Below are 115,343 nucleotides of genomic sequence, written 5' to 3'. Positions count from 1 at the left end.
GTGGCCGGACGGGGATCGCCGGGCCGGTTCCCGGCCAACCGAGTGGGAGTGGGCCGAGTTCGCCGGAGCCGGCTCCTCCCGGCTCTGGTACCCCGCCGTGCGCGAGGGCGACGGACTCCGTCCCGGCGAGCGGCTCGGCCGGCTCGTCTCCCCGGCCTCCGGCCCGGGGCACGAGATCGTCACGACCGTCTTCTACGCCCTGCACGCCCGGACGGCGGCGCCGGGCACCGAACTCGCGGCCATCGCGCGCCGCGTCCGCCCGGCCGACCGGTTCCTCCGCTGATCCGCCACGGCCGAGAGGCGGCTTCGCGTCCGGTCAGGACGCCGGCGGCCGCGTGCCCTGCAGGCGGGGATCCGGGCCCAACGCCGTGAGCAGGTCGGCCACCCGGTGGTGGGCCTCCAGCGGGTGCCGCAGCCGGCCTTCCGGGTGGATCTTGTAGTGGTTGCGCCTGCCGACGCGCTCGCGTTCGAGGTAGCCCTCCGCGATCAGGTCGCCGAGGATGAGCTGCACCCCGCGTTCGGTGATGCCGACCCGCTCGGCGATCTCGTGCAGCGTGCGGTCCGGATCCTCGGCCACGCACAGCAGAACGTGCGCGTGGTTGCTGAGGAACGTCCACGAAGCCATACCGGGCACCTTAACCGTCCGAACTTGACAGACGAAGTGTAGTTCGTCATTCTGGAGTCACGGAGGGGAGTACCCGCCCGGTCCGGCATCGTCAGTCCGGCTGCCCGTGCGCAGCCCGGTGCCGGCGTCACACTCGTGTGGCCGGGGAGACCTCTGGTTCGAAGCCGGACCAGAGGAGTTGTCTGTGACTGTCCCGTTCTGGGCCTGGGCCGCCGTGCTCGGCGTCATCCTGGTCATGCTCGCGGTCGACCTGGCCGCCCATCGCCGGGCGCACGTCGTCGGCGTCCGCGAAGCGCTCGCGTGGTCCGGCGTGTGGGTGACGCTGGGGCTCGCCTTCGGCGCGGTCGTCTGGTGGGCCTGGGGCGCGGAGTTCGCGGGCCAGTACTTCGCCGGCTACGTCATCGAAAAGTCGCTCGCGGTCGACAACGTCTTCGTGTTCGCCATCATCTTCGGGTACTTCGCCGTCCCCCGCGAACACCAGCACCGCATCCTGTTCTACGGCGTGGTCGGCGCCCTCGTGTTCCGGGCGGTGTTCATCGCCGCGGGCTCGGTCCTCATCGCGAGCTTCGCCTGGATCCTCTACGTCTTCGGCGCTTTCCTCGTCGTCACCGGCGTGCGCATGGCGCTGCACCGGGACGAGACCGTCGACTACGACCGGAACGTCGTGCTGCGGGCGTTCCGCCGGGTCGTCCCGTCCACCGATGTCCACCACGGCGGGAAGTTCCTCGTCCGGCAGGCCGGCCGGTGGGTGGCCACGCCGCTGCTCGCCGTCCTGGTGCTGATCGAGGTCACCGACGTCGTCTTCGCGGTCGACTCGATCCCGGCGATCTTCGCCGTCACCCAGGAGCCGTTCCTCGTGTTCACGTCGAACGCCTTCGCCGTCCTCGGCCTGCGGGCGATGTACTTCCTGCTCGCCGACCTCATGCACCGGTTCGTCTACCTCAAGCTCGGCCTGGCCATGGTGCTGGCCTGGGTGGGCGTGAAGATGCTGCTGCTGGACGTCGTCAAGATCCCGACCCCGCTGTCGCTGGCCGTCGTCGGCGTGATCCTCGCGACCGCCGTCACCGCCAGCCTGGTCCGCACGCGGACCACCGTCTGACTCCCCCGTCCGCCCAGGAAAGGAAAATCACCATGCGCCCGACGAACCGACTCGCGGTGGCCGTTCTCGGCGGCGGCCTCGCGCTGGCCCTCGCCGGCTGCGGCGTCGCCCAGCAGGCCTCCGACACGGCCGGGCAGATCGGCGACGCCGCCTCGACCGCCACCGTCTGCGCGGAAGCGGTGAAGATCGCCACGGCCACGCCCGACCTGAGCAATCCCCAGGCCGCGGCCGACCGCGCCCACGCGGCCGCCGACGAGCTGACCGGGCTGGCCTCGCGAGCCGGCAACACCACGGCCGGCGAGGCGATCGACACCCTGGCCGGCACCCTGCGCCAGACCACGGTCGACGACCTCGTCAGCACGCCGGCGGACTGGCTGCGGAAGAAGACCGACCAGGTTTCCGCGCTGACCAAGGCCTGCGGCCTCTGACCCCGCGGGACCGGCCTTCCCGGCCGGCCGGACACCGGTCTTCCGCGCCGGGCACCGGCTCGTGCTGCCGGTGATCCCGGGCCGGCTCAGGCAGTGGTCAGTTCGAAGGTCTCCTCGGCCAGCTTGGCCGCCCCCTCGCGCACGTCCTCGTCGAGCTTGCGGAACAGCTGCTCGGCGCGGATCGCCGGCCAGTCCGGCGGCAGGTGCTCGGCCGGGAGGTGGGGATCCTGCCGGACGACGTGCAACCAGTCCGCGTGCAGCACCAGCTGCCGCGTCAGGTCGTCCGGCAACGCCGGCCTCCCGGAGTCCCACTTCGCCAGGAAGTCCCGGTACCGCGAGGCGATCGTCTCGGTGTCGAAGGCCTTGCGGACGAGCTCGGCCGCTTCCGTCGGCTTCGCGGGGTGCGCCGTGAAGACCGTGACGTGCCCGTCGAGGCCGAGCTGCTCGACGATGACCGTGACGTCCCGGACGCCCGGGGCGACCCACAGGCCGTTCTGCAGCAGGCCGAAGCCCGCCCAGGTCAGTTTCCGGCGCAGGTCGTGCCGGTCGCCGCGGCGCGTGTCCGGCAGCGAGAAGCCGACCAGCGTCCAGCCGCCGTCCCAGGACCGGTTGACCGCGCCGGTCTCCCAGATCCGCCGCCTGCCGTCCTCGAGGACCGCGGCGAGCCGCGGGCTGAGTCCGAAGTAGACCTTGCGGCCGTTGCGGTGGCGCGTCAGCAGCCCGCTGCCCGCCATGCGCGTCAGCGTCGAGCGCACCGCCTCCTCCGAGACGCCGACCCGCCCGAAGACGTCGATCACGCTCCCCGAGTAGATCGCCGCCGGCCGGCCGAGCAGGTGGATGCCCAGGAAGGTCAGCATGACGGACTTCGGGCGGGGCCCGGAGCCGGTCTCGTCGAGGTGCACCACGTCCGTCAGCGTAACGCCGGGCGCCGCGAACCTGATGTTGTGCAGATTATTGACGGCCGTCATGTCCCTGACTAACGTTGGGCCCCGCCCCACCGTCGTCCGTCCCGGACGAACCCGTAGCCGTCGCAACGCCCCCAACGACGAGGGTGACCTCCATGAGCACTCAGCTCCGCAGAGCGGTCGCTTCCAGCTTCCTCGGCAGCCTGATCGAGTACTACGACTTCCTCCTCTACGCCACGGCCAGCGCGGTGGTCTTCGGCAAGGTCTTCTTCGCCGACCTCGATCCGGCGCTCGCGACGGTCGCCAGCTTCGGCACGTTCACCACCGGCTACCTCGCCCGCCCGCTCGGCGGCCTGCTCTTCGGCCACTTCGGCGACCGGCTGGGCCGCAAGCGGATGCTCGTCCTGACCATGACCCTGATGGGCATCTCGAGCTTCCTCATCGGCCTGCTCCCCGGCTACGAGCAGATCGGGGCGGTCGCCCCGCTGGGTCTGGTCCTGCTGCGCGTGGTCCAGGGCATCGCCGTCGGCGGCGAGTGGGGCGGCGCGGTGCTGATGTCCGCCGAGCACGCGCGCTCCCGCCGTGGCCTGTGGGCCGGCTTCACCAACGCCGGCGCCCCGAGCGGCATGGTCGTCTCGACGCTCGCGATGTCCGGCACGGCCGCCCTCACCTCCGAGGCCGACTTCCTCGCCTGGGGCTGGCGGATCCCGTTCCTGCTCAGCATCGTCCTGCTCGCGATCGGCCTGTTCGTCCGTTCCCGCGTCGACGAGACTCCGGCGTTCCTGGCCGCCCGGAAGGAAACGCGACGCCGGATCCCCCTGGTCGCGGTGCTGCGGGACCACCCGCGCGTGCTCCTGCTGGGGGTGGGCGTCGGGCTCGCCGCGTTCGTCGTGCAGGCCACGCTGACCACCTTCGTGCTCGCCTACGGCGTCCAGCACGGACACCCCCGGCAGGAGGTGCTCAACGCGCTCACGCTGTCCTCGGCCTGCGCCGTGGTGGGGATCCTGCTGTGGTCCGCGCTGTCCGACCGGATCGGCCGCCGCCCGGTCGTCCTGGCCGGCGTGGTCGTCATGGCCGTGTTCGGGTTCCTGCTGTTCCCGATGGTCCGCAGCGGCAGCGGCCTCCTGCTCGTCCTGGCCCTGGTGATCGGCCAGGGCGTGATCCACCCGATGATGTACGGCCCGCTGGCGGCGCTCTACTCGGAACTGTTCGCGACGGAAAACCGCTACACGGGCGCGTCCCTGGGCTACCAGCTCGCCGGCCTCGGCGCGGGCTTCGCCCCGCTGATCTTCGCGGAGCTGCAACGCGCCAACGGCGGCGGCTCGACCACTCCGGTGTCCTGGACGATCGCCGCTTTCTGCCTGCTGTCGGCAGTTTGCGTGGTGGCGCTGCGGGAGACGAACCGCCGGGACCTCACGCCGGAGGCGACCACGGGCACTCCCGTCGACCAGCGGGAGGGAAACCGCCGATGAGCTCGTGCGGGAGTCCGGCAGCACGGCCGCACTCCCGCACGAGCCACCGGGTCGACGGGCGCCGGCCCGGCTCACCGGCCATCGTCACCGCCGGCGCGGACGGGGTGGCGTTCACCGTGACCGACACCGGGACGGGCATCGCCGCCGAGCACCTGCCGCACGTGTCCGACCGCTTCTGCCGCGCCGACCCGTCCCGCAGCCGCGCCACCGGCGGCAGCGGGCTCGGGCTCGCCTATCTCCAAGCACCTGGTGGAGGCGCACGGCGGCGAGCTGTCGGTGACCAGCACCCCCGGCCGCGGGTCGCCGTTCACCATCCGGCTCGGACGGTGGACGGCGCCCTCAGTCGAGGCAGAACTCGTTGCCCTCGACGTCCTGCATCACGATGCACGACTCGTTTTCGTCGTCGGCGAGCAGGACCTGCTCGCGGACCGCGCCGAGCGCGACCAGGCGCGCGCACTCGGCTTCGAGGGTGGCGAGGCGCTCTTCACCCACGAGCCCGGTGCCGACCCGCACGTCGAGGTGCACCCGGTTCTTGACGACCTTGCCTTCGGGTACGCGCTGGAAGTACAGCCGCGGGCCCACCCCGGTGGGGTCCATGCAGGCGAACGAGGCACCCCGGCGCTCGGGCGGCAGCGAACGCTCGTAGTCGTCCCAGGTGGCGAACCCCTCCGGCGGCGACGGCACGACGTAGCCCAGCACCTCGCACCAGAACCGGGCGACCCGCTCGGGTTCCGCGCAGTCGAAGGTGACCTGGACCTGTTTGATCGACCCCATCGGCCCATCATAGGGGCGCGAGCCGGCCGCCCGGACGTCATCGCCGCCCGGCGAGCCGGGCCCCGGGGCCGGCGGGGATCATTTGCCGATGCCGATCACCTCACCGCAGGCCCGGGCGCGCCGGACCGAACGCTGGTTCCTGCGCCGCGGGACGCCGACGATGATCGCCGGGTACGGCTTCGTGGAGCACATCCTGCCGCGCATGCTGCCGGCGCTGGCGTTCGTGACGATCGCCAGCCTCGCGTGGCTGCTCCCGCTCCGCACGGCCGGCACCGGCCGCTGGGTGCTGCTCGGCGTGGTCGTCGCGGCGACCCTCGCGGCCTGGGTGACGCTCTCGGCGTTCGTCCGGCGGCTCCCCCGCTTCTCGCGCCCGGCGACCATCGCGATCCTCGCCGCCTACGCCACCATGCCCCTCGCCGTCCCGCTGCTGCAGCTCGCCGTCGACGGCGCCGTCACCCCGCCCGGCGGCCACGCACTCGGCCTTCTCGGGTTCGTGGTGTTCTTCGCCGCCGTCTTCGCGGCGACGTACGTCGTCACGACCTACGGCCTGGCGTCGCTGGTGCGCCAGGCGATCCAGCACGCGCTCCACGACCTGCGCCACAGCGTGCACGTGCTCGGCCGGGCCCTGCCCGTGCTGCTGTTCGTCACGCTGTTCCTGTTCTTCACCAGCGAGCTGTGGCAGCTGATGAACCAGCTCGCCTGGTGGCGGCTCGCCCTGGTCGTCGCCCTCTTCGGCGCCGTCACCGTGCTGGCGGCGGCGTCGCGCCTGCGCGACGAAATCGGCCGGGTCGAACAGGATCTGAGCCCGCCCATGCTGGCCGTGGCGTGCCAGGGCACCCCCCTCGCCGACGCGGCGCTCGACACCCCGATCCGGCCGGTGGGCCTCAACGGGCGCCAGAAACGCAACCTGCTGCTGGTGCTCGCCAGCCGCCAGCTCGTCCAGGCGGTGGTGATCGGGCTGGCGCTGTTCGCCTTCTTCGTCCTCCTCGGCCTGATCGTCGTGACGCCGGTGACGGCGCAGCAGTGGATCGGCGCCGAACCCGCGATTTCGGTGCTGCTGCCCGGAATACCGGTCGCGTTGCTGCGCAACGCCACGCTCCTGGCGGGATTCGGCAGCATGTACTTCGCGGTCACGTCGATGAGCGACAACGAGCACCGCAAGCAGTTCTTCGCCCCGATCATCGACGAAATCGAACGCACCCTCGCGGTGCGGGCCGTCTACCTCGCATTCCGTTAGCCGAGCGTCGATACACCGGAAGACCGGGAGAACTGGGTGCGCTTCCGGGCCGGCGTCACGCCCCCGGGGTCAAGCGCCGGCGCGGCGTACGGCTCGGCCCAGGTGCAGGTAGAGCGCGTGGCCGGTGCCGTCGTCGCCCAGGAAGGCGTGGGGCATGTGCATGCCGCGGTCCGGCCGGAGCGGGATCAGCATGCCCTCGCGGTAGTGGACGAGCTCGGTGCGCTCGACCCGCCCGCCCATCTCGGCGAAGATCCCCTTGGGAGCCTGCTCGATCCAGATGCGGCCGTCGTCGTCCTGGCTCACGGTGAGGTCGAAGACGTCGGCCGAGTACGTGCCGAGGTAGCGCTCGGCGTCGATCCGCTCGGGGGCCGGCGGCGGTGCCGGCAGGGCGGGCAACGCCACCTCGGTGAGCTCGCGGAGGACGTGGCCCACGACGTCGTGGTACAGCGAAACGACGTCGCCGCCGTTGGTCAGCAGTGCGACGGCCAGCCCGGCCTCGGGGACCATCCGGAGGAACGCGCCCTGCCCGATGGTGCTGCCGTCGTGGCCGATGATCGTCCCGGCCGGCGTGTCGAACCGTTCGAACCCCAGCCCCCACGACGTTCCCATCAGTCCGAGGTCCGGCAGGTCGACCTCGCGGGCGTGCATCCGGGCCGCGGTTCCCGGGGCCAGCACCCGGGTTCCGTCGGCCGCTCGGCCGTCCTCGAGGTGCATCCGGGCGAAGGTGACGAGGTCCCGCGGCCGCATCGCGAGCATCGAGCCGGCCGGTGCGTTCGACCGCGCCATCGCCCACATCGGGGCGGGCACGTACCCGGCGCCCGGCTCGGGCTCGACGTGGCCGACCGCGGCGCGGAACATGATCGCCTCGTACGGTCCGGTCGCGGTGTGGGTGAGGCCCAGCGGCGCGGCGAGGTGCTCGCGCAGGCACCCGTCGTACGGCTTCCCGCGCAGCACTTCGACGAGCCGGCCGAGCACGCAGTAACCGGCGTTGTTGTAGGAGAACTGCTCCCCGGGCGGGAACAGCTGCGGGGTCCCGCCGAGCGTCGCGACGTACTTCTCGAGGCAGTCGTCGCCGACGCCCGTGTCGGTGAAGATGTCGCCTTCGAAGCCCGCCGTGTGGTTGAGCAGCTGCCGGACGGTGATCCGCGCGGCGGCCGTCTCGTCGGCGATGCGGAACTCCGCCAGGTACGTGCGGACCGGCTCGTCGAGGTCGATCACGCCCTCGTCGGCCAGCTGCAGGACCAGGGTGCTGGTCCACAGCTTGGTGACCGACCCGATCTGGAAGACCGAGTCCGCGGTCGCCTCGACGCCGGTCGCCTTGCTGAGCGAACCGGCGGCCCCGTCGGCCACCCGGCCGCCCTGCAGCACGGCCCACGCCGCACCCGGAACGTCGTACTTCCGCAGCAGCAGCGGCAATCGCTCGTCAAGCCACGCCTGGACGTCGTCAAGGTTGCTCATGCGCCAAGACTAGGAACGAGACGGACGGAAGAGTTCGTCGTCGGCGACGAGCGGACCGCGCGAACTTGGTCGTCCTCGACCATCCGGTTTCGTGGCGTCCCCAAGCGGTCGGGGCACGCCGTTCGGCGGCGAGTTCGAGAACGCCGGCTTCCTCACCATCGGCCGTGGCCCAGCCGCCGGTCTTGGTCAACGCGGCCGATCAGGGCGCGGTCCACGCCGGGGCCGGGGAGTCACGCCGAGGCGGGCGCGCTGAACCGCAGCACATTCCCGGCCGGGATCGCGCGTCCGCGGTCGGGCGCAGCAGGTCGACGCCGAGGGAGGTGGGCGCTGTCCTCCGGTGCGGGCTCTCCCCCGGCCGGGCCGGTCCGCGCCGGGCTCGCCGGAGAAGTCGTTCAGATCCCACGGATCCGCGACGAGCACCGGCCGTCCTGCCGGCGCACGAGCGCGCGACGACGTGGTCGGTCAGCACTGGCCGCGTCGCGGGCCGGCAGCCGCAGCCCGATGTCCTGGTGTAGTACCCGACGCTGCGGCCGAGGTCGGCGACCGTCAGTTCGACGGCGCCAGGTCCAGCTCCGTCATGGCGTTCCCTTCTTCGCCGCGAAGACGCGCTCGATGGGGCTCGTCAGGCGCGAAACGACACCCATGCCCCGGAGAGAGCGTAGATGAGCAGCTGCCGCAAGGCTTTCCGGTCGATCTCCGGCCGGCCACGGCCGCCCGGCGGCTCCCCGTGGTCGACGTGGACCCGGGCGTTCTTGTCGAGCACGCGGACGGCCTCACCGCCGGCGTGCGTGCGCGCCCGGACCGCCTCGAGGAGCCCGCCTCGGCGAGGGCGACCTGCCCGGTCCCGGCGTGGATGTCGAGCGACCCGCCCTGCCGCCGGACGGCCGCGCTCTACGCGTACGTCGACGACTTGAGCGAACTCCAGGCCCTGGTCCTCGACCTCGCGCTGGACGAGGTCACCGTCGGCGAGGCCGGCGAACCCTGGCGCGACCGCCTCGAACGGCTCCTGCGGTCCTATGCGACCGTGCTGGCGAAGAGCCCCGCCCTCGCGCAGCTGGCCTTCCAGACGGCCGCGGTGGGCCCCAACGCCTTGCGCATCGCCGAAGCGATCCTCGAGATCCTGGCCGAGGCCGGCGTCGAGCCGGCGGCCGCCGCGTGGGCCGTGAACGTGCTGACGATGTCGATGGCCGCGGTGGCGGCGGAACGCGCGTACGGCCTCGGCCCCGCCGCCCCGGACGGCCCGGTCACCCAGGCGGTCAACCGGGCCCCGGCCGCCGAGTACCCGCGCGTGCACGCCGCCCGCGAGGACATCATGTCCGGCACCGGCGAGGAGAGGTTCGCCTGGTCGGTGGACGTCCTGATCCGCGGAATCCTTTCCACCGGGCGGCCCCACCACCCCGCGTGACGCCGGAGGATCACCGGTTCAAGGCCGTTGCGGCGCCGCTCGCCCAGTTCCGGAGCCAGGTGCTCCAGGCGGGTCCGACCTTCGCCGCGCTCGCGAATTCGAGGACGCACGCCGCCAGGTCTTCGCGGGTGAGGTGCAGCCGGCCGGTCTTCTTGTCGGGCTGGGCGTGGCGGTGGAAGGCCTCGGCGAACACCGGCAGGCGGGTCCCGATCAACCGCCACACCGCCGACAGCTCGACCGAACGCCAGGTGTCGCGCTCGAACGCGGCCAGCAGGATCGCCACGAACAGCAGGTAGAACCCGGTCGACGAAGCCGGCCCGCCGGGCGGCGGCGGGAAGTGCTCGCGGACGACCGCGGACTCGAACGGCGGCTGCAGCGCGGCCAGCGTGTCCCCCGCCCGCGCGTCGACCAGCTCGTCCGAGGCCAGCAGGTCGGCCAGCACGGCCTTGTCGTCGAACATCGGCCGGCCGGGCGGCTCCGGCGGGGTGCCGGGCCCGGGCTCGCCGGAGGGCACGGTCGCCCCGCCGGGCCTGCCGATCTCGGCCAGCCCGGCCACCACCGGCCACGACAGCGGCACCACCGCTTCCGGGGTCTCGGCGAGGCAGGCGAGCATCTCGTGCAGCTCCGGGTCGAGTTCACCGGCGGCGAAGAACATCCGGAGCCGCTCCACCAGCGGGCCGGGCCCCTCCTCCCGCGCGGACGCCGGCACCGACACGAGCGCACGCGGCCCCAGGGTCCCGACGTAGTGCCCGGCGGTGACGAGCCCGCGGCGGCAGAGCCCGGCGAGCACCTCCGGGTGATCGGGCCCGAGCCGGGCCGCCACGCCGGAGAGCATCGGGCGCAGGGTTTCCGCACTGCCGTTCAGCGACGCGGTCAGGTCGGCCGGCGCGGCCCCGGCTTCGACCCGGATGAGCAGCTCGTCCACGACGGCCGCGCCGATCGCGGCTTCGCTGGCCGGGCTGTCGGCGAGGATCCGGGCGCAGGTCCGCCGCGCGACCGGGACCACCTCGCGCGGAACGCCCAGCAGCAGCCCGAGCAGCCGCGGATCCGGGTTGCGCCCGTAGACCGCGACGGCCGTGGCGCAGAGCCGTTCCAGCACCCGCGGGGTCGGCCGCATGAACCGCAGGCAGCGCAGCGCGAAGTCGAGGTGGATGCGCCGCGAGTTGTCCAGCACCAGCAGTTCCAGGCAGTCGTCGATGCCGTCCGCGCGGCGGGTGTCGAACTGCTGGATCGCGATCTGCGGCACCACTTCGCTCGTGTTGAACTGGATCATCGGCCGGATCATCCCGACCAGGTCCCGGGCGCTGTCGCAGTGCCGGACGATGAAACACGCGGCGAAGTACTCCAGGAACGTCCGGTGGGTGAACCCGAAGAGCCGCTCCCCCCGCTCGGACGTCCCGGTCTGCGCGAGCAGCCAGGCCCGGCCGGCGCAGAAGTCGAGGAAGTCCTGGGCCTGGCCGGACGCCGACTCGGCGTCGTCGACGACGTTGCGCTGGAAGTAGTCCTTGATGTTCTGCTTCAGCCGTCCCTCCGGCAGGCCGCCCTGGACGCCGTCGTTGTTGAAGAAGTTGTAAGCCAGTTCCTGGATCAGGTACCGGGTCTGGGTGTTCGACTTGAAGGACACCGGCACCCGGCGCACCCGGTCCCAGCGTTCGAACAACAGCTCCGCGCATTCCTCGTACACCTGCGGCCGGTTCTCCGGGATGTAGCCCTCGTACTCGTAGATCATGCACAGCAGGGACAGCATCAGCGGGTTGGTGCGCAGGTCGCCGACGTGCACGCTGTCGTCGAGGAAGTTGCGCGCCCGCTCGTCGGCCCGGAAGACCCGCGGGTCGGCGACGATCTTGAACCAGCGCTCGACGTAGCACCGCAGCTGCTCGCCGGTGAAGTCCGGCAGGTGGTAGACGGGGAACGAGGCCGGGTCGAGACGGGCGTGCGGGTACCCCTCTTCCCGGGAGGTCACCACGACGGTGACGAGCGGGTAGCGGCGGCTGAACATCTCGATCGCCGTCACCGTCGCGCGGCGCAGGTTGACGTCGGCGATCTCGTCCAGCCCGTCGAAGACGACGACGGCGAGCCCCAGCCGCAGCACGTCCCGGATGGTCCCGACGTCGAACTCGGCCTGGGCGAGCACGCGCAGGGTTTCCGCGAGGATGCCCAGGTACGAGTCGGTCGGCGACGGGTGGTCCTTGAGTTCCACGACCATCGGCGCCGCGGCGGTTTCCCCGTTCCGGCCGGCCACCCGGTAGAGCAGGTTGCGGATGAAGGTGCTCTTCCCCGCACCCGGGTGGCCGACGACCACGAACCGCCGGTCGCTCAGCTCCTCCTCGGCCACCGGCGCCGCGTCGGCCGCCCGGTCGTCCGCGGCGTGGACGCCGGCCCGCGGGGTGAGGAACCGGGAGACGTAGATCTGCTCGATCGGAACCTGGTGGTCCTCCCGGGAATGCGGCATCACCAGTTTGGCGTAGCGCGTCCGCATCGCCTGCTGGATGACGCGGATGGCGGTCTGCGCCGCGGCGACCCGCCGGCGTTGCGGGGAGAGCGTCCACCGGTCGGCGATCGCGGAGGACAGCGCCGACTGCTCGGGAGCGCCCTGCCGGAGGCTCGTCGCGTACACGAGGTCGTCGGCGCTGAAGACGTTCTCCTCGCGGAGCTGGCGGACGTGGAGCCGGACGCAGCCGCACAGGTCCGCCCACAGCGTGGCGGCGATGCGCCCGGCCTGCTCGTCCGGCAGGTCCAGGTTCTCCGACAGCTCCGCGGCGAACGTCTCCCCGAGGCGTTCGCGTTCCTCGCCGGCTCCCTCGGTGTCTTCGGTGATCTCGAGGTACGCGTAGATCTCCAGCAACCCGGTGCACAACCGCCCGGACAGGTAGGCCGAAACCTTGTCCTCCTGGGCCTTGGCGAGTTTCACCTGGCTCCAGTACGGGGACTTCCGGACCACCGACGGCGCGGGCCGGAGCTTGTGCGCGGCGGCCTTCCAGGCGGGAGCCGAGGCGCGGACGGCCATGCCGCCCACCGCCTTCGCCGCCGATTGCGCGACAAGTGCAGCCAGCCCCGACGACAACATGCCGATGATGCTACCGAACGGGACGCCGCCGCACGGGCGTTCTCACCGACCGCCGCCGAGACCGGGCTTGTGCTTGCGACGCAAGGGTTTCGACGACACCCAGGACGGTGACGATCCCGCCGATGACCGCGACCGCACCCCCGGTGACGTACACTCCTCGGTGACGCACCGTGATGAGTCGTCGACATCCGGGGGAGGGTGGGTGTTCGGGAACGGGACGCGCAAGGTCCAGGAGCCGGGGGACGAAAAGGGCGAGCCGATGCGCGCCGGATGCCACGGCGATCCGGGCACGCCCGCCGACTGCGAGCGGCACCGTTGACGGGATCGTACGAGCGCGCCCAGGCGCATCTCGACGCCTACGAACGCGCCGGGCGGCCCGAGGACCTGGCCGCGGCGGTGGAGGGATTCACCGCGTTGTCGGTCACCCGGCTCGACGGGCCCGTCGCGAACGGGCTCGGGACCGCCCTGTGGTCGCGGTACGAGCGGTACGGCGATCCGGCCGATCTCGACGAAGCGGTCGGCCTGTTCCGGCGGGCGGTCGACGAATGCCCCTTCTACGACACCGAACGCCTGCCGTCCTACCTGGCCAACCTCGCCGGCACCCTGCGCCTGCGGTGGCGGCGGACGGGGTCGGAAGCGGACCTGGTCGCGTCCGTCGCGGCCTGCCGCGAGGCGGTGGACATGACGCCGCCGCAGCACCGCCGGCGGTCGGCGAGGGTGAACAACCTGGCCGACGCGCTGTACGCCCTGCACGTCCACCGGGCCGACAGCTCGGCACTCGACCAGGCCATCGCGCTGTACCGCGAAGCCCTCGAAACGGCCGCGGGCTACTCCGACGACCTCGTGTACGCCCGCTCCAACCTGGCCGAGGCGCTGAGACGGCGGTTCCACGCCGACCGGGACCTCGCGACCATCGACGAGGCGGTCGCGCTCGCCCGCGCGGCCGCGGCGTCGTCGAACCCGTTGCTGCTGCACCGGTTCCGCGCCAATCTCGCGCGCACCCTGCTCACCAGGTACACCGCGACCGGACGGCCGGAAGACCTGCGCGCCGCCGCCGAGCCGGCCCGGCAAGCCCTGCGGGCGACCCCGGACGGGCACCCCAACCGGGCCGAGCGGTCCGCCGTGGTGGCCGAGATCCAGCGGCTGGCCCTGGTCGCGGGCGCGGGCGTGCCCGACAGCGCGCCGCACCGGTTCACGCCCGGGTTCGCGGGCCGGGCCAACCTGCCGCTACGCCGGCGCCGCGTGCTGCGCAAGCTGCTCCGGGCGGCGGAAGAAGCCGTCGACGCCACGCCGCACGGGCATCCGTCACGAGCCGAGGCCCTGTACCGGCACGCGCTCGCCCTGGTCTTCCGGGGTGACGCCGGCGGGGCCGCGAAGCGGTGCCGTCAGGTGGCGGAGGAGGAGACTTTCCCGGCCCGGGACCGGGTCGCGGCGGCCCGGCTGCAGGCGTACGTGGAGCTGGACCGCGACGACGTGGCCGCGGCGCTGGCGGCGTTCGAGCTGGCGGTGGAGCTCCTCCCCCGCCTCGCGCCGCGGCGGGTGACCCAGGGGGATCGCGAACGGGCGCTCGCCGTGTTCACCGGTCTGGCTTCCGACGCCGCGGCGTGCGCCGTGCTGGCCGGCCGGCCCGAACAGGCGGTGGCGCTGCTGGAACAGGGCCGGGGCGTGATGCTGGGGCACGCCCTCGACGCCCGCACCGAGCTGACCGACCTGGCGGAACGGCATCCTGGGCTCGCGCGGCGGTTCGAGGAGGTGCGCACGGCCCTCGACCGGCCCGAAGGTGCGTCGTTCCTCGGCGGCGTGGCGGCGGACGCCACCGTTTCCGGCGCGGAGCGGCACACGCTGGCGCGGGAATGGGACCAGCTCGTCGCGGAGATCCGGGACCTCCCGGGCTTCGCACGGTTCCTGCGTCCACCGGAGGTCGGCGAGCTGCTGACCGCGGTGGCCGGCCACGGTCCCGTGGCGATGGTGAACGTGAGTGCCCTGCGCTGCGACGCGTTCCTGCTCGACGGCGGCGAGGTCGTCGTCGTGCCGTTGCCGGACCTGGGGCTGGCGGAGCTGGCCGAGCGCGCCGACAGGTTCCGGCGGCGGCGCCCGGCGGCGGCCGACGAGACCCTGGAATGGATCGCGAAGGTCGTGACGACCCCGGTGCTGCGGGCCCTGGGTGCCGACCGGCCCGCACCGCACGAAGAGCTGCCGCGGCTGTGGTGGATCCCGACCGGCCCGCTGACCGCGCTGCCCCTGCACGCGGCGGGCGACGCGCCGGATCTCGTGGTGTCGTCGTACGCCCCGACCGTTCGCGGTCTGGCGTCGGCGTGGCGCAGACCCGCGCTCACCGTGGCCGAGCCCGAGCTGCTGGTCGTCGCCGTCCCGGAAGCGCCCGGCGTGCCCGACCTGCCCGGCGCCGAAGGGGAAGCGGCCGACATCGCGCGCCGGATTCCCGGCGCGGTGGTGCTCAGCGGCGACCGCGCCGGGCGGGACCGGGTCCTCGCCGCCGTGCCGCGCCACCGCTGGGTGCACTTCGCCTGCCACGCCACGAGCCCGGCCGACGGGACCGTGGGGAGCCTGCTGCTGTGGGACCGCGACCCGCTGACGGTGGCCGACATCGCCCGGCTGCGGCTCGCCCGCGCGGAGCTGGCCTACCTCTCGGCGTGCGAGACGAGCGTGGCCCGGGCGGATCTCACCGACGAGGCCCTGCACGTCACGGGAGCGTTCCACATGGCCGGGTTCCCCCACGTCATCGGCACGCTGTGGCCGGTCGCCGACGACGTCGCCCAGCTCACGGCGGGCGGCTTCTACGACGCGCTGGTCACCTCGCCGGCCCCGGCCAGGGCCCTGCACGCGGCGGTCCGCAAGCTGCGCGACACGCACCCGGCGGTGTCCTGGGCACCCTTCGTGCACGTGGGCGGCTGACCCGCCGCGGCTCAGGCTTCCGGCCGGACCTCCGCGCCCAGGTCGCGGGCCTTGCGGAAGTCGGCGATCCGCCGCCACGCGAGCTGCGGCAGCACCTGCATCTGCCGCCGCGCGAGCGCGAGCTCGTGGAAGTCCTCCGAAAGGGCGTCCTGGCCGAGGTCGTCGGAAAAGACCTCCAGGAGCGTGGCGCAGAACAAGGTGCCGCACCCGGCACTCCAGCGGAGCAGATCGGTCTGGTCGACCGAATCCGGCGAGGTCTCCCGGATGAGGTCTTCACCCATCCGAGCGAGTTCGAGGGGATTCGCGGTGTCCCGGATCGTGAGCAGCTTCGCGATGAGGGTCACGTGCTCCGGCGCGGCGTCGAAGCTGCTCATGAGCCCGATCAGCGCCTGGACCTTGCCGGCGAGGTCCTTCCGGACCAGGGTTTCGGTCACCGTGGCGAGGCTGGGCTCGTGCACCCTCGCGGCCACGTCGATCACTTCGACGGTGTAGCGGTGAAGATCGCGCGGGAGCCCGCCCGAAAGGCAGTGGATCAGGTAGCAGAACTGTTCCGTGATCCCGGTGACCCGCGACGCCAGCCACTGACGGCTCTCGTCGAGGCTGAAATGCTCCAGCCGCACCATCTCGGAAAAGGCGCTGTCGAACGCGTCGCGGATCCCCAGGCCGCGCTGCTCGAAGTTGAGCACCGCGTCGTCGGAGACCGAGACGACGAACAGGCAGTCCGGAACGCCGAACACGCCCTTGATGTCGTTGATGAACTGCTGGGCCTTCTCCGGCTCGCCGATCTTGTCCAGTTCGTCGATGGCGATCACCATCCGATCGATCACGCCGTTGTCCCGGAGCGTCTCCGAGCTCTCCTTGGCGAAGGACCGCAGCTTCTCGACGACTTCCGGATGCGTCAGCTGCTGTTCGGCCCGCTGCGTCGACCAGGTCCGGCCGGCCTCCCCCTTCAGCGGCAGGCTCAGCTTGCCCGACCAGCCAGTGGTGTGCGTCTGCAGGAACCGGGTCTCGGCCAGCTGCCGCAGGGCGTACGCGCGAAGCTCGAAGAGCTCGTGACGCAGCCGGCGCCGGACGGCGAGCACGGCCAGTTCGATCGGCGTCACCACCACAGCCCAGGCGATGCGCCAGGCGACCAGACCGATCAGGCCCAGGGCGATGCAGCGGGCGAGCGGCTGAGCGTGCCACAGGACCGTGACGGACGACGGCAGGTCCGCGACCGCGGCGGCGGCCAGCGCCCGGACCTCGGCCACGGCCTGGGGCAGCGGCCCGCCCCAAAGCAGGAAGGCCGCGCCGAGGTGGACGAGCGAGACGACGAGGAACCGGAGCAGCACGACCGCACCGCGGCCCAGCGCCGCCCACCGTTGGCCCGGGCCGTCCGGCAGGAGGGGCGCCAGAACGCCGTTGATCCGGTCGATCACGGTCCGGCACAGCAGGGCGTGCAGGTGGAGCACGAAGTCGCGCGCCTCGTACTGGGCCGGCGCGGAAGCCATGACCACGAGCGGCGGCACGCCGCCCCGGCTCAGCCTGCCTTCGTTCAGCGCGGTGATGGCGGTCGTCTTGCCGACGCCACGCGAACCGGCGAGGGCCACCGCCCCGGACCCGGCCCGCTCGGTGATGCGCCGCAGCCGTTCCGCGCCGGCGGTCATGATGGTTTCCCCGCCGTCGGCGTCGCCGAGCCCCGAGACGCCGGCGTGCACGAGCTTGGTGCCGAAGCGAACCGACCGGTGGGCCCGGACGAACTCGTGGACCGCCGGCACCACGATTTCCGCCAGCAGGTGCTCGCGCCGGGCGCCGATGCGCAGCAGGTCGGGATGCGGCTCGATGGGCGCCCGGTCGTCGCTGAGGCCGAGGAAACCCGGTGCGTGCCGCCCGATCGTCCGGAACGACAGCACGGCCACCGCCAGCAGACCGGCGACCGCGACCACGTGCAGGGGCAGGGGCAACCGCGGCCAGGCGGCGCGCAGCAGCGAGAGGTAACCGATGTCGCCCGCCACCACGACGGCCAGCAGGACGAACTGGCCGGGCGACAGGTACCGCAGTCTCGCTTCCGGCTGTGCGCGGTGCTCGTCCGCGCGGACGAGCCGGTCCTGCTCGATGCGGATCCGGCCGGTGAGCGAGTCGTCGGCGAGCAGGGTCAGCCGGACGTCCTGCCGCTGCAGCTGCTCGCCGGCCAGGGCATCGACGACGTCCGGATCGGCGAGGGCGTCTTCGAGGAGCACCCGCAGGGCGAGCCGGGCGGACCAGGTGTCGAAGTCCTCGAAATCAGCGCTCCGGAGGTAGACCGAGGTTTCGTCGTCCGGGCGCTCCGCCCGGGTCTCCCACTCGTCGTCCTCCACGTCCTCGAGTTTCCTGGCCCGCAGCAGGAACACCCCGAGGGCGCAGCACACGAAACCCACGCCGAGCAGCGGAACGGACTCCGGCTCCAGAGTGTCCCCGAGCGTCACGTACACGATGAGGGAAAGTCCGGTCAGCGTGAACAACGCCAGAGGTACGGGCACCGGGCAAGTGTGCACCAACCGCGGGCCCGCACAGGCTGGTCGACACGCGCCCGGGGTCGGCGCGCGACCGCACGCACATCCCGGCCGCCGCCGGGTTATGGGAATCCGGCGGAGAAACGGTGACCGGCGGCCGCGCCACCTGGCGTTGCGGCGCAGAGGAAGTGGTGGGGAATTGGCCGCTGCCGGTGCGGCGTCCATCGTGGCCGCCCCTCCGGTGGCGATGCGCGGACCGGCCGAAGGCAGGGCAACGGCGGGCCCTCACAGGCTGGCCGGCACGCGCCCGGGGTCGGCGCCGAATCCTCGGAGCAGGGTGTCCACGATCAACGTCGTCAGGGCGTCGATGTCCGCGTCGGCCGGTCCGCCCTGGGACACCTCGTGGATCAGCGCGTAGTAGCAGCGGCGCGCCCACTCGATGTCGACGTCGGGGCGCAGGAGCCCGGCGGTCCGGGCGCGGCGGAACAGGCGGTCGCACTTCTCCAGGACGTCCGCGTGGACCCGGGCGATCTCCGGATCCGCCGCGCCGGCGGCCCGGGTCATCGCGAAGCCCCAGCCGATCTTGACGCGGAGCACGTCCGCCGTGACCCGGTACAGGACCACCAGGGGTGGCGCCGTGTCGGAGACCGCGCCGTCGACGGCGGCGGCGAACTGCCCGGTCGCCCATCGGGTCAGGGCGTCGGCCAGGGCTTCGCGCGTGGCGAAGCGCCGGTGGACGGTGGTGCGGGCGACTCCGGCGGCCTCGGCGATCTGTTCCATGGTGGCCCGGGGATCGGCCGAGAGCACGCGCTCGGCGGCCTCCAGGATCGTGCGCACCGTCCGTTCCACGTCGGCGCGGAGCGGCTTGCCGCCGACGGGAGAGTGCTGCGTCGTCACCCGAAGACACTACATCGCGGTAGCGTATCGGCGCGACTTGCATCATCAGTGTTGCATCTTATAGCTTAGGCGCATCGCACGAGACGCAATCAGGAGGCAAGGGATGGATCTGCAGCTGAGCGGGCGAACCGCCGTCGTGACCGGGGCCGGCCGGGGGATCGGGCTCGCCACCGTCGCGGCACTCACCGGCGAGGGCGTGCGCGTGGTCGCGGCCGCCCGGACGGTGACGCCGGAGCTCGAGGACCTGGGGGCGATCGCGGTCCCGGTGGACCTGGGAACGGCCGACGGACCGGCGCGGCTCGTCGAGGCGGCCCTGGCCGAACTGGGCGAGCTGGACGTGCTCGTCAACAACGTGGGCGGCGGTGACGGCGAAGCGACCGGCGGCTTCCTGTCCTTCGACGACAACCAGTGGACGGAGCTCTACAACCTGAACCTCTTCGCCGCCGTCCGCACGACCCGGGCCGCGCTGCCCAGCCTGCTGCGCCGCGGCGGCGCCGTCGTCAACGTCTCGTCGAACGGTGCGCGGATGCCGCACGCCGGCCCGATTCCGTACACCACCGCGAAAGCGGCCCTCACGGCGTTCGGGAAGGCCCTCGCGGAGGAGTTCGGACCCCAGGGCGTCCGCGTCAACACGGTGTCCCCCGGCCCGGTCCGCACGGCCATGTGGGAGTCGCCCGGCGGCTACGGCGCCCAGCTCGCCGCCTCGCTGGGCGTGACGCGGGAGCAGCTGGTGGCCGGGCTGCCCGCGACGATGGGCATGACGACGGGACGGCTCGTGGAGCCGGCGGAGGTCGCCGCGCTGATCGCCTACCTTGCTTCGCCGCTCGCGGCGAGCACCACCGGAGCCGACCACGTCATCGACGGCGGGGCGATCAAGACGGCCTGACGGCGGGCTAGGGCGCGTCCTGTAAGTGGTTGATCTGGGTGTCTGGTAGCTATGCGCGGTGGTTGGTCGCGGTGAGTTGACGAATAAGGCGTGTGCGGTGATCGATCCGTCGCTGCCGCCTCAGTAAGGCGGTGGCGGGATCACCATCAGGTGATCAACGCGATCCTGTGGAAGCTGCGCACCGGTGCCCCGTGGCGTGACCTGCCCGAACGCTACGGGCCCTGGAAGACCGCGCATGAACGGCTGCGGTTGTGGACCAAAGACGGCACCTGGGACAAGATCCTCGACCACGTCGTCGTCAAAGACGACGCCGTCGGCGACCTCGGGTGGATCGTCTCGGTGGACTCGAGTGTGGTCCGGGCGCATCAGCGTGCTGCCGGAGCCCGGAAAGGAGGGATGCAGCGACGGCATCGAAGCCCTCGCCCTCGACGGGAAGGACCTGGGCGGTTCCGCGGCGGGCTGAGCACGAAGATCCACCTTGCCGTCGAGGGGCGTGGCCTGCCGATGCGGATCCTGCTCACCCCGGGTCAGGCCGGCGACAACCCGCAGTCGCTGCCGCTGCTGGATGGCATCAGCGTCGCCCGCATCGGACCAAGCCGGCCTCGCTGCCGCCCGGAGACGGTGATCGCAGACAAGGCGTACTCACATCCCTCGACCCGCCAGGCGATGCGAGACCGGCAGGTCGCCTTCGTCAGCCCGACGGGACGATCAGGTTGCCCGGCGCGCCGCCAAGGGCTCCCGCGGCGGGCGACCACCCGAGTTCGATGCCGAGGTCTGCAAGCAACGCAACGTGGTCGAACGCTGCTTCAACCGGCTCAAACAGTTCCGTGATCTGGCTACCCGCTACGCCAAACGCGCTGCCTATTACCAGGCCGAACTCCCCATCGCCGCCATCGCGCTCTGGCTCCGATGACTTACAGGACAGCTCCTAGGCCAGTTGCTGGGTGCCGATGACCGCCAGCAGCTGCAACGCCTCGTGGGCGGGGGTGCCGGGTTCGGCCGTGAACAGCACCACGTGCTGGTCGCGCTCGGGGACCAGCAGGATGTCGCAGTCGAGGGTGATCGGGCCCAGCTGGGGGTGCACGATCGTCTTGGCCAGCCGGCGGTGGTCGGACACCTCGGGATCGGGCCACAACGCCGCGAACTCGGGACTGTGGCTCAGCAGTTCCCGCACCAGCCGCTGGGTGGCTTGGTCGTCGGGGTAGCGGGCCGCGGCCGCGCGCAGGTGGCCGGCGGCGAACCGGCCGAAGGCGCCGTCGGGGTCGGCGATGCCGTAGTGGCGGCGCGCGGGGTCCGGGTCGAGGAAGTAGCGGCGGATCATGTTGCGCTCGCGGCGGGGCCGGGCCGAGAAGTCCTCCAGCAACGCCGCGGCCAGGGGGTTCCAGGCCAGGACGTCGTACTTGGCGTCCAGCACGACCGCCGCGGTCTGCGGCAGGCGCTCGATCAGGTCGAGGATCCGGTCCGGCACCTCGGCCGACGGGCCCGGCGGCTCGGCCTGCTGCCCGCCCAGGGTGTAGAGGTGGGCCCGCTCGGCGTCGTTGAGCCGCAGCGCGCGCCCGAGCGCGGCCAGCACGGGCCGCGACGGGTGCGGGCCGCGGGCCTGCTCCAGCCGCGTGTAGTACTGCGTCGAGATGTTCGCCAGCTGGGCCACCTCCTCGCGGCGCAGGCCCGGCGTGCGGCGGGGCCCGGCGGCCGGCAGCCCGGCCGTCTCCGGGGTCAGCTTCTCGCGGTGCAGCCGCAGGTACCGGCCGAGCTCGTGCTTGTCCACGCCCCGAGTGTCACCCGGATCCGGCGGGCCTGCCAGGTATCGCCAGGGCCTGCCACCCGGCCCGGCGGCGGCGCACGGTGGACGTCATGACCCGCACCGGACTGCTCACCGACAAGATCGCCCTGGTCACCGGCGCCAGCCGCGGCATCGGGGCCGCCGCGGCCCGCCTGTTCGCCCGCGAAGGCGCGACCGTCGTCCTCGCCGCCCGCACCGAAGCCGCGCTCGAGGACCTCGCCGAGGACCTCCCGGGCGCCTCCTACGTCGTCACCGACCTCGGCGACACCACGAGCGTCGAACGGGCCGTCGCCACGGTCCTCGACCGGCACGGACGGCTCGACATCGCGTTCAACAACGCCGGGGTCGGGGTGCCGCCGCACCCGATCGCAGACTTCCCCGAAGACGACTTCGACCTCGTCATGCGGGTCAACCTCAAGGGCGTCTTCTACGCGGTGGCCGCGGAAGTGAAGGCCATGACCGCCGGCGGGGCGATCGTCAACACCAGCAGCGTCGGCAGCCTGATCGGCAACCCGGCGCTGCCCGCCTACGGGGCGGCCAAGCGCGCGGTCAACAGCATCACCGAGTCCGCGGCCGTCACCTACGCGCCGGCCGGGATCCGGGTCAACGCCATCGCCCCGGGCCTCACGATCACCGAGATGGTCGAGGACTGGAACCGGCACGACCCCGGGGTGATCGACCGGATCGTCGCCGGCACCCCGCTCGGGCGGGCCGCGGACCCGGCGGAGATCGCCGAGGCGGCGGCCTGGCTGCTCAGCGACCGCGCGTCCTTCGTGACGGGCGTGGTGCTGCCCGTCACCGGGGGAACCGCCGTCTGACGCGCTCCCCTACGCCACGGAGGAGGCGGACTCCACGGGCTGGTCGGTGAAGAAGCGGGCGGCCAGATCGGCGACGTCGGCCGCGCGCTCCAGCACGACCCAGTGGTCGGATTCCTCGAGGGTGAGGAACCGGCTGCCCGGGATCGTGGCCGCGAACTCGCGCTGCCGTTCGGCGGAGGTGATGGAGTCGTGCTCGCCGGCGAACACCAGCGACGGCACCCCGGACAGGCCACCGTCGAAGGACGGGCTGCTGATCATCGAGCGGCGCAGGTACTCCATGACGTCGGGCACGTGGACGGCGACGTGGAGCATCGACCGCCTGACGTACCGGTACACCAGGGAACGCCGGGGAATGTGGCGGTCCTCGTCGAGGCACAGCTGCATCCGCGCGGCCACCGTCGCGAAGCTTTCGGTGTCTCCGTTCGCGAGGTGGCCGGCCGCCAGGCGCAGCGATTCCCGTTGCGCGGGGCTGGTGTGCGACACGACGCCGCCGAGCACCAGCCGCGCGATCCGGTGCGGATTGCGTTGCGCGCAGGCGAAAGCGAGTTCCGCGCCGTAGGAATAACCGAACAGGTTGACCCGCGGCGCGCCGAGGTCGTCGAGGATCCGGTCGAGCGCCCTGCCCATGAACGCCGTGCCGGCGCCGGGTGGCAGCGGATCCGACGTTCCCATGCCGGGCAGGTCCGCCGTCACCAGGCTCGCCACGGGCGTGATCCGGTCCTCCATGTGGGACCAGCCGCGGCTGCCCTGGAACCCGCCGCCGAGCACGACCACCGGTTCGGTCCGCGGGGCGGGTTGCCGGAGGAGCCGGTAGCTGTACCGCGTCCCGTCGACGACCAGCGGACGGACAACTTCCTCGTCCATGCTCTGCTTTCTGCTCCGAAACGGTGCTCAGGTGCTCTTCGTGAGGACGAGGGCGGCGTTGTGGCCGCCGAAGCCCATCGAGGTCTTGACGGCGCACTCGAACCCGGCGGGCCGGGCTTCCTTGGCGACGACGTCGATCGGGATCCGGAGGTCCCGGGTCCGCAGGTTGGCCGTGGGCGGCACGATCTGCCGCTCCAGCGCCAGGACGGTCAGCGCGGCCTCGATGCCGCCCGCCGCGCCGAGCGCGTGGCCGGTCATCGCCTTGGTCGAGGTCACCAGCGGGTCTTCGCCGAGGACCCGGTGCAGCATCGTGGCTTCGATGAGGTCGTTCATCACCGTGGAGGTGCCGTGGGCGTTGACGTGGCCGACGTCGGCCGGCGCCACGTCCGCGTCCGCCAGGGCGGTCCGCAGCGCCCGCTCGATCCCGGTGCCCTCGGGGTCCGGCGCCACCGCCGCGTAGGCGTCGCTGGACGCGCCGTAGCCCGCGATGCCCGCGCGGACGCGCGCTCCCCGCGCCGCGGCGTGTTCGGGTCGCTCCAGGACGACGAGACCGGCGCCTTCGCCGACGACGAACCCGTCGCGGTCGGCGTCGAAGGGGCGGCACGCCGACGAGGGATCGTCCCGGCGGGTGGAGACGGCCCTCATCTGGCAGGCGCTGGCGATCAGCAACCGGGAACACACGGATTCGGCGCCGCCGGCGACGGCGATGTCGCACGCCCCGGAACGCAGCAGCTGCAGGGCGGTGCCGATCGCGACCGTGCCCGAGGAGCACGCCGTGGAGACGCTCAGGCTCGGCCCCCGCGCGCCGAGGTCCATGCAGACGCTGCTGGCGGCGCTGTTCACCGTGGTCATCGGCGCGAGTTTCGGCGAGACCCGGCGCGCGCCCTTCTCCGCGAGGACGGTGCTTTGCCCGTCGTAGAACGGAAGACCGCCGTGGGCCGACCCGATGACCACCGCGACGCGGTCCGCTTCCCACACCGAGGTGTCGAGCCCCGCGTCCGCCACGGCTTCCCGGGCGGCGATCACGGCGAGCTGGGAAAACCGGTCCATCATCCGCATGGCCGGCACGCCGAGGCGGCTTTCCGCGTCGAGGTCGTCGATGGTGTACAGGAAGTCGCAGGAGAGGCCGCGCAGTTCCTCCCGGTGGCGCACCCCCTGTGGTGCCCCGGGCCGGGTCACCCCGCGCCACGCGGCGTCGGCGCCCACGCCCGCCGCGGTGACGAGCCCCAGCCCGGTCACCGCCGCGGTCAGCCGGTCGCGGGAACGCGCCGTCATCCCGCGGTCTTCCCGTCGACGACCGTCGCCAGCTGCCCCACGGTCTCCCGGGAGGTCAGCTGGACGTCTTCGAGGTCGATGTCCAGGCGTTCCTCGAGGAGCACGCGCAATTCTTCCAGGCCGAGAGAATCCACCCCCAGGTCACGCAGCGGCGCCTCGGGCCGGACTTCCCTCGGTTCCACGCCGAAGTTCCTGATCAGGAGGGTGGTGATCTCTTCTGTGACGGTCACGCTGCTGCCGGCTCCCATTCCATCTCGGCACGGCCACCCTGCTTGTGGCCGTGACGCAGTACATCGTCATATGCCCACGGACCAACCTTTATACTTGATTGCGCGGGAAATTCCGCTTCCTTAGCTCGATGGAGTGAACTCGCCGGCCGGAAAGCCGTCGATGACTCGCGCGGCGATCTCCGCGTCCAGGGGGCTCGTGTCCGGCCCGGCCGGCTCACCCGGTGGCCACCAGCGGAAGCCGAGAGCTTCCTCGCTGAGGGTGAGCCGGGGCGCGGTGGCGAGCCCGGTCCGGTAGACGGCCAGGAGTTCCCGGCGCGCGGGCCGGGTCAGGCGGAACTCCGCCACGGCGGCGAAGGTCAGCGCGACCCCGTGGATCCCGGTTTCCTCGGCCAGTTCGCGGGCCGCGGCCCGGCGGCAGGTCTCCCCGGGGTCCCGCATCCCGCCGGGGAGTTCCCACTGCCTGCGCCGCTTGTCGAACGCCAGCAGGACGGCGGCGGAGTGGACGACCACGACCAGGGAAGCGGGAATCGGAACCGCCTCGGCGAGGCGCGGGAGGTCGGTTTCGGCGGCACGGCGCACGGCGAGCAGCACGTTGCCCGCTCGATCACGGAGGGGAAGCTCGGCCATGGTGCCATCCTCCCCCGGTCCGGGGACAACCGGGCGGGAACGCCCGCTCCCTCGGAGCCGGGTCGCCTTCGCGCCGTCGCAGGCCGACGGCTGGGACTCGAGCACGTCGCCGTTCCGCCCCGGCGGGCGCGGCCGGCGTCGCGATCATGGCGGCGAGCAGGCCGCGACGGAGAAAAGGACATACGGCAGCCGAAATCGGGTCGGGAAACGGAGGGGACCCACCCGTCAAGGGACGGCGAAAGACCCCGGGCAAATTGTCCGGGAGGTCCGGGCCGGAATTGTCCGGCGCGACCGGTCGCCCTTTCCCGCCGCTCACCCGGCCGGGGTACGCGGTCGCTCGATCCGGTGAACGACGGCGTCACGTCGGCCGCCGCGGGTACTCCGCTCGAAACGAGGAGGTGGCGATGTCCGACAACGACCTGCCGGGATTCCTGATCATCGGGCTGATCTTCGTGGTCGCCGACGGCCAGATCCTCTACCGGGGCGGCCGCCGGTACCTGAGCGGGCCGGAGGGTGGCGAGGGATCCGGGTCGATGGCGTGGATGGTGGTGACCGTCTTCCACCTCGTCGCGTTCGGCGTCCTGGCCCTGCTTTCCGTGGTGGGACCCGCGTGGTCGGGGTCCACGGCCGCGCTCGTCGGGCGGCTCGGCGTCTTCCTCCTGCTGCTGGCGGTGGCGCACGCGCTCACCCTCGCCGTCCTCTCCCGCCGCCGGCAGGACCACATCGTCGAAACCCATTACCAGGAACGGGAAATCGAGCGCCCGGTCGCCGAACCGCACCTGCGGCCCGCCACCGAGCTCACGACGGAGGCCGTGGCGACCGAGCCGGCGCGGCACCCCACCGTCACGCCGGTCCCGGGCCAGGGCGGCCCGTACCCCCAGGTGAGCCCGGACCTCGGCAACCACGGCCCGTACCGGGCCTGAGGCGCGCCCGGAAAAACCGGTGGTGCGAGCCGGGGAAACAGGGTTGGGTACTGCCCATGGCCCCCACCCACGGCACGTGCGATGAGCGGTTCGAAGCGGTGCGGGACGCCCTGGCGGCGTCCCTGGACGCCCAGGACGTCGGCGCCTCGGTCGCGGTGTACCTGGCGGACGAGCCGGTCGTCGACCTCTGGGGCGGGTACGCCGACGCGGACCGCACCCGGCCCTGGGAACGGGACACGATCACCTGCGTCTGGTCCACCACGAAGACCATGACCGCGCTGTGCGCGTTGATCCTCGCCGATCGCGGCGAGCTCGACCTGGACGCGCCGGTGGCGGCGTACTGGCCCGAATTCGCGGCCGCGGGCAAGGAAAGCGTGCTGGTGCGGCACGTCCTCGGCCACACCTCGGGCTTGGCGACGTGGCAGGATCCGGTGCGGACGGAACAGCTCTACGACTGGCCGGCCGTGACGGCGCTGCTGGCCGGGCAGGCGCCGAGCTCGGAGCCGGGCGTGGTGGGCGGCTACCACGCCGTCACGCAGGGGTACCTGATCGGCGAGGTCGTCCGCCGCGCCACCGGCCGCACCCTCGGCGCCCTCTTCGCCGAGGACGTCGCCGGGCCGCTGGGCGCGGACTTCCACATCGGGCTGCCGCCCGAGCACGACCACCGGGTCGCCCCGATCATCCCGCCGCCGGCCAGGGCGCCGGAAATGGCGGCGCGCGGCCCCGGAAACCCGCCGATCCCGCCCGAGACCGCCCACACCGAGGAGTGGCGGCGGGCGGAAATCCCGTCCGCGAACGGGTTCGGCAACGCGCGGTCGGTCGCGGCCGTGCAGTCGGTCCTCGCCTGCGGCGGCCGGGCGCGGGGCGTGCGGCTGCTGTCGGAGGCCGGCTGCGAGCGGGTCCTGGACGAGCAGTTCCTCGGCGAGGACCAGGTGCTGGGCACGCGCATCCGGTACGGCATGGGCTACGGCCTGCGCGGCCGGGTCTGCTCGTGGGGCGGCTGGGGCGGTTCGATCGTCATGGTCGACCTCGACACGCGCCTCACGGTGGCGTACGTGATGAACCAGATGCTCGAGCAGGGACCGCTGGGCGACGACCGCGGCCTGGGCATCGTGATGGCCGCCTACGAAGGATTGGGGAGCTAGGCCTCCGGTCCGCGCGGGCTGAAGGGACTTTCCTCGTATCTGGTGCGAGGAAAGTCCTCTTCACCTCGTCACTGGCACCCCACGTCCCCTTCAGCCCGCCCGGCCGCGTGTCGCCCGCCCGGGTCCGGCCGTCCGCTGGCAGGATCCGGGCATGGAACGCGTGCTCGGAATCGGCGGATACTTCCTCCGCGCCTCGGACCCGGCGACCCTGGCGGCCTGGTACCGGGACTGCTTGGGCCTCGACGCCGACGAGAACGGCCTGTGGCACCCGGAGGCGGGCCCGACCGTCTTCGCGCCCTTCGAGGCCGGGACGGACTACTTCGGTTCCCCCGCCCAGCAGACCATGCTCAACTTCCGGGTCCGCGACCTCGACGCCATGCTCGCCCAGCTCCGCGCCAAGGGCGCCGACGTGGCCGACGAGACCCAGGACATCGACGGCGTCGGCCGCTTCGGCTGGGTCACCGACCCCGAAGGCCACCGCATCGAGCTCTGGCAAGCCGCCTAGCACACTTTCTGGTCCCGGCGCCGTTGCCCGTCCAGGGCAGGGATCGCCGACTTTCGGGCAGCCGGGTACCGGCGCGGCCATCGGACGAGCCGCCGCTGCTACCTTCGCCAGGGGACTTGCTTGAAATTTTGACGAAAGAACCCCGGGTCAGGAAGGTCGTGCTGTGGCGAACCCACTGGTCGCGGAGGCGAAGGACTCGACCAAGGCGTATTCGGGTGTTTCGTTGTTGGAGTCGGCGAGTGATCTGAAGTCGGCGATCGAGAGCGGGGACTGGGCGGCGGTGGCGCTCGGTTCGGTCGGCACGGCGTTGGATGCGTTGTCGGTGGCGATGGACCCGTTCGGGGCGATTCTGGCGGCCGGGGTGGGTTGGCTGATGGAGCACGTCGGTCCGTTGAAGGAGGCGCTCAACGGGTTGACGGGTAATGCGGATGAGATCGCGGCGCAGGCGGAGACGTGGAAGAACATCGCGACGGAGCTGGGCGGTGTCGGTGAGGATTTGACCGGCATGGTCGCGGCGGATACGGCGTCGTGGACGGGGATCGCGGCGGATTCGTATCGGCAGCGGGCGCGGGACACGGTGACGTTGCTGGGTACGGCGCAGCAGGGTTGTGAGGGGGCGTCCAGTGGGGTGAAGACGGCCGGTGAGGTTGTCGCGGCGGTGCGGGCGCTGGTGCGGGACATCATCGCGGAGCTGGTCGGGCATTTGATCAGCTGGGCGTTGCAGGTGGTGTTCACCCTGGGGATCGGGTTGACGTGGGTGGTGCCGCAGGTGATCGGTGCGGTGGCGAAGACCGCGTCGAAGATCGCCGATTTGGTGAAGCGGCTGGTTACGGCGTTGAAGGCGCTGATTCCGCTGTTGAAGCGGGCGGGTGATCTGTTTTCGGATGCGGCGAAGGCGCTGCGCAACATCAAGCCGGGCAAGGCCGCGCCCCCGCCCAAGCACGCCGACATCCAGGGCAACCCCAAGGGCCTGGACGGGCCGAACGGCAAGGGCGGCCCCGACGCGCCGCCACCCAAGACCGACCCACCGCCCAAGAACGACCCGCCACCCAAGACCGACCCGCCGCCCAAGAACGACGACAGCACCAGCGCGTCGAGCGCCGGGGACACCCCGCCGCCCCCGAAGGCCGATCCGCCGCCCAAGACCGACCCGCCGCCGAAGAGCGACCCGGTCGACACCCCGCCGCCGCCGAAGGCCGAGGCACCGCCCGGCGGAACGCCGAAGGGCGGAGGCACCCCCAAGGGCGGCGGTACGCCGAAGGGCGAGCCCAAGCCGGACGGCCCGCGCGACCGCGCCCTGCCGTCGGACTCCAAGACCTGCGTGTCGGACCCCGTGGACGTCGCGACCGGCGAGGTCGTGATGACCCAGGTCGACCTGACGCTGCCCGGCGAAGCCGGCGACCTGGAACTGTCGCGTACCCACCTTTCGGCCTACCGCGCGGGCCGGTGGTTCGGCCCGTCCTGGGCGTCCACAGTGGACCAGCGGCTCGAGGTGGGCCCCGGGCGGATCCGGTTCTACGCCGAGGACGGCATGGTCCTCGTCTACCCCGTGCCCGACGGCGGACCGGTGCTGCCGCTGGAAGGCCCGCGCCACCCGCTGCACCGCTCCCCCGGCGGCTACCGGCTGTCCGCCGGCGACCGCGAGCTGCACTTCACCGGCGACGGGCGCATCGCGGCGATCGAGCGGAACGGCAGCCGGACGGAGATCGCCTACGGCGCGGACGGCGCCCCCGCCGCGCTGCGCCGCGACGACGGCGTCGAGCTCCGGATCAGCACGGCCGAGGGCCGGGTGGTCGCGCTCGGCGCGCCCGAAGCCGCGCCGCTGGTCCGGTTCGGCTACAACCGGCTGGGACAGCTGACCACGGTCGCGGACTTCGCGGGCCGCCCGGCGACGCTCGACTACGACTTCGAGCACCGGCTCGTCGGCTGGCAGGACCGCACCGGCACCTGGTACCGGTACGTCTACGACGCCGACGGCCGCTGCGTCCGCACCGTCGGGGCGAACGGCTTCTACAACGCGACGTTCGCCTACGAGCCCGGCACCACCCGGCACACGGACGCGCTCGGCCACACCTGGATCTACCGGCTCAACGACGCGGGTCAGCTGGTCGAGCGGACCGATCCGCTCGGGAACTCCCGCCGGTACACGTGGAGCCGCTACGACGAGCTCCTGTCCCAAGTGGACGAACTGGGCCGCGAAACCCGCTACGGCTACCAGCACGGCGAGCTCGTCACGGTCATCCGGCCCGACGGCTCCGTGGTCCGGGCGGCACCCGCGGCCGGGGGCGAGGTCCGGTTGCAGGTGGGCGACGGCGACGCCGCCGTCCAGCGGGTGGTGCCCGCGGCCGACCCGTTCGCCGTCCTCCCCGGTGCCGCGGTGCGGGCCGAATCCCCCGCCGCACCCGACCCGCTCTCCGACGCGCCGGTGACCGGCGGAAACCCCGGGGACCGCGACCTGTTCGGCCGGCCCCAGCTCGTGCACACCGCCTCGGGCGGCGCGGCCCGGCTGGGCTGGACGGCGGAGGGCCGCCGCGCCTGGCGGATCGGCCCGCACGGCGACCGGCAGACCTGGCTGCACGACGCGGAGGGGCAGGTTGTCGAATACCGCGACGCCGCCGGCGGGGTGCGGCGCCGCGGCTACGGGCCGTTCGGGCTCGTGGTGACGGACGCCGACCCGGCGGGCGCGACCACGACCTACGGCTACGACGGCGAGCTGCGGCTCACCTCGGTGACGAACCCGCAGGGCCTGACCTGGCACTACACCTACGACCCGGCCGGGCGCCTGGCCGGGGAGACCGACTACGACGGCCGCCGGCTCACCTACGCCTACGACGAGGCCGGGCAGCTGCGGCGCATGACCAACGGCCTCGGCGAACCCACCGAGTTCGGCTACGACCTGCTCGGCAACGTCGTCGAACGGCGCACGCCCGACGACGTCACCCGGTACGCCTACGACGCCCTCGGCCGGCTGGCCATCGCCGAGAACGCCGAGGCCCGCCTGGAGATCACCCGGGACCGGCGCGGCCGCGTGCTCACCGAGACGGTCAACGGGCTGGGGGTGGCCTGGGACCACGACGGCACGGTCCTGCGCCGCCGCACGTCGTCCGGTGTGGACAGTGAGTGGACCTTCGACGACGCCGGCTCGCCGCGGTCGCTGCGGATCGCCGGGCACGACGTCGGGTTCGAGCACGACGCGGCCGGGCGCGAGGTCGTCCGGAGTGTCGACGGGACGGTGGTCCTCCGGCGGCGCTTCGACGCGGAGGACCGGCTCGCCGCGGAGGAGATCGCCGGCGTCGGCCGGCGCACCTACGGCTACCGGCCCGACGGCAGGCTCGCCGCGGTCGGGGACGCCACGCGGCCGTGGCGGTTCGAGTTCGACGACGCGGGCCGCGTCACCGAGGTGCACGGCCCGGGCGGCGTCGAGCGGTTCACCCACGACTCGGCGGGCGGTGTCACCTCGGCGGCCACGCCGTCGCTGCCGGGCCCGCGGACCTACCGCGGCAACACGCTGGTCTCGGCCGGCGGCACCCGCTACACCGGCGACGCGCAGGGTCGCGTCACCGGACGGCACCGCGGCGAGCGGTCCTGGACCTACTCGTGGGACCGGCTGGACCGGCTGCGCGGGGTGCGCACCCCGGACGGCGCGCGCTGGACGTACCACTACGACCCGCTGGGCCGCCGGTTCGCCAAACGGCGCTGGCTCACCGGCCCCGACGGCGAGCCCGAGCTCGCCGGGGACACGCGGTTCCTCTGGAGCGGCTTCGACCTCGTCGAGCGCGTGGAGCTCGGCGCGGACGGATCGCGGCGGATCCTGACGTGGGAGCGCCACTCCGCCGACGGCCGCCCGGTCGTGCAGGTCGAACGCACCGCGGCCGGCGAGCGGTTCCACTGCGTGATCACCTCGCCCGCGGGCGCGCCGACCGAGTTGCTGGACGAGCGCGGTGCGGTGGCCTGGCGCGACCGGAGCAGCTTCTGGGGCGCGCCGCTGCCCGGCTCCGACGGCGCCGCCGTCCCGCTGGCGTTCCCCGGGCAGCACCGCGACGAGGAAACCGGGCTGCACTACAACGTGTTCCGCTACTACGACCCGGAAACCGCGCGGTACCTCAGCCAGGACCCGCTCGGGCTGGCCGCCGCGCCGAACCCGGTCGGCTACGTCGCCGAACCCCTGCTCACCGGTGACCCGCTCGGGCTCGTCGGCTCGTGCGGCAAGACCGGCGGGCCCCAGGCCCCGAAGCGGCCCCGGCCGGACGAGTTCGACCAGTCGCCGGACCTCGTGCGGCCGCCGGCGAAGAAACCCGACCTCGGCATCGACGTCAACCGCATGACGCCCGAGGAGTTCGAGAAGTTCAAGCCGCAGCTGGACCAGATGATGCGCGCCGACAAGCACTTCTTCTGGTCCGGCGGCTACAAGCAGGGCCACGGCGGGCCGGACGACCCGTACCTGGGCTCGATCGAGTTCAAGGCGAACTCGGTCGCCAAGCAGCACGGCGGCAACACGCTCGAAGGGCTCGTCGCCGACAACCACCTGAAGATGCCCGGCTGGGTCGACGACAAGATGATGAAGGACCCGGACAAGGGGTACTGGTCGCACGGCGACCACGGCACCTCCAACCTCGACCAGAAGAACCTGGTCAAGGAGAAGTGGGACCACGCGTCGGAGACGTTCGCGAAGAACTCTACGCCGGACACCCACGTCGTCTTCCCGGACAAGCCCGGCAGGGAGACGAGCACCGGCATCCCCAACCCGAACGGCGACATCTACCCGTACCGGCGGCCGGACAACATCTTCGACAAGATCGAGTACCCGAAGCTGGAGCAGAACGGCATCAAGGTCACCGAACACAACGCCGAGACCGGGGCGACGCGCCCGTACCAGAAGCCGGCCGGCTGATTGACGTAAAGTCCGGCCCATGGATCTCATGGGGGAAGTCGTCCACGTGACGCACGACCAGCCGGCGCGGCGGCCGGAACGCGCGTACATCGCGATGGTCGATCTCGCACCGTTCGGGCTGGAGCGGCAACAGGAGCAGGTGTGGCTCGCCCCGCTGCCGGACGGCGGGTTCGAGCTCGCCTGCATCCCGTTCTGCGCGTACGGGATGGCGCTCGGCGACCGGGTGGCGCTGACCGGCGACGGGTTCGTCGGGAGCGTGGTTTCCCGGTCGGGCAGGCGGGTGTTCCGGGTGTTCTTCGACGAGCCCCGCCCGCCCGCCGACGCGCGGGTAGCCCTGCGGGAAGCCGTCGCCGCCGGTGGCTTCCTGGCGGAGTGGCAGGGAGACCGGCACGTCGCCGTCGACATCCCGGAAGGGGCCGACACCCGGCCGCTGTGGGCGGCCGTCCAGCAGGAGGTCGTCCGGGAAACGGCGTATTGGGAATGGGCCGACGCGGAGCCGTTCCGCGTTTTGTAGCCGCCGGCTGGTCTGAACGGCGCAATCCCGCGCGGAACGGAACCCGGAATTGGCGCCGTGCGTCAAGATGGGGTTGTCGTTGAAGCCGTGGGAGGCGTGATGCCGGAGGGGAACCCGCTCGTCGTCGAGGCGAAGAAGGATCCGGACGGGCCGGGTGCGTTCACGGCGGGCAATGGTGATTACGGCTGGGCCGGTGGGATCGGCATTGCCGAGTCGTCGATGGACGCGTTCAACGGGATCAAGGACGGCGACTGGGTTTCCGGTGGCTTGGGCATGTTGTCGCTGGCCGGGGAGGTCGCGGGAGCGGCGATCGATCCGTTCGGGTATTTGCTGTCGTCGGTGGCGTCGTTCCTGATGGAGCACGTGCAGCCGTTGAAGGACATGCTGGATTCGGTGGCGGGGAATCCGCCGGTGATCCAGTCCTACGCCGACACGTGGGGGAACGTGTCGAAGGCGTTGGGTGAGCGGAAGACGGATTTCGACAATGCGGTGAAGAACGGCACGTCCGGGTGGTCGGGTGAGGGTGCCGAGGCGTACCGCAAGTTCGCGGCGGAGCACAGCGACGCGTTGTCGGGTGCGGCGACGGTGGCGGGTGCGATCAGCACGGTCACGATGATCATGGGTCAGGTCGTGTCGTTCGTGCGCGAGACGGTGCGGCAGCTGATCGCGGATCTGGTGGGGAAGCTGATCGCGTGGGTGATGGAGGAGGTGTTTTCCCTCGGTTTCGGCACGCCGGTGGTGGTGGCGCAGGCCTCGGCGGCGATCGCGAAGTGGGGGAAGAAGATCGGTGAGCTGCTGAAGAAGCTGACCGACACGATCCGTAAAGTGTCGCCGCTGCTGAACAAGCTGGTGGACATCTTCGGGAAGATCGCGAAGGTGTTCGGCAAGGTGCTGGGCAAGGTCAGCGGTCTGGACGGGCTGAAGGTGAAGGAGGGCGGCTTCGTCCGCAAGATCCCGAAGGAGGGCGGCGGGGTGCACACCCGCGCCCACGGCGGGGACGGGGGTTCTTCCGGGGATGGGTCGCATTCCGGGGATGGGGACGGTTCGCGCTCCGGGGACTCGGGGGATTCCGGGAGCGGCCGTGGGGATTCGGATGCGCCGGGTTCCGATCCGATGAACACGGATTCCTCGCCGGATTCCGGTTCCCGGCGAGGTTCGGGCCGGGACGGGTCCGGTTCCCCGGACAGGGACGGTTCCCCCTCGCACGCGGGTGATGGGGACAGCTCGCCCTCGCACGCCGGGGATTCGAGTTCCTCCCCCAGCCACGCCGGGGACGGCACCGCTTCGCGCGCCGGAGACAGCAGCCCGTCGCCGACTCGTGCGGGCGATTCCAGCCCCTCGCCGACCCGGGCCGGGGAGAATTCTCCTTCGCACGCCGGAGATTCGAGCCCCGCACCGACCCGCGGGGGCGACAACGCCCCCTCGCACGCCGGGGACTCGAGCCCCGCACCCACCCGCGCAGGCGACAACACGCCTTCGCACGCTGGGGACAGCAGCCCTTCACCCACCCGGGCCGGGGACAGTTCTCCTTCGCACGCCGGGGATTCCAGCCCCGCACCCACACGGGCGGGTGACAGCAGCCCGGCGCCGACCCGCGCAGGCGACTCCGGCCCCTCACCCACCCGAGCCGGAGATAGTTCTCCTTCACACGCCGGGGACTCCAGCCCCTCGCCCACCCGGGCCGGGGACAGTTCTCCTTCGCACGCCGGGGATTCCAGCCCCGCACCCACCCGAGCCGGGGACAGCAGCCCAGCCACCCACTCCTCGCCCGCCGCGCGCACCGATGCGCCCGGTGCCGATACCCCCAGCAGCGCCGCGCCTCCGCGGGCCGATGGCACCACCTCCGCCAGCGGCACCGCCCCCGCCGCTCCGCGCACCGGTGATCCCGGGACCCAGTTCCCGTCCCCGCGCGGCGGCGACGGGGCCTCCTCCGGCATCCCACCCCAGGGCGGGCAGCCCATGGGCGGCGGCGGGATGCCGCCCGGCGGCGCACCCGGCAGCAGCGGTGGTGGTGGTGCCCCGCGCACCAGCGGCCCGGGCTGGACCGGCACCCCCGGCAGCCCCGGGGCGCACAGCCCGCACGTCGACACCCCCGGACGGCCCCGCACCGACCTGCCCGAAGGACGACCCCGCCCAGGCGGCGACACACCCCGCCCCCGCACCCCGGACACACCCGCCCCGGCCGCCCGCGGCTTCGGACCCGGCACCCACGGCCCCGACACCCGGCCCGGCCACGCCGGCACGAACAACCCCGGCGCCCGTCCCAGCGGGCCCGGCCACACCGGCACGCCTGGCCCCGGCTCCCGGCCCGGCGGCCACGGACCCGACACCCGCCCCGGCGCCCCCGGGCACACCGGCAGCCCCCACAGCCCCGACAACGGCACCCCAGGGCACGGCCCGCACGAAAACGGCCCCGACGCCACCCCCCACCACCACGACCCCCTCACCCCCGACGAAATCAACACCCGACACGCCGAAAACACCCCCTCCGGCAGCTCCTACCACGCCGGCGACCCCGACATGGGCGACCTCCCCCACCGCGTCCACCCCGACCCCGACGGCCGCTACACCGTCGACGTCCACGTCACCCCCGACGGACACGCCCGCATCGGCAACCGCCTCTACACCCCCGAAGAATTCGCCGACATCCTCCGCCGCAACGCCGACTACGACGGACGACCCGTCCGGCTCATCGGCTGCGACGCCTCCTCCAACGACTTCGCCCACCGCCTCTCCCGCGAACTCGACACCGAAGTCCTCGCCCCCACCAAACCCGCCTGGACCGACTCCCACGGCCGCGTCTTCTCCTCCGACTACGAAATCGGCCCCGACGGCCGCATGCGACCACGCATCCCACCCGACGGCGAATGGAACACCCACCACCCCGACGGCACCACCCACCGCGCCGGCGACGACGGCTTCGTGCCCGGTACCCACGACGCCGGCAAGCACGATCTCGACGCCGATGACGCGCGCGCCCGGGGTGACGACGACGCCGAGGCCCGCAAGAAGAAGGTCCACGACGAGCTCGTCGAGAAGCTCAACCGGCACGACGAAGACGCCAAGAAGCTGCTCGGCAAGTACTGGGAGCAGGCCGAGGGGAACGACCGGATCATCCGCCGCAAACGAGCGGACGCCCTGCACGAAGACGTCGAGCTGCCCGTGCTCCGGCGCAACGCCGACGGCGACTACGAGATCCACCAGCCTGCCGACACCAACCACAACGTCCCGGCCGAGCCGAAGCCGGGCGCCCGGTGGGTCGGCGGGCGCGACAGCGCGCCCCCGGAACTGCTGGAGGACGCCGACATCCTGGCGGCGGGCCGCCCGCACATCTGGTCCTACCTGGACGAAGCCAACCACGCGCTCAAGGGCGACTTCAAGCCGGACAGCGACTTCAAGCCGGCGCTGGACAAGTTCGACCAGGCCGGGTTCAACGACGTGCAGAGCAACCACTGGAACAACAAGCTGGGCGAACTGGCCGCCGACCACGCCGTGCTCGACGGGCTTCACCAGCCCGAGTTCGTCGCGCGTCCCCTGGAGCGGGTGGACGTGCCCGACCGGGGCGCCCACCACTTCGACCGCGTCTACAAGGACGCCGACGGCAACTACGTGATCGTCGAGGCCAAGGGTCCCTCGGCCGTCCTCAAGGGCAACGGCGGGTACCAGCAAGGACACCCGGAATACGTCCGGAACATCTGCACCGAGATGATCAAGCGGGGCGAACCCGAGAAGAGCCACGCGCTCAAGATCCTGGAGCAGCTCGAAGGCGAAAAGCTGCGCTACTTCTCCGTGCACGCCAAGGTCGAGAAGCCTGACCTGAGCCGGTACACCGACGAGGAGCTGCGCGCGATGCCGGCCGCCGAGCGCCCCGCCGACCGCTACGACGGCTACGTCGCCAAGGAGTACGACCTCACCATCGAGACGAAGAAGCCGCCCTCACCCGGGCCGTGACCACCCGCCCGTTTCGGCAGCCACTCCGCGGGTACCAGGGAACGACTGTCGACGGACGGAGTGACCCCGGTGGAGAGCAATCCCCATCCCGACGACCGCGACCAGGCGACGCGGCCGCACTTGGTCCTGGAAAGCGGCGGCGGCGTGCCGCCCGCGCTCGGTGATCGCTACGAGGTCGGGAGCCTCCTCGGCACCGGAGCGACGTCACGGGTCCACCGCGGCTACGACCGGCACACCCGCCGGGAAGTCGCCGTCAAGATCTTCAACCACGACCTGGTCGACTCGGAACAGCGACGGCAGCTGCGCGAGGTCGGCATCCACGGCAGCGTCGAGCACCCCGGCGTCGTCGCGCTGCTCGACAGCGGAGCCGAAGCCGGCCGGACCTACCTGGTCATGCAGCTCGTGGACGGCGAAAACCTGGCCGAGCGGCTCCTCGGCGGCCCGCTGAGGCCCGGCGAAGTGACCGCGCTGGCGATCCCGCTGACGGACGCACTGGCCCACCTGCACGCCCTCGGGGTGACCCACCGCGACCTCAAGCCGAGCAACATCCTGCTCGGCGAGGACGGTCCGCTCATCGCCGACTTCGGCATCGCCCACGCCCCCGACGTCACCCGGATCACCGCGACCGGCACGGTGGCCGGCACCGCCGCCTACATGGCTCCCGAGCAGGTCGTGGGCGAACCGGCCGGCCCGCCGGCGGACGTCTACGCACTGGGCTTGATCCTGCTCGAGTGCCTCACCGGGGAACGCGAGTACCCCGGCACGATGGCCGAGTCCGCCATGGCCCGGTTGAGCCGGCCGCCGATCATCCCTCCGGGCCTGCCGGCGGCCCTGTCGAGCCTCCTCGAGCGCATGACCGCGCGCGAGCCGGGCGTCCGCCCGACGGCCGCCGCGATCCACTCCGAGCTGACCCAGCCGGTGATCGAGGCGCCCTTCGCCACCGCGAAACCCCCTCGAAACCTGACGAAGAAGCGTGCGGCGGCCGTCGCGGCCCTCGCCATCGGCGCCGCCGCCCTCACCGTGCCGGTCCTGTTCAACGGCACCCAGCCGGGGACCCCGCCGATCGGTGCGCGGCCGATGCCCACCACGGCCGAGTCCGGCGGCACCGTCGCGCCGGCCTCCACGCTGACCACCGTCGTGACAACCACGCCTCGGCAGGAGGAGCCACCCCCCGTCAGGCCGGTCGCCGTGCGCACACCCGCCCCAGCCGGACCGCCGGCGGCCGGGCCACCCGAACCGGCGGCGAAGAAGGACCCCCACCCGGGGAAGGCGAAAGGTCCACGGGCCACGCGCTAGGGCCTGTCCTCAAAGCCAGATGAGCAGGGTGGCCAGGTCGATCATGCCTCGGTAGGAGGTGGCGGTCTTGTCGAATCGGGTGGCGATGGCACGGAACTGTTTGAGGCGGTTGAAGCAGCGTTCGACGATGTTGCGGCGTTTGTAGGCGGTGCGGTCGAAGGCTGGTGGGCGTCCACCGGCTCGGCCGCGGCAGCCGGTTGGCTCGTTGATCCCGGCGTTCGGGGATGGTCGCCGGGATGCGCTGTCGGCGCAGGTAAGAGCGGATGGCGCGGCTGGAGTAGCCCTTGTCCGCCAGGAGCCGACTCGGCCGGGTCGGCGGACGGCCGGGACCTGAGCGACGGAACTCGATGCCCGCCATGACCTGGGTGAACATGGTGCAGTCGTTGACGTTGCCGCCGGTCAGCACGATCGACAGGGGTCGTCCATGGCCGTCGCAGGCGAGAGGGATCTTGGTTGTGGGTCCGCCACGGGACCGGCCGATGGCATGATCCGCCGCGTGCTGATGCGCCCGCACGATGCTGGAATCGACCGAGACTTCCCGGTCGAGTTCGTCGATCGCCTCGGCAACCACCTGCACGCCAGTCACCAGCATCGCCAGGGTCCCTGAACGCGACCAGCGCCAGAACCGGTTGTAGACCGTCTTCCACGGCCCGTAGCGCTCCGGCAGATCACGCCACGCGACACCGGTCTCGGCCTTGAACAACATCCCGTTGATCACCCGACGGTCATCGACCCGCGGACGCCCCTACGCCCCGGAGGCCGGAAGCAAGGGCTCGATCGCCTGCCACTGCTCATCAGTCAGCTCATGCCTGCGCACCACAACCAAGATCAAAGCAGGATCAGCCGGCGGCGAGCCCGTCGAGCGGCACGGCGGGGTCGGCCAGGCGCTCGGCGTCCACCGGGCGGCCGGAGCGGATGAGGGCCTTGATCGGGTCGGTGACGTCCCAGACGTTGACGTTCATCCCGGCGATCACCCGGTCGTCCCGCAGCCAGAAGGCGATGAACTCCCGCGCGCCGGCGTCGCCGCGGAAGACGACGCGGTCGTGACCCGCGGTGTGGCCGAGGTACTCCATCCCGAGGTCGTACTGGTCGGTGTAGAAGTACGGCAGCTCGTCATAGGTCTCGTCCTCGCCGAGCATCCCGGCGGCCGCGACGGCGGGCTGGTTGAGCGCGTTGGCCCAGTGCTCGACGCGGAGGTGGCGGCCGAGCGAAGGGTGGTACGCGGCGGCCACGTCGCCGGCGGCGAAGACGTCGGGGTCGGCGGTCCGCAGGTGGGCGTCGACCTGGACGCCGTTGTCCACGGCCAGCCCGGCGGCTTCGGCCAGCGCGGTGTTCGGGACCGCGCCGATGCCGACCAGGACGGCGTCCGCGTCGACGTGGGTGCCGTCGGCGAGGCGGACGCCCTTGGGGCCGGCTTCGCGGACCTGGACGCCGAAGCGCAGGTCGACGCCGTTCGCGGTGTGCAGGTCCGCGAACACCTGGGCGGCTTCACGGCCGAGGGCGGGCAGCAGCGGCAGGTCGAGGGCCTCCAGCACCGTGACGTCCAGGCCGGCCTGCCGGGCCGCCGCGGCGACCTCGAGGCCGATCCACCCGGCCCCGACCACGGCGAGCCGGGAGCCGGTGGCCAGGACCTGCCGGAGCCGGTCGGCGTCGCCGAGCCGGCGCAGCCGGAGCGTGTCTTCCGCGCCCGGCAGGGCGCGCGGTTCGGCGCCGGTGGCCAGCAGCAGCTTGGTGTACCCGACGCGGCTGCCGTCGGCGAGCCCGACCTCGTGCGCGGTGCGGTCGATCGCCGTGACGAGGGTGCCGAGCCGCAGGTCGACGTCGTGCCCGGCGTACCAGCTTTCGTCGTGGACGAAGACGCTGTCGCGGCCGGCCTTGCCGGTGAGCAGGTCCTTCGACAGCGGCGGCCGCTCGTAGGGGCGGTCGTCCTCGTCGCCGAGCAGGACGATCCGCCCGTCGAATCCCTTGCCCCGCAAGGCCTCGGCGGCCTTCGCGCCGGCCAGGCCGGCGCCGATGATCACGAACGTCGGGGGTACCACGGATCAGCTCCTCGGGTTTGATGCGGTTTCGGGCGGGGCGAAGGGCCCGGAGATCAGCCCCGGTGGGAAGCGGCCGGTCCGTGGCTGGGCCGGTAGCCCTCCGCCTGGGTGGTCTCGGCGGCGACGCGCACGCCGTAGCGGTAGGCCAGCTTCCCCCCGAGGTAGCCCGACGCGGCGAGCACGACGAGGGCGGCGGCCGACAGCACGAGCGGGCCGATCCCGACCGGGCCGCCGGTGTCCGCCCGCCGCCAGAAGAACCCCACGACGTAGGCGGCGGTGACGGCCAGGTTGAGGCTCATGTGCGTCAGGCCCGTGCGGAACGCCGGGGTGCCGCGCGGGATCGCCAGCAGGTCGAGCACGCCGACCGACGCCGCGGCGAGCGCGCCGAGCACGCCGATGGCGATCAGCCAGACCGATCCCCGCGCCAGGAAGCCCGGATCGTCCACGATCCGCGACCCGATGTCGAACACCAGGCTCGAGATCCAGGCCCCGATCGGGACGGTCACCAGGATCGGGTGGAACGGATGGCCGTACGGGCCGGCCAGCACCGCGTTCACCGGCCGCTTCGCCGGTTCGGGATCTTCGGTCATGGCTCACTCCTTTTCGCCAACAAAGTTTGGCGTTATTGGCGGGCGCGGTCAAGTGCGCCTGGTGAGCGTTACCCGATCGGAGTTATGGACACCCATGTCGGTGTTAGTCTGCGGTCATGAACGGGGAGCCGATCAGCACGCTCGCCGCGCTCGACGACCCGTTGCGGCGCGGTATGTACGCCCACATCCGCCGGTCCCGGCATCCGGTCACCCGCGACGAAGCCGCCGAAGCGGTCGGGATCTCCCGCAAGCTGGCGGCGTTCCACCTGGACAAGCTGGTCGCGGCCGGGCTGCTGCGGACGCGCTACGAGTTCGCCGGCGGGATCCGCAAGGTCGGCCGGGCCCCCAAGGTCTACGAGCCCTCCGACCTCGAGGTGCAGGTGAGCATCCCGCCGCGCCAGCACGACGTCCTGGCCGAGATCCTGCTGGACGCCGTCCTCGAGGAAGGCAGCGGCGAAACGGCGCGCGACGCCGCCCTGCGCGCCGCGCACCGGCACGGCGAATCCCTCGGCGCGACCGAACGCGACCAGGTCCGGCCCGGGCGCCTCGGCACCGAGCGGGCCCTGACCCTGACCTCGGCGGTGGTCGAGCGCCACGGCTTCGAACCGGACCGGGAAACCCCGACCTGCCTGCGGCTGCGCAACTGCCCGTTCCACCCGCTGGCCGCGAAGGCGCCCGAGCTGGTGTGCGGGATCAACCAGGCGTTCCTGCGCGGCGTGCTCGACGGCCTGCGTGCCCCGACCGTCGAAGCCGTCCTCGACCCCCGCGCGGGAGAATGCTGCGTGGAGCTCCGGCCCGGCGAGGACAGCACCGGCACGCCGTCCGCGGCCCGGTAGGGCTACCGGCCGAGGACGCCGGCGACCCAGTCGGCGATGTAGGTGCTGGTGTGGGACAGGTGGTCGAGGCCGATGTGCTCGGTCGCCCCCTCCTCCGCGGTGAACAGCCGCAGGTGGCGGTTCGGGCTGCGGACCGCCTGCTCGTACGAGCGGTGGGCGTAGGCGACCGGGATCTGGCGGTCGTTCTCCCCGTGGCAGATCAGGAACGGCACCGTGATCCGCTCGGCCACCCCGTCGAAGTGCACCGCGTCGGCGAAGTCGGGGAACGTCCCGAGGTCGTCGTGCCCCCAGACCCACCGCACGTGCTCCCAGTAGTGCGGCACCGGCCGCTCGCCTTCGCGCTCGAGACGGCGGCGCTGCACCGCACCCCAGTCGTGGTTGGCGCCCCACGCGACCACCAGGGCGAGCCGCTTCTCGAACGCCGCCGCGCGCGGCGCGTAGTAGCCGCCCAGTGACCAGCCGACGAGGCCGATCCGGGAGGCGTCGACGTCGTCGCGGGTTTCGAGGTAGTCCACGCACGCCGTGGCCCAGCCCTCCGTCTCGACGCGGGCGGTCAGCCCCTGCAGCCGCAGCGCCTCGCCGGAACCCGGGCAGTCCACCATCAGGGTCGAGATGCCACGGGCGGCCAGCTCCGCCCAGTGCCCGGACGAGTACATGTGCTCCTTCGTCGAGTCCAGGCCGTTCCACATGATCATCACCGGCGACGGGCCCCCGCCCGGCGCCGGGCTGAAGTACGCGGGCAACGTCGTGCCCTCGAAGGGGATCGCGACCCGGGTGAGGGCGGGATCCTTGAGGTCGAAGGCTTTCTGCTGCAGCTCCAGGACGCGGCGGTAGGTGCCGAGCCGTCCGGGCGCCGACGCGCTCTGCAGGCGTTCGGCCTGGCAGAGGTAGTTGGTCGCGCGGGCGTAGAGCTGCCCCGCGGTGCGGGTGTGACCGGCCTTCTCGGCCTCTTCGGCCTGGGTGACGAGCTGGTCGGTCAGGGCCGTCCAGGCCCGCAGGAACTCCGGGGTGCCCGCGTCCTCGCCCTGGGCCGCGGCCTCGCGGATGGGCCGGCAGGCGCGGTCGACCTCGTCGATGAGGCCGCCGCTGTTGAGCGTCGCGACGACGCCAAGGTTCCAGACGTAGTTGCCGGGAAAGTACTCGAACACGGGGGTTTCCTCTCAGGGTTCGTGCTGCTTCACTGTGCTGCCCTCATCGCGACCGGCCCCGGCGACGGGCCACGCGCACCGGCGGCAGGTCGATCCCGGCGACGACCGTGTTGCGGATCGTCCCGATGCCCTCCACCGTCATCTCCACGACGTCGCCCGGCTTCAGCGGCGGCGGGTCCTGCGTGCCGCGGCGGCCCCACAGCTCGGCGAGGCAGCCACCGTTGCCGCAGGTGCCGGAGCCGAGCACGTCCCCGGCCCGGACGCGGGTGCCGCGGGCGGCGTAGGCGACGAGCTCCTCGAACGGCCAGGCCATGTTCGACAGCCGGTCGTGCCCGATCACGGCCCCGTTGACCGACACCCGCATGGCGAGGTCGAGGAAGCCGTCACCGTCCACGGTGAACTCGTCGGCGGTCACCAGCCACGGCCCGAGCGTGGTGACCGAGTCCTTGCCCTTCGCCGGGCCCAGTCCCACCTTCATCTCGCGGCGCTGGAGGTCGCGGGCGGACCAGTCGTTGAAGACGGTGTAGCCGAAGATCGCTTCGGGACCCAGCACGGCGGCGACCTCCAGCTCGAAGTCGAACAGCCGCGAACCCGGCGGGATCGCCACGTCGTCGTGCGCGCCGGCCAGCGCGCCGGGGTTGGTGAAGTAGAACGTCGGAGCCTCGTACCACTCGGGTGGCACCGGATCGGGGGCGACCATGCCCTCGACGTGCTCTTCGAAGGCGACGAAGTCCCGCACGGACGGCGGCTCGAGCGGCGGCAGCAGCCGCACCTCGGCCAGCGGCACCGCAGGTCCACCGAGGACGGACGCGCCCGCGTCCAGCGCGGCGGGCAGGCCGGACCGCACCAGGTCCAGGACGGTCACCCCGGCCGGGAAGGGGTGGACGCCGTCACCCGAGACGACGCCGGCGCGGACGGTTCCGCGGTGGTCGAAGGTGGCGAGGCGCATCAGACCGGCGGGGCCACGAAGAGGCCCTTGTCGGGGTCGTTGAACGACTTCCTCGCGACGAACTCGTCCATCGCGTTCGCGGTGCCCCACTGGTCGGACACCTCGGGCTTCGAGAAGTCGTGCAGCTGGGGGTGCCAGGTGTCCTCGTCGACCTGCTCCAGCTCGGTGGTGTATTCGACGGTGTTGCCGTGCGGGTCGAGGAAGTAGGAGAACGTGTTGTGGCCGGCGAGGTGCCGTCCCGGGCCCCAGATCTTCTCGACGCCCGCGCGCAGCAGCCGTCCGGTGCCGCGCATGTACTCGTCGAGGCCGCGCAGCTCGAACGACGCGTGGTGCAGCGACGGGTGCGGCCCGCGGGCGATCGCCAGGCTGTGGTGCCAGGCGTTGATCCGCAGGAAGTACATCATCTCCCCCATCCGCGGGTGCATGAGCGTGTCCGACAGGCGGAACCCGAGGTGGCGTTCGTAGAAGGCGCGGGTGCCCTCCGGGTCGGCGGAGTTGACCACCACGTGCGACAGCCGCACGGGGACGGACTCGCCTTCGCCGATGCGGCGGTGGGTCCGGGTCGCCACGCCGGCGCTGATCTCGATCGTGCGGCCCTCGTTGTCGAAGAACCGGAACCCGTACCCGCCGCCGGGGGTGTCGAGGGCGCGCGGCTCGTGCACGAGCGTCACCCCGGCCGTGGCCAGCCGGGCGGCCAGCGCGTCGACGTCGGCGGAGGTCGCGGCGCCGAACGCGATCAGGTCGATCCGCTTGTCGGCGGCCTGGCGCAGCCGCACGACGTACTGCTCCGGCGAGCCCTCGGCGGCGAGGAACGCGATACCGGTGTCGGAGTGTTCGCGGGCCAGGCCCCAGGCGCCGGTGTAGAAGTCCTGCTGGCGGGCCAGGTCGGGCACGGCCAGGTCGACGTGCCGGAGGTGGGTGATCAGGCGGGGGGTCACGGTGGTTCCTTTCAGGCGGGTCGGGACACGAGCTCGCCAATGCGGCGGACGAGACCGGGCACGTCGCCCCGCTCGCGGTCGAACAGCCACCGGCCGAGCTGGTTGGAGGCCTCGACAACCGTGCTGGCCCGGTCGTGGCGGCGGGCGGTGAAGGCCGCCCACAGGTCCTCGTCGACGGCGTCGCGGGTGAGCAGCAGCTCGGCCAGCACGGCCGCGTCTTCGAGGGCCTGGGCGCCGCCCTGGGCGAGGGTCGGCGGGCAGGAGTGCGCGGCGTCGCCGATGAGCACGACCCGGCCGCGGTGCCACGGCGCCGGGAGGACGTGCGTCTCGAACCGCGTGTGGTTCACCCGGTCCGGATCGTCCAGAGTGGACCGGATCTCGTCCCACGGCCCGTGGTAGGCGGCGGCCAGGCGGCGCATCGTGGCGAGCCGCTCCGGCGGCGTGAGTCCGCTGTGGTCGGCGAAGTCGTCGACGATGAACGCGTAGAGCGAGTCGTCGCCGGTCGGGGTGTACCCGGCGAGGTAGGACGTCCCGCCGTAGTACAGCTCGGTGTGGGTCACCGACGCCGGGCGGGGCCCGAACGCGCGCCAGATCCCCATGCCGGTGGGCCGCGGGCCGCCGTCGACGCCGAGCATCCGGCGGGTCGCGGAGCGGATGCCGTCGGCGCCGACCACCAGGTCGTAGCGCCCGGCCGAGCCATCGGAGAAGGCGGCGCCGCCGCCGGAGTCCAGTCCGGTCGCGGTGACCCCGAACCGGATCTTCACCCCGGTCTCGGCCGCGCGGTCGAGCAGGATCCGGGCCAGCGCCGGCCGGGGCATGCCCATGCCGGCGGGCAGGTCCGCGCCGCCGCTGCGGACGTCGGGCACCTCGGCCAGGAGGGTCCCGTCCGGCGCGCGCAGGCCGAGGCGGCCGAAGGGGAACCCCGCCGCCCGGGCCCGCTCCCACACGCCGAGCCGGCGCAGTTCGCGCAGGGCGTTGCCCTGCAGGGTGATCCCGGAGCCGAGGGCGGCGACGTCCGGCTTGACCTCGACGAGGTCGACCGTGACGCCGGCCTGGGCGAGCAGGATCGCCGTGGCGGTCCCGGCGAGACCGCCGCCGATCACCAGGACGTCGTCGACCGCGCACATGGGAACTCCTTGGTCCGGAAGGGTTATTTGACGGCGATGGGCGCGACGGGGGCGCCGACCGCGCCGGTGACCGGCAGCGGGGCGGCGGTCAGCCAGAACTCGTGGACCCCGTCGGCCGCGCAGTCGGCGGCCAGGGCGTCGAGGTCCCACATCTCGCCGAGGAACAGGCCGAGGTGCGGGATGACGACCTGGTGCAGGGGCTGGAAAGCGCCGTCGAACTCGTTGGGCCGGACCTCCACGCCCCAGGTGTCGGTGGCGATCCCGGCGATCTCCGTGCCGTGCAGCCAGTCCACTGTGGAAAAGGACAGGCCGGGCGAGTCGCCGCCGGCGTAGTCGCCCCAGCCCTCCCGCCGGGCGCGGGTGAGCCGTCCGGTCCGCACCAGCAGGAGGTCGCCGCGGCCGACCCGCGCGGTGTCGCCGTGCTCGCCGAGCGTGGCTTCCAGGTGGTCGGCGGTGATCGCGAACCCGTCGGGCAGCTCGCCGTCGTCCCCGAACACCCGGCCCACGTCCAGGAGCACCCCGCGGCCCGCGATCAGCCCGGCCGTGGTTTCGATGCCGGTGACGCGGTCGCCTTCGCTGGTCACGACGTCGCCGGCGCGCCGGCCGTTGTAGGCGATGCCGTGGTCGAAGATGTGCCCGAGGCCGTCCCACTGCGTCGAGGCCTGCAACGGCATGGACACCACGTCGTCGGCCCCGCCGATGCCGTGCGGGAAGCCCTGCGTGCCGCGTTCGGCGTCCGTGCCGGTGTCGAGCATGGTGTGCACGGGGTTGGTGCGCCGCCGCCAGCCCTTCTGGGGGCCGTCGGCGTCGAACCGCTGCGCCAGCGAGAAACTCGCGCCGCGCCGGACGAGCGCGGCGCCTTCCCGGCGTTTCGCCTCGTCGAGGAAGTTCAGGGTGCCGAGGACGTCGCCGTCGCCCCAGCGGCCCCGGTTCGAGCAGCGTGCGGCGGCCGCGGCGATCGCGCCTTCGGGATCGGTTCGGTCCACGCCTTCACTGTCGGTGGCCGAGCGGTATCAGGGAAGACGAAATCGTTAATGCGTGATATCAGCGGCGTTGATACCGTGGTCCGTTGTGAACCTCGCCCGGCTCGACCTGAACCTGCTGGTGGCGCTGGACGCCCTGCTGCAGGAGCGCAGCGTGACGCGCGCGGCCGAGCGGATGGGGCTGAGCCAGCCGGCGGTGTCGGCGCAGCTGGGCCGGTTGCGCCGGCACTTCCACGACAACCTGCTCGCCCGGGCCGGGAACCAGTACCGGCTCACGCCGCTGGCGGTGCAGCTCAAGGAACGCGTGCGGGTCGCCCTGTCCGGCGCCGAGCGGGTCTTCGCGGCGGAACCCGACTTCGCCCCCGCGTCGTCCACGCGGGAGTTCTCGATGCTGATGAGCGACTACGGGGTGGCCGTCCTCGGCCCGGGCATCGCGGCCCGGCTCGCCGAGGAGGCGCCCGGCGCGCGGCTGCGGTTCCCCGCGAACACCCCGAGGATGGTCGACGCGGCCGTCCACGAACTCGTGCACACCGACCTGCTGGTCATCCCGCACGGGTTCGTCGGCGACCTGCCGCACCAGGACCTCTACCGCGACGAGTGGGTGTGCCTGGTCGCCGCGGGCAACCCCGGCGTCGGGGAGTCGCTGACCACCGCCCAGCTGGAGACCATGCCGTGGGTGGTGACCTACCACGGTCCCACCGCTTCCACGCCCGCCGCGCGGCAGATGCGCATGCTCGGCATCGAGCCGCACGTCCAGGTGGTCACCGAAACGTTCCTCACGGTGCCGGGTCTCGTCGCGGGCACGGACCGCGTCGCGCTCCTCCAGCGGCGGCTGGCGGACCGCATCCCGGACGAGCTCGGGGTGCGGGCGCTGCCGTGCCCGTTCGAGGCGAGCCCGCTGGTGGAAGCCATGTGGTGGCACCCGATGTACGACGACAACCCCGAGCACCGCTACCTGCGCGACGTCGTCGTGCGGGCGGCCACGGCCATGATCGGCATCGACGGCGTGGATGCCCCGCTTCGGCGGAAGTGATTTCCGTTCCCCCGCACCGGGACCGACACTTCGACGCACACGCCGGTCACCGACGACCGGCTCGGTGCCTTCCCGGAGCTGCCCGTGCCCGACCCGTCCGTCTCCGCTCCCGCGCTCCCCGCCGACCCGGCCACCGGACGGCGGGCCGGCCCCGCCCAGGCCCTCGTGCTGCTGCTCGCCAGCTGCCTGTCCGTGCTCGGCGCGGTGCTGCTCGCCCCGGTCCTGCCGCGGATCCAGGACGCCTTCGCCGGCACCCCGGGTGTCACCACCCTCACCCCGATGGTGCTGACCGTGCCGGCCCTCGTCATCGGGCTCACCGCGTCGCCGGCCGGCCGCGTCGTCGACCGGCTCGGCCGCAAACGGCTCCTGGTGGGCGCGCTCGTCGTCTACGCCGTGGTCGGGACCGCGCCGCTCTGGCTGTCCTCCCTGCCGTTGATCGTCGCGAGCCGCGTCCTGGTCGGGCTCACCGAGGCCGCGATCATGACGTGCTGCACGACGTTGCTCGGCGACTACTTCCACGGATCCCGGCGGGAGGGGTACTTCGGCCTGCAGACGGTCTACACGACGGTCGCCGCGACGGTCTTCTTCGCCGCCGGCGGCCTGCTCGGCTCCTGGGGCTGGCGCACGCCGTTCTGGCTCTACGCGGTCAGCCTGCCGCTCGCGTTCGTCGCGGCCAAGGTCGTCTGGCAGCCGCCGCGGAGCCACGCGCGCGAGAAGCTGCCGCCCCTGCCGTGGCGCGGCCTGCTGGCCCCGGTCGGGGTCACCCTGGCCGGCGGACTCGTGTTCTACGTCCTGATCGTCGAACTGTCCTACGTGCTCGACGGCATCGGCGTCACGGCCACCGCGACCATCGGGCTGGTCAGCGCGATCGCGTCCCTGGCCACGGCCGTCGCGGCGTTCCTGTTCCCGCGTTTCGCGAAGCGGGGTCCCGCCGTCACCATCCCGGCGGCGTTCGTCCTCTGTGGACTGGGCATCCTCGGCCTCGCGCTGGCACCCTCGGTGCCCGTGGTGGTGCTCGGCGCGGTCGTGACCGGCCTCGGCAACGGGCTGCTGCTGCCCGCCCTGCTGACGTGGGCCCTGGGCGACCTGACGTTCGACCAGCGCGGCCGCGGCACGGGCCTGTGGACCTCGGCCCTGTTCATCGGCCAGTTCGCGAGCCCGCTGGTGGTGCTGGCCCTGGCCGGAGCCACGACCGGCCTTTCCCCGGCCCTGCTGGTCGTCGGCGCCGCCACGCTCGTCCTCGCGCTCGCCGTGCGGCTGGGCCACCGTCCTCGGGTCACTCCGCGACGACGATGACGTGGAGGGTTCTCGGCCCGTGCACGCCTTCCACGCGGGTCAGCTCGATGTCGCTGGTCGCGCTCGGGCCGCTGATCCACGTCTGCGGCCGCGCCGGATCGAGGGCGGCCACCGCCTGCGGTACGCCGGGGACGATCCGGTCCTCGCGCAGCACGCACACGTGCACGTCCGGTACCAGGCTCAGCGCGCGCCGTCCCTGGCCCGGTCCGTGGTCGAGCACCAGGGTGCCGGTGGCCGCGATGCCGAGCGTGGCGGTGGTGACGACGGCGTCGAACTCCGTCAGTTCCGCCGCGACCTCCGCGGCCACGGCTCCGGGGACCTCGACCGGGAAGCCGGCGGGCACCAGCACCTTCCGCAGCGAACCCAGGGCCGCGCGAAGGGCGCCGGGCAGTTCCGCGGTCGTGCAGCGGGTGAGGGCCGCGCGGTAGTCGACCACCCGCTCGGCGAACAGCTCGACGACGTCCGGCGCCGCGACCGCGCGGTAGCCGCGCGGAACCACCGCCTCCGTCCGGTCCGCGTCCCGCAACGCACCGCGGACCGCGGCCAGGATCTCCTCGCGCGCGGTCATCGCTTTTCCCTTCGCCACCAGGAGCGGAACGACTCGCGCGGCGGGGCGGGCAGGTCCCGCGCGTTCGTCCACAGTGAACCGGGCCAGGGCAGGCGAGCCAGGCCGCGACGGCCGCCCGGCAGCACGCGGCGGCCGAAGCGGGTCAGCGCCCGGTTCGCGAGTCCCAGGCCGCGTTCGGCGAGGCCGAGGCGCCGGGCGTCCGAGAGCACCCAGGACGCCGACTTCATCGCCACCGCCTCGGGTTTCGGCGCTCCGCCGCGGTGGGCGTCGACCACCTTCGCCCGCAGGTGCACCAGGACCTCGGGGATGTCGATGCGCACGGGGCAGGCCTCGAAGCACGCGCCGCAGAGGCTGGAGGCGTAGGGCAGCGAGTCGGTCTGCTCGTCGACGCCGACGCCCTTGAGCAGCGGGTTGAGGATCGCGCCGATCGGTCCCGGGTACACCGAGCCGTAGGCGTGGCCGCCGGTCCGCTCGTAGACCGGGCAGACGTTGAGGCACGCCGAGCACCGGATGCAGCGCAGCGCCTGCCGCCCGACCTCGTCGGCGAGGGCCCGGGTCCGCCCGTTGTCGAGCAGCACCACGTGCATCTCCCGGGGCCCGTCGCCGGGGGTGATCCCGGACCACGTCGAGGTGTACGGGTTCATCCGCTCCCCCGTGCTCGAGCGCGGCAGCAGCTGGAGGAACACGTCCAGGTCCGCCCACGTCGGCACGACCTTCTCGATGCCCACCACCGAAACCAGCACCTCGGGCAGGGTCAGGCACATGCGGCCGTTGCCCTCGGACTCGACGACGACCAGGGTCCCGCTGTCGGCGACGGCGAAGTTCGCGCCGGAGACGGCCATCTTCGCGCGCAGGAACTTCTCCCGCAGGTGCAGCCGGGCCGCGCCGGCGAGCTCGGCCGGGTCGTCGGTCAGGCCGTCGGGGGCGGGACGGCCGGCTGCGGCCATCTCGCGGCGGAAGATCTCCCGGATCTCCGCGCGGTTGCGGTGGATCGCCGGCACGAGGATGTGGCTGGGCAGGTCGTCGCCGAGCTGGACGATCAGCTCGGCGAGGTCGGTTTCCCAGGCGGTGACGCCGTGCTCGGCCAGTGCCTCGTTGAGGCCGATCTCCTGGGTCGCCATCGACTTGACCTTGACGACCTCGTCGACGCCGTGGTCCCGCGCGATGCGGGCGACGACGGCACAGGCTTCGCGGGCGTCGCGAGCCCAGTGCACGGTCACGCCGTTGGCCTGCAGGGCGGCTTCGAGCGTCAGGAGGTGTTCGTCGAGGCGGCGCAGGGTGTTGTCCTTGATCGCCGCGCCCGCGAGGCGCAGCTCCTCCCACTCGGCCACCTCGCCGACGACGGCCGCGCGCTTGGCGCGGATCGTGCCGGTGGCGTGGGCGAGGTTGCGGCGCAGCTGGCTGTCGGCGAGCGCCTCCCGGGCCGCCGCCGGGAACGCCGGCATGCCGACGAACGTGGCACTCACGCGTTCTCCTCGGTCGAAGCCAGCACGTCGGCCAGGTGCAGCACGCGGACGCCGGACCGCTGCCGCGACAGCAGGCCGCCGACGTGCAGCAGGCACGAGTTGTCCCCCGCCACGAGCACCTCGGCTCCGGTGTCCCGGACGTGCCGGGCCTTGTCCGCGCCCATGGCGGTGGACGTCTCCGCGTTCTTCACCGCGAAGGTGCCGCCGAACCCGCAGCACTCCTCCGCGGCGGGCAGCTCGGCCAGGTCGAGCCCGCGCACTTCCCGCAGCAGCCGCAGCGGCTTGTCGCCGACCCCGAGCATGCGCAGCGAGTGGCAGGTCGGGTGGTAGGTGACGCGGTGCGGGAAGTACGCGCCGACGTCGGTCACGCCGAGGACGTCGACGAGGAACTCGCTCAGCTCGCGGACCTTCGGCCCGCTTTCGGCGAGCCGGGGGTCCCCCGCCCGCCGCGCGACGAGCCCGTGCTGGTGCCGGGCCGAGCCCGCGCAGGAACCGGACGGCGTGACGACGTAGTCGTAGCCCGCGAACGCTTCGGCGAACGTGCGCACCACCGGGACGGCTTCGTCGAGGTAGCCGGTGTTGATCATCGGCTGGCCGCAGCAGGTCTGGGTCTCGGGGAAGCCGGCGTCCACGCCGAGGCGGCGCAGCAGCCGGAACACCGCCTTGCCGGTGTCCGGGAACAGGGAGTCGTTGATGCAGGTGACGAGGACGGCGACCTTCACGCGCCCACTCCGATCGCGGTCAGGCGGGCTTCCGCCGCCGCCCAGTCGCCCCCGGCGGGCCGGTAGCGCCGCAGCGGCTGGGTCTCGCGGACGAGTGCGCGCATCGCGTCGAGGTCGGGCAGGTCGGCGCCGAGCGCGCGGGCCTGCACCAGGACATTGCCGAGGGCCGCCGCTTCGACCGGCCCGGCGAGCACGGGGACGTTGCAGGCGTCCGCGGTGAGCTGGCACAGCACCTCGTTGCGGCTTCCGCCCCCGACGACGTGCACGACGTCGACCGGACGGCCGGATAGTTCCGCCGCCTGCCGGACCGCGCGGCGGTAGGCGAGCGCGAGGCTGTCGAGGACGCACCGGACGACCTCGCCCCGGCTTTCCGGTGGCCGCTGCCCGGTCCGGTGGCACGCGGCGGCGATCCGCGCGGGCATGTCCCCCGGCGGCAGGAACTCGGGCGCGTCGATGTCCACGACGGCCGCGAGCGCGGGTGCGGCGGCCGCCTCGGCGAGGACGGCGGCCAGGTCGGTCACGCCCCAGGTGCGCAGGGTCTCGGTGAGCACCCACAGGCCCATCACGTTGCGCAGGAAGCGGATCGTGCCGTCCACTCCGGACTCGTTGGTGAAGTTCGCCGCCAGCGCGGCATCGCCGAGTTCGGGCGCGTCGAGTTCCAGGCCGACGAGCGACCAAGTCCCGGACGAGATGTAGACGAAGTTGGTCCCCGGTTCCGCCGGGACCGCGACCACCGCCGACGCGGTGTCGTGGGACCCGACCGCGATGACGGGGACCGGCGTCGGCCCGATCTCCGGAAGCAGCGTGCCGATCGTGTCCCCCGGCTCACGCAGGGGCGGCAGCAGCCGAGCCGGGATGCCCACCCGCTCGGCGAGGCCGGTCGCCCAGGTCCGGGCGCGGACGTCGTAGAGCTGGGTGGTGGACGCGTTCGTGCGTTCCGCGCCCACCCGTCCGGTGAGCCAGTACGCCAGCAGGTCCGGGATGAGCAGCAGCGTCTCGGCCGCCGCCAGCCGGTCCAGTTCGGACACGAGCTGGTACAGCGTGTTGAACGGCAGCTGCTGCAACCCGGTGACGTTGTACAGCTCCCGCGCGGAGATCGTCCGCTGGACCCGCTCAGGGACGCCGTCGGTGCGGGGATCGCGGTAGTGCACGGGGTTGCCGAGCAACGCGCCCTTCGCGTCGAGGAGCCCGTAGTCGACCGCCCACGAGTCGATGCCGATCCCGGCCACCTCGCCCACGTCGCGGAGCCCGGCCAGCACCTCGCGGTGGATGCCGAGGACGTCCCAGTGCAGCGTCGACCCGGTGGGGTGCGCGACCCGCACCCCACCGTTCGGGAAGCGGTGCACTTCCGTCAGCTCCAGCCGGCCGGGCCCGACGCTCCCCGTCATCACCCGCCCGCTGGTGGCGCCGAGGTCGACGGCGGCCAGACGCATCATGATCTCCTCTGCTAGCGAAGGAACGCGGCCGCGACGCCCGCGTCGACGGGGACGTGGAGGCCGGTGGTGTGGGTGAGGTCGCCGCCGGTGAGGGCGAAGACGGCGGCGGCGACGTGTTCGGGCAGCACTTCGCGTTTGAGGATGGTGCGCTGGGCGTAGAACTCGCCCAGCTTCTCCTCGGGAACGCCGTAGACCGCGGCGCGTTGGGCGCCCCAGCCGCCGGCGAAGATGCCCGAGCCCTGGACGACGCCGTCGGGGTTGACGCCGTTGACCCGGATGCCGTGCGCGCCCAGTTCGGCGGCCAGGAGGCGGACCTGGTGGGCCTGGTCGGCCTTCGCGGCACCGTAGGCGACGTTGTTCGGGCCCGCGAACACCGAGTTCTTCGACGAGATGTAGACGATGTCCCCGCCGATGCCCTGCGCCACCATGGCTTTCGCCGCCGCCTGGGAGACCAGGAACGAGCCCTTGGCCATCACGTCGTGCTGCAGATCCCAATCGCGTTCGGTGGTCTCCAGCAACGGCTTCGAAATCGACAACCCGGCGTTGTTGACCACCAGGTCGATCCCGCCGAAGGCGAGCACGGTCGCGTCCACCGCGGCCTGGACCGCGTCGGCGTCGGTCACGTCCGCGGTGACAGCGACGGCCTTGTCGGGCCCGCCGATGCCCGTCGCGGTGGCCTGGGCCGCCTCCGCGTTGAGGTCCGCGATGGCCACACAAGCGCCCTCCGCGGCCAGCCGCTCGGCGATCGCCTTGCCGATCCCGGACGCGGCACCGGTCACCAGCGCGATCCGCCCGGCCAGGGGCTTGGGCTTCGGGATCCGCTGCAGCTTGGCCTCTTCCAGCGCCCAGTACTCGATCCGGAACTTCTCACTCTCCGGGATCGGCGCATAGGTCGAGACGGCTTCGGCGCCGCGCATCACGTTGATCGCGTTGACGTAGAACTCCCCCGCCACCCGCGCGGTCTGCTTGTCCTTGCCGAAGGAAAACATCCCCACACCCGGCACCAGCACGATCGCCGGATCGGCACCGCGCATCGCGGGCGAATCGGCATCGGCGTGCCGCTCGTAATAGGCACGGTAGGAATCGCGGTACTCGGCGTGCAGTTCCTTCAACCGCGCGACGACGTCCTCGAGGGGCGCGGACGCGGGCAGGTCCACGACCAGAGGCCGGACTTTCGTGCGCAGGAAGTGATCCGGGCACGAGGTACCCAGCGCAGCCAGCGGCGCCAGCCTTTCCCGGGCCAGGAATTCCAGCACGACGTCACTGTCGGTGTAGTGCCCGACCTGACGCTGATCGGTCGACGCCAAGCCGCGGATCAGCGGCGCCAATGCCGCCGCACGGGCGTGCCGCTCGCCTTCGGGCAGTGCTTCGAAGCCGGGGACCACGGCGCCGAACGGCTCGGCCTGGCCTCGGTCGGCCAGGAACTGCTCCGCCGTGCGGATGATGTCCAGGGAGTTGCGTTGGCATTCCTCGGAAGTAGCACCCCAGGCGGTGATGCCGTGCCCGCCGAGGATCACGCCGATGGCCTGCGGGTTGGCGGCCTTGACCGCGGCGATGTCCAGGCCCAGCTGGAACCCCGGCCGCCGCCAGTCCACCCACGCCACCCGGTCGCCGAAGCACTCCTTCGTCAACGCAGCACCGTCGGCGGCCGTCGCCAGGGCGATGCCGGAATCGGGGTGCAGGTGGTCGACGTGCGCCGCCTCCACGAGACCGTGCATCGCGGTGTCGATCGACGGCGCGGCGCCGCCCCGGCCGTGCAGGCAGTAGTCGAACGCGGCGACCATCTCGTCCTCGCGCTCCACCCCCGGGTAGACGTCCACCAGGGACCGCAGCCGGTCCAGCCGCAACACCGCCAGGCCGGACTCCTTGAGTGTGCCGAGGTCGCCGCCGGAACCCTTGACCCACAGGAGTTCCGTGGGAGCGCCGGTCACCGGGTCGGTGACGGCACCCTTGGCGGAGGTGTTGCCGCCGGCGTAGTTCGTGTTGCGCGGGTCGGCCCCGAGCGCGTTGCTGCGCGCGACGAGTTCCTCGGGCACGGTCATGCTCATGCTCCCCATCCGGCCTGCTGCCCGTCGGCGCGCTCGGCCTCGATCTTCTGCTGGTACCCGCTGCGGTGGTAGGCGGCGATCGGGTCGGGGTCGAGCCCGGTGTCGGCGCGCACCTCGGCCAGGACCGGCCGGACGTCGGTGTTGTAGGCGTCCATCAGCACGGCGTTCGCGCCAAGCACGTCACCCGACAGCTGGGCCGTGCGAAGCGCGTCCCGATCCACCAGCAGGGCCTTGGCCGTGGCCTCCTGGACGTTCATGATCGACCGGATGATCGCCGGGATCTTGGCCTCGATGTTGTGGCACTGGTCGAGCATGAAGTTGATGCCGTAGGCCGGATCGAGGGCGCCGCCGCGGACGATCTCGTACATGATCCGGAACAGCTGGAACGGGTCCGCCGCGCCCGCCATGAGGTCGTCGTCGGCGTAGAAGCGGGAGTTGAAGTCGAACGCCCCCAGCTTCCCCGCGCGCAGCAGGAACGCCACGATGAACTCGATGTTCGTCCCCGGGGCGTGGTGGCCGGTGTCGATGCACACCGTCGCCTTCTCACCCAGCTCGATGCAATGCGCGTACGAGGTACCCCAGTCCGGGACGTCGGTGGCGTAGAACGCGGGCTCGAACAGCTTGTACTCCAGCAACATCCGCTGACCCGGGCCGAGCCGGTCGTAGGCCTCCCGCAGCGCCGCGGCCAGGCGGTCCTGGCGGTCGCGGAGATCGTCCTGGCCGGGATAGTTGAGGCCGTCGGAAAACCACAGCTTCAGATCGCGCGAGCCCGTCGCGTCCATGATCGAGATCGCCTCGAGGAGGTGATCGGTGGCCTTCCGGCGGATCCCGGCGTCCGGGTTCGTCACCGAGCCGAGCTTGTAGTCCTCGTCCTGGAACACGTTCGTGTTGATCGCGCCGATCTCGATGCCCAGGTCACGCGCGTACGCGGTCAGGGCGCCGTAGTCGTCGACGCGGTCCCACGGGATGTGCAGCGCCACGCTCGGCGCGACCCCGGTGAACCTGTGCACGGTCGCCGCGTCGGCGATCTTCTCCTCCGGCGTGCGCGGGACGCCGGGTTGCGGGAACACCTTGAACCGGGTGCCGGAGTTCGCGTAGGCCCACGACGGCGTTTCGATGCGCTGGGCCCGCAGAGCGGACTTCACAGCTTTCAGGTCGGGCAAATCGATCACGTCTTTCGCTCTGGATGGCCCGGTCAGAAGTTGAACTTGTCGATGTTGTTCGCGTCGAACGTCGTCGGCGGGCCGAGGACGATCTCGCCGTTCGCGCCGATGGTGTAGTCACCGAGCTTGCCGGCCTTGAACTTCTCGCCTTCCTTGCCGGTGATCTGGCCCGAGCTGAGCGCGACACCCGCGTAGGCGGCGAGGTAGCCGATGTCGGCGGGGTTCCACAGCGCGAACTGCTTGACCGTGCCGTCCTTGACAAAGGCACGCATCTGGTTCGGCGTGCCGAGCCCGGTCACCGCGACCTTGCCCTTGTAGCTCGACGAGCTGACGTACCGAGCCGCCGCCGCGATGCCCACGGTGGTCGGCGACACGATCACCTTGAGGTTCGGGAACGACTGCAGCAGACCCTGCGCCTCCTGGAACGACTTCTGGTCGTCGTCGTTGCCGTAGGCGACCTTCACCAGCTTCAGGCTCGCGTTCTCCGGCTTCGCCAGTTCCTTCTTGGCGACCTCGATCCACGCGTTCTGGTTGGTGGCGTTCGGCGTCGCGGACAGGATCGCGATCTCGCCGGACCCGCCGGACAGCTCCTTGGCCTGCTTCACCAGCTGCTCGCCGATGCCCTGCGTGGTGGCCTGGTTGATGAAGACGTCGCGGCAGTCCTTGGCCGCGTCGGAGTCGAACGCCACGACCTTGATGCCGGCGCTGCGCGCCTGGTTCAGCGACGGGCACACGGCGTTCGGGTCGTTCGCGGCGATGCCGATGACGTCCTGCTGCTGCTGGATCAGCGTGTTGATGTAACTGACCTGCGACGACGCGCTCGCGTCGTTCGGCCCGACCAGCTTGTACTCGCCCTTCAGCTCGCCCAGCGCGGTCTTGCCGCCGCCGACCTCGATGTCGCTGTAGGGGTTGTTGAGCTGCTTGGGCAGGAACGCCATCTTGACGTCCTGCTTGGTCGCCGCGTCCGCGTTCGCGGTCGCCGTGGAGGCGGCCGGGCCGGAGCCCGCGCTGTCGTTCTTCGTGGTGCCGCCGCAGGCGGCCAGCACGAGCACCAGCCCGGCCGACACGGCGCCGGTGAGGAGCCTTCGGGACATCTTCGTCACCTTTCGGGGTTTGCCGCGGGACGGCGGCGCCGCAGCGCCGTCCGGGCCGAGGACAGGATGTTGGGCAGCAGGACCGAGACGACGAGGAGCACGCCGGTCACGATGTTGAGGGCCTCGTTCGAGACGTCCTGCAGGCGCAGGGCGTTCTGCAGGGTCGACAGCAGCACCACGCCGGCGAGCACGCCGGGCAGCGTGCCCTTGCCGCCGAAGATCGAGACACCGCCGAGGAGCACGGCGGCGACCACGGCGAGTTCGAGGCCGAAGCCGTTGTCGGCGCGGGCGCTGGAGTACCGCAGCGTCCACAGCACCCCGGCGAGCCCGGCGACCGCGCCGCTCACGACGTAGAGCCAGAACTTCAGCCGCCCGGTGCGGATGCCCGCGAACCGGGCGGCCTGTTCCCCGGCACCGGCCGCGAAGACGCCGCGCCCGATCGGCGTGGCGTGCAGAACCAGCCCGAAGACGACCGCCAGCGCGATCAGCGGCAGCAGCACGTTAGGGAGCAGGCCGCCCCCGGTCACCCACGAGGTGTAGGACGAGGGGAAGTCGGCCACCGCGCCGTCCCCGAGCACCACGAACGCCAGCCCGCGGTAGAGGGCCATCGTGCCGATGGTGACGGCGAGGGAAGGCAGCTTCAGCACCGTGACGAAGAAGCCGTTCACCGCACCGAGAACCGCCCCCAAGACGACGCAGAGCGGGATGATCGTCTCGATGCCCAGGCCGGAGTTCCACAGCGAGCCCATCACCGCGGACGTCAAGCCGAGTGTGCTCGCCACCGAGAGATCGATCTCGCCGGTGACGATGATGAACGTCATCGGCAGCGCCATCAGCGCGATGGGCAGCAGGTCGAGCAGCAGGAAGGTGAAGTTGCGGCTGGTGCCGAAGTTCTCGACGGCGCCGGAGGCGATCAGCAGGACCGCGACGGTGACGGCGATGACGGCGGCGTCCCAGCTGAGCAGCCGGCCGAGCCGGTTCCCGGGTTCAGACATGGGAATCCCTCTTCTTCAGCGCCTTCGCGACGCGGACGGCGACCAGCCGGTCGGCGCCGATGGCCAGCAGGATCAGCGCGCCGACGATCGCCTGCTGCCAGAACTGGTTGATGTCCAGCACCGCCAGCGCACTCCCGATCACCGTCAGCAGCAACGCACCGAGGCTCGCACCCCAGACCGAGCCGCTGCCGCCGAACACCGCGACCCCGCCGACGACCGCGGCGGCGACGACGTTCAGCTCGTACCCGGTGCCGGCCGCGGCGTCGACCGTGCTGAACCGCGCGGCGAAGAGCACTCCCGCCAGCCCGGCCAGTGCGCCGCTCACGAGGAAGGCGACGGTGGTGTTGCGGCCGACCTTGATCCCGGCCAGCTCGGCGGCCTGCGGGCTCGACCCCATCGCGTACAGCTCCCGGCCACCGCGGTAGCTGCGCAGCACCACGCCCGCGACCACCATCACGACGACCGCGATGAGCACAAGCCAGGGCACGCCGAGCACCGACGCGTCCCCGAAGGCGACGAACGAGTGCGGGAGCTTGTCGGCGTTGATCTGCTGGCCGCCGGCCCAGAAGTACGTCGCCCCGCGGAAGGCGTAGAGCGTGCCCAGCGTGACGACGAGGGCGGGCACCCGGCCGAACCGGACGACCGCGCCGTTGACCAGGCCGCAGACCGCGCCGACGACGAGCCCGGCCAGCACGGCGACGATCACCGGCAGGCCGGGGTTGTCCTGCATCAGCGAACCGACGGCGAACGCGGAGAGCCCCAGTACGGAGCCGACCGAGAGGTCGATGTTGCGGGTGATCATCACGATCGCCTGGCCCACGGCCAGCACCGCGAGGATCGCCGTGCCCAGCAGGATGTCCCGGATGCTCTGGCCGGACAGGAACCTCGAGTTCTGCGTCGCGGTGAACGCCACCAACACGATCAACGCCAGCACGATCCCGGACTCGCGGGCCTTGAACACGTTCGCCGTCCACGACCGTCGCTCGCCCGCGCTCGCCTGGCGAGGCGGGGCCGCCACCTTCGTCGCGTTCACGCGGCCGCCCCCTGTCCCATCGCCGCGAACATCACCGAGTTCTCGTCGGCTTCCGACCGCGGGAGCTCCGCCACGATCCGGCCCTCCCGCATCACCAGCACCCGGTCGGCCATGCCGAGCACCTCCGGCAGCTCCGACGACACCATCACGATCGCCACCCCCTCCGCGGCCAGCGACGACATCAGCCGGTGCACCTCCGCCTTCGTCCCCACATCGATCCCACGCGTCGGCTCATCCACGATCAGCACCTTCGGCGCCATCGCCAGCCACTTCGCCAGCACCACCTTCTGCTGGTTCCCACCCGACAGCGTCCCCACGGGATCACCGAGCCGGCGGTACTTCGTCCGCAGCCGCTCGGTCCAGCGCCGGGCCTCCTGGCGTTCACTCGCCCCGGTCAGGAACCCGAGCTTGGAAAGGGCGCGGGACCGCGGCAAGGTCACGTTCCGCTCGATCGACAGGTCCATGATCAAGCCCTGCTGACGCCGGTCCTCCGGCACGAGCGCCATCCCGGCGCCCATCGCGGCCCGCGACGAGTGCGGCTTGAGCTTCTTCCCGCTGACCCGGACCACCCCGGCGTCACGTTCGTCCACTCCGAACACCGCCTGGACCACCTCGGAACGGCCGGAGCCGACCAGCCCGGCGAACGCGACGATCTCCCCCGCACGGACCGAAAAGGAGATGTCGCGGAAGACGCCATCCTTCGCCAGGCCTTCGACTTCGAGGACGACCGCGCCCGGCTCCACATCCTGCTTCGGGAACAGCGCATCGAGGTCACGGCCGACCATGCGCTTCACCATCTCCTCGACCGAGACGTCCTCGATCGCGTCGGTGGAGACGTGCTTGCCGTCGCGCATGATCGTCACGCGCTGGCAGAGCTCGGTGATCTCCTCGAACCGGTGCGAGATGAACATGATCGCCGCACCGTCGTCCCGCAGGGCCCGTGCCACGGAGAAGAGGCGCTCGACCTCCACCAGGCTCAGCGCCGCCGTGGGCTCGTCCATCACCAGCACGCGAGCGTCCGCGCCGAGCGCCTTGGCGATCTCCACGATCTGCTGATCGGCGATCGACAGGCCACGGGCCGGACGATCGGGATCGATCCGCACACCCAGCCGGGCGAAAAGCCGCTCCGCTTCGGCGCGGACGGCCGCCCGGTCGATCCGGCCGAGGCTCTTGCGCGGGTGCCGCCCCATCACGATGTTCTCGGCGACCGAAAGATCGGGAAACAGCGTCGGCTCCTGGTAGATCACCGCGATCCCGGCCGCCTTGGCGTCGGCAGGTGAGGAGAACGCGGTCTCCCGCCCGTCGAGCAGCAGCGTGCCGCGATCGGGCCCGTGCACGCCGGCGAGCATCTTGACGATGGTCGACTTGCCGGCGCCGTTCTCCCCCACCAGTGCGTGCGCCTCCCCGGCGTGGAGCGGGAACGACACCCCGGCGACGGCGGCGACCGCGCCGAACGACTTCGTGACCCCGCGAACCTCCAGCAGGGGCACGCGGCCCGGATCCTGCCGCCTCATCGCGTCCTCCGGATTAAAAGGTTTCAAAACCTGGCCGCGGTGACGCTACTATGACGCTTCGCTGGAAGTCAACGGTGAGTGACGATCCAGGTCTAAGGGGATTTTCGGCTGCGACTCGGTCAGATTGTTACGTTTCAACCGAGGCGAGCGAGGCCGCAGTGTGTTTCGTGCGCGACGAGACGGCTCCGGGCCCGATGACGGCCGCGACTTGTTTCGTCACACCGGCGCGCGGCCACTCCCGGTGCGATGGCCAGGGCGGGTGCAGCAGTGCCTGCAGGTGGTAGCCGCAACCGGAGAACCTCGTGCGGCCGGTGAGCACCCGGCCCGGGCCGCTCCGGTGGCAATGGGCGTGGTCCAGCACCAGCGCGGCAGGCGCCCCTCGAGGCCCCGCACCGGTTCCTCACCAAGCAGATGCCCGCCGAGACCAGCGCGGCGGCCGAGACCAGGCGGTCAGCGCGTACCGCCGTCCTCCGTCGCGCGCCCAGGGCGCTCCCCCGCGCTCACCACTCCCGGCCGGGTGGCTTCCTCCGCGAAACGCTGTTCTCCCGCACCGGCGGCTGCCAGACCTGCGGTTCCGGGGGCGCGTCCTCGTCACCCGGCTGGTCGAGCGGGTCGATCCCGTTCTGCCACCGGGCCCAGTGAGCCGCGCACATCCGGCGCCAGAGGGCCGGCTCGCCGCAGTCGTACCGGCGGCAGATCCGCACCCGGTCCTGGTGATCGCTCACGTATCGCTCCACTCGCCCACGATGTCGAACGTTTCGCATTCAACCACCTCGCCCTCCCGCGGCGGACATCGGAGACAGGGCGTCACCGGCTGCCCAGCAGAGCGTCACTGCGCGGCGGGACGCGCCGATCTGTAGTGACATGGGACAGGTGAACACGTTCCTGGACAAGGTGGACCAACGGCTGGGCGACGGGCTCGAGCGGATCCTCTGCTCCCACCACGAGCGGCGGCTGCGACGGCTCGGCTGGGCCGGGGTGCTCGGCCCGGGCGGCGCCGACGACCGGCTCGGCGGGCGCGCCGCCGTCCGGGACGGCAACCGCGTCGAGGTGCTCATCGACGGCGAAGAGTCACTGCCCGCGATCGAAGACGCCATCCGGCGGGCGAAATCGCACGTGCACATCGCCAACTGGCACGCCAGCGCGGACTTCCGGCTGACGCGCGAGCCCGGGGCACCCACGCTGCGGGAACTGCTCGCCGAAGCCGCCGGGCGGGGTGTCGCTGTGCGGGTGCTGCTGTGGGGCGGGCCGCCGGTGCCCGCGTTCCAGCCGTCGCGGAAGCTGGCGCGCCAGGAGCGGGAGAAGTTCACCGACGGCACGGACGTGCAGTGCGTGCTGGACTCGCGGGAACGGACCCTGCACTGCCACCACGAGAAGCTCGTGGTGGTCGACGACGCCGTCGCCTTCGTCGGCGGGGTGGACTTCACCGCGTTGGAAGGCGACCGCCACGACAGCCCGGACCACCCGCCGCGGCCGATCGGGTGGCACGACCTCGTCGGCCGGGTCGAAGGACCGGCCGTCGCCGATGTCGCGCAGCACTTCCGGAAGCGGTGGATCGAGGTGGCCGGCGAGGACCTGCCGGAGCCGGACGTGCCCGCGCCGGTCGGCGGCAGCCGCGTCCAGCTGCTGCGGACAGTGCCGAACGACACCTACGACTTCCTCCCGAAGGGCGACTTCACGATCCTCGACGGCTACCTGCGGGCCCTGCGGTCGGCGCGGCGGCTGGTCTACCTGGAGAACCAGTTCCTGTGGTCGCCCGAGATCGCCGAAGTGCTGCTCGACAAGCTGCGGAACCCGCCGGACGACCGCTTCCGCGTGGTCCTGCTGCTGCCGCGCAAGCCGAGCAACGGCTCCGACACCACCCGGGGCCAGCTCGGCAGGCTGCTCGACGCGGACGACGGCCACCGCCGCCTGCTCGCGACGACGATCAGCGCGCACGACGGCGACTCCGCCGCGCCCGTCTACGTGCACGCCAAGCTCGGCATCGTGGACGACGAGTGGCTGACCGTCGGGTCCGCGAACCTCAACGAGCATTCGCTGTTCAACGACACGGAGGTCAACCTCGCGACCGACGACCCCGAGGTCGCCCGCACCACGAGGCTGCGCCTGTGGGCCGAGCACCTGGGCCGCAGCCCGGCGGAGCTGGACACCGATCCGGCGGACGTCGTCGACCACCTCTGGCGGCCCCTCGCGGAAGAGCAGGCGGAGCGGGAACGCCGGGGTGAGCGCCGCACCCACCGGCTGGTGCTGCTCCCCGGCGTCTCCCGCCGCGCCGGCCGGCTGCAGGGCCCGCTGCGGGGCCTCCTGGTGGACGGCTGAGCTCAGGACGGGCGGTTGGCGTCCGGGATCTCGATGCTGATCGGCTTGGCCTCGGACAGGAACAGCAGCGTCGCCTGGCGGATGAACTCGTCGAAGGTCCAGTACGCCGCCGGGGCCAGCGGGAAGGGCAGCAGGCCTTCGCGGACCGCGATGAACGGGCCCCAGGCCGTGCGGAGCAGCGGGTCCCAGACCGGCTCGCGGGGGATCCGCAGCCACCCCGCGATCTCGTCGCCGAGCGTGAACCGCGTGAACGCGCCGAGCACGGGCTTGCTCAGGACGCCGCCGTCGACCGATGACCCGAGGTTGAGCAGGATGTCGGCCAGCGCGATGCCTTCGTCCGTCGGGGCCAGCACCGGCGTCAGGATCTGGGCGGACTGGGCGTCGGCCTCCGCCCACGACGCCGGGATGTACTCGTCCATGATGCCGAGCATGTGCGCGGTCACCTGCCAGGAGTGCAGGAACGCGTCGGACTCCGCGCGCGGGATCGGGATCCCCCACGCGGTCAGCTTCCCCATCACGGTCGTGGGCAGGCTGTGCCAGGTGACGAGCATGTCCCGCTGGCTGATCGGCACCGTCTGGTCGGCGGTGCCCGACCAGCCCGGCGACCGCGGCAGCAGGTGCCGCACCGCGGCGTGCACCAGCCGGGTCTTGACGCACGTCACGACCATCTCGCCGTCGGGCTGGAAAGCGTTGCGGGTCATGATGTCGTAGCCGAGCTTGGCGGTTTTGGAAATGCGGTCCTTCATGGCCGCGCCGCCCTTGGAGTAGTACACCGCGCGGGCTTCGTGCGGGATGACCGTGCTGACCATCCCGCTCGCCAGGCCATACAGCAGCCCGAGGTAGAGCCCGCGCTTTTCGGTGAAGGCGAACGACGTGGCCAGCTTCCCCTGATCGACCCAGGACGGCAGCCGCCGGGCCCGCTCGACGAAGTCCCGCACGTCGGCGGGCAGCCCGTCGGGCAGCGGCTGGCCGTTCTTCTTCCAGGTCCGCAGCAGCTCGTTGACGCGGGGCACGTCGCCCCGGTCGATGACCGCGGCGAGCAGCGGATCGGCCTCCGGGTCCCACACCCACCGGGGGTCCGCGCCCGCCCCGGTCCGGGCGACCGACGCCGCGGCCGGCCACGTCCACAACGCCGGCGACGCCACCGTCGCCGCGCCCAGCACTCCCAGCACCCCGCCGCGCTTCAACGCGTGCCGCCGGGTGACTTCGTCCTTGGCCATCGCTTTTCCTCCGGAGCCGAGATCAACACTGATACTCTGACGACTTAGATACGGTGATACGCGAACTGGCTCCCTGTATCAGACCATGCCGCGAGCGTGGTCACAAGACCTAGGGTGGGAGGATCAGGAGGTGGTCGTGGAACCCGCGGTGTCGCCGTTCACGTCCGCGCCCGGCGCGGAATCGTTGCTGGAGCGGGCCTACATCGACGCGCTCGAGCAGGTCGGCGAGGCGGACGAGATCCGCGTCCGCGTGCTCGACGCCGCCTACGAGCAGTTCTGCCGGATGGGCATCCAGCGGTCCACGATGGAGGACGTCGCCCGCCGCGCCGGCCTCTCGCGCATCACCGTCTACCGGCGGTTCGCGACGAAGGACACGCTCGTCGAGCACGTGGTGCGGCGGGAGTACCGCCGGTACTTCGACCGGTTTCTCGTCGAGATCAACCAGGCCCAGACCGTCGCCGACCGGGTGGTGCTCGGCTTCGTCAGCTCGTTGCGGGCCATCCGCGGCAACCCGCTGATCGGCGGCCTGATCGCCGCGGAACCCGGGCTGCTCGCGTCGTCCATGATCACCGACGAAGGGCGGACGCTGGCCACCGTGCGGCAGTTCGTGGCCGGCCAGCTCCGCCGGGAGCAGCACGCGGGCACCGTGTCCGGCGGCCTGGACGCCGACGTCGTGGCCGAGCTGATGGTCCGGGTGTCCGCCTCGTTCCTGGCGATCCCCAGCCAGGTCGTCGACCTCGACGACGACGAGCAGCTCGCCGCGCTGGCCCGCCGCTACCTCGTGCCGATGCTCGAGGCCTGAGCCGTCCACACCCCGGACGCCGGGGAGCCGGGGTTTCGGCGGGCGGGGCCCGGGGAAGTCACGCGGGGCGGTTGGCTCTCAAGGAGGTTGTCATGGCGGCAACACCCGTTCCGGCGTCGTCCGGGGTGCGGACACTGATCCCGGCACGCATCGACCGGTTGCCCTGGTCCCGGTTCCACACCCGGATGGTGATCGCCCTCGGGGTGGCGTGGATCCTCGACGGCCTCGAGATCACGGTGGCCAGCGCGGTCGCCGACACCCTGACCAGCCCCGAGACGTTGCACATGTCCTCGACGGCGGTCGGGCTGCTCGCGACGATCTACCTCGCCGGCGAGGTGGTCGGGGCGCTGTTCTTCGGCAGCCTGTCGGACAAGCTGGGCCGCCGGAACCTGTTCATGCTCACCCTGGCCGTCTACCTCGTCGGCAGCGGCCTGACCGCGCTGACCCTCGGCAACGGGGCCGGCTGGGTGGTGTTCCTGTACGCCACGCGGTTCATCGCCGGCATGGGTATCGGCGGCGAGTACGCCGCGATCAACTCCGCGATCGACGAGCTGATCCCGGCCCGCTTCCGGGGCCGGGTGGACATCGCGGTCAACGGCACCTACTGGGCCGGCGCCGTGCTCGGCACGATCGGGACGTACATCCTGCTCAACCGGATGGACCTGTCCCTCGGCTGGCGGCTGGGGTTCCTGATCGGCCCGGTGCTCGGGCTGGTGATCCTGCTCGTGCGGCGGCACCTGCCGGAGAGCCCGCGGTGGCAGATCATGCACGGCCGGGCGGAAGCCGCCGAGGAGTCCATCCAGCAGATCGAGCACGAGGTGGAGCAGGCGGGCCGCAGCCTGCCGCCGGTCGACGAGAAGAAGGCGATCGAGGTGACGCCGGCCGAGCAGATCGGTTACGTGGCGCTGGCCAGGGTGCTGTTCCGCGAGTACCCGTCACGGGCGGTCCTCGGTGCGTCGCTGATGATCAGCCAGTCGTTCCTGTACAACGCGATCTTCTTCACCTACACGCTGGTGCTCGGCAAGTTCTACGGGGTGTCCTCCGCGACGACGCCGCTCTACCTGATCGCGTTCGCGGTGGGCAACCTGGTCGGCCCGTTCACGATCGGCCACCTCTTCGACACCCTCGGCCGGCGGAAGATGATTTCGGGCACGTACATCGTGTCCGGCGTCCTGCTCGCCATCACGGCGGGGCTGTTCTACGCGGGCTGGCTCAACGCGATCACGCAGACCATCGCGTGGTGCGTCATCTTCTTCTTCGCTTCCGCGGGCGCCAGTGCGGGTTATCTGACGGTGAGCGAAATCTTCCCGCTGGAGGTGCGGGCTAAGGCGATCGCGGTGTTCTTCGCGATCGCGCAGTGCTTCGGCGCACTGGGCCCGGTCATCTACGGCGCGCTGATCGGCACGGGCGAGCACCCGGTCCGGCTGTTCGTCGGCTACCTGCTCGGCGCGGCGGTCATGATCGCCGGCGGCCTGGTCGCCCGGTTCCTGGCCGTGGACGCGGAAGGCAAGTCCCTCGAGGACATCGCCCAGCCCCTGGCGGCCGCCGGCCGCCGCGGCCGCACCCGCGCGGAGGGCGCGTCCTCGCCGTTCTCCACGTGACGGCGGTCCACGACGGAAGAAGGTACGCCATGACCGAGTGCGACCAGCCCCTCAGCCCGGATCCCCCGCTCCCGCCCGGCACGCCCGAGCTCCCGGACCTCGACGTCGACCCGGAGCAGTTCCTCGACGAGGAAGAGCGCCGCCGTGTCGGGACGCCGGAAACCGAGCCACCGGACTGAACTCCGGCAGGACGCCTTACCGGCCACGCCGCCGCACCAGGTGGATGCCCGCCAAGACACCGGCCACCACCGCCGCCAGCACGCCCGCGAACACGAACGTGCTGCCGATTCCCGCGGCGTCGATCACCGGCTGGGCGAGCAGGGGTGAGGCGAACTGGCCGAGGAACAGCGCCGACGTCAGCAGCCCCAGCGCCTTCGTCCGCGCGCCCGGGGCGACCGAGGCCACCAGCCAGCCGTTGACCGTCGGGTTCTGCAGGCCGATGCCGAGGCCGACCACCACCATGCCGACGGCGGCCGCGCCGAGGGTGTTGGCCGCGCCGACGACGATCAGCCCGGCGGCGAACGCCGAGAACATGACCGTCGCGAGGACCCGGAAGCCCCAGCGGGCCCGCAGCCGCCGGAAGTTGAGGCCCACCAGGGTCATCACCAGGTTGACCGCGGCGATGAGCGCGCCGGTCACCACCGGCCCCGCCCCGCCGACCTGGGCCAGCCAGAACGGCGCCTGCGTCGGCACCGTGTAGAACACGACGACGCCGAGGAACATCACCGCGTACAGGCCGAGCAGCCGCGGCTGCCACGGCGTGGCCTCCGAGGCACCACCCGGCGGCTGCTCGCCGGCTTCGGGCACGTACCGCAGCACCAGGACCAGCAGCGGCACCGCCAGCAGGTAGACGGCGAACGGGCCGCGCCAGCTCAGCTCGGCCAGCACGCCACCCAGGAGCAGCGCGACGACGCCGCCGAAGCCCATCGCCGCGCCCTGCAGGCCCAGCACCCGGCCGTGGTCGGCGGGCGGGTGGTGGTCGGCGAGCAGGGCGGTCGACGTCGTCATGACGCCGGCGATCCCGACGCCGAGCAGGGCCCGGCCGGCGAGCAGCAGCGGCAGGGAGTCCAGGACCAGGCCGGAACCGCCGCCGACGGTGTAGAGCACCAAGCACGCGGCGAGCAGCGGGACGCGTCCGGTCCGGCCGCTGAGCCGGGCCAGCAGCGGCGCGGACACCACGATCGCCAGTCCCGGCAGGGTCAGCACCAGGCGCACCAGCAGCCGCGCGTGCGGCTCGGCGGCGAAGTGCGCTTCCATCCCGGGCAGCGCCGGGGTGATCGTGGCGCTGGCCATGATCGTCATCGTGCTGACCCCGAGCAGGGCCGCCAGCAGGGATCGCGGTGGCCGCCGCACGGCGTCGAGGGTTGTCCCGGTCATGCCGCCGAGGCTAAGACCTCGACCAAACTGGAGGTCAACCGTGACCGTCCGCAAGGGGAGGAAAGCCCGCCCGGCGCGTACCGCCGGACCAGGGCCGGGCGCACCGCCACCGTGCCGCCGACCTGCCGGCGCGCAGCCCCGCCCGGACGCCGCCGGCGGTCCCGGTGCCGTGAAGTACGCGAGAGCCTGCTCGCACGGCCCCGCCTTCGGCGCCGCGTTGGCGGGGTCGGCCGGCGTCGCCGCGGTGGCGAAGATCCGCCCGCCGACCACGTCCACCGGCGAGTGCATCCCGGCGACGTTCTCCTGCAGCCGCCGGGACGCCGGGGTGCGCGCCCGGTCGGGGAACTGCCGGAATGATCAGCGCCGCCGGCACCCGGGTCGAGGAACGTCCGCCGGGTAACCCATTGTCCGGGTCCGGACGGTGAATTCGTCGAATTCGCCGTCCGGCGCCCGGAAAAGGGGACATCGAACCCGTCGATGCCGATAACAGTTCGATTCGGATGGCCGCGACGGCCCGTTCTTCTGCTAAGAAGTGCGGGGTTCGTCAACCGGCGCAGGGGTTTGGGTGGCTTTCGAGGAACAGCTCGTCACCGGGCGGTACCGGCTCCTGGAACGCGTCGGCCGCGGGGCGACGAGCCTGGTGTGGCAGGCCCGGGACGAGCGGCTGGACCGGCCGGTGGCGGTCAAGCAGTTCCTCCGGGAACGGGCGGCCGACCCGGCCGTGGTCGCCGAGGCCTGTGAGCGGGCGATCCGCGAGGCCCGGCTGGCTTCCCGGCTGCGGCACCCGCACGCGGTCACGGTGTACGACGTCTTCGAAGACGCCGGATCGATGTACCTGGTCATGGAGTACGTGCCCGCCCGGACGCTGGCCGAGGTCCTCGCCGACCGGGGCACGCTGCCGGCGGGCGAGGTCGCCCGGCTCGGGCGGCAGGTCGGCGCGGCGCTGGCCGCCGCGCACGCCGACTGGATCCTGCACCGGGACGTCACACCGGACAACGTGCTCGTCACCGCCGACGGCACCGCCAAGCTCACCGACTTCGGGGTGTCGCGCGCGCTCGGCGAACACCCGGCCGAACCGGGCGTCGTCGTCGGCACGCTCCCCTACCTCGCCCCGGAGGTCGCGCGCGGCGGCGAGGGCGGCCTGCCCTCCGATGTGTACTCACTCGGCGCCACGCTCTACACGGCCCTGGAAGGCGCGCCACCGTTCGGCGACGGCGACAACCCGATCACCCTGCTCCGGCGGATCACCGAGAACCAGCTCACGCCGCCGGTCCGCGGCGGGCCGCTCGCCGCCGTGCTGGTGCGGATGCTCGAGCGCGACCCCGCCGCGCGGCCGTCGATGCCGGAGGCGGTGGAGCTGCTGGCCGCGGTGGAACGCCCCGCCGCCGAGGTGCCGCGGCGGCCGTCCCGGCGGCGCCGCGTCGCCGTGGGTGGTGCCGCCGTAGCGTTGACCGCCGCGAGCGTGGTGGCCGGCCTCGCCCTCACCGACCGGCCGGAGACCACCGCGGCGCCGATCGAACACCCCCGGACGACCGTGACCACGAACCACACCGTGCGCGGCACCACCACCGCACCCGCGTCACCTGCGCCGGCGCCGACCCGGCGACCCGCGGCGCCCGCCCCCGCCGGCTGCACCGCGCGCTACGAGGTGACGAACTCCTGGCCCGGGGGCGCGCAGGCCCGGGTGACCGTCCGCAACGACCGGCCGACGCGGCTCGGCGGCTGGACGGTGACGTGGGAGCTGCCCGGCGGGACCGCCGTCCGGGACCTCTGGAACGGCACCCTCGCCGTAGCCGGCCCGACGGTGACCGTCACCGACGCGGGCTGGAACGCCCTGGTCGAACCGCACTCCTCGACGGCGTTCGGGCTGACCCAGGTCGTCACGACCGCCCACCCGGCGGTCCCGGTCCTCGGCTGCCGGCCGGGCTGAGGGCGGTGAAACCGTCGAATGCGCGCCGCGAACCCACCCAGGCGAGTGAATCGCGCCGGATCTCCGAACTCCGCCGCCGAATCGGCCGTGTGCCCGGTGACGTCGGCACCAGCGGAGGGGGATGGACTCGTGGAGGAACCGGCAGTGATCGCCGGCCGTTACCGCGTGCTCGGGCGGGCCGGCCACGGCGCGATGGGGACCGTCTGGCGGGCGATGGACGAACGGCTCGACCGCCTGGTCGCCGTCAAGCGGCTCTTCCCGGACTCGCCCGCGGACGCGACGGCGGCGGAGCGCACGCGGACCCGGACGATCCGGGAAGCCCGCGTGGCCGCCCGGCTGCGCCACCCCCACGTGGTCGTGGTGTACGACGTCGTCGAGCACGGGTCCGCGTCGTACATCGCGATGGAGTACCTGCCCTCCCGGACGCTGACCGAGCTCCTCGAAGAGCAGGGCCCGGCGGCGCCGGAGCACGTGGCCGAACTCGGCGCCCAGCTCGCCTCGGCGCTGGCCGCGGCGCACGCCGAGGGCATCCTGCACCGCGACATCAGCCCCAACAACGTCCTCGTCACCACGGACGGATCGGCGCGGATCACCGACTTCGGGGTGGCCCACGCGCACGGGGAGGGCACCGCCACCGGACGCGGGCTCGTCGTCGGCACGCCGGCCTACCTCTCCCCCGAAGTCGCGGACGGCGCCGAGCCCGGCTTCCCGTCCGACGTCTACTCGCTCGGCGCGACCCTGTACACGGCGCTGGAAGGGCGGCCGCCGTTCGGCACCGGCGAAAACCAGCTCGCGCTCCTCAAGCGCATCGCCCGCGCCGAGCCCGTCCCGCCCCGGACCGCGGGCGCGGTCACCGACGTCGTCCTCCGGCTGCTGGACCGGGATCCGGCCGCGCGCCCCACGATGGCCGAGGCCGAACGGCTGTTCGCCCGGTGCGCCGAGCCGTCCCCGGCCGGCCGTCCGGAGCCGCCCGCGCCGCCGGCCCGCGCCCGGCGCTCCCGCGTGGTGCTCGCCGGGTCCGTCCTGGTGCTGACCGCCGCCGCGATCGTGGCGGCGACGTCGCTCCCGCCCCACCGGCGGTCCGCGAGCGCGCCGGCCCAGCTCGCCTCGGCGCCGTCCACGACCACGTTCACCTCCGGCGCCGGGCCCGCCACCTGCGCCGCGCGCTACCAGGTGGTGAAGTCCTGGAACGGCGGCTTCCAGACCCTCGTGACCGTCCGCAACAGCGGGAGCACCGCGCTCTCGGGGTGGACGGTCGGCTGGGCGACCCCGGCCGGGACCAGCATCGACGACCTGTGGAACGGCGGTCTGGTGCGGACCGGCCCCACCTCGGTTGTCGCGAGCGCCGAGTGGAATTCCGCGCTGGCGCCCGGCGAATCCACGACGTTCGGCTTCGTCGCGCTCTCCCGCACCGGCGACCCCGGCCTGCCGGTGACCGACTGCCGGCCCGCGGAATGACCGTTCCCGACCCGACGAAGGTTTCTTGACCAGCGGGATCGGCGCGCACTATGGTCGGCCTTCGTTGATTTATGTTAGCGCTAACTCCCAGCCGGACAACGACCGGACAATGGGTCCCGAGAAAGTCCTCGACGATGACGAACTTCCGCGACGCGGCGGACGGACCGGCCGGAGCCGGCCCCGTCGCGGCGACGATCACCGACGTGGCGAACGCGGCCGGGGTCTCGGCGAGCACGGTGTCCTACGTCCTCACCGGGAAGCGGAAGATCTCGCTCGCGACGAGACGCCGCGTCGAGGAGAGCATCCGCGCGCTGGGCTACCGGCGCCGCGGCGGCTCCCCCGCCGCGCAGCGCATCGGCGTGCTGGCGGTGGCCGTCCGGCTGCCCGGCGACCGGCACCTGGGCGCGGAGATGGAGTTCTTCCACGCGGCCGCGGGCGCCGCCCGGGACCTCGGCTTCCACGTCCTCCTGGTCACCCAGGACGACGGCACGTCCGGCCTGCACGGGGTGACGTCGGCCGCGCTGGCCGACGCCGTGATCGTGCTGGACGCCGATGACGACGACCCCCGCGTGCCCGTCCTGCTCGCGTCGGGACGGCCGGCGGTGCTGGTCGGCACGCCCGGCCCGCACCACGGGCTGGGCTGCCTGAGCCTCGACTTCGCCCCGGCCGGGCAGGAGTGCGTCACGCACCTCGCCGACCTCGGCCACCGCTCGGTCGCCCTCCTCCACCCGTCGCCCGACCGCCGGCCCGCCCTGAACGGCTTCCTCGAGGGCTTCCGGGCGACCGCCGCCCGGCGGGGCGTCCGTGCCCTCTCCCGCCCGTGCGGCCCCTCGGCCGACGACGTCACCTCGTGCCTCGACGGGCTCCTCACCCCGGGCGGCCCGACGGCGCTGGTCGTCCAGGACGAAACCGCGCTCCCCGTGGTGACGAGCACCCTGCGGCACCGCGGGTTCCGGGTCCCGGAAGACGTTTCGGTGGTGGCGGTGTGCTCGGAAACCGTGGCGGGGCGCCAGCGGACCCGCCCCACCGCGGTCGTGGTCCCGGCCCGCGAACTGGGCGCACTGGCCGTCGACCGGGCCGTGCGCCAGCTCGACGGGCTCCCGGCCGCCGGACCGGAGTCACTCACCCCGAGCCTCGTCACCGGCGACAGCACCGCGGTCGCCCCCGCCGCCTGACACGCCGGGCGCCGCACCCGGCGGCCCGGCGGTCCGGGGGTGATCAGCCGGTCGTGCACGGGCTTCCGTTGAGGGTGAACGAAGCCGGTGCCGGGTTGGAGCCGGTGTACGTGCCGTTGAAGCCGAAGCCGGCCGACGCGTTCGGCGCCAGGGTGCCGTTCCACGCCAGGTTCGTGGCGGTGACCCCGGTGCCGGACTGGGTGACCGTGGCGCCCCAGCCGGGCGGGGTCACCCGCTGGCCCGCCGGGTAGCCGAACGCCAGCGTCCAGCCGGTGATCGCGCTCGTGCCGGTGTTCGTGACGGTCACGTTCGCGGTGAACCCGTTGCCCCCGCCCCAGCCCGGCGCGGAGTAGGCGACCCGGCACGCCCCGGTCCCGCCGCCCGCGCTCGTCGTCGCCGTCGCGATCCCGGAGACGGCCGAGGTGTTCCCCGCGGCGTCCTTCGCCCGCACCTGGTAGCGGTACGTGTTCGACGCGGCCAGTCCGCTGTCGGTGAAGGTGGTCGTCCCCGCCGAGCCGACCACGGCAAACGTGCCTCCGCTCGCCCCGGGGGCCCGCAGGACGTCGTAGCCGGAAACGCCGACATTGTCGGTCGACGCCGTCCACGTCAGCGTGGCGCTGCTCGCGGTCACGGCCGAGACGACCGGGGTGCCCGGCGTGGACGGCGCCTGGGTGTCCCCGCCGCCTCCCCCGTAGACGGTGGCTTCCTTCGACGTCTGCCGGACCCCGTTGGGACCGTTGAGGAACCGCTCGCCCCACGCGGTCAGGTTCGCGGGGTCGAAGCCGTTCGTCATGTCGAGGTAGGCGACGTCGCTGCTGTTGCCGCTCCACGACCAGCCGAGGTAGCCGAGGCCACGGGCCTGCGCCTGGGCCATGATCGTGTCCTCGTCGGGGTCGCCGTCGGTGTGCCGGTTGCCGAACTCGCCGACCACCAGCGGCAGCCCGGCGGTCCGGAACGCGTCGAAGTAGGCGTTGATCTCGGCCGCCGTGTCGTAGACGCCGTACATGTGGATGGAGAACACCGTGTTGTGCTGCGGGTCGGCGCCGAACACCGAAGCCGCGTCGGCGCGCATGATGTTCTGCCAGTCCTGGCCCCACATCGGGGCGTCGGCCATCAGCAGGTGCTGCAGCCCGGCCGCGCGCAGCCGGGCGATCGCGCCGCTCGTCGCGCTCGCCCAGGTCGCGCTCACCTGCTGGTCGTTGCCGAAGGGCTCGTTGCCCAGGTTGATCACGACGTAGTTTTCCTGGCCCTTCAACGCGTTCGCGACGCTGATCCAGTAGCTGGCCGCCTGGTCCAGGCTCGCGGCACCGCTCTGCTCGCCGAACCCGGTCGTGTCGTGGGCTTCCAGCACGCAAATCAGCCGGTTCTGCTTGCACAGGCCGATGACGGTCGTGACCTCGGCCGCCGGCGTGGGTCCCCACCGCTGCCCGCTGCCGAGCACGACCCGGACGGTGTTGGCCCCGAAGGACTTGATGTCCGCGAACGCGCCGGTCCGGGTGGGGTACCAGACGTGCGCGTGGTTGACCCCGCGCATCACGAACGCGGCGCCGTTCGCCTCGACGACCCGGGTGCCGTCGACGTGCAGCCCCGCCGCGGCCGGTGCGGCCGGGCCCAGCGCCGCGACCAGCGCGGGGTACCACCGGCTTTCGATCTTCTGGATCCCGGTGGAACCGGTGGGGTGCACGCCGTCGGTGGTGTCCGCCGCGGTGTCGAACCCGGTCCACTGGTCGACCACGGTGATCGGGGACGCGGCCGTGGTGTGCGCCTGCGCCCAGCCGGGGATGGCGGCGTTCAGCTCGACCACCCGCTGCGCGCAGGCGGCGCAGTCGGCCGGGTTCATCGGGATGATCCGGGCGACGAGCAGCTTCGTGGCCGGGTTGGCGGCCCGCATCTGGCCGAGCAGCGTCGTGTAGGCGTCGAGGATCGTGCTCGCCGGGACGCCGTTCCACACGTCGTTGGTGCCCAGGTGCATCAGGACGATGTCGGGCCGCGTCGGGGCCAGCCAGCCGGGCAGCTGGTTGTCCCGGGCGATCCCGGTCGCCAGGAATCCGCCGTGGCCCTCGTTTTCGCCGTCGTAGGTGAAGCCACAGCCCTGGGCGGGCAGCGTGCCGACGAAGTCGACTCCCGCGTGGCCGGTGTCCTGCAGGTGTTTCCACAGCAGGGCCCGCCAGCAGCCGGGTGACCCCGTGATGGAGTCGCCCAGCGCCATGATCCGGGTGGGCGCGGCCGCGGCGCCGGCCGGGGCCGGGGTCACGACCGCGCAGGCGGCCAGCAGCAGGCCGGCCACGATAGCGCGGAGAAGTCGCCAGGTCATACCAACCTCCGGGAGGAGAACGGGGTGAGCGGTCAGGGCGTCGCGAAACCGGCGTGGGGAGGCTGGTTGTACGCGGTGTTCTGCCAGGCGACGGCTTCGCGGTACTGCCGGTCCTGCATCAGCGAGACGTGGGAGATGCCGGTCGCGTCGGTGCTCGAGTAGATCCTCAGCGCCCGGTTGTCCGACGTCGGCCAGATGACCTCCTCGCGCCAGTCGCCGAACAGGTCGGCCTGCAGCGACGGCGTGCTCTTGGTGCTGTTGTTGGCGTGCACGCCGGACGCGGTGAGCAGCCGGGTGTCGCCGCCGGTGCCGTACTTGTCGATGTGGGTGCCGTCGAGCAGTTCGCGCTGGGCGTCGCCGTCCCACCAGATGACGAAGTTCGTCGACGACGGCTTGCGGCCGATGTTCCGGCCGCCGGTGTCGAGCAGCCCGTCCACCGCGGACGACCACGACTCGGCGCCGGGGCTGCCGGCGTAGATGTCGTCGGACACCCCGCGCCCGTTGTCGCAGCCGCAGGACGCGTTCTGCCAGATGATCTGCCCGGTGCGCGCGTCCGCCATCCAGGCCGCCGGCTTGGTCTTGTCCTCGTCGACCTTGAACACCTCGAGCCCGGCCCGGGCCGGGATCAGGTCGCCGACGTGCAGCGTGTCGCCGTGGCCGTTGCGGGTGTTCCACAGTGGAGCGCCGTTGTCGTCGATCGCCATGGCCCCGAAGACGATCTCGTCCCGGCCGTCCCGGTCCACGTCGGCGACCGCCAGCTGGTGGTTGCCCTGGCCGGTGTACTGCGAGCCGGCCGTGTTCGAATCGAACTTCCACCGCTCGGTGAGCACGCCGCCGGTGAAGTCCCACGCCACGACCACCGTGCGCGTGTAGTAGCCGCGGGACACGATCAGGCTCGGGTGCGTCCCGTCCAGGTAGGCGGTGCCGGCCAGGAACCGGTCGACCCGGTTGCCGTAGCTGTCGCCCCACGACGAGACGGTCCCGCGCGGCGGGTCGTAGTTCACCGTGGACCGCACGGCCCCGGTCCGGCCGTCGAACACCGTCAGGAACTCCGGGCCGGAAAGGACGTAACCGCTGGAGTTGCGGTGGTCGGCGCTCGCGCTGCCGATGACCTGCCCGGTGCCGGACCGCGTGCCGTCCGCGGTCTTGACGGCGACCTCGGCCCGGCCGTCGCCGTCGTAGTCGAAGACCTGGAACTGCGTGTAGTGCGCGCCCGCCCGGATGTTGCGGCCCAGGTCGATCCGCCACAACCGGGTGCCGTCCAGCTCGTAGGCGTCGAGGTAGACGTCGCCGGTGTAGCCGGACTGCGAGTTGTCGTGGGCGTTGCTCGGGTCCCACTTCAGCACGATCTCGTACTGGCCGTCACCGTCGAGGTCGCCGACGCTGGCGTCGTTCGCGCTGTAGGTGTAGGCGACGCCGTCCGGTGCCGTGCCGCCGGCGGGCGGCTGGATCGGCACGTCCCGGGTGCTCGCGGCGACGCCGGCGACGCCGTCGAGCGTCAGCGAATCCTCCGCGGCGAACGCGGCCGGCTGCTCGACGCCCCCGACCACGGCCCGCACGGTGTAGCGGGCGCGCGCCGGGGCGCCCCGGTCCAGGTGGCTCGTCGGCCCGCCGGGCACGGTCCGCGCCACCTCGGTGCCGTCGCGGTAGAGGGCGAACGCGACCCCGGCCGGGTCGTCGGCCAGCAGCCGCCAGCTCACCCGGTTGCCGTCCGCGGTGGGGACGCTCACCACGCCGCGGTTCAGCCGGTCGGGCCGCGGCGGGGCCGGGCGCGCCGCCGCATTCGGCGCGGAGCCGGCGTCCGCCGCGGAGCCGGTGACCGCCGCGGCCGGCGCCGCGGGACCAGCGGCCGCCGCGGAGCCGGTGACCGCCGCGGCCGGCACCGCGGGACCAGCGGCCGCCGCGGAGCCAGCGGAGCCAGCGGCCGCCGCGGAGCCAGCGGCCGCCGCGGGCCCAGTGACCGCCGCGGAGCCGGCGGCGGGCGCGGACCCGGGGTCCGGCGAGCCTGCCGCCGTGCCGGGCAGCAGGGCCGCGGCCAGCACGCCGGTGGCGGCCACGACGAGCCGCCGCCTGAAAGCGGGTGTACGCATCAACGCTCCTCACATCGGGGTCTCCGGCAGTGGGTTCTCCTGTCGGCCTTCGGACTGGGAGCGCTCCCACTATGAGAGCCCGGCGCCGCCGCGGGGGCCAACCCCCATTCGGGCGAGAAAACGCTGAAAACGCGCCGGCCGCGTGCCGGGCGCGGGGGCGTTTTGTCGGTGTCCCCCGGTAACGTCTCCGACCGTGAACGCTCAGGAACGCATCCAAGAACTCGCCGACCGGATCGTCGTGCTGCGTGACGCCTACTACCGGGGTTCGCCGGTGGTGGCGGACGCGGAGTACGACGCGATCGAGGACGAGCTGCGCGGCCTGATCGAGGCGAACCCCGAGCTGGCCCCGGACCCGAACCCCCTCGAGCAGGTGGGCGCGCCCGCGGTGCTGCACGCGCCGATCCGGCACTCGCGGCCGATGCTGTCGCTGGAGAAGGCGACCCGGCCCGAGCAGGTCGCGGCGTTCTTCGACCGCTTCCCCGGCCAGCCGGTCGTGGTCATGCCGAAGCTCGACGGGCTGTCCCTGGCCGTCGTGTACGAGAACGGCCGCCTGGCCAGGGCGATCACCCGGGGCGACGGGACGACCGGCGACGACGTCACCGTGCTCGTGCGGGCCCTGACCGACGGGATCCCGGACGTCGTCGAGGCGCCGGGCCGCGTCGAGGTCCGCGGCGAGGCGGTCATGCTGCGCTCCACCTTCGCCGCGTACAACACCGCGCACCCGGACAAGCCGCTGATCAACCCGCGCAACGCCGCCGCCGGCACGCTGCGGGCCAAGGACCCCGCGACCGTCGCCGAGCGGCGGCTGCGGTTCTTCGCCTTCGACCTGGACACCGACCCCGACAGCGCGGAGACCGACCTGGGCAGCGCGCTGCACACCCTCGGGTTCACCGCCGCCGACATGCGGCGCTGCGCCGACGCGGCCGCCGCACAGGCCGTGATCGGGGAGATCGAGGAGCAGCGCAACGACCTGGACTACGACCTCGACGGCGCCGTGCTGCGGCTGGCCGACCGCGACGCCTACGCCGCCGCCGGCACCCGGTCGAACTCGCCCCGCGGCGCGCTGGCGTTCAAGTTCGCCGCCGAGGAGAAGACCACGGTGCTGGCCGACGTCGTCTGGGACGTCGGCAAGACCGGCAAGATCGCCCCGGTCGCCTGGCTGGAACCGGTGTTCGTGGGCGGCACGACGGTCACCCGCGCGACGCTGGCCAACCAGGAGGTCATCCGCGCCCGCGGCATCAAGATCGGCGACACGGTGCTGGTGCGCCGCGCCGGCGACGTGATCCCGTTCGTCGCCGGGGTGCTCGACGCGTCGAAGCGCACCGGCGCGGAGCGGGAGATCGTGCCGCCCAGCACGTGCCCGTCGTGCGCGCAGCCGCTGACCGAGCAGGGCAACAGCCGCGAACTGTTCTGCACCAACGTCTCCTGCCCCGCGCAGACCGTGCGCCGGCTGATCCACTGGGCGTCGCGCGCGGCGGCGGACATCGACGCCATCGGCGGCGTGTGGATCGAGCGGCTGGCCGAGGCGGGGATCCTGGAGCACCCGTCGGACTTCTACCGGCTGACCAAGGAGCGGCTGCTGGAGTTCGACCGCATCGGCGAGGTCTCGGCCGCGCGCATGATCGAGTCGATCGACGCGAGCCGGGCGGTGGGCCTGCGCCGGGCGCTGATCGGGCTGGCGATCCCGATGGCCTCCGAAGGCACCGCCGCGCGGCTGTGCCGGGCCGGGTTCGGCTCGCTGGAAGAGGTCGCCGACGCGGGCGTCGACGGGCTCGTGGCCGTGGAGGACATCGGGCCGAAGGTGGCGGCTTCGCTGATCGAGCACCTCACCCGGCTGCGCCCCGAACTGGAGCGGCTGCGCGAGGCCGGCGTCTCCCTGGACGTGCGCGAAGAAGACCTTCCCCCGGTCGTCGCGGCCGGCGCGCCCCTGGCGGGCAAGACGGTGGTGATCACCGGCTCGATCAGCGACCCCCGCTCCGGGGAGAAGGTCCCCCGCCCGACGTTCCAGCGGCTGTGCGAGAAATCGGGCGCGACGGCGGCGTCCTCGGTCTCGGCGAGCACCGACATGCTCATCACGGGCGCCGACGTCGGCGCGGCCAAGCTGACCAAGGCCGAGAAGTTCGGCGTCGAGGTCGTCGACCAGGGGGTGATCTGGGAGCAGCTGATCTCGGCGGGGATCGTGTAGGGCGTCCTATCCGGCTGCGTGCCGGCCGAGGTCGGCCAGGACGGCCTCGGCCGCCCGCTCGCCGGAAACGAGCGCGCCCTGGACCGACGGGGTGTCCCGGTGATCACCGCAGACGTACCGGCCCGGCCCCACCCGCACCGGACGCCGCAGCGGCGCGCCCGGCCCGAAGACCGGCAACGCCCGCGGCACCGCGTAGGTGGCCAGCAGGTCCCAGCCACGGGTGTCGGTGCGGTACAGCGGGGCCAGCCGCTGCCGCACCCGCCCCTCGAGACCGGGGTCGGCGCGGTCGGGCACCGAAGCCGCGATCAGCGCCTCCCCCGCCGGCGCGTAGCCCGGGGCGACCTCGCTGAGCACGGCCGTGTTGATCAGCAGGTCGTCCAGGCCGTCGACCAGCAGCGTCGGCGAGCTCAGCGGGGACACGCGGGTGCGGTAGTAGAACGTGGTGACCGCGTGCCAGCCCGGCGCCTCGACGCCGGGCAGCAGCCGCGAGGCGGTGTCGCCGTCGGTCGCCACGACCACGGCCCGCGCGGGCACCCGCTCGCCGGTGCTCGTGCGCACGCCCTCCGCGGTGACCTCGACGGCCTCGACGCCGGTGCGGACCGCGCCCGGCGGCAGCGCGGCGGCCAGCTGCCGCGGCAGGGCCTGCATGCCCTCGGCCGGCAGGGCACCGCCGCCGCGCAGGAAGCTGCGCCAGATCAGGTGGAACATCCGGGCCGAGGTCTGCAGCGCCGGGTCGAGGAACACCCCGGCGAGGAACGGCCGCAGCACCTGCTCGACCGTGGCGGCGCTCAGCCCCCGGCGGCGCAGCTCCTCGGCGGTGCTGCGCCCGCTGTCGGCGCGGACGGTGGCGTCCGGCGCCAGGACGTCCCGCACCGCCAGCGCCGCCATCCGCACGCTGTCCCCGGGCCGGCCGGCCGCGAACCCGGCGACCCCGAGCGCGGCGGGCAGGCCGTGCCACGGCCCGGCGAGCCAGCGGCGGCCGGTGCCGGTCATCGCGATCGTGCCGCGGGTGAACGGCCGCGGCCGCAGCGCCGCGACGTCCACCAGCCGCTTCAGCGCCGGGTACGCGGGCAGCAGGACCTGGAAGCCCCGGTCCAGCCGGAACCCGTCGACGACGTCGGTGCGCACCCGGCCGCCGACGTCGTCACCGGCCTCCAGCACGGTGGCCGCCACGCCGGACCGGCGCAGCCGCACCGCGGCGCTCAACCCCGCCAGCCCGCCGCCCACGACGACGACCCCGGTTTCTCCGGCCACGGTGATCTCCCTCCGTCGGCCGGAGGGTGCCCGGTGCGCCCGCGGTCAACCTCACCCGATTTCGCTGGTCGGATTTCCGTCCAGGAAGGCGGTGAAGCCCGGGGGCCGGTAGGTGTCGTCCTCGTCGTGGCGCCGGACGGCGGTCGACGCGACGGACACGCCCTTCGCCGTCCCGTAGTCGTCCTCCAGGCGGTTCAGCCGCCGCTGCATCCGGTACACGCCCTTCCGGGACTCGTGCGCCGGCCCGAGCGGGTCGGGCCCGACGGCCGGGAGGATCGACCCGGAGACGCCCCAGCCGCCCGCCTCGGTGAAGGCGCCGGGCCGCAGCGCCAGGCCGTACTTCTGCGCGCGCCCGGCGAGCCAGCCGAGCGTGACGTCGGCCAGCGAAGCGTCCGGGTAGCCGCCGCCGACGTCGGAGTGCACGCCCGCGAACCACACCTGCTCGATCCACTGGCCGTCGGCGTCGTCGCGCCGCGACCACAGCGTCGGCCTGAAGGCGCGGCGCTTCTCGTCGATCGCGAGCGCGTGCACGGCCGCGTCGACCCGCTTGCTGAGTTCGGTGTCGTGGAAGGCGAACCGGCGGTTGACCCAGTTCGTCAGGAACTTCGGCCCGATCGTGGGGATGCCCAGTGCGCCCACGGTGTCCCAGACGCCGATGAACCGGATGCGGGTGTGGAACGCCGTCGTCTCGTGGCTGTAGGAGCGCCGGAACAGCTCGGATTCGATGTCACGGGGTTTGACGGCCCTGGCGCGGTAGAGCGTGTAGGCGTCGTCGAGCCGGTCCGCGTGCTCGGCCCGCAGCACCCCCGCGTTGTTGACCAGGCCCGCCAGGCTGCGGACGGTGAAGGCGCCCCGGCTGAAGCCGAAGAGGAAGATCTCGTCGCCGGGCTCGTAGTTGTCCACGATGAACCGGTAGGCCCGGCGCACGTCCTGGGACAGCCCGACACCGAACGCGCCCCCGCGCAGCCTCGGCCGGCCGTAGGACCCCACCCCGCGGTGGTAGTAGAGGCGCTGGGCGGTGCCGCCACCGTCGTCTTCGGCGACCGCGAGCGCGAGTTTCGTGACGTTCGTGGGGCACGGCTGGCCCCCGCTCGTCTGGTCGGGCGTGTTCCACGTGCCGTCGCAGCAGATCACCAGGCGCTTCATGCTGTCCCTCCCCGCACGGAGCCCACACCGCCCCGCTGTCCGTGGGTCGCAGGAGCGCTCGTCCGGTTACCGCCCCACCCGACACGACACCCTAATGGGGCAACCAGTACACCGGAACGGGGCAACGGCCGGGGACGTCACCGTAGCCGGCGTCCCAGCACCGCGGCGGCGAGGACGCCGGCCAGCACGACCCCGGCCAGGGCCAGCATGCTGATCCCCATGCCGTGCGTGAAGGCGTCGCGCGCGGCCGCCGCCAGCGGCCCGGCCGCCGGGCCCGACCGGGCGGCCACGGCCAGTGCGCCCGCGAGCGAACCGTCGGCGGCGTCCCGGGCGGCCGGCGGGAGCAGCGCCGTCGCCGGGCGGACCGAATCCGTGTAGGCGGCCGAAAGCACGCTGCCCACGAGCGCGATCCCCAGGGCCGCCCCGACTTCGCGGGTCGCGTCGTTGACCGCCGAAGCCACGCCGTACTGCGCCGGGGGCACGTTGTCGAGGATCGCGCTCGTCGCGGCCGGCGCGGTCACGCCGATCCCGGCGCCCAGCACGCACACGGCGATCGCCAGCGCGGGGTAGCCGCTGTCCGCGCCGAGCCGGCCGATCAGCACCATCCCGGCGACGACGACCAGGAGCCCGCCGCACGTCACCACCGGGAGCCCGAACCGGCGGACCAGCGGCGCCGACGCCAGCGACAGCGGGAACAGCGACACGGCCACGGGCCACAGCGCCAGCCCCGAGTCCAGCGCCGAATACCCCTGGACGAGCTGCAGGTACTGGGCGAGCGCGTAGAACATGCCGAACGCCGCGGTGAACTGGACGGTCACCGACACGGAGCCGGTCGCGAAGGCGGCGTTGCGGAACAGGCGCACGTCCAGCAGCGGGAATTCGCGCCGCAGCTCGCAGACCACGAACAGCGCGGCCAGCACCAGCCCGGCCGCGAGGGCACCGAGCACCACGCCGTCACCCCAGCCGAGGTCGGCGACGCGCAGGACGCCGAACACCCCGGCCCCGATCGCCCCGGCGCCGAGGACGGCGCCCACGGTGTCGAACGCCTGCGGCCGCTCGTCGCGCGAGGTCGGCGCGGTCAGGCTCGCGGCCACCAGGAGCACGGCCAGCACCGCCGGCGCGAGGAACACCGAATGCCACGAGAAGTGCCGCAGCAGCACCCCGGCGAGCACCAGCCCGCCGAGCCCGCCGAGGCCGGCCACGGCCGCCCAGATCCCGATGGCGCGCCCGCGGCGCTCCGGCGGGAAGCTCGCGTTGATGATCGACAGGGTGGCGGGCATGATCATCGCCGCGCCGAGCCCGGTGACGGCCCTGGCCACGACCAGCCACGCCGGCGTCGCGAGGAACACCGGCGCGGCGCACCCGGCGGCGAACACCACCAGGCCCGCGACGAGCACGCCGCGGCGCCCGTACCGGTCCCCCAGCGCCCCGGCCGGCAGCACGAGGGCCGCCAGCACCAGGGTGTAGCCGTCGACGATCCAGGTCTGCTCGGCCTGGCTGGCGCCGGTATCGGCGGCCAGCGCGGGCAAGGCGGCGTTGGCGATCGTCACCATCGCGATCACCAGGCCGACCGCCGTGCACATGACGCCGACCGTCCACGCCCGGCGGCCGGTCGCGGGCACGGCGTGAGCAGAGCGTGCTCGCATCCACCTCGCTCCTCGTCCGGCACCGGGGCTTCCGACGCTACTTCCGCGTTCCGAGACTCACGGACGGGTCAGTGTCTCGGTTCCTGCCTTTCGGACGGGGGTCACCCGGTCGTGGCGGACGGGTGGGGGCGACACTGAGCGTGAGTGGACCGCCGCTTTGGGAAGGGACCCCGGATGACCGACCTGCTCCTCGCCCGCCGGCTGGGCGTGCACGAGTTCCTGACCGCACGGGGCTGGGAGCTGGACGGCAGCACCGATCCCGCCGAGGCGAGGTTCACCGAAGACCCGCACGCGGGCTGGCACTACCCACCCACCTACGGCGGCCGCCGGGTGAACCAGGTCGCCGACGCCACCCCGGCCAGGCTGCAGAGCTACTTCACGTACGACAACGACGGCAAAGAGGTGTTCGCCCTCCTCCCGGCGGGCAACCTCCACGGCAGCGGCTGCGCGGACCACGACACGGCCGAGCGGATCGTCCCGTTCACGGCGACGGGCGGAGTCGACCTGGACCGGATCGCACCGCTGCTGGACACGCTGGAGCCACGAGCGCGCGCCCTCGACCCGAGGGCGCTGATCGAGTGCCTGTACTTCGGCCCCTGCCGGCGGTAGCCCAGCCCTTCCCGGCCCTGGTCGCGATCGCGCGGGTGGGGCGTGGGCGAACCTCCCGCCCCGGCAGGCTCCCGAACCAGACCGCCATCGCGCCGATGGGGCGCGGGTACCGCTCCCCATCGCGCCGATGGGGCGCGGGTACCGCTCGTCCGGCCCGGCCGCATCACGGACCGCGGGCACCGCTCGGCTGATCCTCGTGTCCGGTTTCCGCCCAGCCGCGAGCCCCGCGATCCACTGTGGACGAAGCCCACCCTCGCCCAGCTCGCTACCCCCGCAGAAAGCGCTTTCCTACACCGCCACCGCCGCCCCCGCAAGGCCCGCAAGTCGCCATCTCCGCCCAATGAAAGCGTTTTCATCCGCGAGTACCCGCTTGGCCCACACTGCGGCCCACCCCTGCGGTGCTACCGTCGCGACGTCGAGCTGAGAGCGCTCCCATCCCCCGACGGGCCCGCAAGCAACACCCAGCCGGCATCAGATGCTTCTCCAGCCCGCAAAGGAGGAACCACCATGGGAGTGAAGCCGCTCGCGGTGAGCGCGGCCGTGGTCACGATGGCCGCCTTGGCGGCACCTGATCCCGCCGCCGCCGCGACCACGCGGTTCGAGGCCGAGGCGGCGCCCGCCGTCTGCAGCGGCACCGTCGACACGAACTGGGCCGGCTACTCCGGGGCCGGGTTCTGCAACGCCGACAACACCGTCGGCGCCTACGCCCAGTTCACCGTCACCGCGCCCGCCGCGGGCAGCGCGACCATCGTGGTCCGGTTCGCCAACGGCACCACGAGCGCCCGGGCCGCCGACGTCCTGGTGAACGGCACCAAGACGCAGTCGGTGTCGTTCCCGGCGACCGGCGCGTGGTCGACGTGGGCGTCGCAGACCCTCACCCTCGCGCTGCCCTCCGGCAGCAGCACCATCCGCCTCACGCCGACCACGTCGGCCGGCCTGCCCAACATCGACTACGCCGACCTCACCGGCGGGGACACCCAGGCGGGCGCCACCCTCTACGTCTCCCCCGGCGGCAAGGACGGCGCCGCCGGCACCCTGGCGGATCCGACCACCCTGACCTCGGCGCTCACCCGCGTCACCGCCGGCGGCACGATCTCCCTGCGCGGCGGCACCTACAGCTACGCCCAGACGGTCACCGTCCCGCCGGGCAACAGCGGCACCTCCGGCGCCCGCAAGACGCTCTCGGCCTACCCCGGCGAGACCCCCGTGCTGAACTTCTCGGCCATGGCGGAGGACCCGGCCAACCGCGGCCTCGCCCTGAACGGGTCGTACTGGACCGTCTCCGGTCTCGTCGTCGAACGCGCCGGGGACAACGGGATCTTCGTCGGCGGCAGCAACAACGTCATCGAACGCACGGTGACCCGCTTCAACCGCGACTCCGGCCTGCAGATCTCGCGGATGGCCTCGGACACGCCGAAGGACCAGTGGCCGTCCAACAACCTGGTCGTCAGCTCCGAATCGCACGACAACGCCGACTCCGACGGCGAGGACGCCGACGGCTTCGCCGCGAAGCTGACCGCCGGCCCCGGCAACGTCTTCCGCTACGACGTCTCCCACCACAACATCGACGACGGCTGGGACCTCTACACCAAGACCGACACCGGCCCGATCGGCCCGGTCACCATCGAGGACTCGCTCGCCTACAGCAACGGCACCCTCAGCGACGGCACGGTGAACGAGAACGGCGACCGCAACGGCTACAAGCTCGGCGGCGACAAGATCGCGGTCAACCACATCGTGCGCCGCGACATCGCCTACCGCAACGGCCACCACGGGTTCACCTACAACAGCAACCCCGGCACGATGACGATCTCGGACAACGTCGGCATCGACAACGCCGAACGCAACTTCTCCTTCGACACCGGCACCTCGGTGTTCCGCAACGACACCTCGTGCCGGTTCGCCGGCGGCGGGTCGAACGACAAGATCGTCGGCTCCAGCGACAGCTCGAACCAGTTCTGGTCCGGCTCGAACGGGTCTCGGTGCTCCTCGTACGCCGGCGCGCTGCGGTGGTCGTTCGCCTCGGACGGCCGGCTCGTGGTGACCTTCGGCGGCAGCGCCGTGACGCCGTAGCGCACGACGCGCCCGGGTGCGGAGATGACGACGGCGCCGGCCGCGGTCTCGGTACGCTTCCGGCGTGAGCGGCGAAGAAGAAGGGCAGGATGCGCTGGCCGAGCGGATCGGGCAGCGCATCGGCGCCCTGTCGGCCGCCGAGCGGCGCGTCGCGGAGTACCTGTGGAAGCACCCGGGGATGATCGTGCTGTCGACGGCCGGGGAGCTGGGCGCGCTGAGCGGCACCAGCGACGCGACCGTCGTCCGCACGGTCAAGTCGCTCGGCTATTCGGGACTGCCCGAGCTCAAGCGCGCGGTCGGCCGGCAGGTCGTCTCCGACACCCCGGCGACGCGGCTGCGGCACCGGGTCGAGGAGGCCGGCGACGACACCGCCGCCCAGCTCGACCAGCTGCTCGCCGAATCGGTGGACCGCCTCACCGAAACCCGGCGGCTGCTGGCGGAACCGGCGTTCACGGCGGCGGTCGACCTGCTCGCGGGGGCGCGGGAAGTGGTCGGGTACGGCCTCGGGGTCTCGGAGCTGCCGATGCGCTACCTGGCGACCCGGCTGCAGCGCCTCGGCCGCCGCGCCCGCAGCACCTCGGCGACCGGCTTCCGGCTCGCCGACGAGCTGCTCCCCCTGGAGGCCGGCGACGTCTTCGTGCTCAACGCCCCGGTCCGCCTCCTGCCGGACATGACCACGGCGGCCCGCCACGCCCGCGCGGCCGGCGCGGGGGTCCTCCTGCTGACCGACTCCCTGGGCGCCACTTTGGACAGTGTGGCCGACGTGACGCTGACGGCGGTGCATTCCCCGACGGGCCTCACGCAGGAGGGCCTCAGCACGACACTCGTGCTGGACTGCCTGCTGCTGGCGATCGCGAAGCGCGACCCGGCAGCGGTGTCGGCGAACACGGAGCTGCTGGCCAGCCTGCGGGACCGGCTCGCCCCGCGTGATCTCCGGTCGCGGCCCGGCTGAGGCGAGTCGTCACAACGTGGTCATCGCAGCACGAAACCCCGTCCCAGCTCGTCGTCCGGGTCGAGGCTGAAGCTGCTCCGGCCGGTTTCGTACGCCGTGCCTTCGATCTCGGTCGCCACCGACCCCGCCCCGGCCCCGACGACCCGGCCGGTGAACCGGGTCCCGATGATCGAGTCGTGGGTCAGCACGGCCCCGGCGGGCAGCCGCCCGTCGGCGGCCAGCAACGCCAGCCGCGCCGAGGTCCCGGAGCCGCACGGCGACCGGTCGACCTGGCCGTCGGCGAAGACCGTGACACTCCGCTGGTGCGGCCCGTCGGCGGTGTCCCCGAGGTTGTCGTAGAAGATCGTGCCGTAGATGCCGCTCAGGCGGCTGTCCCCGGCGTGCTCCGCCCAGGGGGTCGCGGTCAGCGCCGCCTTGATCTCCCGGCCGGCCGCGATGAGCGCCGGACAGTGCTCCGGCCGCACCGCCAAGCCGACCGCCGAAGCCGGGACCGACGCGTAGATCGCCCCGCCGAAGCTGATGTCGGCGCGGACCGGGCCGGCCTCGACGTCGCGGCCCATGACAAAGGAGTCCACGTTCCGGAACGCCACCCGCCGCACGACGCCGCCGGCGCAGGTCACCGCCGCGGTCACGCGGCCGGACGGGACGTCCATGACCACCTCGGTGACGCCGTCGGGCGCGGCGGGCACGCGGCCGGTGCGCACCGCCCAGGCGCCGAGCGCGATCGTGCCGTGCCCGCACGCCGTCGAGTAGCCGTCCTGGTGCCAGAACAGGACGCCGAACTCGGCGCCGTCGTCGTCCGGCGGGACGAGGAAGCACCCGTACATGTCGGCGTGCCCGCGCGGTTCCCGCACCAGCAGCTGCCGGACGCCGTCGATCTCGGCCGACGCCTGGGCCGCGGCCCGGCGCTCGAGCACGGTCGCTCCCGCGATTTCGGGCGCTCCCGACGTGACGATCCGGAACGGCTCGCCGGCCGTGTGGTAGTCGGTCGTGGTGATCATCGCTCTCCCAGGATGGCGGCCAGCAGCCCGGGGTCGATGTTCCGGCCGGAGACGACCAGCACCACGGGCCGGTCCACGGGCACGAGGCCGTCGCGCAGGGCGGCGAGCGTCGCCGCCGAGGCCCCTTCGGCCACGAGGCCGGCGGTGGTCACGAGCTCGCGGACGGACCGGCGGATCGACGGCTCCGGCACCACGACCATGCGGACCCCGCACTCCCGGACGATACCCGGCGTGATCGACCCGGGCTCGAGGTTGCCGGTGAGCCCGTCCGCGATCGTCTCGCCCATCGCCACGGGCACCACGCGTCCCGCGGCCACCGCCGTGGACAGCGCGCGGCACGCTTCGGCTTCCACGCCGACGACGCGGATCTCCTGCGCCGCGCGGCGCGCGCCCAGCGCCACCCCGGCCAGCAGGCCGCCGCCGCCGGCCGGGACGACGGCGGTGAAGTCGTCCGGCAGCGCGGCCGCGACCTCGGTGACGAGCGTGGCCTGCCCCGCGATGACGTGGGGGTCGTTGTACGCGGACACGTACCGCCGTCCCGCGCCGGCCAGCGCGAGGGCGTGCCGCTCGGCGGCGTCGAAGTCCTCCCCCGCCACCCCCAGGTCGATCGGGTACTCCCGCAGCGCGCGGACCTTGACCTCGGCGGCGGTCTCGGGGACGACGACCGTCGCCTCGACCCCCAGCAGCCGGGCCGCGTAGGCGATCCCGAGCGCGTGGTTGCCCACCGACGCGGTGACGACCGGCTCGCGGTAGGCCGCCAGCGCGGCGATCGCCCCGCGGAGCTTGAACGCCCCGATCGGCTGAGCTCCGTCGTACTTCAGGTACACGGGCACGCCGAGGCCGGACTGGTGGAACGGGATGAGCGGGGTCGGCGCCAGGTGCCGGGCCACCACGTCCCAGGCCGCGTCGAGCGCGAAGGCGGTCATGTCAGCTCCTCCGCGCGGTGCCCCGGGCGAGCGGGAGGACGGTGGGACCCGAGTTGCAGTTCACGCTGTGTTCGAGGACGACCTCGTCCCCCTCGAAGCGCAGGGTCAGGCGGTCGATGAACGGCCCTTCCAGGAAGTGCCAGGTCAGGTCCAGCACGCCGGGCGCGGCCCAGCGGGCGCCGGCCAGGACCGGCGCCGCGTCCTCCTGGTAGGAGTGGTGCAGCCGCCACGCGCTGACGCCCGTGTGCTGCCGCGCCCACGTCCCGAGCCCGTGCTCGACGGTGTGCGTCCCCCGGTCGTCTTCGATGCCGAGCCGCACGCCCCCGGCGTCCGCCGTCACCGACAGCGAGCGGACGCCCTGCTCGTTCGGCCCGAAGTCGTAGGTACGGCGCAGCTCCGGACCGTCCACAGCGGACTCGAGCCGTTCGGGTTCGCGGGCCCGCGCGACCCACGGCTCGAGCGCTTCGAAGGTGTCTTCGGCGAACGCCCGCCGGAAGGCCTCGCGCAGCAGGCGGGGCAGGTCGTGGTACTCCGGATCCGGCATCGCGCCGGTGACCACGACGACGCCGCCCTGGTCGGGGAACACCATGCACTCCTGCCCGAAGAGACCGGACGCGGTGTAGACGCCGTCCTCGCTCACCCAGAACTGGTAGCCGTACCCGGAGTCCGCGACGGCGTCCGGGCCGGGCGGGACGAGCTCCTTGCCGTTCCACTCCCCGCTCACCGCCCGCCGCACGTGCAGCGCGGACGCCTTCTGCACCCACCCGGCGGGCAGCAGCCGCTCCCCCGCCCAGACGCCGTCCTGCAGGTGCAGGACGCCGAACGCCAGGAGATCCCGCGGGCGCAGCGACAACCCGTTGCCACCACTGGAAACGCCGTCCGGATCGCGCTCCCACTCGTAGCCGGTGATGCCGAGCGGCTCGAACAGGCGGGGCCGCAGGTATTCGCCGACCGGCTCGCCCGCGACCTCCTGCACGATCGCCGACAGGACGTGGCTCGTCGTGCTGCTGTACCGGAAGCCGCGGCCGGGGCGGTCGACGACGGGCTCTTCCAGGAACTCGCCGGCCCAGCCGGTCCGGCGCAGGCGGGTCGTCGCGCCGGAGAGCCCGCGCGCGTGCCCGGTCCGCATGGTCAGCAGGTCCCGCACGCGCATCCGGCTCAGGTTTTCGCCCGGGGGCTCCGGCAGGCGCCCGCGGAAGAAGTCCACGACCGGGTCTTCGAGGTCGAGCAGCCCCTCGGCCTCGGCGAACCCGACGGCGGTGGCGGTGAAGCTCTTGGTGGCCGAGTGCAGCTTGTGCTTCAGCTCCGGTTCGTGCGGCCACTGCCACAGGTCGAGCAGCAGCTCGCCGTGCCGGTGCACGAGGAGCGAGTGCACGCGCATGCCGCGCCCGGCGAGAGTGTCCAAAAGGGACGCGACCGGGCCGCTCACCGCGCGCTCCGGGACGCGGCCAGCAGCCCGCCGAGGAAGTCCTGCACCACGGGGACCACCCCGGTGCCCTGGTGCGCGACCCCCGGCACGACGTCCCAGCGCACCGGGATCCCGTTGGCGAGGAAGTTGTCGCGCAGCGTTTCCAGCCGCGCCACCCGCGTGCTGCCGGTCGCCTCGACGCCGTCCATCCAGTTGGGCCCGCCGGGGTTGTTGATCTCCCAGGATTCGACGTCGTCGGCGCCGACCACCATCTGCACCGGGACCGCGCGCAGGGCGTCGAGGTCGATCCGGATGCCGAACCGTTCCTCGAAGCCGCCGGTGCCCAGCCACCACGGCAGGTTCTCGTCGAGCTGGGTGATCCGGCCCGGCGCGCCGATCGACACGCCGGCGAGGCGGTCCGGGTGCGCGTAGAAGAACCGGTGCGCGAACTGCCCGCCGCCGGAGAAGCCGTGCAGGTAGAACCGGTCGGCGCGCGCGTTGAACGCGGCGGCGGCCTCGTCGGCGATGTGCAGCAGCTCCTCGTCGAAGCGCAGCCCGCGGTACTCCAGGAACTTGAAGCTGTGCAGCTCACCCGGTTCCATCAGGCCCGCCGGGAACAGCGGGGTGAGGATCACGCACCGGTGCTCGATCGCGAACCCCTTCCAGCGGTCGCGGTAGAGCTCGGCCGACCGCCCGGTGCCGTGCTGGACGACCACGAGCGGCAGCGGTTCGGCGTCGGGCGTGTGGTCCTTGGGCACGTACAGCGCGTAGAACAGGCGCTGGTCGTGCTGCGACGCGAAGAACGGCGTGCCGCCGACGAAGTGGGCGCGTTCGGAGGCGAGGTCGGTCATGGAGCGGTGTCCTCCTGGGACGTCGTGGGTGGTCAGTGTTCGGCGCTGGGCACCGGTTCGACGGCGGGCGCCGGCGCGGGCCGGGAGAGCCGTTCGCTCACCTTCGCCGTGGTGACGAAGGAAACCGCGAGCAGGACGGCGAGCAGCGCGCCGATGCCGACGATGCCGCCGCTGAGCGTCGGGTCGGGATCGCCGGCCTCGACGCGGGCCGAGCCGGTCAGGAACGACAGCACGAAGAGCACGCCGACCGCGAGCGTCACCTCGGCGGCGACCAGGCCGGGGAACACCCGCAGGGCGAGCCGGAACACCGAGCCCTCCTCGCCCGCGGCGCGGGCGCGCCCGATGCGGGGCATGAGGACGAACTCGTTCAGCGCGCCGACCCCGATCATGGTGGCCACCAGGCAGACCTTGACGAGCAGGAACCGGCCGAAGCTGGTGCTGAGCAGTTCGCCGGGGTGGCCGACGAGCGACCAGGCCAGGTACAGGCCGCTGATCAGCAGGCAGCCGACGGCGCACAGCGCGACGGTGCTGAACCGCGTCCAGATCTGCGCCCAGGTGGCGCCGGCGCGCGGGGTGAGCCGGCGGCGGGCCGTGGCGAGCGCGACGAGGGCGGCGATCCCGCCGACCCACGTCGAGACCGCGGAGACGTGCAGGTGGTCCAGCAGGCCGTCGACGAGCGTGTCGGCCGTCTCCTTGCCGAAGTCGGTGGGCAGCAACGTGACCTGGTAGGCCACGAAGTTCAGGACGAGCCCGCCGAGCGCGACCGCGGTCAGGCGCGCCCGCAGCCGCGGCGACCACAGCAGCATCAGCACGACGGCCGAGGCGGCCCAGAGCACGTACTGGGTGAGCGTCAGCGCGCCGCTCGAGATCCACTCGCCCTTCTTGGCCGGCACGGTGACGTACTTCCCGATCGACGCCGGCTCGAGCGCCCGGCCGTACGGGATGTCGGCGCCCTTGACGCGGGCGGCCTTGCCCGCGATCTGGAAGTACAGCGCGACCAGGAACCAGGTGCCGATGACGGCGAGCAGCAGGCTCGTCCGCCGGTGCAGCACGGCGCGGTCCGCCGGGTCGACGGACTGTCGCTTGAGGACGGGACGCAGCACGAGCAGGTGGAGCATCGTGGCCCCGATCGTCCCGATGAGGCCGATGAAGTAGGCCATCTTCGTGATGACCCGCCACGGCGCGGGGGTCGGGTTGGCGACGGCGGCCGGGACTTGCGCGAGCAGGGACGACAGCACGGCGATCTCCTGGGCGGGAAGGGGAAACGAGCCGGCCACGACAGTGGGGCATGCGCGGCTCTGCTGCGAAGTGTAGCTCATATTTCAGAGATGGACAGTAGGAAGTTTTCGCTACAAGCGAGCGATGGCTGTCCACTGTGGAGCCGGTCCGGGCCCCGGCCGCCATCGGCTGCGCTCGTGCCGCCGCGGCAGACTGGGAGACGGGCCATGAGCACTCGGACCGGAAGACCCGTTCAGGCGAACAGAACGCGGAAGGGGAAACGGCGGATCGCGTCGGCAGTCGCGGCCGCCGGGTCGGTGGCGGCCACCCCGCTCGGCGCGACGGCCACCGCGTCCGCCACCGGCGCCGCCGCCCCCGCCGCCTTCACCTGGGTCAACGCCCAGACCGGCAAGGCCTCGCGGTGTCGGGCGGCAAACCCGATCGCGGTACGCCGGTCATCCGGTGGGACGCCACCGGGAACCTCGACCAGTACTGGTTCCCGCGGTACTGACCGCGGCGGCGCAGGCGGCCGGCCGCTAGGCCTGCCGCTTGCGCCTGCGCTTCGGGGCCGCCGAGCGCTCGTCGCCCTGGACGAGCTCCGAGCGCAGCGACGTCAGCAGTTCCGAAGCCCGGGTCGCTCGGGTCTCGTCGCGGGAAGCCAGTTGCAGCAGCAGGGCGTCGGTCAGCACCTCGGCGCTGAGCATCTCGCCGGTGAAGTTGGTCGAGGACTGCGGTGCGGCGAGCGTGACGTCGACGCGGTCGGCGAACTGCGCCTGCAACGAACTGGAGATCAGCACGACACGGGCCCCCACACCGGAGGCGTGGTCGAGCACCACTTCGATCTCCGCCAGCAGGCGGCTCGGGGTGTAGAGCACGACGACGTCGTCGGCGCGCAGCCCCAGCAGGTCGTCGGCGAGCTGGAACCCGGTCGCCCAGCTGGCGCGGGCCCGCCGGCCCATCCGGGTCAGCCGCAGGGCGAGGTAGCGGGCCAGCAGCCCGGAGCCGCCGAGCCCGAAGCCGAGGACCTCGCGCGCGCCGTCGAGCAGGCCGACGGCCTCGGCGAACTCCGTCTCCTCGATCAGCCGCGCGGTCGCGGCCAGCCGTTCGGCCGCCTCGGTGAACACGCGGGCGACCACCGATTCGCCGTCGCGCTGCCGGCTGCCGTGGAACTGGTGCACGGGGTTGGTTTCGAGCACGACCTCGGCGGCGAGGGTGCGCCGCAGGTCCAGCAGGCCGCCGAAGCCGAGGGACTTCGCGGTGCGGACGACGGTCGCGTCACTGGTGTTCGTCGCGCCGCCGATCTGCTCGGCGGTGGCGAAGATCGCGTGCCGGCCGTGGTCGCGCAGGTATTCGGCGACGATCCGCTCGGCGCGGGACATCCCGGCCAGGTTGCGGTTGATCCGGGCGCTGAGCGAAAGGTCCTCGCCACCCTGCTCGGTCATCTGGTCTCCCCTCGGCACCGCCGCATCGTAGTCGTCCACGCCCGGTCACGGCCGCCCGGCGAGGACCCCGGCGAAGAAGTCCTGCACGACGGGCTGCAGCCGGAGCCCGCGGTGCGCGATCCCGGGCACGGCGTCGAAGCGCACGCCGATGCCGTGCCGCTCGAAGTTGTCCCGCAACGACTCCAGCCGGGCGACCCGCGTGTCCCCGCCGGCGTCGACGCCCGGCTCGGCGATCTCCCAGGTCTCGGTGTCGTCGGCGCCGACCACCATCTGCACGGGAACGGCGCGCAGCGCGCCGAGGTCCAGGTCCACGCCGAACCGCTCGCGCAGGTCGGCCGTGCCGAGCCACCACGGCACCTCCGGGTCGATCCGGGTGACGCGGCCCGGCGCCCCGATCGACAGCGCGGCCAGCCGGTGGGCGTGCAGGTAGGCGAAGCGGTGCGCGAACTGGCCGCCGCCGGAGAACCCGTGCAGCGCGAACCGCGTGGCGTCGACCCGGTACCGCTGCGCCACCTCGTCGACGATGTCGAGCAGCACCCGGTCGAACCGCACGCCGCGGAAGCTGAGCCGCTTGAAGCCGTGCAGGTCGCCCGCTTCGCCGATGCCGGCGGGGAACAGCGGGGCCAGCACAACGGTCTCGTTCTCCTCGGCGAAGGCGCGGTAGGCGTCGCGGTAGCGCTCCGCCATGCGCTGCGTGCCGTGGACCACGACGGTCAGCGGCAGCGGCGCCGACGCCGTCCGGTGCGCGCCGGGAACGTAGAGGCAGTAGGAGAACCGCTGGTCCCGCTGCGAAGCGAAGAACGCGGTCGGGCCCGAGTGGTAGTACTCGACCGGATCCAGGACGCGCGCGTCGGCACTCGGGCGCGGACTCGTCATGACTGCTCCTCAGGGTGTAGCGGCTACGACAGGTATTGACATCTCGGTAGCTCCGTCTATCTTATCCGTAGCCCATGCTACAACTTTTCGTGAAATGTAGCCAACGCTTCCAGATCGGAAGGAAGCCGATGAATCCGCTCGTGAGCATCCGCGGCCTGTGCAAGAGCTTCGGCGACATCGAAGTGCTGCACGACGTCGACCTCGACATCCACCACGGTGAAGTGGTCGTCGTCGTCGGGCCGTCCGGTTCGGGGAAGTCGACGCTGTGCCGGTGCGTCAACCGGCTGGAGCGGATCGACTCGGGCACCATCACCCTCGACGGGGAGCCCCTGCCCGCCGAGGGCCGCCGCCTCGCCCGGCTGCGGGCCGACGTCGGCATGGTGTTCCAGTCGTTCAACCTCTTCGGCCACCGCACGATCCTCGACAACGTCACCCTCGGCCCGATCAAGGTCCGCGGGGTGTCCCCGCGGGAAGCCGAAACCGAAGCCCGGCGCCTGCTCGACCGGGTCGGGGTCGGCGACCAGGCCGAAAAACGGCCCGCCGAGCTCTCCGGCGGCCAGCAGCAGCGCGTCGCGATCGCCCGCGCGCTGGCGATGAACCCCAAGCTCGTCCTGTTCGACGAACCGACCAGCGCGCTCGACCCCGAGATGGTGCACGAGGTCCTCGACGTGATGACCGCGCTCGCCGCCGACGGCACCACCATGGTTGTCGTCACCCACGAAATGGGCTTCGCCCGCCGTGCCGCCGATCGCGTCGTCTTCATGAGCGACGGCCGGATCGCCGAGCAGGGCACCCCCGAAGAGTTCTTCGACCGGACCGGCACGGCCCGGGCGCGGGACTTCCTGTCCAAGGTCCTCCAGCACTGATCCCCTTCTCCCCCAGCGAATCCAGGAGCAACCATGAGAATGCGCACCACGGCGGGCACCGCGGTGGCCGCCACCGCCCTGCTGGCGGCGCTGACCGCGTGCGGCAGCGCCCCCGGCCAGGCGCCCGGCGCCACCGCCAAACCCGCCGCCGCCGACATCGCGGGCCAGATCGACCAGACGGCCGTCGTCGCCGCGGGCCCGGTGGGGCAGAACCTGCCCAGCACGCCGATGCTCGACAAGATCCGCCAGAAGGGCGAGCTGTCGTTCGCGGGCAGCCGCAACACGATCGGCTTCTCCCAGCTCGACCCGGCCACCGGCAAGCTGTCCGGGTTCGACGCCGGCATCGCCCAGCTGCTGGCGAAGTACCTGCTCGGGAAACCCAGCGCGCGCCTGCAGAGCGGCGGCTCCGACACCCGGGAAGCGTTGCTGGGCAACCACACCATCGACACGGCCATCCAGACCTACACCATCACCCCGGACCGCGCGAAGCTCGTCGACTTCGCCGGCCCGTACTACATGGCGGCCAGCGGCATCGTCGTCAAGGCGGCGGACACCACCATCAAGCAGGCGGGCGACCTCGCCGGCAAGAAGGTGGCCACCGAGTCGGGTGCGGCCAAGGACGCGCTCCTGAAGGCGGTCCCGACCGCGCAGCCGGTCCTGTTCGACACCGCCGCGCAGTGCGTCGCCGCCGTCGAGCAGGGCCGCGCCGAGGCGATGACGCTCAACAACGCGTCCCTGTACGGCGTGGTCGCCACGAAGACCGACGTCAAGCTGCTCGACGCGACGTTCGGCTCGAACCCGTTCGGCATCGGCCTGCCCAAGGACGACCCGGCGTTCAAGGACGTCGTCAACGGGTTCCTCAAGGCGATCGAGGCCGACGGCACGTGGACGAAGCTCTGGCAGGCCACGGTCGGCAAGCTCGTCAAGACGCCCGCGCCGCAGCCGCCGCAGATCGGTTCCGTGCCCGGTTCCTGAGAGGCCACCACCATGTCCGTCCTGTTCGATCACATCGGTGAGCTGTTCACCGGTCTGCTGGTGACGCTGGAACTGGCGGTGCTCGCCTTCCCGCTCGCCGTCGTCGCCGGCACCCTGCTCGGCGTCTGCCGGGTCGGTCCCCTCGCCCCGCTGCGCGCGGTGGCCGGGTTCTACGTCCAGTGCCTGCGCAACTCGCCGTTGCTGCTCGTCCTGGTCATGGTGGTGTTCGGGCTGCCCTACGTCGGGGCGACCGTGCCGTTGTTCGGCTCGGTCGTCCTCGGCCTGGGGCTGTACTTCGGGGCGTACGTGTGCGAGACGGTCCGCTCCGGCATCGCGGCCGTCCCCAGCGGGCAGGTCGAAGCGGCCCGCGCGCTCGGGCTGACCTTCGCCGGCGTCCTGCGGCAGGTCGTCCTGCCGCAGGCGTTCCGGGCCATGGCCCAGCCGCTGGGCTCGATCTTCATCAACGTCAGCCTCGCCTCGGCCCTCGGCGCGGCGGTCGGCGTGCAGGAGCTCACCGGCTCCGCGCGGCAGTTCAACCTCGACCACGCCCAGCCCATCCCCAGCTTCATCGCGGCCGCGATCGGCTACCTGCTGATCACGCTCACCGCGGGGCAGCTCACCGGGGTCATCGAACGGAAGGTCCGGATCCGCCGATGAAGACCACCGTGTTGTTCGACGAGCTCGGCCCGAAGGGCCGGGCCCGGCTCAGGATCGCGACGATCGTCGCGGCCGTCGCCGTGCTCGGCGCCCTCGCCGGGATCTTCGCCCAGCTGGAGCACGTCGGCCAGCTCTCCTCCCGGCTGTGGTCGCCGCTGGCGTCCTGGCCCAACATCCGGTACCTGCTCGACGGCCTCGGCATGACGCTGCGGATCGGCCTGTCGTGCGCGGCGATGTCGCTGGTGTTCGGCACGGTGTTCGGCCTCGGCCGGCTGTCGCCGCGGCGCTGGCTGTCGCTGCCGTGCGCGGCGGCGATCGAGCTGTTCCGGGCGATCCCGCTGATCCTGCTGGTCTACTTCTTCCTCATCGGGCTGCCCGCGTTCGGCTGGAACCTGCCGCCGTTCTGGGTGCTGGCCGTCCCGATCGTGCTGCACGCGGGCTCGGTGTTCGCGGAGATCGTCCGCGCCGGGGTCAACTCGCTCGACCGCGGCCAGTTCGACGCGGCGGCGGCGATCGGGCTGCACCGCGGCCAGGCACTGCGCCTGGTGGTGCTGCCCCAGGTGTTCCGGGCCCTGCGGCCGGCGCTGGTCACCCAGGTGATCCGGACGCTCAAGGAGTCGAGCCTCGGGTACGTCGTGAGCTACCCGGAGCTGCTGCGCAACGGCCAGGTCCTCGGCGAGTACAACGCCGACTTCCTGCAGGCGTACGCGCTGACGGCGGCGTTCTACATCGTCATCAACTTCGGCCTGTCCCGGATCGCCGACCTGCTGGACCGGCCGCCGCGGCGGCGTCGCCGGGCCCGCGTGGCCCGAGCCGGCTCGCCGGCACCGGCCGCCGCGGCGGAGAGCGTCTCGTGAGCGGGAACAGCTTCGGCAGCCTCGCCCGGCTCGATCTCGCGGGCGAGGAATACCGGGTGCACCGGCTGGACGCCGTGCCCGGCTCGGAAGAACTGCCGCTGAGCCACAAGATCCTGCTGGAGAACCTGCTGCGCCACGAGGACGGCGTCACGGTCACGGCCGAGCGGATCGCCTCGCTCGTGCGCGGGGAGCGGGGCGTCGTCGCCTTCTCGCCGTCGCGGGTCTTCCTGCACGACACCAACGGCGTCCCGGTGCTGACCGACCTGGCCGCGCTGCGCGACGCCGTGGCCGAAGCGGGCGGCGACCCGGCGGCGGTGCGCCCGCGCATCCCCGCCCACCTGACCGTCGACCACTCGATCGCGACCGAGGTGTCCGGGCGTCCGGACGCCCGGCGCCGCAACGTCGAAATCGAGTACGCGCGCAACGCGGAACGGTTCCGCTTCCTCAAGTGGGGCGAGCGGCTCGGCCTGCGCGTGGTGCCGCCGGGCACCGGGATCATGCACCAGATCAACCTGGAGCACCTCGCGAACGTGGTCGAGCGCCGCGACGGCTGGGCGTTCCCGGACACCTGCGCCGGCACCGACTCCCACACCACGATGGTCAACGCGCTGGGCGTGCTGGCCTGGGGCGTCGGCGGGGTGGAGGCCGAGGTCGCGCTGCTCGGGCAGCCGCTGAGCCTGCTCGTCCCGCCCGTGGTGGGCGTCGAGCTGACCGGCGAGCCCGCCGCCGGCGTCACCGCGACCGACCTCGTGCTCACCCTCGCGGAAACCCTGCGGGCGCACGGCGTCGTCGGGAAGTTCGTGGAGTTCACCGGGCCCGCCGTGGCCCGGATCCCGCTCGCCCACCGCGCCACGATCGCCAACATGTGCCCCGAATTCGGGGCCACCGCGGCGATGTTCCCGATCGACGACGCGACGCTCGGCTACCTGCGGCTCACCGGCCGCCGTCCCGGGCACGTCACCGCGGTCGAGACGTACGCGAAGGAACAGGGGCTCTGGCACGACCCCGGCGCCGGCCTCCGCTACGACGAACGGGTGCGGGTCGACCTCGCCGCCGTCACCCCGTCGCTGGCCGGGCCGCGGCGGCCGCAGGACCGGGTCGCGCTCGCCGACGTCCCGGCGAACGCGCGCGCGGCGATCGGGTCCGCTTCGGACACCGGGGTTCCGGACGGCGCGGTGGCCATCGCGGCGATCACCTCGTGCACCAACACGTCCAACCCGCACGTGATGGTCGCCGCCGGCCTGCTCGCCCGCAACGCCCGCGCCCGGGGGCTGGTGCCGAAACCGTGGGTGAAGACGAGCCTCGCGCCGGGTTCGAAGACCGTCACGGAGTACCTGCGCCGCGCCGGGCTGTCCGACCCGCTCGACGAGCTCGGCTTCCAGCTCGTCGGCTACGGCTGCATGACGTGCATCGGCAACTCCGGGCCGCTGCTGCCCGACGTCGCCGCCGCCGTCGCCGGCCGGGGCGCCGTCGTGGCGTCGGTGCTGTCGGGGAACCGGAACTTCGACGGGCGCATCCACAACGACGTCTCGCTCAACTACCTCGCCTCGCCGCCGCTGGTGGTCGCCTACGCGCTCGCCGGGTCGATCACGCACGACCTGACCACCGAGCCGCTCGGCACGGGCGCGGACGGCGAGCCGGTGTTCCTCGCCGACCTCTGGCCGGACGACGCGGAGGTCGACGCCGTCGTCACCGCCCACCTCACGCCGGAGCTGTTCCGCGACGCCTACGCCGGCGTCTTCGACGGCGACGAGCACTGGGCCGCGGTGCCGGAGCCGGCGACCGGTGCCCGCTTCGACTGGCCGGCCGGTTCGACCTACCTGCGCCGCCCGCCGTTCCCCGGCAACGCCGCGGCCGCGCCGGAAGACCTGCGCGGCGCCCGGGCCCTGCTGCTGCTCGGCGACTCGGTCACCACGGACCACATCAGCCCGGCCGGCCGGATCCCGCCGTCGAGCTGCGCGGGCCGGTACCTGACCGGGCTCGGCGAACCGGACCTGAACACCTACGCCTCCCGCCGCGGCAACTTCGAGGTGATGGTGCGCGGCGGTTTCGCCAACCCACGCCTGCGGAACCGGCTCGCGCCCGGGGGCCTCACCCGCGACGCCGACGGCGCCGCCGTGCCGGTGTACGACGCCGCGCGGTCCTTCGACGGCACTCCCCTGCTGGTGATCGCGGGCCGGGAGTACGGCACGGGTTCGTCGCGCGACTGGGCGGCGAAGGCCACCGCGCTGCTCAAGGTGCGGGCCGTGCTGGCCGGGTCGTTCGAGCGGATCCACCGGTCGAACCTCGTGCAGCTGGGCGTGCTGCCGCTGCAGTTCGCCGCCGGCCAGAGCGCGGAGTCGCTCGGCCTGGACGGTACCGAGGAGTTCGACCTGCTCGGCATCCCCGAGGCCGTCGGCGACCCGGCGCGGCCGGTGACGGTCCGGGTCCGGCCGCGCGCGGCACCCGCGTTCGAGTTCGAGGTCCGCGCCCGGCTGGACACCCCGCGGGAGGCGGACTACTTCGCCCACGGCGGCGTCCTCCCCTACCTCCGGCGGCGATTCCTCGGGAGCATCCCCGCATGAGCACCTTCACGGAACCGGCGCCGTCCTTCTCGCCCGGCCGGCTGCGCGCGGCGCTTCGCGAGCACTGGGACCTGCCGGACCCGGCGCTGAAGCCGCTCGACAGCGAGCGGGACCTCAACGTCCTCGTCGACGACCGGTTCGTGCTGAAGATCGCCAACCCCGCCGAGGACGCCGCCGTGGTCGGCATGGAGGTCCGCGCGCTGGAGCACGTGCGCGCCGCGGATCCCGGGCTGCCCGTCCCCGCCGGCGTCGGCGCCGTCGTGCCGGTGGCGGACGACGGGGGCCGCCCCTGCCTGGCCCGGCTGATCACCCTGCTGCCCGGTACCCCGTTGGAAGGCCGGCCGGTCGACGACGCGACGGCCGCGCGCGTCGGCGCGGTCGCGGCCCGGGTTTCCGTGGCGCTGCAGGGGTTCTTCGACCCGGCGGCGGGCCGGGACCTGCTCTGGGACGTCCGCCGGATGCCGGCCGCGGTCGCCGCCGCCGGCCTCGCGACCGGCCGCCTGGGCGCACTGGCCGCGCGCGTCGCCCCGGCGCTCGCCGCGACCGCGACGCTGCCCGCCGGGGTGCAGCACGCCGACGTCACGCTCACCAACGTGCTGGCCGAGGCGGGCGCCGTCACCGGCGTGATCGACTTCGGCGACATGCACCACACGGCCGCCGTCGCCGACCTCGCCGTCACGCTGACCTCCGTGCTGCGCCGGGCCGAGCGGGTCTGGCCCGCGACCGAAGCCGTGCTGCGCGGCTACCAGCGGCACCGGGAGCTGAGCGCCGCGGAGGTCGCCGTGCTCGGCGAGCTGGTGATCGCCCGGCTGCTCACCACCCTGGCGGTGTCGGCGACGCGGCGCGAGGCGCACCGCGGCAACGCGCGGTACATCACGCAGTACGACGCCACCAGCGAGCGAGTGCTGGGCCTGCTGGGCGCCTGCCCGCCGGACGAGCTGGCCGACCGGCTGGCGCGCCTGGCCGGCACCCGCGACCTCGCGTCCGCCGTGCCGCCCGGCGAGCTGCCGGCACGGCGGGCCGCGGCGATGGGCGGCGGGCTGTCCCCGCTGTTCTACCGCCGCCCGCTGGAGCTGGTCCGCGGCGAGGGCCCGTGGCTCCACGCCCGCGACGGCACCCGCTACCTGGACGCGTACAACAACGTGGCCGTCGTCGGGCACGCGCACCCGGCCGTCACCCGGGCCGTCGGGCGGCAGCTGGCGGAGCTCAACACGCACTCGCGCTACCTGCACGGCGGCGTCGTCGCGCTCGCCGAACGGATCCTGGCGACGATGCCGCCGGAGCTCGACACGTGCCTGTTCACCACGTCGGGCACCGAGGCGAACGAGCTCGCGTGGCGGCTGGCGGCCGGGTACACCGGCGGCACCGCGGCGATCGTCGCCGAGCACGCCTACCACGGGTCGTCGCAGTGGATGGCGGACCTGAGCTCGAACGAGTGGCCACCGGGGTACCGGCCGCCGTCCGTGGCGACCTACGCCGCACCCCGCGGCGCCGGGATGACGCACGCCGTCGCGGCGCGGCGGATCGCCGCCGCGGCCGAGGGCCGGCGCCCGGCCCTGGTGCTCGCCGACTCGCAGTTCACCTCCGAGGGCATCCTCGACGCGCCGGCCGGGTTCATGGCCGGCCTGGCCGACGGCGCCCACGCGGCCGGCGCGCTGTACCTGGCGGACGAGGTCCAGTCGGGCTACGGGCGCAGCGGGCCGCGGCTGTGGCGGTTCGCCCTGGCCGGGATCACCCCCGATCTGGTGACCCTGGGCAAGCCGATGGGCGCGGGCTACCCGATCGGCGCGGTCGTCACCCGCCGCGAGATCGCCGACGTCCTGGCGAGCCGCTACGAGTACTTCTCGACGTTCGCCGCCACCCCGGCGGCCGCGGCGGCGGGCCACGCGGTGCTGGACGTCCTGGAGCCGACGGAGCTCCCGGCCCGGGCCGTCCGCACCGGCGAGCACCTCCGCCGGGGCCTGCGGGACCTCGCCGCGGGCACCCCGGTCCTCGGCGAGGTCCGCGGCACCGGCCTGCTCGCGGGCGTCGACGTGCTGCCCTCCGGCGGCGCGACGTCGCGTGAGGTGGCCCGGACGCTGCTCGACGACCTGGTCGCCCGCGGCGTGCTGGCCGGCCTCACCGGCCCCGGCGGCGACGTGCTGAAGGTGCGCCCGCCCCTGGTCTGGGACACCGCCCACGCCGACGAGTTCGTCGCGCGGCTGGCGGAGGCCCTTCCGCGCGACTGAGCCCGCCGGACCGGGGTGGTTCAGGCCCGGACGAACTCCAGCAGGTCGGCGTTGATCGTGCCCGCCTGGGTGGTGGGCATGCCGTGCGGGAAGCCCGCGTACGTCTTGAGCGTGCTGTTCGCCAGGAGCTCGGCCGACAGCGGCGCCGAGTCGGCGTACGGGACGATCTGGTCGTCGTCGCCGTGCATGACCAGCGTCGGCACCGTGATCTTCTTCAGGTCTTCGGTGAAGTCCGTCTGCGAGAACGCGACGACCCCGTCGAAGTGGGCCTTCGCGCCGCCCATCATGCCCTGGCGCCACCAGTTCCGGACGATCGCTTCGGACTTCTCGGTCCCGGGCCGGTTGAAGCCGTAGAACGGGCCGGACGCCAGCGCGAGGTAGAACTCCGAACGGTTGGCCGCGAGCTGGGCCTGCAGGTCCTCGAAGACACTGAGGGGCAGGCCGCCGGGGTTCGCGTCGGTCTGCACCATCAGGGGCGGGACGGCGCTGATGAGCACGGCCTTGGCGACCCGGGATTCGCCGTGGCGGGCCAGGTAGTGGACCACTTCGCCGCCGCCGGTGGAGTGCCCCACGTGGACCGCGTCGCGCAGGTCGAGGTGCGCGGTGAGGGCGGCGAGGTCGTCCGCGTAGTGGTCCATGTCGTGGCCGTCGCCGACCTGGGCCGAGCGGCCGTGGCCGCGGCGGTCGTGGGCGATGACGCGGTAGCCGTGCCGGACGAAGAACAGCATCTGGGTGTCCCAGTCGTCCGACGACAGGGGCCACCCGTGGCTGAAGACGATCGGCTGTCCCGTGCCCCAGTCCTTGTAGAAGATTTCGACCCCGTCGGTGGTGGTGATGGTGGGCATTTCAGTTCTCCGTTCCGTCCGCCGGGCCGCCGTGCGTGCGGACCGGCGGTGTCGACAAGACCTCGTTGAACGCTTCCGTCGACGACGGGTGCGTGAAAAGGGTGTCACGCAGCTCGCCCGCGGTCACGCCGTGGCGCATCGCGAGGGCGACCACGTTGACCAGCTCCTGCGAGTCGACGCTGAGCAGCGCCGCGCCCAGGATCTCGTCCGTTCCGGCGTCGACCACGAACTTCATCAGCCCGCGGGTCTCGCCGACGATCTTCGCCCGGGGCATCCCGGCGATGTCCGCCACGGCCTTCCCGAAGATTTTCACCGGCCGTCCCCGCGCGGCCGCTTCGTGCTCGGTGAGGCCGACGCGCGAGAGCGCCGGGCTCATGAACACCGTGTACGGCACGGCACGGCGGTCCCGGGTGGACCGCCGGCCGCGGCCGGTCAGCTGGTCGGTGACGATCCGGCTGTCGTCGAGGGAGATGTAGGTGAACTGCGGGCCACCGTTGACGTCGCCGACCGCGTAGATGTGCGGCTGGCTCGTGCGCAGGAACTCGTCCACCTCGACCGCGCCGGACGGCGTGGTGCGCACCCCGGCGCGGTCGAGGCCGAGGCCGTCGGTCGCCGGGGCGCGTCCCGTCGCCACGAGCACCTCGTCGGCCGCCAGGGTGTGCGTCCGGCCGTCGGCTTCATAGGTGATTTCGACGCCGTTTTCGATATCGCGCACCGCGGCGACGCGGGCGCCGGGGACGAGCTCGACGCCGGCGCCGCGCAGGATGTCCGCGGCCGCCCCGGCGACGTCGTCGTCCTCGCGCGGCATGATCCGCGGGCCGGCGTCGAGCACGGTCACGGCGCTGCCGAACTGGGCGTGGATCGACGCGAACTCCACGCCCACGTAGCCCCCGCCGATGATCGCCAGGCGCTTCGGCAGGTGGTCGAGGTCGATCAGCTCGGTGCTGGTGAGCACGTGCGAGCTCGTGCGCAGACCGGGGATCGGCGGGATCACCGGCACGGCCCCGGTGTTGACGACGATCGTGTCGGCGTGCAGCTCGAGCACCTCGTCCCCGGCGGTGACCCGGACGGTCTTGGGGTCGAGGAACTCCGCGCGGCCGGTGATCACCACGACCGAGTCGATCGTGTCGAGCATGGCGAAGTTCTTGCCGCGCAGGGTGCCGGTGAGCGCGCGGGTTTCCTCGACGGCCCGGCGGTGGCGCTCGGCGGGACTGCCGGCGCCGGGGTGCTCGGCGCGGTGGACGAGCGCCTTCGTCGGGACGCAGCCGATGTTGATGCAGGTGCCGCCGTACATCCCGGCGGACCGCTCGACCACGGCCACCCGCCGGCCGAGCCGTCCCATCGTCGCGGCGAGCGTCTTGCCGCCCTTGCCGAAGCCGATGACGAGCAGATCGAAGTGCGTGTCCTCCATGCGGCCCATCCTTTCGGCGGGCCGCCCGGACCGGCCACGCGTCACCGGCTCGTTTTCCGTCGGGATCGGCTCAGCGCCGCGCGAGCGCCTCCCGGCGGTACCGCGCCGGTGTGGTGCCCAGCGCCGCCCGGAACGCCTGGCCGAACGCCGACTCCGACCGGTAGCCGACCTCCTGCGCGATCCGCGTCACCGGGTGCTCCGAGCGCGTCAGCAGGTCCGCGGCCACCATCATCCGGATCGCCGTCACCATCGCGACCACCGTCGTCCCGGTCCGGGCGGTGAACCGGCGCAGGAACGTGGCCCGTGACATCGCCGCTTCGGCGGCCAGCCGGTCGATCGTCCACGCCTCGCCGGGCCGCTGCACCACGCCGGCCAGCACCCCGCCCAGCACGTCGTCGCCCATCGCGGTCCACAGGCCGGGGGTGTCCGGCCGCTGTCCGGGACGGCTGCGCAGCGCCATCGCGAGCAACGCGTCGAGCAGGGCGGCGACGATGGCCGACGTCCCGGGACCGTCGTGACGCGCTTCGCCGCGCAGGACCTCGGCCAGGGTGAGCGCGGGCGCGTCGAGCGAGACGGGCACCAGTGCCGGCATCAGGCGGAACAGCAGCGCGCCGGCGCCCTGGTCGAAGCGGTAGTGGCCGCAGAACAGGTCCACCCGCGGTTCGGCGCCCGGGGTCCGGCGCGTCGGGAACGCCACTCCGCCCTCCTCGGCGCAGGGACGCGGTGGCCCGTCGGTCGCCGTCACCCGGTGCGCGTCGCCGTGCGGGAGCAGCACCAGGTCACCGGGTCCCAGGTGGACGGTCCCGGCCCCGGACGTCACGGTGCACCGGCCCTCGAGCACCAGGTGGAACGGCACGATCCCCGGCCCGGCCGCCGGGTTGTCGAGGGTGAAGCTGCCGGCCAGCAGGCAGCGGACGTCCACCTCGCCGTCGAGGCGCGCCAGCCGGACGAGGCGGCTCACGCTGTCCATGGGCCCCGAGCCGGTTCGAGCAGCCGGCGGACCTCGGGGACCACCTCGGCGGCGAACGCGGCGATCTGGCCCGCCGTCTCCCGCTCCGGCCAGAACACGAACGAGGTGAACGGCTGCTCGGTGCCCAGCCGCGCCAGCACCTCCGCCCACTGCCCGGCCGTCCCCCGCACGGGCGCGGCGCCGTGGTCGAGCCGCGGGCGGCCCTCCGTCTCGGTGATGGTGCCGACGACCTGGGCGATCCGGCGGACCGACGCCGGGTCCCGGCCCGCCGCGACCGCCGCCGCGTCGATCGACCGGTGGGCTTCGGCCCACTTCTCGTACGGCAGGTAGGCGGCGATCGGGGCGGCCCACCCGTCGGCGATCTCGCCGGTGAGGGCCAGCGCGTTCGGCCCCTGGGCGCCGGTCCAGATCTCGATCGGGTGCGCGGGCGCCGGTCCCGGGGGCACGCCGGCGACCGAGTAGAACTCCCCCGCCAGCTCGACCGGCGCCGGGCCGTCCGCCCACAGGGCGCGCAGCACCGCGATCGCTTCCCGCAAGGCGGCGTTCGCCTCGCGCGGGGTGCGCCGGGGCACGCCCATCCGCGTGATGGCGTCCCAGTACCCGCCGGCACCGAGCGCCAGCTCGAAGCGGCCGCCGGACACGACGTCGAGCGCGGCGGCGGCCTTCGCCAGCATCGCGGGTGGCCGCAGGGGCAGGTTGGCCACGTCGGGGAAGACGCTGATCTTCCGCGTGGCCGCCAGCACGTCGCCGAGCACCACGAAGGTGTCCAGCGAGGAGGGCACGTACGGGTGGTCCTGGATCCCGATCAGGTCCAGCCCGCCCTCTTCGGCGGCCACCGCGCGGGCGCGTACTCCCGCGAGGTCGGTGGCGGGGGTCAGGGACACGCCGAAGCGGAGCGCGTCCCGGGGTACCGTGGCAGACTTAGTCATGAAATATGACTATCATGAATCTGGACCAAGTAGGACCGAAGACGAGGAGTGGACGATGTCGGTCATCGAGCTGACCACCTTCACCGTGACCCCGGAGAACACCCGGGCGATGCTCGACGCGCGCCCGGGCATGGTGGCGGCGTTCCGGGCCGACCGGCGGGGCTTCCGCTCCGCCCGCCTGGTCCGCCTCGACGAGCGGACGTGGCTGGACTTCGTCGAGTGGACCGACGACGCCGCGTGGGACGAGTCGAAGGCCAAGGGGGCGAACCTCCCGGCCATCGCGGCCTTCTTCGGCACGATCGACGCGCTGGCCGGCGTGCAGCGCGGCGTGCGCTACGACGACGTCGAAGACGGCTCCCGCCGCGTCCGCACCATCGCCTACGGCCCCGAGCCCTCGCAGGTCGGCGAGCTGTACCTCCCCGAGGGCGACGGCCCCTTCCCCGTCGTGGCCGTCGTCCACGGTGGTTACTGGACCGCCATGTGGGACCGCCGCCAGATCACCGGCGTCGCCGACGACCTCGTCGCCCGCGGGTACGCGGTCTGGAACGTGGAGTACCGGCGGATCGGCGAGCCGGGCGGCGGCTGGCCCGGCACCTTCCTCGACGTCGCCGCCGCGGTCGACGCCCTCGACGGCATGGACCCGGCCCTCGACACCCGCCGGGTCGTGCTCCTCGGGCACTCCGCGGGCGGCCACCTGGCCACCTGGGCCGCCCACCGCGGCGTGCTCCCGCCCGAGGCCCCCGGCGCCCGGCCCGCGATCACGCCGATCGGCGTGGTCACGCTCGCCGGCGCGCTGGACCTGAAGACGGCCGACGCCACCGGCTTCGGCGCCGTCCTCGCCGATCCGGACGCCGAGCCGCCGAAGGACGCCCCCGAACCGGCGCGGCCCGAGGTGTGGCCCTCGGTCGCGGAGGCCGTCGGCGGCGGGATCCTGCCCCTCCTGGTGGGCGGCCACGCCGCCGACTTCCCGGAGCACTACGCCTGGACGTCGCCGCTGGAGCTGGCCGGCGCCGGCGTCCCGGTCCTGGCCGTGCACGGCACCGCCGACGAGGCCGTGCCCGCGGAGTGGAGCCGCCGCTACACCGAAAAGGTCACCGCCGGCGGCGGCTCCGCCCGGTACGTCGAAGTCGAAGGCGGCACCCACTTCGACGTCGTCCACCCGGACCACCCCGTCTGGCCGGAAGTCACCGGCTGGATCCACGAAACCGTGACGGCGCACCGGGAGCAGGCGTGAACCACGAGGAGATCTTCGAGCAGGCGTGGACCGCGCCGGGCACCACCTCGGTGGAGCTGCCGCCGATCGCGGTGAACGACGTGCTGCGGGAGCGCTACGACGTCCGGCCCCCCTTCGCCTACACGGGCGCGGCGCTGTGGGACATGGAGGTGCGCAAGGCCGCGGCCCCGGACCGGTACATCCCGACCGTGGTGAAGGCCGGCAGCGCGGAGAAGTTCCCCAGCGTGCGACACGGCCGGTTCGAGGACTTCACGCGCGTGTCGGACCAGCGCCTGTGGGCCGCCCCGGACCGCTACGCGACGATCATCGAGCACGTCCGCCTCGACCACGAGAACCGGCGCGCGTTCTTCATCGGCGCCGAACGGTTCGAGGCGCCGGACGGCCGCGTCTTCACCGCCGGTGCGGGACAGCCGCTCTTCCACGTCGAGCACTCCGTGGCGGGCCCGGAGGACGACCCGCTCAACCTCTGGCGCATCGTGCACCTGACCGGCGAACCGGAGCAGTCGCTGGTGGACGCGTTCGACGAGCTGGCGAACGACCGCTACCTGCGGGTGTTCGTCGAAGTCCACCTGCGAGAGGACCTCGGACGCGAGCTCGTCCGCCGCTGACGGGCGTCGGTAAGGTGTCGGCGGCAGGCGGACGAAGGCGAGGAGCGGCGGATGGTCACCCGGGCCGAGCGGAACGCGACGGACCCCGACCTGGGCGTCCTCGCGGGCCGGCTGCTGTTCGCGGTGCAGCGGGAGCTGTTCTCGACGCTCGCCGAGCAGGGGTTCGGCGACCTGAAGCACCGCCACGGCGCGGTGCTCGCCTACCTCGACCCGGAGGGGGTCCGCGCGACCGACCTGTCCCGGCTTTCCGGCCAGCACAAGCAGAACATCGTGACCCTGGTCGACGAACTCGAGTCGCTCGGCTACGTCGAGCGTCGCCCGGACCCGAGCGACCGCCGCGCGAAGCTGATCTGCCCCACCGAACGCGGGCTGGCCCAGATGCGCGCGGCGGACGCGATCATGGCCGCCATCCAGCGGCGGCACGCCCGCCGCCTCGGCCGGGAGGACTACGAGCGGTTCAAGCGCACGCTCACCGACATCACCGTGCACCAGCGCGACCGGATCGCGGCCGACGACGACTGATCGGCCGCTCCGGCGCAGGCGGGCGCACCGGATCACCAGGGGCTCATCCGTCCACACCGGACTGGTCCGGTGTGGACGGAGGTGGACCGGGTCCTGGCCCGGCCACCGGGTCCCCGGCTCGCGGACCGGTTGAGGCGTGCGCCGCCTCAGGGGTGCCCGAAGGGTCGGCGTACCTGGACAGTCGGCTCGCGTGCCCGGAAGGTCGGCTCGCGTACCCGGGCGGTCAGCTCGCGAGCGAAGGCGCCGAGTCCGCGGCCTCCGGCTCAGCCGAGCTCTCCTCCCCCGGCGCGCCGCCGAATCGGTCACGGACCTCCTCGACCACGTCGGCGATCTGGCTCAGCTGGGCCAGCACCGCCTGGTGGGTCGCCCGGATGGCGGCGGCCTCCTCCTCCGCGCGGGAGATGATGAGGTCCGCCTCCCGCTGCGCGGCGCGCTCGGTCTCCGCGCGAGCGCTCTCCGCCTCGGCGGCCGACTTCTCGGCGGCCGCCCGCAGGGCCTCGCCCTCCTGGCGGGCCTGCTCCTTGATCTCCGCGGCCTCGGACTTCGCGACCTGGAGGATCTTCTCGATCCGCTTGCCCAGACCGGCGGCACCGTCCGGTTCCCCGGAACGCGGCGCGGGCACCTGGGCCTTGGCCAGCCGGCGCTCCGCGACCCGCCGCGCTTTCTCGTGCCGGTCCACCCGCTTCTCCGCGACCCGCACGTACTCGTCCACCTGCCGGCGGTCGTACCCCCGCAGGACGATCGGGAACCGGACGTCGGACTCCGGCAGTGCCTCGGGTTCGGAAACCGTGTTCTCCATGCACCGAGTGTCGGCAAGATCGAGAAGACCGGCAATCCGAATTCACCCATCGGCGCACCGAAAGCGCCTTTCGGTGGCTCACGGACACATTCCCCTGAAAGTGATGTTTATGGCCGGGGATCGCCGCTGGTCTCGCGCACGACCAGGCGGTGTGGCGCGACGATCGACCGGGGCGGCTCCGGTTCCGCCGCCTGACGTGCCAAACGGTCGAGAGCCAATTCGGCGATGCGGTCCTTGTCCGGTGACACGGTGGTGAGGGCGGGCACGCTGTACCGGCCGTCTTCGATGTCGTCGAACCCGACCAGGGCCAGGGATTCCGGCACCGCGACGCCGCGGTCGGCGGCGGCGCGCAGTGCGCCGAGGGCCAGTTCGTCGGTGAAGCAGAAGACCGCGTCCGGGGGCTGGGGCAGGTCCAGCAGCCGCAGCATCGCTTCGTGGCCGTCGGCCCGGTGCAGGCGCCGGACCGGGACCTCGAGTTCCGGGACCACCGACAGACCGGCGTCGGCCTGCGCCTGGCGGTAGCCGGTGAGCCGCTGCCGCGCCGTCGCGTTCAGCGACCGCGGCTGGAGACCGAGGGCGGCGATGCGGCGGCGCCCCGAAGCCAGCAGGTGCGCGGCGGCTTCGCGGGCGGCGGCGACGTTGTCGATCGCGACGTGGTCGACACCGGCGGTGCCGTCGTGCTCGCCGAGCAGCACCAGCGGGACGGTGTCGGTGCGGGCGGTCAGTTCCGCGGGCGCGACGGCCCAGGGGCTGAACAGGACACCGTCGACCAGCTGGCTGCGTTTGCCGTGCAGCAGCAGCTTTTCGCGCTCGGCGTCGCCGTCGGTCTGGTCGATCAGCACCGTCAGCCCGCGCGCGCCGGCGATGCGCACCGTCCGCGCGGCCAGATCGGCGAAGTACGGTGAGTCGATTTCCGGGATCACCAGCGCGACCAGCCCGGTCCGGCCGCTGCGCAGCGTGCGGGCGGCGATGTTGGGCAGGTAGCCGAGCGCGTCGATGCTGGCCTGCACCCGTTCCCGGGTCGCCGGGGCCACGTAGCGGAACCCGTTGACCACGTTGGACACCGTCCGCACCGACACCCCGGCGTGCTCGGCCACGTCGCGCAACTTCGGGTTCACACCGCCCACCATAACCCTTGCAACGTGGCATGCAGCGTTGCAAACTGGGTGAAACGCCGTCGTGCCTCCGGAGGTCAAGGGTGACCGAGTTCGACTTCGATCGACGTGACGTCCTGCGCGCCCTCGCCGTGCTGGGGGTGACGGGCGTGACGGCGAGCCTGTTCGGCGGCTCCGCCGAAGCGTCCGGGACGAGCCCGCTGGACCTGAAGTTCACCGTCGAGGAGCAGTTCCGGCCGTTCGACCTGATCGCCCCGAACTTCGTCCAGGTCGACACCCGGGCCCGGCCCGGCGCCCTGGTCAAGACCGGGGTCCGGCCGAAGGCGCCCTACGGGACGGTCACGGTCGAGGTGACCGACGAGCGCGCCGCGGTCGTCGCCGGGCTGGCCGGCGACGGCACGTCGGTGCTCGGCACCTACGACGCCGCCGCGGGGCAGGCGGGTATCGAGATCACCGGCCCGGACGGCACCACCACCGTGGTCAAAACCGCTCCGGCGGCGCTGCGGGCGCCGTTCGGCTTCGCCGTCGTGGTCAACGAAAACGCGGTCACCGTCCTGGCCGACACGGGAACCGGCTGGCGGCCGCTGCTGACCGAACGCGACCGGGTCCGCGCGCGGATCGACCTGCGTGACCCCGCGGTCCTGGGCCGGCTGGGCTACGCCTACGGCACCCGCGGGCCGGGGCGGCTGGGCCGGGTCCGCGCCGGCTACTTCGGCCAGGCCGGCGTGCGCGATCCCCACGTCGTGCAGTACGCCGACGGCCGGCCCTACATCCGCCACGGCAAGCTCTACCTGACCATGACCAACGCCGGGCTGGGCTTCTTCCAGCAGGCGCACTGGGCGGTGTGGACGCTCGACCTGGCCGACCCCACGAAGCTCGAGCAGGTGGCGACACTGTTCTTCGCGCGCGACGGCGTCGTGCTCGGCGACCACGCCGGCCAGATCGTCCGCGACGACGAGCACGACCGGTTCATCCTGCTCATGAGCTCCTGGGGCGACTTCGCCTTCAACGGCGTGCACGTGCGCCACACCGTCACCCGCGCCGACGTGCTCTCGGGCGTGCACGTGCTGCCCACCGAACAGCTCCCGTTGCCCACGACCGTCAGCTCGTGGGACCCGGCCCTGACGAAGATCGGCGGCCGCTGGCACATCGCGTTCGTGGAGAGCCCGGCGCAGCAGCCGTCCTTCGTGTTCCACCCCGCGCTGGCGGCCGCCCCGCGCGGCGCCGACTACGACCGCGGCCTGACGCTGCTGGGCGCCGACCTGTCGGTCGGCCAGACCGAAGGCACCATCCTGCAGCAGGTGGGCGGCCGCTGGTACCTGTTCGCCAGCGACGGCGACGCCCGCGAATACCCCGTCTACGACCTGCGGATGCGCAAGCTGGGCACGCTGAACGCCCCGTACGGCACCAACATCCCCCACCCGATGCTGGTCCGGATCGGCCACCGCTGGTGGCTGACCACCTTCGACGGCACCCAGTACGCCGAAGACGTCCTCGGCTACGGCGGACACGGTGACTTCATCCTGATGCAGGCCTGAGGGCCGCACGCTCGCGACCGGACCTCGCCCCGGCGACCTACGAGAACGAGCGATCCGTGACGGCCGAAGGGGACCCGACCGGTCCAGCCGCGGCGTTCGGTGACCGCGGGGCGGTATCAGTGTTCGGAGCAGCCCTGCTTCGCCAGGGCGGCCGCGGAGAGGGCGTGTAGATCGTCGAAGGCGCGCGCGTCCAGGCTCTGTGCGGGGTCGTCGATCCAGGCTTGGACCGCGTGCTGGAAGGCAGCCCAGCCGGTCCGGGCAGCCGGGCCGGCCAGCCCGTCCGCGACACCGCGCTGCCGCAATGCCTCCGCCGCGGCATCGGTGAGATCCGCGTGCTTGGCCAGCTCGCGTTCGCGCAGCGCCGGGGTCGCGGCGATGACTTTCCACCGGGGTTCGGAGAACGGGCGGTTGTTCTCCAGGTTCCGCGCGGATTTCCGGAAAGCGCACAGCGTCCGGCCGGTTCAGCGCAACACCCGCTTCTGCCGAGTTCAGGTGTTTGTGGTCGAGCGCTCAACTCAGGTATCCGCGACGGCTCGATCCTGGCGGCAGCGCGGCAGGACCATCCCAGCTCGCGATGCCGGCTGGCGTCGGCGATGCTGGGAGCGTGGAGTACCTGTCCAGAGTGCCGCGGCCACCGCTGGACGGGCTGGTGGCCGACCTCTACTACCCGGAGGGTGCGTCGCCGTACGCCCGGCTGACGCTGCCGCCGATGCCGGCGGCGTTGCTCAACCTGAACCTCGGGGCGCCGTTCCGCATTCGCGCTGGCGCCGGCCTCGAGGCAGCCGAGTACGCCGGCGGCTGCGTGATCACCACGCCCACCTGCGCGGTGGCGTTCGGCTATCCCCTCCGGACCCGGTCCCTCGGCGCGCACTTCAAGCCGTGGGGACCGGCGCCGCAGCCGGTCGATCGTTTACAGTCCCGTCCGGCGACTGGCCCCCCTCAGGCCAGCAACTGCGCCACCTGGGCTGCCACGCTGGCCCAATAGTCGGCCGTCCGGCGCGCATGCGTGGCATCGGCTCCCGAGTCTTCCAGTCGATACACGGCCGCCGAAGCCTCGATCGTCTTGTTCTCCAGCATCCGCTCCGTGAAACTGCGCGCATATGACCAGATGTAGACCTGCTGCGTGCGGTTCAGCCCGGCGCCCGCCTGCGGCACAGGAATCGCCCCGGCCCTGGAAAGGATGTCAGGGGTCAGAACGTCCGCATCCGAATCAGCCTGGGCTCGCTCGACAGCGCCCATCCACACCTTGAACCTCTCGGTGAAGTCCGATTCCACTGCCTGCATGGCGTCGACACTGACCGCCGGCGGCTGGTCCACCTTGCGTTTACTGAAGAAGGACATCACTCTCACCTCTCGATTAAATCGTTCCGAACGTGTCCATCGAGATCAGTAGGCGCAGAACCAGCTGTACGGGTCGTAGTAGTTCCTGAAGCCGCCGTAGGCGTTCGCCCTGTTGTACTGCGTACGACATTGTCTCCACACATCGATGTCACCATCCGCGACCGGGACCACGCCGGTGACACATTTCCAACCGTAGACGTTCCAAGTTCTGATCTTCGCCGGCCGCCCCTGTCCGGGGTACTGGTTGTTGCACGCTGCCTGCATGTCCACGCCCCCGAGGATGGCGGCTGCCGATGCCGGCGTGGCGGCGACGGCAGGAACGCACCCATCAGGGCGGCACCGATCACCAACAGACTTCGCGCTCGCCGTCTGCCGCCCGTAACAGGAAGAGCGGCTGTGTCGATAGTGGTGTTCATAGCGATCCTTTCGCGGATCTGGACGGTGATGGAATGTCAGATAATCATCTGCGTCGCCCACCTCGGTTTCCACCGGGAAAACACGGTGCTTGCCGGATGTCGATCTGGCGACCTTCCGCATGGTGGACAGCATGACGTCGCCGTCGGTTTCACACTTC

94 protein-coding genes and 3 pseudogenes (1 of these 97 only partly in view) are annotated in these 115,343 nt (G+C 72.7%); 43 read left to right on the top strand and 54 right to left on the bottom strand.

Annotated elements, in window-relative coordinates:
• The first annotated feature begins 97 nt into the window (after nt 1-97).
• Nucleotides 98-283: a hypothetical protein gene (locus tag ACH54P_RS48775; protein ID WP_489910134.1), complete on the top strand. Its 186-nt coding sequence runs from the start codon at nt 98-100 to the stop codon at nt 281-283.
• Between the two features lie 33 nt (nt 284-316).
• On the opposite strand, the gene ACH54P_RS48770 is transcribed toward ACH54P_RS48775, so the two are convergent.
• Nucleotides 317-625: a helix-turn-helix transcriptional regulator gene (locus ACH54P_RS48770; protein ID WP_489910133.1), complete on the bottom strand. Its 309-nt coding sequence runs from the start codon at nt 623-625 to the stop codon at nt 317-319.
• Nucleotides 626-809: 184 nt separating this feature from the next.
• On the opposite strand from ACH54P_RS48770, the gene ACH54P_RS48765 reads away from it, so the two are divergent.
• Nucleotides 810-1,724 (top strand): TerC family protein, encoded by a 915-nt coding sequence (locus tag ACH54P_RS48765; RefSeq protein ID WP_489910132.1) that lies wholly within the window; start codon nt 810-812, stop codon nt 1,722-1,724.
• Between the two features lie 32 nt (nt 1,725-1,756).
• Nucleotides 1,757-2,152 carry a bacteriophage spanin2 family protein gene (locus ACH54P_RS48760; protein WP_489910131.1) on the top strand — a complete coding sequence of 132 codons (396 nt, stop codon included), beginning with the start codon at nt 1,757-1,759 and terminating at the stop codon, nt 2,150-2,152.
• 86 nt (nt 2,153-2,238) lie between these two features.
• Here the strand turns inward: ACH54P_RS48760 and ACH54P_RS48755 are convergent, their stop codons facing one another.
• Nucleotides 2,239-3,057 carry a PaaX family transcriptional regulator gene (locus ACH54P_RS48755; protein WP_489910130.1) on the bottom strand — a complete coding sequence of 273 codons (819 nt, stop codon included), beginning with the start codon at nt 3,055-3,057 and terminating at the stop codon, nt 2,239-2,241.
• A gap of 155 nt (nt 3,058-3,212) precedes the next feature.
• On the opposite strand from ACH54P_RS48755, the gene ACH54P_RS48750 reads away from it, so the two are divergent.
• Together ACH54P_RS48750 and ACH54P_RS48745 are read left to right on the top strand one after the other, a co-directional pair.
• Nucleotides 3,213-4,529, top strand: coding sequence for an MFS transporter (locus ACH54P_RS48750; protein ID WP_489910129.1), 1,317 nt, complete (start codon nt 3,213-3,215; stop codon nt 4,527-4,529).
• A pseudogene (locus tag ACH54P_RS48745) lies at nt 4,526-4,705 on the top strand (hypothetical protein); the annotation flags it as partial. The gene ACH54P_RS48750 and the pseudogene ACH54P_RS48745, both read left to right, overlap by 4 nt.
• Before the next feature lie 163 nt (nt 4,706-4,868).
• On the opposite strand, the gene ACH54P_RS48740 reads toward ACH54P_RS48745, so the two are convergent.
• Entirely contained in the window at nt 4,869-5,303 is a 435-nt protein-coding gene (locus tag ACH54P_RS48740) for a VOC family protein (RefSeq protein ID WP_489910128.1), read from the bottom strand.
• Nucleotides 5,304-5,391: 88 nt separating this feature from the next.
• On the opposite strand from ACH54P_RS48740, the gene ACH54P_RS48735 reads away from it, so the two are divergent.
• The gene (locus ACH54P_RS48735; RefSeq protein ID WP_489910127.1) at nt 5,392-6,540 is read left to right on the top strand and encodes a hypothetical protein; all 1,149 of its coding nucleotides are present in this window, start codon (nt 5,392-5,394) and stop codon (nt 6,538-6,540) included.
• 69 nt (nt 6,541-6,609) lie between these two features.
• Here ACH54P_RS48735 and ACH54P_RS48730 read toward each other — a convergent pair whose 3' ends face one another.
• On the bottom strand, nt 6,610-7,998 hold the full coding sequence (locus tag ACH54P_RS48730; RefSeq protein WP_489910126.1) for a serine hydrolase domain-containing protein: 1,389 nt from the start codon (nt 7,996-7,998) through the stop codon (nt 6,610-6,612).
• A 727-nt stretch (nt 7,999-8,725) separates the two neighbouring features.
• On the opposite strand from ACH54P_RS48730, the gene ACH54P_RS48725 reads away from it, so the two are divergent.
• Nucleotides 8,726-9,403 carry a TetR/AcrR family transcriptional regulator C-terminal domain-containing protein gene (locus tag ACH54P_RS48725; protein ID WP_489910125.1) on the top strand — a complete coding sequence of 226 codons (678 nt, stop codon included), beginning with the start codon at nt 8,726-8,728 and terminating at the stop codon, nt 9,401-9,403.
• A gap of 10 nt (nt 9,404-9,413) precedes the next feature.
• On the opposite strand, the gene ACH54P_RS48720 is transcribed toward ACH54P_RS48725, so the two are convergent.
• Nucleotides 9,414-12,470, bottom strand: coding sequence for an NACHT domain-containing protein (locus tag ACH54P_RS48720; protein ID WP_489910124.1), 3,057 nt, complete (start codon nt 12,468-12,470; stop codon nt 9,414-9,416).
• Between the two features lie 315 nt (nt 12,471-12,785).
• Between ACH54P_RS48720 and ACH54P_RS48715 the strand changes: the two genes are divergently transcribed.
• The gene (locus ACH54P_RS48715) at nt 12,786-15,383 is read left to right on the top strand and encodes a CHAT domain-containing protein (RefSeq protein ID WP_489910123.1); all 2,598 of its coding nucleotides are present in this window, start codon (nt 12,786-12,788) and stop codon (nt 15,381-15,383) included.
• A gap of 11 nt (nt 15,384-15,394) precedes the next feature.
• On the opposite strand, the gene ACH54P_RS48710 is transcribed toward ACH54P_RS48715, so the two are convergent.
• Together ACH54P_RS48710 and ACH54P_RS48705 are read right to left on the bottom strand one after the other, a co-directional pair.
• Nucleotides 15,395-17,881: a hypothetical protein gene (locus tag ACH54P_RS48710; RefSeq protein WP_489910122.1), complete on the bottom strand. Its 2,487-nt coding sequence runs from the start codon at nt 17,879-17,881 to the stop codon at nt 15,395-15,397.
• A 258-nt stretch (nt 17,882-18,139) separates the two neighbouring features.
• The gene (locus ACH54P_RS48705; protein ID WP_489910121.1) at nt 18,140-18,751 is read right to left on the bottom strand and encodes a TetR/AcrR family transcriptional regulator; all 612 of its coding nucleotides are present in this window, start codon (nt 18,749-18,751) and stop codon (nt 18,140-18,142) included.
• 103 nt (nt 18,752-18,854) lie between these two features.
• Here ACH54P_RS48705 and ACH54P_RS48700 point away from each other — a divergent pair, with 103 nt between their 5' ends.
• Both ACH54P_RS48700 and ACH54P_RS48695 read left to right on the top strand, forming a co-directional pair.
• A complete protein-coding gene (locus ACH54P_RS48700) occupies nt 18,855-19,637 on the top strand; it encodes an SDR family oxidoreductase (protein ID WP_489910120.1) in 783 nt (260 codons plus the stop codon).
• Nucleotides 19,638-19,695: 58 nt separating this feature from the next.
• Nucleotides 19,696-20,550 (top strand): annotated as a pseudogene (locus tag ACH54P_RS48695) (IS5 family transposase).
• Nucleotides 20,551-20,565: 15 nt separating this feature from the next.
• Here ACH54P_RS48695 and ACH54P_RS48690 read toward each other — a convergent pair.
• Nucleotides 20,566-21,405: a helix-turn-helix transcriptional regulator gene (locus tag ACH54P_RS48690; protein ID WP_489910119.1), complete on the bottom strand. Its 840-nt coding sequence runs from the start codon at nt 21,403-21,405 to the stop codon at nt 20,566-20,568.
• A gap of 86 nt (nt 21,406-21,491) precedes the next feature.
• Between ACH54P_RS48690 and ACH54P_RS48685 the strand changes: the two genes are divergently transcribed.
• Nucleotides 21,492-22,238, top strand: coding sequence for an SDR family NAD(P)-dependent oxidoreductase (locus ACH54P_RS48685; RefSeq protein WP_489910118.1), 747 nt, complete (start codon nt 21,492-21,494; stop codon nt 22,236-22,238).
• 9 nt (nt 22,239-22,247) lie between these two features.
• On the opposite strand, the gene ACH54P_RS48680 is transcribed toward ACH54P_RS48685, so the two are convergent.
• From ACH54P_RS48680 to ACH54P_RS48665, 4 genes are all read right to left on the bottom strand, one after another.
• Nucleotides 22,248-23,102, bottom strand: a complete 855-nt coding sequence (locus ACH54P_RS48680; RefSeq protein WP_489910117.1) for an alpha/beta fold hydrolase — start codon at nt 23,100-23,102, stop codon at nt 22,248-22,250.
• Nucleotides 23,103-23,129: 27 nt separating this feature from the next.
• The gene (locus ACH54P_RS48675) at nt 23,130-24,377 is read right to left on the bottom strand and encodes a beta-ketoacyl-[acyl-carrier-protein] synthase family protein (RefSeq protein ID WP_489910116.1); all 1,248 of its coding nucleotides are present in this window, start codon (nt 24,375-24,377) and stop codon (nt 23,130-23,132) included.
• Nucleotides 24,374-24,607: a phosphopantetheine-binding protein gene (locus tag ACH54P_RS48670; RefSeq protein ID WP_489910115.1), complete on the bottom strand. Its 234-nt coding sequence runs from the start codon at nt 24,605-24,607 to the stop codon at nt 24,374-24,376. Before ACH54P_RS48670 ends, ACH54P_RS48675 begins: the two co-directional genes overlap by 4 nt.
• Nucleotides 24,608-24,727: 120 nt before the next feature.
• Nucleotides 24,728-25,234, bottom strand: coding sequence for an NUDIX hydrolase (locus ACH54P_RS48665; RefSeq protein WP_489910114.1), 507 nt, complete (start codon nt 25,232-25,234; stop codon nt 24,728-24,730).
• Nucleotides 25,235-25,638: 404 nt separating this feature from the next.
• On the opposite strand from ACH54P_RS48665, the gene ACH54P_RS48660 reads away from it, so the two are divergent.
• From ACH54P_RS48660 to ACH54P_RS48630, 7 genes are all read left to right on the top strand, one after another.
• Complete coding sequence (locus ACH54P_RS48660) at nt 25,639-26,157, top strand: hypothetical protein (protein WP_489910113.1); 519 nt, start codon at nt 25,639-25,641, stop codon at nt 26,155-26,157.
• Nucleotides 26,158-26,213: 56 nt separating this feature from the next.
• Nucleotides 26,214-27,302, top strand: a complete 1,089-nt coding sequence (locus tag ACH54P_RS48655) for a serine hydrolase domain-containing protein (protein ID WP_489910112.1) — start codon at nt 26,214-26,216, stop codon at nt 27,300-27,302.
• 151 nt (nt 27,303-27,453) lie between these two features.
• Entirely contained in the window at nt 27,454-27,807 is a 354-nt protein-coding gene (locus ACH54P_RS48650; RefSeq protein WP_489910111.1) for a VOC family protein, read from the top strand.
• Nucleotides 27,808-27,970: 163 nt separating this feature from the next.
• On the top strand, nt 27,971-32,698 hold the full coding sequence (locus tag ACH54P_RS48645; RefSeq protein ID WP_489910110.1) for a DUF6531 domain-containing protein: 4,728 nt from the start codon (nt 27,971-27,973) through the stop codon (nt 32,696-32,698).
• A gap of 19 nt (nt 32,699-32,717) precedes the next feature.
• The gene (locus ACH54P_RS48640) at nt 32,718-33,212 is read left to right on the top strand and encodes a DUF4265 domain-containing protein (protein ID WP_489910109.1); all 495 of its coding nucleotides are present in this window, start codon (nt 32,718-32,720) and stop codon (nt 33,210-33,212) included.
• Nucleotides 33,213-33,311: 99 nt separating this feature from the next.
• Nucleotides 33,312-37,163, top strand: a complete 3,852-nt coding sequence (locus tag ACH54P_RS48635; RefSeq protein ID WP_489910108.1) for a DUF8616 domain-containing protein — start codon at nt 33,312-33,314, stop codon at nt 37,161-37,163.
• A 69-nt stretch (nt 37,164-37,232) separates the two neighbouring features.
• The gene (locus ACH54P_RS48630) at nt 37,233-38,459 is read left to right on the top strand and encodes a serine/threonine-protein kinase (RefSeq protein ID WP_489910107.1); all 1,227 of its coding nucleotides are present in this window, start codon (nt 37,233-37,235) and stop codon (nt 38,457-38,459) included.
• 9 nt (nt 38,460-38,468) lie between these two features.
• Here the strand turns inward: ACH54P_RS48630 and ACH54P_RS48625 are convergent.
• The 3 genes and pseudogenes from ACH54P_RS48625 to ACH54P_RS48615 all read right to left on the bottom strand — a co-directional run bounded on the left by ACH54P_RS48625 (nt 38,469) and on the right by ACH54P_RS48615 (nt 41,088).
• Nucleotides 38,469-39,291, bottom strand: a pseudogene (locus ACH54P_RS48625) (IS5 family transposase).
• 7 nt (nt 39,292-39,298) lie between these two features.
• Complete coding sequence (locus tag ACH54P_RS48620) at nt 39,299-40,498, bottom strand: NAD(P)/FAD-dependent oxidoreductase (RefSeq protein ID WP_489910106.1); 1,200 nt, start codon at nt 40,496-40,498, stop codon at nt 39,299-39,301.
• Nucleotides 40,499-40,551: 53 nt separating this feature from the next.
• Nucleotides 40,552-41,088, bottom strand: a complete 537-nt coding sequence (locus tag ACH54P_RS48615) for a DUF2231 domain-containing protein (protein WP_489910105.1) — start codon at nt 41,086-41,088, stop codon at nt 40,552-40,554.
• Between the two features lie 116 nt (nt 41,089-41,204).
• Between ACH54P_RS48615 and ACH54P_RS48610 the strand changes: the two genes are divergently transcribed.
• The gene (locus ACH54P_RS48610; RefSeq protein ID WP_489910104.1) at nt 41,205-41,924 is read left to right on the top strand and encodes a helix-turn-helix transcriptional regulator; all 720 of its coding nucleotides are present in this window, start codon (nt 41,205-41,207) and stop codon (nt 41,922-41,924) included.
• 2 nt (nt 41,925-41,926) lie between these two features.
• Here the strand turns inward: ACH54P_RS48610 and ACH54P_RS48605 are convergent, their stop codons facing one another.
• Genes ACH54P_RS48605 through ACH54P_RS48585 form a run of 5 tightly spaced genes read right to left on the bottom strand, consistent with a single transcriptional unit; the run spans nt 41,927 to nt 47,072 of the window.
• Nucleotides 41,927-43,072 (bottom strand): alpha/beta fold hydrolase, encoded by a 1,146-nt coding sequence (locus tag ACH54P_RS48605; protein WP_489910103.1) that lies wholly within the window; start codon nt 43,070-43,072, stop codon nt 41,927-41,929.
• A 43-nt stretch (nt 43,073-43,115) separates the two neighbouring features.
• Nucleotides 43,116-44,021: a fumarylacetoacetate hydrolase family protein gene (locus tag ACH54P_RS48600; RefSeq protein WP_489910102.1), complete on the bottom strand. Its 906-nt coding sequence runs from the start codon at nt 44,019-44,021 to the stop codon at nt 43,116-43,118.
• Nucleotides 44,021-44,959 carry a VOC family protein gene (locus tag ACH54P_RS48595; protein ID WP_489910101.1) on the bottom strand — a complete coding sequence of 313 codons (939 nt, stop codon included), beginning with the start codon at nt 44,957-44,959 and terminating at the stop codon, nt 44,021-44,023. Before ACH54P_RS48595 ends, ACH54P_RS48600 begins: the two co-directional genes overlap by 1 nt.
• Before the next feature lie 11 nt (nt 44,960-44,970).
• Nucleotides 44,971-46,086, bottom strand: a complete 1,116-nt coding sequence (locus ACH54P_RS48590) for an FAD-dependent oxidoreductase (RefSeq protein WP_489910100.1) — start codon at nt 46,084-46,086, stop codon at nt 44,971-44,973.
• A gap of 23 nt (nt 46,087-46,109) precedes the next feature.
• Complete coding sequence (locus ACH54P_RS48585; RefSeq protein ID WP_489910099.1) at nt 46,110-47,072, bottom strand: cyclase family protein; 963 nt, start codon at nt 47,070-47,072, stop codon at nt 46,110-46,112.
• 85 nt (nt 47,073-47,157) lie between these two features.
• Here ACH54P_RS48585 and ACH54P_RS48580 point away from each other — a divergent pair, with 85 nt between their 5' ends.
• A complete protein-coding gene (locus ACH54P_RS48580) occupies nt 47,158-48,102 on the top strand; it encodes a LysR family transcriptional regulator (protein ID WP_489910098.1) in 945 nt (314 codons plus the stop codon).
• An 84-nt stretch (nt 48,103-48,186) separates the two neighbouring features.
• A complete protein-coding gene (locus ACH54P_RS48575; RefSeq protein ID WP_489910097.1) occupies nt 48,187-49,398 on the top strand; it encodes an MFS transporter in 1,212 nt (403 codons plus the stop codon).
• On the opposite strand, the gene ACH54P_RS48570 is transcribed toward ACH54P_RS48575, so the two are convergent.
• From ACH54P_RS48570 to ACH54P_RS48520, 11 genes are all read right to left on the bottom strand, one after another.
• Nucleotides 49,379-49,966 (bottom strand): LutC/YkgG family protein, encoded by a 588-nt coding sequence (locus ACH54P_RS48570; RefSeq protein WP_489910096.1) that lies wholly within the window; start codon nt 49,964-49,966, stop codon nt 49,379-49,381. The two genes, ACH54P_RS48575 and ACH54P_RS48570, sit on opposite strands and share 20 nt — an antisense overlap.
• The gene (locus tag ACH54P_RS48565) at nt 49,963-51,411 is read right to left on the bottom strand and encodes a lactate utilization protein B (protein WP_489917059.1); all 1,449 of its coding nucleotides are present in this window, start codon (nt 51,409-51,411) and stop codon (nt 49,963-49,965) included. Before ACH54P_RS48565 ends, ACH54P_RS48570 begins: the two co-directional genes overlap by 4 nt.
• 17 nt (nt 51,412-51,428) lie before the next feature.
• Nucleotides 51,429-52,154: a (Fe-S)-binding protein gene (locus ACH54P_RS48560; protein ID WP_489910095.1), complete on the bottom strand. Its 726-nt coding sequence runs from the start codon at nt 52,152-52,154 to the stop codon at nt 51,429-51,431.
• Nucleotides 52,151-53,587 carry a rhamnulokinase gene (locus tag ACH54P_RS48555; RefSeq protein WP_489910094.1) on the bottom strand — a complete coding sequence of 479 codons (1,437 nt, stop codon included), beginning with the start codon at nt 53,585-53,587 and terminating at the stop codon, nt 52,151-52,153. Before ACH54P_RS48555 ends, ACH54P_RS48560 begins: the two co-directional genes overlap by 4 nt.
• 14 nt (nt 53,588-53,601) lie before the next feature.
• Nucleotides 53,602-55,632 carry a bifunctional aldolase/short-chain dehydrogenase gene (locus tag ACH54P_RS48550; protein ID WP_489910093.1) on the bottom strand — a complete coding sequence of 677 codons (2,031 nt, stop codon included), beginning with the start codon at nt 55,630-55,632 and terminating at the stop codon, nt 53,602-53,604.
• A 2-nt stretch (nt 55,633-55,634) separates the two neighbouring features.
• Nucleotides 55,635-56,810, bottom strand: coding sequence for an L-rhamnose isomerase (gene rhaI / locus ACH54P_RS48545; RefSeq protein ID WP_489910092.1), 1,176 nt, complete (start codon nt 56,808-56,810; stop codon nt 55,635-55,637).
• A gap of 23 nt (nt 56,811-56,833) precedes the next feature.
• The gene (gene rhaS / locus ACH54P_RS48540) at nt 56,834-57,895 is read right to left on the bottom strand and encodes a rhamnose ABC transporter substrate-binding protein (protein ID WP_489910091.1); all 1,062 of its coding nucleotides are present in this window, start codon (nt 57,893-57,895) and stop codon (nt 56,834-56,836) included.
• A gap of 5 nt (nt 57,896-57,900) precedes the next feature.
• Complete coding sequence (locus tag ACH54P_RS48535; protein ID WP_489910090.1) at nt 57,901-58,890, bottom strand: ABC transporter permease; 990 nt, start codon at nt 58,888-58,890, stop codon at nt 57,901-57,903.
• A complete protein-coding gene (locus ACH54P_RS48530; protein ID WP_489910089.1) occupies nt 58,883-59,923 on the bottom strand; it encodes an ABC transporter permease in 1,041 nt (346 codons plus the stop codon). The genes ACH54P_RS48535 and ACH54P_RS48530 overlap by 8 nt, the downstream gene beginning before the upstream one ends.
• Nucleotides 59,920-61,437 (bottom strand): sugar ABC transporter ATP-binding protein, encoded by a 1,518-nt coding sequence (locus ACH54P_RS48525; RefSeq protein WP_489910088.1) that lies wholly within the window; start codon nt 61,435-61,437, stop codon nt 59,920-59,922. Before ACH54P_RS48525 ends, ACH54P_RS48530 begins: the two co-directional genes overlap by 4 nt.
• 500 nt (nt 61,438-61,937) lie before the next feature.
• On the bottom strand, nt 61,938-62,162 hold the full coding sequence (locus tag ACH54P_RS48520) for a hypothetical protein (protein WP_489910087.1): 225 nt from the start codon (nt 62,160-62,162) through the stop codon (nt 61,938-61,940).
• Nucleotides 62,163-62,310: 148 nt separating this feature from the next.
• On the opposite strand from ACH54P_RS48520, the gene ACH54P_RS48515 reads away from it, so the two are divergent.
• Nucleotides 62,311-63,756: a phospholipase D-like domain-containing protein gene (locus ACH54P_RS48515; RefSeq protein WP_489910086.1), complete on the top strand. Its 1,446-nt coding sequence runs from the start codon at nt 62,311-62,313 to the stop codon at nt 63,754-63,756.
• A 2-nt stretch (nt 63,757-63,758) separates the two neighbouring features.
• On the opposite strand, the gene ACH54P_RS48510 is transcribed toward ACH54P_RS48515, so the two are convergent.
• On the bottom strand, nt 63,759-64,976 hold the full coding sequence (locus tag ACH54P_RS48510) for an oxygenase MpaB family protein (protein WP_489910085.1): 1,218 nt from the start codon (nt 64,974-64,976) through the stop codon (nt 63,759-63,761).
• Between the two features lie 136 nt (nt 64,977-65,112).
• Between ACH54P_RS48510 and ACH54P_RS48505 the strand changes: the two genes are divergently transcribed.
• The 3 genes from ACH54P_RS48505 (at nt 65,113) to ACH54P_RS48495 (ending at nt 67,558) form a co-directional block, all read left to right on the top strand.
• Nucleotides 65,113-65,778, top strand: coding sequence for a TetR/AcrR family transcriptional regulator (locus tag ACH54P_RS48505; RefSeq protein ID WP_489910084.1), 666 nt, complete (start codon nt 65,113-65,115; stop codon nt 65,776-65,778).
• Nucleotides 65,779-65,870: 92 nt separating this feature from the next.
• On the top strand, nt 65,871-67,379 hold the full coding sequence (locus ACH54P_RS48500) for an MFS transporter (protein WP_489910083.1): 1,509 nt from the start codon (nt 65,871-65,873) through the stop codon (nt 67,377-67,379).
• A 29-nt stretch (nt 67,380-67,408) separates the two neighbouring features.
• The gene (locus ACH54P_RS48495; protein WP_489910082.1) at nt 67,409-67,558 is read left to right on the top strand and encodes a hypothetical protein; all 150 of its coding nucleotides are present in this window, start codon (nt 67,409-67,411) and stop codon (nt 67,556-67,558) included.
• Nucleotides 67,559-67,574: 16 nt separating this feature from the next.
• Here ACH54P_RS48495 and ACH54P_RS48490 read toward each other — a convergent pair whose 3' ends face one another.
• Entirely contained in the window at nt 67,575-68,756 is a 1,182-nt protein-coding gene (locus tag ACH54P_RS48490; RefSeq protein ID WP_489910081.1) for an MFS transporter, read from the bottom strand.
• Between the two features lie 565 nt (nt 68,757-69,321).
• Between ACH54P_RS48490 and ACH54P_RS48485 the strand changes: the two genes are divergently transcribed.
• The 3 genes from ACH54P_RS48485 to ACH54P_RS48475 all read left to right on the top strand — a co-directional run bounded on the left by ACH54P_RS48485 (nt 69,322) and on the right by ACH54P_RS48475 (nt 73,319).
• Entirely contained in the window at nt 69,322-70,686 is a 1,365-nt protein-coding gene (locus tag ACH54P_RS48485) for a serine/threonine-protein kinase (protein WP_489910080.1), read from the top strand.
• Between the two features lie 129 nt (nt 70,687-70,815).
• The gene (locus ACH54P_RS48480) at nt 70,816-72,144 is read left to right on the top strand and encodes a serine/threonine-protein kinase (protein WP_489910079.1); all 1,329 of its coding nucleotides are present in this window, start codon (nt 70,816-70,818) and stop codon (nt 72,142-72,144) included.
• Between the two features lie 134 nt (nt 72,145-72,278).
• Nucleotides 72,279-73,319: a LacI family DNA-binding transcriptional regulator gene (locus tag ACH54P_RS48475; RefSeq protein ID WP_489910078.1), complete on the top strand. Its 1,041-nt coding sequence runs from the start codon at nt 72,279-72,281 to the stop codon at nt 73,317-73,319.
• A gap of 43 nt (nt 73,320-73,362) precedes the next feature.
• Here the strand turns inward: ACH54P_RS48475 and ACH54P_RS48470 are convergent, their stop codons facing one another.
• Together ACH54P_RS48470 and ACH54P_RS48465 are read right to left on the bottom strand one after the other, a co-directional pair.
• Nucleotides 73,363-75,633, bottom strand: a complete 2,271-nt coding sequence (locus ACH54P_RS48470) for a cellulase family glycosylhydrolase (protein ID WP_489910077.1) — start codon at nt 75,631-75,633, stop codon at nt 73,363-73,365.
• Between the two features lie 32 nt (nt 75,634-75,665).
• Complete coding sequence (locus ACH54P_RS48465; protein WP_489910076.1) at nt 75,666-77,723, bottom strand: rhamnogalacturonan lyase; 2,058 nt, start codon at nt 77,721-77,723, stop codon at nt 75,666-75,668.
• A gap of 193 nt (nt 77,724-77,916) precedes the next feature.
• On the opposite strand from ACH54P_RS48465, the gene ligA reads away from it, so the two are divergent.
• Nucleotides 77,917-79,908 (top strand): NAD-dependent DNA ligase LigA, encoded by a 1,992-nt coding sequence (gene ligA, locus ACH54P_RS48460; protein WP_489910075.1) that lies wholly within the window; start codon nt 77,917-77,919, stop codon nt 79,906-79,908.
• A gap of 6 nt (nt 79,909-79,914) precedes the next feature.
• Here the strand turns inward: ligA and ACH54P_RS48455 are convergent, their stop codons facing one another.
• From ACH54P_RS48455 to ACH54P_RS48445, 3 genes are all read right to left on the bottom strand, one after another.
• Nucleotides 79,915-81,162: an NAD(P)/FAD-dependent oxidoreductase gene (locus tag ACH54P_RS48455; RefSeq protein WP_489910074.1), complete on the bottom strand. Its 1,248-nt coding sequence runs from the start codon at nt 81,160-81,162 to the stop codon at nt 79,915-79,917.
• 51 nt (nt 81,163-81,213) lie between these two features.
• Nucleotides 81,214-82,308 carry a T6SS phospholipase effector Tle1-like catalytic domain-containing protein gene (locus ACH54P_RS48450; RefSeq protein WP_489910073.1) on the bottom strand — a complete coding sequence of 365 codons (1,095 nt, stop codon included), beginning with the start codon at nt 82,306-82,308 and terminating at the stop codon, nt 81,214-81,216.
• Nucleotides 82,309-82,445: 137 nt separating this feature from the next.
• Complete coding sequence (locus ACH54P_RS48445; protein ID WP_489910072.1) at nt 82,446-83,954, bottom strand: MFS transporter; 1,509 nt, start codon at nt 83,952-83,954, stop codon at nt 82,446-82,448.
• A gap of 174 nt (nt 83,955-84,128) precedes the next feature.
• On the opposite strand from ACH54P_RS48445, the gene ACH54P_RS48440 reads away from it, so the two are divergent.
• The 3 genes from ACH54P_RS48440 to ACH54P_RS48430 all read left to right on the top strand — a co-directional run bounded on the left by ACH54P_RS48440 (nt 84,129) and on the right by ACH54P_RS48430 (nt 87,588).
• On the top strand, nt 84,129-84,563 hold the full coding sequence (locus tag ACH54P_RS48440; RefSeq protein ID WP_489910071.1) for a hypothetical protein: 435 nt from the start codon (nt 84,129-84,131) through the stop codon (nt 84,561-84,563).
• A gap of 507 nt (nt 84,564-85,070) precedes the next feature.
• A complete protein-coding gene (locus ACH54P_RS48435) occupies nt 85,071-86,636 on the top strand; it encodes a right-handed parallel beta-helix repeat-containing protein (RefSeq protein ID WP_489910070.1) in 1,566 nt (521 codons plus the stop codon).
• Between the two features lie 64 nt (nt 86,637-86,700).
• Complete coding sequence (locus ACH54P_RS48430; RefSeq protein WP_489910069.1) at nt 86,701-87,588, top strand: MurR/RpiR family transcriptional regulator; 888 nt, start codon at nt 86,701-86,703, stop codon at nt 87,586-87,588.
• A 20-nt stretch (nt 87,589-87,608) separates the two neighbouring features.
• On the opposite strand, the gene ACH54P_RS48425 is transcribed toward ACH54P_RS48430, so the two are convergent.
• From ACH54P_RS48425 to ACH54P_RS48390, 8 genes are all read right to left on the bottom strand, one after another.
• A complete protein-coding gene (locus tag ACH54P_RS48425; RefSeq protein ID WP_489910068.1) occupies nt 87,609-88,589 on the bottom strand; it encodes a proline racemase family protein in 981 nt (326 codons plus the stop codon).
• Nucleotides 88,586-89,515 carry a threonine ammonia-lyase gene (locus ACH54P_RS48420; protein ID WP_489910067.1) on the bottom strand — a complete coding sequence of 310 codons (930 nt, stop codon included), beginning with the start codon at nt 89,513-89,515 and terminating at the stop codon, nt 88,586-88,588. Before ACH54P_RS48420 ends, ACH54P_RS48425 begins: the two co-directional genes overlap by 4 nt.
• A 1-nt stretch (nt 89,516) precedes the next feature.
• The gene (locus ACH54P_RS48415; protein ID WP_489910066.1) at nt 89,517-90,944 is read right to left on the bottom strand and encodes a serine hydrolase domain-containing protein; all 1,428 of its coding nucleotides are present in this window, start codon (nt 90,942-90,944) and stop codon (nt 89,517-89,519) included.
• Nucleotides 90,941-91,774, bottom strand: a complete 834-nt coding sequence (locus tag ACH54P_RS48410) for an alpha/beta hydrolase (protein ID WP_489910065.1) — start codon at nt 91,772-91,774, stop codon at nt 90,941-90,943. Before ACH54P_RS48410 ends, ACH54P_RS48415 begins: the two co-directional genes overlap by 4 nt.
• 32 nt (nt 91,775-91,806) lie before the next feature.
• Nucleotides 91,807-93,012, bottom strand: a complete 1,206-nt coding sequence (locus tag ACH54P_RS48405; protein ID WP_489910064.1) for a DUF4149 domain-containing protein — start codon at nt 93,010-93,012, stop codon at nt 91,807-91,809.
• 233 nt (nt 93,013-93,245) lie between these two features.
• On the bottom strand, nt 93,246-93,389 hold the full coding sequence (locus tag ACH54P_RS48400) for a hypothetical protein (protein WP_489910063.1): 144 nt from the start codon (nt 93,387-93,389) through the stop codon (nt 93,246-93,248).
• Nucleotides 93,390-93,528: 139 nt separating this feature from the next.
• A complete protein-coding gene (locus ACH54P_RS48395) occupies nt 93,529-94,434 on the bottom strand; it encodes a MurR/RpiR family transcriptional regulator (RefSeq protein ID WP_489910062.1) in 906 nt (301 codons plus the stop codon).
• Nucleotides 94,435-94,479: 45 nt separating this feature from the next.
• Nucleotides 94,480-95,310, bottom strand: coding sequence for an alpha/beta hydrolase (locus ACH54P_RS48390; RefSeq protein ID WP_489910061.1), 831 nt, complete (start codon nt 95,308-95,310; stop codon nt 94,480-94,482).
• Between the two features lie 128 nt (nt 95,311-95,438).
• Between ACH54P_RS48390 and ACH54P_RS48385 the strand changes: the two genes are divergently transcribed.
• The 6 genes from ACH54P_RS48385 to ACH54P_RS48360 are packed head-to-tail and all read left to right on the top strand — an operon-like array spanning nt 95,439 to nt 103,457.
• Nucleotides 95,439-96,176, top strand: a complete 738-nt coding sequence (locus ACH54P_RS48385; RefSeq protein WP_489910060.1) for an amino acid ABC transporter ATP-binding protein — start codon at nt 95,439-95,441, stop codon at nt 96,174-96,176.
• Nucleotides 96,177-96,209: 33 nt separating this feature from the next.
• On the top strand, nt 96,210-97,151 hold the full coding sequence (locus ACH54P_RS48380) for a transporter substrate-binding domain-containing protein (protein ID WP_489910059.1): 942 nt from the start codon (nt 96,210-96,212) through the stop codon (nt 97,149-97,151).
• A gap of 12 nt (nt 97,152-97,163) precedes the next feature.
• Nucleotides 97,164-97,808: an amino acid ABC transporter permease gene (locus tag ACH54P_RS48375; protein WP_489910058.1), complete on the top strand. Its 645-nt coding sequence runs from the start codon at nt 97,164-97,166 to the stop codon at nt 97,806-97,808.
• Nucleotides 97,805-98,665 (top strand): amino acid ABC transporter permease, encoded by an 861-nt coding sequence (locus ACH54P_RS48370; protein ID WP_489910057.1) that lies wholly within the window; start codon nt 97,805-97,807, stop codon nt 98,663-98,665. The genes ACH54P_RS48375 and ACH54P_RS48370 overlap by 4 nt, the downstream gene beginning before the upstream one ends.
• Nucleotides 98,662-101,229: an aconitate hydratase AcnA gene (acnA, locus tag ACH54P_RS48365; RefSeq protein WP_489910056.1), complete on the top strand. Its 2,568-nt coding sequence runs from the start codon at nt 98,662-98,664 to the stop codon at nt 101,227-101,229. Before ACH54P_RS48370 ends, acnA begins: the two co-directional genes overlap by 4 nt.
• Nucleotides 101,226-103,457, top strand: coding sequence for an aminotransferase class III-fold pyridoxal phosphate-dependent enzyme (locus tag ACH54P_RS48360; RefSeq protein WP_489910055.1), 2,232 nt, complete (start codon nt 101,226-101,228; stop codon nt 103,455-103,457). The genes acnA and ACH54P_RS48360 overlap by 4 nt, the downstream gene beginning before the upstream one ends.
• Before the next feature lie 20 nt (nt 103,458-103,477).
• On the opposite strand, the gene ACH54P_RS48355 is transcribed toward ACH54P_RS48360, so the two are convergent.
• From ACH54P_RS48355 to ACH54P_RS48340, 4 genes are all read right to left on the bottom strand, one after another.
• Nucleotides 103,478-104,302, bottom strand: coding sequence for an alpha/beta fold hydrolase (locus ACH54P_RS48355; protein WP_489910054.1), 825 nt, complete (start codon nt 104,300-104,302; stop codon nt 103,478-103,480).
• A gap of 1 nt (nt 104,303) precedes the next feature.
• Nucleotides 104,304-105,713: an FAD-dependent oxidoreductase gene (locus ACH54P_RS48350; RefSeq protein WP_489910053.1), complete on the bottom strand. Its 1,410-nt coding sequence runs from the start codon at nt 105,711-105,713 to the stop codon at nt 104,304-104,306.
• Nucleotides 105,714-105,783: 70 nt separating this feature from the next.
• Entirely contained in the window at nt 105,784-106,674 is an 891-nt protein-coding gene (locus ACH54P_RS48345; protein ID WP_489910052.1) for a cupin domain-containing protein, read from the bottom strand.
• The gene (locus ACH54P_RS48340) at nt 106,671-107,612 is read right to left on the bottom strand and encodes an LLM class flavin-dependent oxidoreductase (RefSeq protein WP_489910051.1); all 942 of its coding nucleotides are present in this window, start codon (nt 107,610-107,612) and stop codon (nt 106,671-106,673) included. The genes ACH54P_RS48345 and ACH54P_RS48340 overlap by 4 nt, the downstream gene beginning before the upstream one ends.
• A gap of 55 nt (nt 107,613-107,667) precedes the next feature.
• Between ACH54P_RS48340 and ACH54P_RS48335 the strand changes: the two genes are divergently transcribed.
• From ACH54P_RS48335 to ACH54P_RS48325, 3 genes are read left to right on the top strand one after another with little or no spacing between them, the layout of a single operon-like run.
• Nucleotides 107,668-108,846: an alpha/beta hydrolase family protein gene (locus tag ACH54P_RS48335; protein ID WP_489910050.1), complete on the top strand. Its 1,179-nt coding sequence runs from the start codon at nt 107,668-107,670 to the stop codon at nt 108,844-108,846.
• Nucleotides 108,843-109,454 carry a hypothetical protein gene (locus ACH54P_RS48330; RefSeq protein ID WP_489910049.1) on the top strand — a complete coding sequence of 204 codons (612 nt, stop codon included), beginning with the start codon at nt 108,843-108,845 and terminating at the stop codon, nt 109,452-109,454. The genes ACH54P_RS48335 and ACH54P_RS48330 overlap by 4 nt, the downstream gene beginning before the upstream one ends.
• Nucleotides 109,455-109,505: 51 nt before the next feature.
• Nucleotides 109,506-109,976 carry a MarR family winged helix-turn-helix transcriptional regulator gene (locus ACH54P_RS48325; RefSeq protein ID WP_489910048.1) on the top strand — a complete coding sequence of 157 codons (471 nt, stop codon included), beginning with the start codon at nt 109,506-109,508 and terminating at the stop codon, nt 109,974-109,976.
• Nucleotides 109,977-110,199: 223 nt separating this feature from the next.
• Here the strand turns inward: ACH54P_RS48325 and ACH54P_RS48320 are convergent, their stop codons facing one another.
• A complete protein-coding gene (locus tag ACH54P_RS48320) occupies nt 110,200-110,775 on the bottom strand; it encodes a hypothetical protein (protein WP_489910047.1) in 576 nt (191 codons plus the stop codon).
• Between the two features lie 107 nt (nt 110,776-110,882).
• Nucleotides 110,883-111,893, bottom strand: a complete 1,011-nt coding sequence (locus ACH54P_RS48315) for a LacI family DNA-binding transcriptional regulator (protein ID WP_489910046.1) — start codon at nt 111,891-111,893, stop codon at nt 110,883-110,885.
• An 80-nt stretch (nt 111,894-111,973) separates the two neighbouring features.
• Between ACH54P_RS48315 and ACH54P_RS48310 the strand changes: the two genes are divergently transcribed.
• Nucleotides 111,974-113,428 carry a hypothetical protein gene (locus ACH54P_RS48310; protein ID WP_489910045.1) on the top strand — a complete coding sequence of 485 codons (1,455 nt, stop codon included), beginning with the start codon at nt 111,974-111,976 and terminating at the stop codon, nt 113,426-113,428.
• A gap of 604 nt (nt 113,429-114,032) precedes the next feature.
• Complete coding sequence (locus ACH54P_RS48305) at nt 114,033-114,413, top strand: hypothetical protein (protein ID WP_489910044.1); 381 nt, start codon at nt 114,033-114,035, stop codon at nt 114,411-114,413.
• On the opposite strand, the gene ACH54P_RS48300 is transcribed toward ACH54P_RS48305, so the two are convergent.
• Nucleotides 114,368-114,769 carry a hypothetical protein gene (locus ACH54P_RS48300; RefSeq protein ID WP_489910043.1) on the bottom strand — a complete coding sequence of 134 codons (402 nt, stop codon included), beginning with the start codon at nt 114,767-114,769 and terminating at the stop codon, nt 114,368-114,370. The genes ACH54P_RS48305 and ACH54P_RS48300 overlap by 46 nt on opposite strands.
• Nucleotides 114,770-114,814: 45 nt before the next feature.
• Nucleotides 114,815-115,343, bottom strand: partial view of a hypothetical protein gene (locus tag ACH54P_RS48295; RefSeq protein ID WP_489910042.1) — the 3' portion only. The gene runs 32 nt beyond the window's last position; the window shows 529 of its 561 coding nt (coding positions 33-561); its start codon lies off the right edge, out of view — the gene reads right to left on this strand; the stop codon is at nt 114,815-114,817.

It is taken from the genome of Amycolatopsis sp. N2S4-7, assembly GCF_058119595.1.
The sequence above is the reverse complement of the archived record's forward strand: the minus strand, read 5'-3'. Positions and strand labels throughout refer to the sequence as shown.

Coding starts and splice junctions, on each gene's coding strand:
- ACH54P_RS48665 (WP_489910114.1), bottom strand. CDS start 25,234: ATGGCCGAGCTTCCCCTCCGTGATCGAGCGGGCAACGTGCTGCTCGCC.
- ACH54P_RS48500 (WP_489910083.1), top strand. CDS start 65,871: ATGGCGGCAACACCCGTTCCGGCGTCGTCCGGGGTGCGGACACTGATC.
- ACH54P_RS48495 (WP_489910082.1), top strand. CDS start 67,409: ATGACCGAGTGCGACCAGCCCCTCAGCCCGGATCCCCCGCTCCCGCCC.
- ACH54P_RS48635 (WP_489910108.1), top strand. CDS start 33,312: ATGCCGGAGGGGAACCCGCTCGTCGTCGAGGCGAAGAAGGATCCGGAC.
- ACH54P_RS48320 (WP_489910047.1), bottom strand. CDS start 110,775: ATGGAGAACACGGTTTCCGAACCCGAGGCACTGCCGGAGTCCGACGTC.
- ACH54P_RS48465 (WP_489910076.1), bottom strand. CDS start 77,723: ATGCGTACACCCGCTTTCAGGCGGCGGCTCGTCGTGGCCGCCACCGGC.
- ACH54P_RS48760 (WP_489910131.1), top strand. CDS start 1,757: ATGCGCCCGACGAACCGACTCGCGGTGGCCGTTCTCGGCGGCGGCCTC.
- ACH54P_RS48600 (WP_489910102.1), bottom strand. CDS start 44,021: ATGCGCCTCGCCACCTTCGACCACCGCGGAACCGTCCGCGCCGGCGTC.
- ACH54P_RS48550 (WP_489910093.1), bottom strand. CDS start 55,632: ATGACCGTGCCCGAGGAACTCGTCGCGCGCAGCAACGCGCTCGGGGCC.
- ACH54P_RS48445 (WP_489910072.1), bottom strand. CDS start 83,954: ATGCGAGCACGCTCTGCTCACGCCGTGCCCGCGACCGGCCGCCGGGCG.
- ACH54P_RS48425 (WP_489910068.1), bottom strand. CDS start 88,589: ATGATCACCACGACCGACTACCACACGGCCGGCGAGCCGTTCCGGATC.
- ACH54P_RS48440 (WP_489910071.1), top strand. CDS start 84,129: ATGACCGACCTGCTCCTCGCCCGCCGGCTGGGCGTGCACGAGTTCCTG.
- ACH54P_RS48640 (WP_489910109.1), top strand. CDS start 32,718: ATGGATCTCATGGGGGAAGTCGTCCACGTGACGCACGACCAGCCGGCG.
- ACH54P_RS48300 (WP_489910043.1), bottom strand. CDS start 114,769: ATGTCCTTCTTCAGTAAACGCAAGGTGGACCAGCCGCCGGCGGTCAGT.
- ACH54P_RS48685 (WP_489910118.1), top strand. CDS start 21,492: ATGACCCGCACCGGACTGCTCACCGACAAGATCGCCCTGGTCACCGGC.
- ACH54P_RS48720 (WP_489910124.1), bottom strand. CDS start 12,470: ATGTTGTCGTCGGGGCTGGCTGCACTTGTCGCGCAATCGGCGGCGAAG.
- ACH54P_RS48410 (WP_489910065.1), bottom strand. CDS start 91,774: ATGACCGACCTCGCCTCCGAACGCGCCCACTTCGTCGGCGGCACGCCG.
- ACH54P_RS48420 (WP_489910067.1), bottom strand. CDS start 89,515: ATGACCGCCTTCGCGCTCGACGCGGCCTGGGACGTGGTGGCCCGGCAC.
- ACH54P_RS48615 (WP_489910105.1), bottom strand. CDS start 41,088: ATGACCGAAGATCCCGAACCGGCGAAGCGGCCGGTGAACGCGGTGCTG.
- ACH54P_RS48370 (WP_489910057.1), top strand. CDS start 97,805: ATGAAGACCACCGTGTTGTTCGACGAGCTCGGCCCGAAGGGCCGGGCC.
- ACH54P_RS48510 (WP_489910085.1), bottom strand. CDS start 64,976: ATGGCCAAGGACGAAGTCACCCGGCGGCACGCGTTGAAGCGCGGCGGG.
- ACH54P_RS48570 (WP_489910096.1), bottom strand. CDS start 49,966: ATGACCGCGCGCGAGGAGATCCTGGCCGCGGTCCGCGGTGCGTTGCGG.
- ACH54P_RS48680 (WP_489910117.1), bottom strand. CDS start 23,102: ATGGACGAGGAAGTTGTCCGTCCGCTGGTCGTCGACGGGACGCGGTAC.
- ACH54P_RS48470 (WP_489910077.1), bottom strand. CDS start 75,633: ATGACCTGGCGACTTCTCCGCGCTATCGTGGCCGGCCTGCTGCTGGCC.
- ACH54P_RS48375 (WP_489910058.1), top strand. CDS start 97,164: ATGTCCGTCCTGTTCGATCACATCGGTGAGCTGTTCACCGGTCTGCTG.
- ACH54P_RS48490 (WP_489910081.1), bottom strand. CDS start 68,756: ATGACCGGGACAACCCTCGACGCCGTGCGGCGGCCACCGCGATCCCTG.
- ACH54P_RS48535 (WP_489910090.1), bottom strand. CDS start 58,890: ATGTCTGAACCCGGGAACCGGCTCGGCCGGCTGCTCAGCTGGGACGCC.
- ACH54P_RS48475 (WP_489910078.1), top strand. CDS start 72,279: ATGACGAACTTCCGCGACGCGGCGGACGGACCGGCCGGAGCCGGCCCC.
- ACH54P_RS48340 (WP_489910051.1), bottom strand. CDS start 107,612: ATGACTAAGTCTGCCACGGTACCCCGGGACGCGCTCCGCTTCGGCGTG.
- ACH54P_RS48450 (WP_489910073.1), bottom strand. CDS start 82,308: ATGAAGCGCCTGGTGATCTGCTGCGACGGCACGTGGAACACGCCCGAC.
- ACH54P_RS48385 (WP_489910060.1), top strand. CDS start 95,439: ATGAATCCGCTCGTGAGCATCCGCGGCCTGTGCAAGAGCTTCGGCGAC.
- ACH54P_RS48770 (WP_489910133.1), bottom strand. CDS start 625: ATGGCTTCGTGGACGTTCCTCAGCAACCACGCGCACGTTCTGCTGTGC.
- ACH54P_RS48675 (WP_489910116.1), bottom strand. CDS start 24,377: ATGACGGCGCGTTCCCGCGACCGGCTGACCGCGGCGGTGACCGGGCTG.
- ACH54P_RS48650 (WP_489910111.1), top strand. CDS start 27,454: ATGGAACGCGTGCTCGGAATCGGCGGATACTTCCTCCGCGCCTCGGAC.
- ACH54P_RS48565 (WP_489917059.1), bottom strand. CDS start 51,411: ATGCCGGCGTTCCCGGCGGCGGCCCGGGAGGCGCTCGCCGACAGCCAG.
- ACH54P_RS48395 (WP_489910062.1), bottom strand. CDS start 94,434: ATGACCGAGCAGGGTGGCGAGGACCTTTCGCTCAGCGCCCGGATCAAC.
- ACH54P_RS48730 (WP_489910126.1), bottom strand. CDS start 7,998: ATGAGCAACCTTGACGACGTCCAGGCGTGGCTTGACGAGCGATTGCCG.
- ACH54P_RS48655 (WP_489910112.1), top strand. CDS start 26,214: ATGGCCCCCACCCACGGCACGTGCGATGAGCGGTTCGAAGCGGTGCGG.
- ACH54P_RS48350 (WP_489910053.1), bottom strand. CDS start 105,713: ATGGAGGACACGCACTTCGATCTGCTCGTCATCGGCTTCGGCAAGGGC.
- ACH54P_RS48335 (WP_489910050.1), top strand. CDS start 107,668: ATGTCGGTCATCGAGCTGACCACCTTCACCGTGACCCCGGAGAACACC.
- ACH54P_RS48525 (WP_489910088.1), bottom strand. CDS start 61,437: ATGAGGCGGCAGGATCCGGGCCGCGTGCCCCTGCTGGAGGTTCGCGGG.
- ACH54P_RS48555 (WP_489910094.1), bottom strand. CDS start 53,587: ATGCGTCTGGCCGCCGTCGACCTCGGCGCCACCAGCGGGCGGGTGATG.
- ACH54P_RS48360 (WP_489910055.1), top strand. CDS start 101,226: ATGAGCACCTTCACGGAACCGGCGCCGTCCTTCTCGCCCGGCCGGCTG.
- ACH54P_RS48590 (WP_489910100.1), bottom strand. CDS start 46,086: ATGTGCGCGGTCGACGACGTCCTGGTGATCGGCGGCGGTCTCGCCGGG.
- ACH54P_RS48700 (WP_489910120.1), top strand. CDS start 18,855: ATGGATCTGCAGCTGAGCGGGCGAACCGCCGTCGTGACCGGGGCCGGC.
- ACH54P_RS48610 (WP_489910104.1), top strand. CDS start 41,205: ATGAACGGGGAGCCGATCAGCACGCTCGCCGCGCTCGACGACCCGTTG.
- ACH54P_RS48380 (WP_489910059.1), top strand. CDS start 96,210: ATGAGAATGCGCACCACGGCGGGCACCGCGGTGGCCGCCACCGCCCTG.
- rhaS (WP_489910091.1), bottom strand. CDS start 57,895: ATGTCCCGAAGGCTCCTCACCGGCGCCGTGTCGGCCGGGCTGGTGCTC.
- ACH54P_RS48740 (WP_489910128.1), bottom strand. CDS start 5,303: ATGGGGTCGATCAAACAGGTCCAGGTCACCTTCGACTGCGCGGAACCC.
- ACH54P_RS48735 (WP_489910127.1), top strand. CDS start 5,392: ATGCCGATCACCTCACCGCAGGCCCGGGCGCGCCGGACCGAACGCTGG.
- ACH54P_RS48750 (WP_489910129.1), top strand. CDS start 3,213: ATGAGCACTCAGCTCCGCAGAGCGGTCGCTTCCAGCTTCCTCGGCAGC.
- ACH54P_RS48660 (WP_489910113.1), top strand. CDS start 25,639: ATGTCCGACAACGACCTGCCGGGATTCCTGATCATCGGGCTGATCTTC.
- ACH54P_RS48355 (WP_489910054.1), bottom strand. CDS start 104,302: ATGCCCACCATCACCACCACCGACGGGGTCGAAATCTTCTACAAGGAC.
- ACH54P_RS48390 (WP_489910061.1), bottom strand. CDS start 95,310: ATGACGAGTCCGCGCCCGAGTGCCGACGCGCGCGTCCTGGATCCGGTC.
- ACH54P_RS48435 (WP_489910070.1), top strand. CDS start 85,071: ATGGGAGTGAAGCCGCTCGCGGTGAGCGCGGCCGTGGTCACGATGGCC.
- ACH54P_RS48325 (WP_489910048.1), top strand. CDS start 109,506: ATGGTCACCCGGGCCGAGCGGAACGCGACGGACCCCGACCTGGGCGTC.